This is a genomic window from Acinetobacter sp. 1124_18A (genome assembly GCF_052824995.1).
In genome coordinates, this window is record NZ_VTDF01000001.1 from 288358 (window position 1) to 403700 (window position 115343).

Annotated in this window: 127 protein-coding genes, 4 tRNA genes and 1 pseudogene (2 of these 132 only partly in view); 79 read left to right on the forward strand and 53 right to left on the reverse strand. The window is 38.3% G+C overall.

From position 1 onward, the window contains the following. A protein-coding gene (locus FY048_RS01340) for a Lon protease family protein (RefSeq protein ID WP_446089850.1) crosses the window boundary here: on the reverse strand, nt 1-1130 show its start. Its footprint begins 1489 nt before the window's first position; 1130 of the gene's 2619 nt are visible here — the first part of the coding sequence; the start codon lies at nt 1128-1130; its stop codon lies beyond the left edge, outside the window. A gap of 165 nt (nt 1131-1295) precedes the next feature. On the opposite strand from FY048_RS01340, the gene FY048_RS01345 reads away from it, so the two are divergent. The 4 genes from FY048_RS01345 (at nt 1296) to rpmE (ending at nt 5410) form a co-directional block, all read left to right on the forward strand. Then, entirely contained in the window at nt 1296-3482 is a 2187-nt protein-coding gene (locus FY048_RS01345; RefSeq protein WP_446089851.1) for an AmpG family muropeptide MFS transporter, read from the forward strand. Nucleotides 3483-3484: 2 nt separating this feature from the next. Beyond that, nucleotides 3485-3886, forward strand: coding sequence for a lactoylglutathione lyase (gene gloA / locus FY048_RS01350; RefSeq protein WP_017402777.1), 402 nt, complete (start codon nt 3485-3487; stop codon nt 3884-3886). A 133-nt stretch (nt 3887-4019) separates the two neighbouring features. Continuing rightward, on the forward strand, nt 4020-4991 hold the full coding sequence (locus FY048_RS01355) for a bile acid:sodium symporter family protein (RefSeq protein WP_446089852.1): 972 nt from the start codon (nt 4020-4022) through the stop codon (nt 4989-4991). Nucleotides 4992-5185: 194 nt separating this feature from the next. After that, on the forward strand, nt 5186-5410 hold the full coding sequence (gene rpmE, locus FY048_RS01360) for a 50S ribosomal protein L31 (RefSeq protein ID WP_016137464.1): 225 nt from the start codon (nt 5186-5188) through the stop codon (nt 5408-5410). A gap of 63 nt (nt 5411-5473) precedes the next feature. Here the strand turns inward: rpmE and FY048_RS01365 are convergent, their stop codons facing one another. Genes FY048_RS01365 through epmB form a run of 3 tightly spaced genes read right to left on the reverse strand, consistent with a single transcriptional unit; the run spans nt 5474 to nt 10359 of the window. Next, a complete protein-coding gene (locus FY048_RS01365; RefSeq protein WP_446089853.1) occupies nt 5474-7585 on the reverse strand; it encodes an EAL domain-containing protein in 2112 nt (703 codons plus the stop codon). After that, complete coding sequence (locus FY048_RS01370; RefSeq protein ID WP_446090276.1) at nt 7582-9327, reverse strand: GTPase; 1746 nt, start codon at nt 9325-9327, stop codon at nt 7582-7584. Before FY048_RS01370 ends, FY048_RS01365 begins: the two co-directional genes overlap by 4 nt. A 15-nt stretch (nt 9328-9342) precedes the next feature. Next, a complete protein-coding gene (gene epmB, locus FY048_RS01375; protein ID WP_446089854.1) occupies nt 9343-10359 on the reverse strand; it encodes an EF-P beta-lysylation protein EpmB in 1017 nt (338 codons plus the stop codon). Nucleotides 10360-10432: 73 nt separating this feature from the next. On the opposite strand from epmB, the gene efp reads away from it, so the two are divergent. From efp to FY048_RS01400, 5 genes are all read left to right on the forward strand, one after another. Continuing rightward, the gene (gene efp / locus FY048_RS01380) at nt 10433-11002 is read left to right on the forward strand and encodes an elongation factor P (protein WP_004643557.1); all 570 of its coding nucleotides are present in this window, start codon (nt 10433-10435) and stop codon (nt 11000-11002) included. Between the two features lie 164 nt (nt 11003-11166). Then, a complete protein-coding gene (locus tag FY048_RS01385; protein ID WP_446089855.1) occupies nt 11167-13263 on the forward strand; it encodes a carbon starvation CstA family protein in 2097 nt (698 codons plus the stop codon). Continuing rightward, a complete protein-coding gene (locus FY048_RS01390; protein ID WP_004643555.1) occupies nt 13263-13568 on the forward strand; it encodes a YbdD/YjiX family protein in 306 nt (101 codons plus the stop codon). Before FY048_RS01385 ends, FY048_RS01390 begins: the two co-directional genes overlap by 1 nt. A gap of 168 nt (nt 13569-13736) precedes the next feature. After that, nucleotides 13737-13813, forward strand: a tRNA-Val gene (locus FY048_RS01395). Between the two features lie 146 nt (nt 13814-13959). Next, nucleotides 13960-14979, forward strand: a complete 1020-nt coding sequence (locus FY048_RS01400) for a tyrosine-type recombinase/integrase (RefSeq protein WP_446089856.1) — start codon at nt 13960-13962, stop codon at nt 14977-14979. Here FY048_RS01400 and FY048_RS01405 read toward each other — a convergent pair. The 14 genes and pseudogenes from FY048_RS01405 to FY048_RS01470 all read right to left on the reverse strand — a co-directional run bounded on the left by FY048_RS01405 (nt 14976) and on the right by FY048_RS01470 (nt 20822). Then, nucleotides 14976-15263, reverse strand: a complete 288-nt coding sequence (locus FY048_RS01405; RefSeq protein ID WP_446089857.1) for a DNA-binding protein — start codon at nt 15261-15263, stop codon at nt 14976-14978. The two genes, FY048_RS01400 and FY048_RS01405, sit on opposite strands and share 4 nt — an antisense overlap. Before the next feature lie 3 nt (nt 15264-15266). Continuing rightward, on the reverse strand, nt 15267-15902 hold the full coding sequence (locus tag FY048_RS01410; protein WP_446089858.1) for a GIY-YIG nuclease family protein: 636 nt from the start codon (nt 15900-15902) through the stop codon (nt 15267-15269). A 1-nt stretch (nt 15903) separates the two neighbouring features. Further along, the gene (locus tag FY048_RS01415; RefSeq protein ID WP_446089859.1) at nt 15904-16215 is read right to left on the reverse strand and encodes a hypothetical protein; all 312 of its coding nucleotides are present in this window, start codon (nt 16213-16215) and stop codon (nt 15904-15906) included. Further along, the gene (locus tag FY048_RS01420; protein WP_033856045.1) at nt 16212-16421 is read right to left on the reverse strand and encodes a hypothetical protein; all 210 of its coding nucleotides are present in this window, start codon (nt 16419-16421) and stop codon (nt 16212-16214) included. The genes FY048_RS01415 and FY048_RS01420 overlap by 4 nt, the downstream gene beginning before the upstream one ends. Further along, nucleotides 16418-16831: a hypothetical protein gene (locus FY048_RS01425; protein ID WP_446089860.1), complete on the reverse strand. Its 414-nt coding sequence runs from the start codon at nt 16829-16831 to the stop codon at nt 16418-16420. Before FY048_RS01425 ends, FY048_RS01420 begins: the two co-directional genes overlap by 4 nt. Beyond that, entirely contained in the window at nt 16828-17037 is a 210-nt protein-coding gene (locus tag FY048_RS01430; RefSeq protein ID WP_446089861.1) for a hypothetical protein, read from the reverse strand. The genes FY048_RS01425 and FY048_RS01430 overlap by 4 nt, the downstream gene beginning before the upstream one ends. Then, nucleotides 17034-17645: a lambda exonuclease family protein gene (locus FY048_RS01435; protein WP_446089862.1), complete on the reverse strand. Its 612-nt coding sequence runs from the start codon at nt 17643-17645 to the stop codon at nt 17034-17036. Before FY048_RS01435 ends, FY048_RS01430 begins: the two co-directional genes overlap by 4 nt. Beyond that, the gene (locus FY048_RS01440) at nt 17632-18363 is read right to left on the reverse strand and encodes an ERF family protein (RefSeq protein WP_446089863.1); all 732 of its coding nucleotides are present in this window, start codon (nt 18361-18363) and stop codon (nt 17632-17634) included. The genes FY048_RS01435 and FY048_RS01440 overlap by 14 nt, the downstream gene beginning before the upstream one ends. A gap of 9 nt (nt 18364-18372) precedes the next feature. Further along, nucleotides 18373-18591, reverse strand: a complete 219-nt coding sequence (locus FY048_RS01445; protein ID WP_446089864.1) for a hypothetical protein — start codon at nt 18589-18591, stop codon at nt 18373-18375. Further along, nucleotides 18591-18977, reverse strand: coding sequence for a hypothetical protein (locus FY048_RS01450; protein ID WP_446089865.1), 387 nt, complete (start codon nt 18975-18977; stop codon nt 18591-18593). The genes FY048_RS01445 and FY048_RS01450 overlap by 1 nt, the downstream gene beginning before the upstream one ends. Continuing rightward, the gene (locus tag FY048_RS01455; protein WP_446089866.1) at nt 18974-19162 is read right to left on the reverse strand and encodes a hypothetical protein; all 189 of its coding nucleotides are present in this window, start codon (nt 19160-19162) and stop codon (nt 18974-18976) included. The genes FY048_RS01450 and FY048_RS01455 overlap by 4 nt, the downstream gene beginning before the upstream one ends. After that, a complete protein-coding gene (locus FY048_RS01460; protein ID WP_446090290.1) occupies nt 19155-19328 on the reverse strand; it encodes a hypothetical protein in 174 nt (57 codons plus the stop codon). Before FY048_RS01460 ends, FY048_RS01455 begins: the two co-directional genes overlap by 8 nt. 114 nt (nt 19329-19442) lie before the next feature. Further along, nucleotides 19443-19910: pseudogene (locus FY048_RS01465) on the reverse strand (pentapeptide repeat-containing protein); the annotation flags it as partial. Between the two features lie 219 nt (nt 19911-20129). After that, nucleotides 20130-20822 carry an XRE family transcriptional regulator gene (locus FY048_RS01470; RefSeq protein ID WP_446089867.1) on the reverse strand — a complete coding sequence of 231 codons (693 nt, stop codon included), beginning with the start codon at nt 20820-20822 and terminating at the stop codon, nt 20130-20132. Nucleotides 20823-20981: 159 nt separating this feature from the next. Here FY048_RS01470 and FY048_RS01475 point away from each other — a divergent pair, with 159 nt between their 5' ends. The 35 genes from FY048_RS01475 to FY048_RS01645 all read left to right on the forward strand — a co-directional run bounded on the left by FY048_RS01475 (nt 20982) and on the right by FY048_RS01645 (nt 42083). Next, a complete protein-coding gene (locus tag FY048_RS01475; RefSeq protein WP_446089868.1) occupies nt 20982-21206 on the forward strand; it encodes a Cro/CI family transcriptional regulator in 225 nt (74 codons plus the stop codon). Nucleotides 21207-21216: 10 nt separating this feature from the next. Further along, nucleotides 21217-21483, forward strand: coding sequence for a hypothetical protein (locus tag FY048_RS01480; RefSeq protein WP_016685971.1), 267 nt, complete (start codon nt 21217-21219; stop codon nt 21481-21483). Between the two features lie 54 nt (nt 21484-21537). Then, the gene (locus tag FY048_RS01485) at nt 21538-22419 is read left to right on the forward strand and encodes a replication protein (RefSeq protein WP_446089869.1); all 882 of its coding nucleotides are present in this window, start codon (nt 21538-21540) and stop codon (nt 22417-22419) included. Next, nucleotides 22416-23159, forward strand: coding sequence for an ATP-binding protein (locus FY048_RS01490; RefSeq protein WP_446089870.1), 744 nt, complete (start codon nt 22416-22418; stop codon nt 23157-23159). The genes FY048_RS01485 and FY048_RS01490 overlap by 4 nt, the downstream gene beginning before the upstream one ends. Next, the gene (locus FY048_RS01495; RefSeq protein ID WP_446089871.1) at nt 23156-23407 is read left to right on the forward strand and encodes a hypothetical protein; all 252 of its coding nucleotides are present in this window, start codon (nt 23156-23158) and stop codon (nt 23405-23407) included. Before FY048_RS01490 ends, FY048_RS01495 begins: the two co-directional genes overlap by 4 nt. After that, nucleotides 23404-23892 carry a hypothetical protein gene (locus tag FY048_RS01500; RefSeq protein WP_446089872.1) on the forward strand — a complete coding sequence of 163 codons (489 nt, stop codon included), beginning with the start codon at nt 23404-23406 and terminating at the stop codon, nt 23890-23892. Before FY048_RS01495 ends, FY048_RS01500 begins: the two co-directional genes overlap by 4 nt. Then, nucleotides 23889-24125 carry a DUF3310 domain-containing protein gene (locus FY048_RS01505; RefSeq protein ID WP_446089873.1) on the forward strand — a complete coding sequence of 79 codons (237 nt, stop codon included), beginning with the start codon at nt 23889-23891 and terminating at the stop codon, nt 24123-24125. The genes FY048_RS01500 and FY048_RS01505 overlap by 4 nt, the downstream gene beginning before the upstream one ends. Next, nucleotides 24122-24601, forward strand: coding sequence for a DUF1643 domain-containing protein (locus FY048_RS01510; RefSeq protein WP_446089874.1), 480 nt, complete (start codon nt 24122-24124; stop codon nt 24599-24601). Before FY048_RS01505 ends, FY048_RS01510 begins: the two co-directional genes overlap by 4 nt. After that, nucleotides 24598-25020 (forward strand): hypothetical protein, encoded by a 423-nt coding sequence (locus FY048_RS01515; protein ID WP_446089875.1) that lies wholly within the window; start codon nt 24598-24600, stop codon nt 25018-25020. The genes FY048_RS01510 and FY048_RS01515 overlap by 4 nt, the downstream gene beginning before the upstream one ends. Further along, nucleotides 25010-25192, forward strand: coding sequence for a DUF1653 domain-containing protein (locus tag FY048_RS01520; RefSeq protein ID WP_446089876.1), 183 nt, complete (start codon nt 25010-25012; stop codon nt 25190-25192). The genes FY048_RS01515 and FY048_RS01520 overlap by 11 nt, the downstream gene beginning before the upstream one ends. Beyond that, nucleotides 25185-25436, forward strand: a complete 252-nt coding sequence (locus FY048_RS01525) for a hypothetical protein (RefSeq protein ID WP_446089877.1) — start codon at nt 25185-25187, stop codon at nt 25434-25436. Before FY048_RS01520 ends, FY048_RS01525 begins: the two co-directional genes overlap by 8 nt. Before the next feature lies 1 nt (nt 25437). Next, nucleotides 25438-25839: a hypothetical protein gene (locus FY048_RS01530; protein ID WP_446089878.1), complete on the forward strand. Its 402-nt coding sequence runs from the start codon at nt 25438-25440 to the stop codon at nt 25837-25839. Further along, nucleotides 25832-26491 (forward strand): hypothetical protein, encoded by a 660-nt coding sequence (locus FY048_RS01535; protein ID WP_446089879.1) that lies wholly within the window; start codon nt 25832-25834, stop codon nt 26489-26491. Before FY048_RS01530 ends, FY048_RS01535 begins: the two co-directional genes overlap by 8 nt. Next, nucleotides 26488-26913, forward strand: a complete 426-nt coding sequence (locus FY048_RS01540; RefSeq protein ID WP_446089880.1) for a VRR-NUC domain-containing protein — start codon at nt 26488-26490, stop codon at nt 26911-26913. The genes FY048_RS01535 and FY048_RS01540 overlap by 4 nt, the downstream gene beginning before the upstream one ends. Nucleotides 26914-26922: 9 nt before the next feature. Next, nucleotides 26923-27474 (forward strand): hypothetical protein, encoded by a 552-nt coding sequence (locus FY048_RS01545; RefSeq protein ID WP_446089881.1) that lies wholly within the window; start codon nt 26923-26925, stop codon nt 27472-27474. A 127-nt stretch (nt 27475-27601) separates the two neighbouring features. Continuing rightward, nucleotides 27602-27835, forward strand: a complete 234-nt coding sequence (locus FY048_RS01550; protein WP_446089882.1) for a hypothetical protein — start codon at nt 27602-27604, stop codon at nt 27833-27835. A 165-nt stretch (nt 27836-28000) separates the two neighbouring features. Continuing rightward, on the forward strand, nt 28001-28330 hold the full coding sequence (locus tag FY048_RS01555; RefSeq protein WP_446089883.1) for a DUF3307 domain-containing protein: 330 nt from the start codon (nt 28001-28003) through the stop codon (nt 28328-28330). A 16-nt stretch (nt 28331-28346) separates the two neighbouring features. After that, complete coding sequence (locus tag FY048_RS01560; RefSeq protein WP_446089884.1) at nt 28347-28520, forward strand: hypothetical protein; 174 nt, start codon at nt 28347-28349, stop codon at nt 28518-28520. Next, nucleotides 28513-28788 carry a hypothetical protein gene (locus tag FY048_RS01565; RefSeq protein WP_446089885.1) on the forward strand — a complete coding sequence of 92 codons (276 nt, stop codon included), beginning with the start codon at nt 28513-28515 and terminating at the stop codon, nt 28786-28788. The genes FY048_RS01560 and FY048_RS01565 overlap by 8 nt, the downstream gene beginning before the upstream one ends. Before the next feature lies 1 nt (nt 28789). Beyond that, the gene (locus tag FY048_RS01570; protein ID WP_446089886.1) at nt 28790-29278 is read left to right on the forward strand and encodes a hypothetical protein; all 489 of its coding nucleotides are present in this window, start codon (nt 28790-28792) and stop codon (nt 29276-29278) included. After that, nucleotides 29275-29424 carry a hypothetical protein gene (locus FY048_RS01575; protein ID WP_446089887.1) on the forward strand — a complete coding sequence of 50 codons (150 nt, stop codon included), beginning with the start codon at nt 29275-29277 and terminating at the stop codon, nt 29422-29424. Before FY048_RS01570 ends, FY048_RS01575 begins: the two co-directional genes overlap by 4 nt. A gap of 8 nt (nt 29425-29432) precedes the next feature. Then, nucleotides 29433-29990, forward strand: a complete 558-nt coding sequence (locus FY048_RS01580) for a terminase small subunit (protein WP_446089888.1) — start codon at nt 29433-29435, stop codon at nt 29988-29990. A 4-nt stretch (nt 29991-29994) separates the two neighbouring features. Further along, nucleotides 29995-31536 carry a terminase gene (locus FY048_RS01585; RefSeq protein ID WP_446089889.1) on the forward strand — a complete coding sequence of 514 codons (1542 nt, stop codon included), beginning with the start codon at nt 29995-29997 and terminating at the stop codon, nt 31534-31536. 1 nt (nt 31537) lies between these two features. Continuing rightward, complete coding sequence (locus FY048_RS01590; protein WP_446089890.1) at nt 31538-33805, forward strand: portal protein; 2268 nt, start codon at nt 31538-31540, stop codon at nt 33803-33805. Next, nucleotides 33789-34619 (forward strand): hypothetical protein, encoded by an 831-nt coding sequence (locus tag FY048_RS01595; RefSeq protein ID WP_446089891.1) that lies wholly within the window; start codon nt 33789-33791, stop codon nt 34617-34619. Before FY048_RS01590 ends, FY048_RS01595 begins: the two co-directional genes overlap by 17 nt. A 3-nt stretch (nt 34620-34622) precedes the next feature. Beyond that, complete coding sequence (locus tag FY048_RS01600; RefSeq protein WP_446089892.1) at nt 34623-35819, forward strand: P22 phage major capsid protein family protein; 1197 nt, start codon at nt 34623-34625, stop codon at nt 35817-35819. A gap of 58 nt (nt 35820-35877) precedes the next feature. Further along, on the forward strand, nt 35878-36420 hold the full coding sequence (locus FY048_RS01605) for a hypothetical protein (RefSeq protein ID WP_446089893.1): 543 nt from the start codon (nt 35878-35880) through the stop codon (nt 36418-36420). A 19-nt stretch (nt 36421-36439) separates the two neighbouring features. Continuing rightward, on the forward strand, nt 36440-37195 hold the full coding sequence (locus FY048_RS01610) for a hypothetical protein (protein ID WP_446089894.1): 756 nt from the start codon (nt 36440-36442) through the stop codon (nt 37193-37195). Further along, nucleotides 37176-38582, forward strand: coding sequence for a packaged DNA stabilization protein (locus FY048_RS01615; RefSeq protein ID WP_446089895.1), 1407 nt, complete (start codon nt 37176-37178; stop codon nt 38580-38582). Before FY048_RS01610 ends, FY048_RS01615 begins: the two co-directional genes overlap by 20 nt. Beyond that, nucleotides 38579-38704 (forward strand): TetR family transcriptional regulator, encoded by a 126-nt coding sequence (locus FY048_RS01620; protein WP_446089896.1) that lies wholly within the window; start codon nt 38579-38581, stop codon nt 38702-38704. The genes FY048_RS01615 and FY048_RS01620 overlap by 4 nt, the downstream gene beginning before the upstream one ends. Further along, nucleotides 38701-39285, forward strand: coding sequence for an aspartyl/asparaginyl beta-hydroxylase domain-containing protein (locus FY048_RS01625; protein ID WP_446089897.1), 585 nt, complete (start codon nt 38701-38703; stop codon nt 39283-39285). Before FY048_RS01620 ends, FY048_RS01625 begins: the two co-directional genes overlap by 4 nt. Then, complete coding sequence (locus FY048_RS01630) at nt 39282-39668, forward strand: hypothetical protein (protein WP_446089898.1); 387 nt, start codon at nt 39282-39284, stop codon at nt 39666-39668. Before FY048_RS01625 ends, FY048_RS01630 begins: the two co-directional genes overlap by 4 nt. A gap of 2 nt (nt 39669-39670) precedes the next feature. Beyond that, a complete protein-coding gene (locus tag FY048_RS01635; protein ID WP_446089899.1) occupies nt 39671-40324 on the forward strand; it encodes a DNA transfer protein p32 in 654 nt (217 codons plus the stop codon). Continuing rightward, complete coding sequence (locus FY048_RS01640) at nt 40324-41673, forward strand: hypothetical protein (RefSeq protein ID WP_446089900.1); 1350 nt, start codon at nt 40324-40326, stop codon at nt 41671-41673. The genes FY048_RS01635 and FY048_RS01640 overlap by 1 nt, the downstream gene beginning before the upstream one ends. Nucleotides 41674-41711: 38 nt before the next feature. Beyond that, nucleotides 41712-42083, forward strand: coding sequence for a hypothetical protein (locus tag FY048_RS01645; RefSeq protein WP_446089901.1), 372 nt, complete (start codon nt 41712-41714; stop codon nt 42081-42083). A gap of 15 nt (nt 42084-42098) precedes the next feature. On the opposite strand, the gene FY048_RS01650 is transcribed toward FY048_RS01645, so the two are convergent. Further along, nucleotides 42099-42428 (reverse strand): Arc family DNA-binding protein, encoded by a 330-nt coding sequence (locus tag FY048_RS01650; RefSeq protein WP_446089902.1) that lies wholly within the window; start codon nt 42426-42428, stop codon nt 42099-42101. Between the two features lie 119 nt (nt 42429-42547). On the opposite strand from FY048_RS01650, the gene FY048_RS01655 reads away from it, so the two are divergent. The 10 genes from FY048_RS01655 (at nt 42548) to FY048_RS01700 (ending at nt 52772) form a co-directional block, all read left to right on the forward strand. After that, nucleotides 42548-42712 carry a hypothetical protein gene (locus FY048_RS01655; protein WP_446089903.1) on the forward strand — a complete coding sequence of 55 codons (165 nt, stop codon included), beginning with the start codon at nt 42548-42550 and terminating at the stop codon, nt 42710-42712. A gap of 73 nt (nt 42713-42785) precedes the next feature. After that, entirely contained in the window at nt 42786-43676 is an 891-nt protein-coding gene (locus FY048_RS01660) for an antA/AntB antirepressor family protein (RefSeq protein ID WP_446089904.1), read from the forward strand. Between the two features lie 49 nt (nt 43677-43725). Continuing rightward, nucleotides 43726-44367, forward strand: a complete 642-nt coding sequence (locus FY048_RS01665; protein ID WP_446089905.1) for a glycoside hydrolase family 24 protein — start codon at nt 43726-43728, stop codon at nt 44365-44367. Continuing rightward, on the forward strand, nt 44368-46620 hold the full coding sequence (locus FY048_RS01670; RefSeq protein ID WP_446089906.1) for a hypothetical protein: 2253 nt from the start codon (nt 44368-44370) through the stop codon (nt 46618-46620). 54 nt (nt 46621-46674) lie between these two features. Then, nucleotides 46675-47550: a hypothetical protein gene (locus tag FY048_RS01675; protein WP_446089907.1), complete on the forward strand. Its 876-nt coding sequence runs from the start codon at nt 46675-46677 to the stop codon at nt 47548-47550. A 37-nt stretch (nt 47551-47587) separates the two neighbouring features. Further along, nucleotides 47588-49675, forward strand: coding sequence for a hypothetical protein (locus tag FY048_RS01680; RefSeq protein ID WP_446089908.1), 2088 nt, complete (start codon nt 47588-47590; stop codon nt 49673-49675). Nucleotides 49676-49794: 119 nt separating this feature from the next. Next, complete coding sequence (locus FY048_RS01685) at nt 49795-50085, forward strand: holin (RefSeq protein WP_446089909.1); 291 nt, start codon at nt 49795-49797, stop codon at nt 50083-50085. Beyond that, on the forward strand, nt 50069-50572 hold the full coding sequence (locus FY048_RS01690; protein ID WP_446089910.1) for a lysozyme: 504 nt from the start codon (nt 50069-50071) through the stop codon (nt 50570-50572). Before FY048_RS01685 ends, FY048_RS01690 begins: the two co-directional genes overlap by 17 nt. An 88-nt stretch (nt 50573-50660) precedes the next feature. Further along, nucleotides 50661-50852 (forward strand): hypothetical protein, encoded by a 192-nt coding sequence (locus FY048_RS01695; RefSeq protein ID WP_446089911.1) that lies wholly within the window; start codon nt 50661-50663, stop codon nt 50850-50852. A 444-nt stretch (nt 50853-51296) separates the two neighbouring features. Further along, nucleotides 51297-52772: a toll/interleukin-1 receptor domain-containing protein gene (locus tag FY048_RS01700; RefSeq protein WP_446089912.1), complete on the forward strand. Its 1476-nt coding sequence runs from the start codon at nt 51297-51299 to the stop codon at nt 52770-52772. Between the two features lie 79 nt (nt 52773-52851). Here FY048_RS01700 and FY048_RS01705 read toward each other — a convergent pair whose 3' ends face one another. Continuing rightward, nucleotides 52852-53961, reverse strand: a complete 1110-nt coding sequence (locus FY048_RS01705; protein ID WP_446089913.1) for a PIN domain-containing protein — start codon at nt 53959-53961, stop codon at nt 52852-52854. 633 nt (nt 53962-54594) lie between these two features. Here FY048_RS01705 and FY048_RS01710 point away from each other — a divergent pair. From FY048_RS01710 to FY048_RS01730, 5 genes are all read left to right on the forward strand, one after another. Further along, nucleotides 54595-56103, forward strand: coding sequence for a hypothetical protein (locus FY048_RS01710; protein ID WP_446089914.1), 1509 nt, complete (start codon nt 54595-54597; stop codon nt 56101-56103). A 723-nt stretch (nt 56104-56826) separates the two neighbouring features. Beyond that, nucleotides 56827-57042 carry a cold-shock protein gene (locus FY048_RS01715; RefSeq protein ID WP_003650532.1) on the forward strand — a complete coding sequence of 72 codons (216 nt, stop codon included), beginning with the start codon at nt 56827-56829 and terminating at the stop codon, nt 57040-57042. A 107-nt stretch (nt 57043-57149) separates the two neighbouring features. Continuing rightward, entirely contained in the window at nt 57150-57377 is a 228-nt protein-coding gene (locus FY048_RS01720; RefSeq protein WP_003650533.1) for a hypothetical protein, read from the forward strand. Nucleotides 57378-57445: 68 nt separating this feature from the next. Continuing rightward, nucleotides 57446-57652, forward strand: coding sequence for a hypothetical protein (locus tag FY048_RS01725; protein ID WP_004643550.1), 207 nt, complete (start codon nt 57446-57448; stop codon nt 57650-57652). A gap of 806 nt (nt 57653-58458) precedes the next feature. Further along, a complete protein-coding gene (locus FY048_RS01730) occupies nt 58459-59013 on the forward strand; it encodes a TetR/AcrR family transcriptional regulator (RefSeq protein ID WP_446089915.1) in 555 nt (184 codons plus the stop codon). A gap of 68 nt (nt 59014-59081) precedes the next feature. Here FY048_RS01730 and FY048_RS01735 read toward each other — a convergent pair whose 3' ends face one another. Further along, nucleotides 59082-59993 carry an ornithine cyclodeaminase family protein gene (locus FY048_RS01735; RefSeq protein ID WP_446089916.1) on the reverse strand — a complete coding sequence of 304 codons (912 nt, stop codon included), beginning with the start codon at nt 59991-59993 and terminating at the stop codon, nt 59082-59084. A gap of 112 nt (nt 59994-60105) precedes the next feature. Then, nucleotides 60106-61074 (reverse strand): threo-3-hydroxy-L-aspartate ammonia-lyase, encoded by a 969-nt coding sequence (locus tag FY048_RS01740; protein WP_446089917.1) that lies wholly within the window; start codon nt 61072-61074, stop codon nt 60106-60108. 255 nt (nt 61075-61329) lie between these two features. Between FY048_RS01740 and FY048_RS01745 the strand changes: the two genes are divergently transcribed. Continuing rightward, a complete protein-coding gene (locus tag FY048_RS01745) occupies nt 61330-61953 on the forward strand; it encodes a helix-turn-helix transcriptional regulator (RefSeq protein WP_004643545.1) in 624 nt (207 codons plus the stop codon). A 47-nt stretch (nt 61954-62000) separates the two neighbouring features. Further along, entirely contained in the window at nt 62001-62237 is a 237-nt protein-coding gene (locus FY048_RS01750; protein ID WP_446089918.1) for a hypothetical protein, read from the forward strand. 34 nt (nt 62238-62271) lie between these two features. On the opposite strand, the gene FY048_RS01755 is transcribed toward FY048_RS01750, so the two are convergent. Continuing rightward, nucleotides 62272-62958 (reverse strand): pirin family protein, encoded by a 687-nt coding sequence (locus FY048_RS01755; protein WP_446089919.1) that lies wholly within the window; start codon nt 62956-62958, stop codon nt 62272-62274. A gap of 187 nt (nt 62959-63145) precedes the next feature. Beyond that, nucleotides 63146-64384 (reverse strand): L,D-transpeptidase family protein, encoded by a 1239-nt coding sequence (locus FY048_RS01760; protein WP_446089920.1) that lies wholly within the window; start codon nt 64382-64384, stop codon nt 63146-63148. A 303-nt stretch (nt 64385-64687) separates the two neighbouring features. Here FY048_RS01760 and hemE point away from each other — a divergent pair, with 303 nt between their 5' ends. From hemE to FY048_RS01780, 4 genes are all read left to right on the forward strand, one after another. Continuing rightward, nucleotides 64688-65761: a uroporphyrinogen decarboxylase gene (gene hemE, locus FY048_RS01765; RefSeq protein WP_446089921.1), complete on the forward strand. Its 1074-nt coding sequence runs from the start codon at nt 64688-64690 to the stop codon at nt 65759-65761. Between the two features lie 5 nt (nt 65762-65766). Continuing rightward, entirely contained in the window at nt 65767-66561 is a 795-nt protein-coding gene (locus tag FY048_RS01770) for a DUF817 family protein (protein WP_446089922.1), read from the forward strand. A gap of 149 nt (nt 66562-66710) precedes the next feature. Next, on the forward strand, nt 66711-67181 hold the full coding sequence (locus FY048_RS01775) for a DUF3015 family protein (RefSeq protein ID WP_005046013.1): 471 nt from the start codon (nt 66711-66713) through the stop codon (nt 67179-67181). Between the two features lie 70 nt (nt 67182-67251). After that, nucleotides 67252-69135 (forward strand): Lnb N-terminal periplasmic domain-containing protein, encoded by a 1884-nt coding sequence (locus FY048_RS01780; RefSeq protein ID WP_446089923.1) that lies wholly within the window; start codon nt 67252-67254, stop codon nt 69133-69135. A 67-nt stretch (nt 69136-69202) separates the two neighbouring features. Here the strand turns inward: FY048_RS01780 and blaADC are convergent, their stop codons facing one another. The 8 genes from blaADC to FY048_RS01820 form a co-directional block, all read right to left on the reverse strand. Beyond that, nucleotides 69203-70354: an ADC family extended-spectrum class C beta-lactamase gene (gene blaADC, locus FY048_RS01785; protein WP_446089924.1), complete on the reverse strand. Its 1152-nt coding sequence runs from the start codon at nt 70352-70354 to the stop codon at nt 69203-69205. A gap of 151 nt (nt 70355-70505) precedes the next feature. Beyond that, entirely contained in the window at nt 70506-71054 is a 549-nt protein-coding gene (folE, locus tag FY048_RS01790; RefSeq protein ID WP_446090277.1) for a GTP cyclohydrolase I FolE, read from the reverse strand. Between the two features lie 90 nt (nt 71055-71144). Further along, a complete protein-coding gene (locus FY048_RS01795) occupies nt 71145-71834 on the reverse strand; it encodes a Smr/MutS family protein (RefSeq protein WP_446089925.1) in 690 nt (229 codons plus the stop codon). Nucleotides 71835-71843: 9 nt separating this feature from the next. Beyond that, nucleotides 71844-72650, reverse strand: coding sequence for an indole-3-glycerol phosphate synthase TrpC (gene trpC, locus FY048_RS01800; protein WP_446089926.1), 807 nt, complete (start codon nt 72648-72650; stop codon nt 71844-71846). Between the two features lie 9 nt (nt 72651-72659). Next, nucleotides 72660-73709 (reverse strand): anthranilate phosphoribosyltransferase, encoded by a 1050-nt coding sequence (gene trpD / locus FY048_RS01805; protein ID WP_446089927.1) that lies wholly within the window; start codon nt 73707-73709, stop codon nt 72660-72662. A gap of 9 nt (nt 73710-73718) precedes the next feature. Beyond that, nucleotides 73719-74303: an anthranilate synthase component II gene (locus FY048_RS01810; protein WP_003650566.1), complete on the reverse strand. Its 585-nt coding sequence runs from the start codon at nt 74301-74303 to the stop codon at nt 73719-73721. A gap of 300 nt (nt 74304-74603) precedes the next feature. Continuing rightward, nucleotides 74604-76406 (reverse strand): aminopeptidase P family protein, encoded by a 1803-nt coding sequence (locus tag FY048_RS01815; protein ID WP_446089928.1) that lies wholly within the window; start codon nt 76404-76406, stop codon nt 74604-74606. Next, nucleotides 76403-77944: a peptide MFS transporter gene (locus FY048_RS01820; RefSeq protein WP_446089929.1), complete on the reverse strand. Its 1542-nt coding sequence runs from the start codon at nt 77942-77944 to the stop codon at nt 76403-76405. The genes FY048_RS01815 and FY048_RS01820 overlap by 4 nt, the downstream gene beginning before the upstream one ends. Before the next feature lie 794 nt (nt 77945-78738). Between FY048_RS01820 and glnA the strand changes: the two genes are divergently transcribed. The 5 genes from glnA (at nt 78739) to FY048_RS01845 (ending at nt 83537) form a co-directional block, all read left to right on the forward strand. Continuing rightward, nucleotides 78739-80154 (forward strand): type I glutamate--ammonia ligase, encoded by a 1416-nt coding sequence (gene glnA, locus FY048_RS01825; protein ID WP_003650573.1) that lies wholly within the window; start codon nt 78739-78741, stop codon nt 80152-80154. Between the two features lie 126 nt (nt 80155-80280). Beyond that, nucleotides 80281-80790: a chorismate--pyruvate lyase family protein gene (locus FY048_RS01830; RefSeq protein ID WP_446089930.1), complete on the forward strand. Its 510-nt coding sequence runs from the start codon at nt 80281-80283 to the stop codon at nt 80788-80790. Further along, nucleotides 80787-81665, forward strand: a complete 879-nt coding sequence (gene ubiA, locus FY048_RS01835; protein WP_446089931.1) for a 4-hydroxybenzoate octaprenyltransferase — start codon at nt 80787-80789, stop codon at nt 81663-81665. Before FY048_RS01830 ends, ubiA begins: the two co-directional genes overlap by 4 nt. A gap of 112 nt (nt 81666-81777) precedes the next feature. Continuing rightward, complete coding sequence (locus tag FY048_RS01840; RefSeq protein ID WP_446089932.1) at nt 81778-83223, forward strand: lipase family protein; 1446 nt, start codon at nt 81778-81780, stop codon at nt 83221-83223. Between the two features lie 113 nt (nt 83224-83336). Next, nucleotides 83337-83537: a hypothetical protein gene (locus tag FY048_RS01845; protein WP_446089933.1), complete on the forward strand. Its 201-nt coding sequence runs from the start codon at nt 83337-83339 to the stop codon at nt 83535-83537. 11 nt (nt 83538-83548) lie between these two features. Here the strand turns inward: FY048_RS01845 and FY048_RS01850 are convergent, their stop codons facing one another. The 6 genes from FY048_RS01850 to FY048_RS01875 all read right to left on the reverse strand — a co-directional run bounded on the left by FY048_RS01850 (nt 83549) and on the right by FY048_RS01875 (nt 86144). After that, on the reverse strand, nt 83549-83992 hold the full coding sequence (locus tag FY048_RS01850; protein WP_446089934.1) for a DUF2726 domain-containing protein: 444 nt from the start codon (nt 83990-83992) through the stop codon (nt 83549-83551). Nucleotides 83993-84048: 56 nt separating this feature from the next. Continuing rightward, a tRNA-Asn gene (locus tag FY048_RS01855) sits at nt 84049-84124 on the reverse strand. Between the two features lie 181 nt (nt 84125-84305). Next, nucleotides 84306-84381, reverse strand: a tRNA-Asn gene (locus tag FY048_RS01860). 8 nt (nt 84382-84389) lie between these two features. Continuing rightward, nucleotides 84390-84465 (reverse strand) — tRNA-Asn (locus FY048_RS01865). 146 nt (nt 84466-84611) lie between these two features. Then, nucleotides 84612-85238 (reverse strand): superoxide dismutase, encoded by a 627-nt coding sequence (locus FY048_RS01870; RefSeq protein ID WP_003650584.1) that lies wholly within the window; start codon nt 85236-85238, stop codon nt 84612-84614. A 147-nt stretch (nt 85239-85385) separates the two neighbouring features. Then, entirely contained in the window at nt 85386-86144 is a 759-nt protein-coding gene (locus tag FY048_RS01875; protein WP_446089935.1) for a Nif3-like dinuclear metal center hexameric protein, read from the reverse strand. A 194-nt stretch (nt 86145-86338) separates the two neighbouring features. On the opposite strand from FY048_RS01875, the gene FY048_RS01880 reads away from it, so the two are divergent. After that, the gene (locus FY048_RS01880; RefSeq protein WP_016137500.1) at nt 86339-87514 is read left to right on the forward strand and encodes a S1C family serine protease; all 1176 of its coding nucleotides are present in this window, start codon (nt 86339-86341) and stop codon (nt 87512-87514) included. A gap of 41 nt (nt 87515-87555) precedes the next feature. On the opposite strand, the gene FY048_RS01885 is transcribed toward FY048_RS01880, so the two are convergent. From FY048_RS01885 to ahcY, 6 genes are all read right to left on the reverse strand, one after another. Continuing rightward, nucleotides 87556-88794 carry a multifunctional CCA addition/repair protein gene (locus tag FY048_RS01885; protein WP_446089936.1) on the reverse strand — a complete coding sequence of 413 codons (1239 nt, stop codon included), beginning with the start codon at nt 88792-88794 and terminating at the stop codon, nt 87556-87558. Between the two features lie 91 nt (nt 88795-88885). Next, nucleotides 88886-91156, reverse strand: a complete 2271-nt coding sequence (locus tag FY048_RS01890; RefSeq protein ID WP_324654431.1) for an NADP-dependent malic enzyme — start codon at nt 91154-91156, stop codon at nt 88886-88888. Nucleotides 91157-91393: 237 nt separating this feature from the next. Then, the gene (locus FY048_RS01895) at nt 91394-94246 is read right to left on the reverse strand and encodes an EAL domain-containing protein (protein WP_446089937.1); all 2853 of its coding nucleotides are present in this window, start codon (nt 94244-94246) and stop codon (nt 91394-91396) included. 134 nt (nt 94247-94380) lie between these two features. Further along, a complete protein-coding gene (locus FY048_RS01900; protein ID WP_446089938.1) occupies nt 94381-95103 on the reverse strand; it encodes a 16S rRNA (uracil(1498)-N(3))-methyltransferase in 723 nt (240 codons plus the stop codon). A gap of 18 nt (nt 95104-95121) precedes the next feature. Continuing rightward, nucleotides 95122-95958, reverse strand: coding sequence for a methylenetetrahydrofolate reductase [NAD(P)H] (gene metF / locus FY048_RS01905; protein ID WP_045430027.1), 837 nt, complete (start codon nt 95956-95958; stop codon nt 95122-95124). A gap of 75 nt (nt 95959-96033) precedes the next feature. Continuing rightward, nucleotides 96034-97416, reverse strand: a complete 1383-nt coding sequence (gene ahcY / locus FY048_RS01910; protein ID WP_016137506.1) for an adenosylhomocysteinase — start codon at nt 97414-97416, stop codon at nt 96034-96036. Nucleotides 97417-97638: 222 nt separating this feature from the next. Between ahcY and FY048_RS01915 the strand changes: the two genes are divergently transcribed. Next, entirely contained in the window at nt 97639-98175 is a 537-nt protein-coding gene (locus FY048_RS01915) for a cysteine peptidase family C39 domain-containing protein (RefSeq protein ID WP_446089939.1), read from the forward strand. Nucleotides 98176-98212: 37 nt separating this feature from the next. Here FY048_RS01915 and FY048_RS01920 read toward each other — a convergent pair whose 3' ends face one another. The 3 genes from FY048_RS01920 to lipA form a co-directional block, all read right to left on the reverse strand. Continuing rightward, on the reverse strand, nt 98213-98596 hold the full coding sequence (locus tag FY048_RS01920) for a carboxymuconolactone decarboxylase family protein (RefSeq protein ID WP_032055395.1): 384 nt from the start codon (nt 98594-98596) through the stop codon (nt 98213-98215). Nucleotides 98597-98702: 106 nt separating this feature from the next. Beyond that, complete coding sequence (locus FY048_RS01925; RefSeq protein ID WP_446089940.1) at nt 98703-101165, reverse strand: acyl-CoA dehydrogenase; 2463 nt, start codon at nt 101163-101165, stop codon at nt 98703-98705. Nucleotides 101166-101446: 281 nt separating this feature from the next. Then, nucleotides 101447-102460, reverse strand: coding sequence for a lipoyl synthase (lipA, locus tag FY048_RS01930; protein WP_004790988.1), 1014 nt, complete (start codon nt 102458-102460; stop codon nt 101447-101449). A gap of 196 nt (nt 102461-102656) precedes the next feature. Here lipA and sthA point away from each other — a divergent pair, with 196 nt between their 5' ends. After that, nucleotides 102657-104069: a Si-specific NAD(P)(+) transhydrogenase gene (gene sthA / locus FY048_RS01935; RefSeq protein WP_004790990.1), complete on the forward strand. Its 1413-nt coding sequence runs from the start codon at nt 102657-102659 to the stop codon at nt 104067-104069. A gap of 243 nt (nt 104070-104312) precedes the next feature. Here the strand turns inward: sthA and FY048_RS01940 are convergent, their stop codons facing one another. The 4 genes from FY048_RS01940 to map form a co-directional block, all read right to left on the reverse strand. Continuing rightward, nucleotides 104313-105527, reverse strand: coding sequence for an MFS transporter (locus tag FY048_RS01940; protein ID WP_446089941.1), 1215 nt, complete (start codon nt 105525-105527; stop codon nt 104313-104315). 163 nt (nt 105528-105690) lie between these two features. Further along, nucleotides 105691-107037 (reverse strand): MFS transporter, encoded by a 1347-nt coding sequence (locus FY048_RS01945; RefSeq protein WP_446089942.1) that lies wholly within the window; start codon nt 107035-107037, stop codon nt 105691-105693. Nucleotides 107038-107451: 414 nt separating this feature from the next. Beyond that, nucleotides 107452-108546, reverse strand: a complete 1095-nt coding sequence (locus tag FY048_RS01950; protein WP_446089943.1) for an OmpW/AlkL family protein — start codon at nt 108544-108546, stop codon at nt 107452-107454. Nucleotides 108547-108752: 206 nt separating this feature from the next. Then, the gene (gene map / locus FY048_RS01955) at nt 108753-109577 is read right to left on the reverse strand and encodes a type I methionyl aminopeptidase (RefSeq protein ID WP_016137515.1); all 825 of its coding nucleotides are present in this window, start codon (nt 109575-109577) and stop codon (nt 108753-108755) included. 210 nt (nt 109578-109787) lie between these two features. Here map and rpsB point away from each other — a divergent pair, with 210 nt between their 5' ends. The 6 genes from rpsB to FY048_RS01985 all read left to right on the forward strand — a co-directional run bounded on the left by rpsB (nt 109788) and on the right by FY048_RS01985 (nt 114168). Then, nucleotides 109788-110540, forward strand: a complete 753-nt coding sequence (gene rpsB, locus FY048_RS01960; protein ID WP_016137516.1) for a 30S ribosomal protein S2 — start codon at nt 109788-109790, stop codon at nt 110538-110540. A gap of 140 nt (nt 110541-110680) precedes the next feature. Further along, nucleotides 110681-111556: a translation elongation factor Ts gene (gene tsf / locus FY048_RS01965; RefSeq protein ID WP_016137517.1), complete on the forward strand. Its 876-nt coding sequence runs from the start codon at nt 110681-110683 to the stop codon at nt 111554-111556. Between the two features lie 65 nt (nt 111557-111621). After that, the gene (locus tag FY048_RS01970) at nt 111622-112107 is read left to right on the forward strand and encodes a DUF3465 domain-containing protein (protein WP_446089944.1); all 486 of its coding nucleotides are present in this window, start codon (nt 111622-111624) and stop codon (nt 112105-112107) included. A gap of 104 nt (nt 112108-112211) precedes the next feature. Beyond that, nucleotides 112212-113036, forward strand: a complete 825-nt coding sequence (locus tag FY048_RS01975; protein WP_336169656.1) for an AraC family transcriptional regulator — start codon at nt 112212-112214, stop codon at nt 113034-113036. Nucleotides 113037-113132: 96 nt separating this feature from the next. Beyond that, a complete protein-coding gene (locus FY048_RS01980) occupies nt 113133-113849 on the forward strand; it encodes an AzlC family ABC transporter permease (RefSeq protein ID WP_446089945.1) in 717 nt (238 codons plus the stop codon). A 1-nt stretch (nt 113850) separates the two neighbouring features. After that, nucleotides 113851-114168 carry an AzlD domain-containing protein gene (locus FY048_RS01985; protein WP_005046064.1) on the forward strand — a complete coding sequence of 106 codons (318 nt, stop codon included), beginning with the start codon at nt 113851-113853 and terminating at the stop codon, nt 114166-114168. Between the two features lie 44 nt (nt 114169-114212). Here the strand turns inward: FY048_RS01985 and FY048_RS01990 are convergent, their stop codons facing one another. Together FY048_RS01990 and FY048_RS01995 are read right to left on the reverse strand one after the other, a co-directional pair. Beyond that, nucleotides 114213-114662, reverse strand: coding sequence for an Mpo1 family 2-hydroxy fatty acid dioxygenase (locus tag FY048_RS01990; protein ID WP_446089946.1), 450 nt, complete (start codon nt 114660-114662; stop codon nt 114213-114215). A 571-nt stretch (nt 114663-115233) separates the two neighbouring features. Continuing rightward, nucleotides 115234-115343, reverse strand: partial view of a septal ring lytic transglycosylase RlpA family protein gene (locus FY048_RS01995; protein ID WP_045430069.1) — the end only. It continues 502 nt past the right edge of the window; only the last 110 of its 612 coding nucleotides appear in the window; its start codon lies off the right edge, out of view; its stop codon occupies nt 115234-115236.

Sequence of the window (115343 nt, forward strand, 5' to 3'; positions counted from 1 at the left end):
AGCTGTTCAACGTGACCAAGTAAATTATAGTGCGTTGGAAAGTCTTCAAAAATAACAGGAGCGCCGCTATTTGGTTTGTTAGCCACAATTACATTGGCTTGATAACGTGCAGGAACACGGTTGAACATTGATGGAGCATAATCATCTTCATCTTGTTCTAAAATCAGTTCTACATTATCAATAATATCTTGGGCATATTGTTTTAAGTAATCTTCGAGACCTTTAACCTGACCATATTTATTTAAAATAAGATCCATTCTTGGCATAACGACTTGCGTTGCAATATCTCGATTTAACACAGACACTTTGTCACGTGCATCATCTTCTAAATCACCTAAATGTAAACCAAGGCGATCCAGCTTTTTATCCATATAGCGAATATTGGCAGCAATTTCCGCGCGTTGTTTACTATTTAATGCATCAATATCTGTTTGGGTAAGTTCTTGAACTTGATCGTCTTTGACTTGTACAGGCACAAAGCCGTGTTTCTCATTACGGGAAATGAGTTTTAAATCGAGTTCTTCACCTTCTTTGGTCAGTTCAACAAGCGCTTGTTGTTGTACATCACCTGTTTCCTGACGGATACGTTCAATACGGTTATGATAAGTCTCTGCACTAAAACGGCGTTCCAGTTGTTTTAAAATAATTTGCCAAGTTTGTTCATGTGCCTGTTGAAACTTAGTGCCTTGACCCGCAGGAAAGCGTAGGGCAATAGGTTGACGTGCTTGTTTGAAATTATAAACATACACCCAGTCATCAGGTGTTGGCATTGTTTTGGCATGCTGCTGTAACAAACGCTTAATCATCGTACGTTTGCCTAAACCAGCAGTTCCTACTGCAAAAATGTTATAGCCTGAGTAGGGCAAAGAAATTCCTGCCTCTACAGATGCTTTGGCACGATCTTGACCTAAAAAATTATTAAGAGGTTTGATGCGTTTTGTCGAAGCTGGAATTTTTTCAAAATCTGGGATATGTGTAAGTTGTTCAGGTTTTAAAACTGTCTTATCTAAGGTCATTTTTATATCAGGTTTCTCAAAAGCTGAAGGAAATGCATTTACTGTGACGTTTGTGGTGTTGGTTTTAGCGAGTGATAAAGTTGAAATAGTCACTTGATCAAGTTTTTGTGTCACTGTTGATATCCAGCAAAAGAAAACGAAGTTTGAAGCCTAAAGGTATACAGGTTTAGCATAAAATATCAAGCAAACTTGCGGTTTTTATCGCCAAACCCAAAATGTTTGCATAAAGAATCTTGAAAGCAATTGTAAGAAGAGTTTGAATAGGCACATTTATAATTTATGGAAAATAAAAAACGAATGACCACACAAGCTTCGGGTTGGGTCTCGGCTTTTAAAGCATTTTTAGATCGCCGTGCATTAATTATGCTATTTCTTGGTTTTTCTGCCGGAATTCCAATTTTATTAATTTTCTCTAGTCTCTCTTTATGGCTTGGAGAGGCGGGCATTGATAAAAGTGCAGTCACTTTTTTTAGCTGGGCGGCTCTAGGTTACTCTTTTAAGTTCGTTTGGGCTCCTCTCATTGATGAGTTACCTGTCCCTGTTTTAACTAAAATGTTAGGACGAAGACGTGCTTGGTTGTTGATTGCCCAATGTTTGATCATTTTGGCTATTTGTATTATGGCTTTCTCTGATCCGGCTTTAGGTCAGAGTTATCTTGTTCAAATGGCAGTAGGTGCGGTGTTGCTTGGTTTTTCAGCAGCAACACAAGATATTGTAATTGATGCCTACCGTATTGAATTAGCTGAAACGGAAATGCAAACCGTGTTGGCATCTACCTATAATGCTGGTTATCGAATCGGAATGATCGTGGCTGGAGCGGGGGCATTATTTCTGGCTGCACATTTGGGAACTGCTAAAGGTAATTACATTTACGAAGCTTGGAAAATGACTTATTTAACCATGGCAGCGGTTATGTTAGTCGGTATTGTAACGACGTTACTCGTTCGTGAACCTCAGGTAAATCGTGTCTATAAAAACTATGAAAGTAGTGATTATTACCGCTTGGTGTTCGTGTTTTTTGTTGCCGTTATTTCATTTGTAGTCACCTATATTTATTCTGGACAGATTACAGATGTAATCTCACAAGCTGGAAATATAAAAGATAACGCAGCATTATTTGGTTTAGAAGCTTTAAGATTTTTAACGGCCACAGCTTGTGCCATTTTTGTGGGTTATTTACTGGTTAAATTTGGTGTAGTTAATCAGCAAATGGCGAAAGAGACGTGGATTGCACCCATTTTAGATTTCTTTAAACGTTATGGTGTCAAACTTGCATTAGTCTTATTACTTCTCATTGGTTTCTTCCGTATTTCAGACATTATTGCTGGCGTCATTTCCAATGTGTTTTATCAAGATCTGAATTTTAGTAAAGAAGAAATTGCCGAAGCAGTCAAAATCTATGGTGTTTTATTTAGTCTAGTTGGTGGGTTCTTAGGCGGGCTTTTAGCACAGCGCATAAACATTATGAAGCTTATGTTTGTGGGTGCTGTTTTAGCAAGTTCTACAAATTTAATTTTCATTGGGCTGGTAAAATCTGGTCAGCCATTAGATATGGTTGATGTAAAAGTTGGCGGTCAAAGCTATCAAGTTAAACCAGATGAAGTAGGTTTATGGAAATTAGAAGTTCCAAGTTCTGCTTTTAGCGGAACAAAACAAATTGAAGTAAAGGCTGCTTATGCTACACAAAATGGTGTAGCACCTGTGACTCGTACTCAGCCATTACTTACTACTGAATTAGCCAAATCACCTCTACAAATTTTACCGATCATGGGTAATGATCAAATCTATTTGAAAGAGGGAGAAAGGAGTATTGTGATTCGAGGGCAATACTTCGGGCAAGCTTTAACCCCTACGCAAAAAATCATAATTAGTCTTGATGGACAAAATTTTGATGCAAAAATGTCAGATGAAAAAGGTATTTTTAGTGCAGCAATTGATGCGAAAAAATTAACTTCATCGGCCAGTAAAGAGCTTGATGTAGCTGTAGTAGATGGTGAACGGAAAATACTTTCTGCATCTCATCCATATGCTGTTAGCTCAAATATAAAAGCAACAAGTGAATTAGATGTAAATATTGAACCCTTAGCTTACGTTGACCCGCTTTCAGGTCAATCAGTTGAAATCAGCGGTAAGGTGATTAAACCATATAGTTCTTTATGGCTTTATTTTGCCATTATTGTCGACAACTTGGCTTCTGGCTTGGCGGGCGCTGCATTTATTGCATTCCTTTCAAGTTTAACGAGTGTCTCATTCACAGCTGTTCAATATGCGATCTTTAGTTCACTCATGACACTCACACCAAAACTTTTGGGTGGATATTCAGGTACCATTGTCAGTAATATTGGATATCCAAAATTCTTTTTGATGACCACTCTTATTGGTATTCCAATCTTGATTTTAGTGGTTTGGGTTGGAAAACTGCTAAAAGATCATCAAACACATGAATCAGAAAAGGCAGGTGAATAAACATGCGAATGCTTCATACAATGTTGCGAGTAGGCAATTTAGAACAATCTTTAAAGTTCTATACCGAAGTATTAGGAATGAAGTTACTTCGTAAGCGTGATTATGAAGAAGGGCGCTTTACACTGGCATTTGTTGGTTATGGTGATGAAGAAACCAATACTGTGCTTGAACTCACTCATAACTGGGATACTTCAAGTTATGATTTAGGCAATGCATACGGCCATATCGCTATTGGTGTCGATGATGCTTATAAAGCATGTGAAGAAATTAAAGCACGTGGTGGTAAAGTCGTGCGTGAAGCTGGCCCAATGAAAGGCGGTGTAACGGTTATTGCATTTGTTGAAGATCCAGACGGATATAAAGTCGAATTGATTCAACAAGATGCTAATGCCAAAAATAACTAAAAATTGACTAGGACGCTTTAAGATTTAGGTCTTAAAAGTCTAGCTTTATTTTTTTAGCCCAGTATGATGAACGCTTGACCAAATGGTCAATTTATCAGCTGGGTTTTTTATTTATCTAAAATAATCATAGGATGTGGCTATGTTGAAGTTATTGGCACTTGATCGATTTACAGTTTTGTTAGTTGGAATGGTATTACTAGCAACATTTTTTCCAGTCAGTGGTCAAGCAGCGCAATATTTCAATACACTGACCACAGTCGCGATTGCAATTTTATTCTTTTTGCATGGTGCAAAGCTGTCTCGTGAGGCTGTAATCGAAGGCGTTTTGCATTGGAAAATGCATTTACTTGTATTCGCATTTACTTTTTTTGTTTTCCCCGTGCTTGGTTTGTTAGCTAAACCGATTCTGTTACCTCTACTCGGTCAGCAGCTGTACTGGGGGTTTTTGTTTATGTGCTTTTTACCCTCTACGGTTCAATCTTCTATTGCATTCACATCAGTTGCAAAAGGGAATGTGGCTGGAGCGGTCTGTAGCGCATCTTTTTCAAATTTGATTGGTATGTTTATTACGCCAGTGTTGGTGAGCTTTTTTATTTTAGGCCAAAGCCAACATGGGTTCGATCCGACTGCTTCAATTATACAAATTACATTGCTATTGTTAGTGCCATTTATTTTAGGGCAAATATTACGTCCTTATATTTTCCCTTATATGGCAAAAGTTCCAAGTATTGTTAAAGCATTCGATCAAGGTTCAATTTTGATGGTGGTGTATGGCGCATTTAGTGGGGCAGTGGTCGCAGGGCTTTGGCATCAGGTGAACTGGAAAACCTTACTTATTTTAGTGGTGGCTTGTTCAGTTCTTTTAACCATCATTATGCTATTAGCACTTTATTTACCGCGTGCTTTTGGATTTAACCGAGCAGATCAAGTTACGGTTTTCTTTTGCAGCTCAAAAAAGACGCTGGCAAGTGGTGTGCCGATGGCACAAATCTTATTTATTGGCCAGCCTTTAGGCATGATCGTGTTACCTATTATGATCTTTCACCAAATCCAATTAATGGTTTGCGGGGTCATTGCAAATTACTGGGCTAAATCTAAAGATTAATTCGCAAATAAAAATTATTTGACGTATAATCTTGTCCACTTGTTGTGCTTAGCTCTAACCCTAGGGGTTTCGGTGAGCCAAAAGAATGGTCTGTTGTGGTGTTGATCTGCTCATTTTGAGCTTTCCTCGATTTATTTTGAGAGTGATCAATTGCGATAACAGCTTAAGCCTTTCTAAATTAGGAGTAATCGACGATGCGCGCCGATATTCACCCAAAATATGCAACATTAGTAGCAACTTGTTCTTGCGGTAACGTAATCGAAACTCGTTCTGCTTTAGGTAAAGACACTATATACCTTGACGTATGTTCAGCTTGCCACCCTTTCTACACTGGTAAGCAAAAGAATGTAGACACTGGTGGTCGTATCGACAAATTCAAACAACGTTTTTCTGGTATGTCTCGCACTATCAAGCGTTAATACTGAAAAACGAAACAAAAAACGGGCTTTATGCCCGTTTTTTGTTTATGAACGACAAGACCATTATTGGTCTTGTACATCTGTTAAGCGATCAAGTTTTTTCTGGAAATAGCGACCTTGTAAGAAACGTGCTTCCACATTCCAAGCGTTCGCAAATAAGTTCATATCATTAAGATCTGCAAGTAAAATCCCCACAGGTTTTACAGTCAAATAATTCAGAATCTTTTCCTGTAATTGCGATAAGCCAGCGTCTGAGTTTAATAGCTCTGTCTTCTTCGATTGCAATTTTAAATATTGAACATCAAGTTGTTGCAATATCGATTCACTATACATAGAAGATGTGAAATCTCGAATTGAAATTTCTGCGCCGTGTTGACGTAGGCGGGCTATGAGTTGCTGCGCAATTGCAAGGTGTGGCTGAATCGCGTGCTCTGAAAATTGTAAAATCAACGGACTTTCTTGCTTACTACCAATAATGGTGAGTAATTTCGAAATGAGTTCAGGGGCTGATTTATCTTTGAGTAAGATATCAATATTTAAGTTAATAATCAGCTTAGCTTTCGGGTACTGCGTAATGAAATTATGTAGCTGCTTGCAAGCTTCGACCAAAATCCAACGGTCTAATTGAATTGAAAGTTCGCTATCATCTCTTAATGCGACTAAATCATTTAAATCATGCCACTGTTCATCTGCAATAAAACCGCTAGTAACTTCGTAGTTATGGGTTTCTTGATCATGCTTATCATAGATCTGCTGATATTTTAAATGAATTTCACCCCGTGCTAGCTGTTGCTTTAATTGCTGCAATAGCGGTGACTGCACAGGAGCATCAACCTGTTGAAGGCTTAAATCAAGTGACAGAGACGAGCTGGTAGGTTCAGAAGAGATAATATCGATTGTTGGAGTTAACTCAATTTCTGACTTTGCCTTAGGTAGCTCTTGCTGATTTGTTTGATCAATAAGCTTTGCAAAGTTAGTTTCATTTAACTGTTCAGTAATTTCGGCATAACTCAGTTTGAATTGTACTGAGTAATTAAGTTCATCAACCGTTAATAAATGCTCTTTTTGCAAACTTTGCAGACTAGCCAATTGGGAGTTAAGGACTGTACTGTTTTCAGCTTGCAAGACCCCAAGATATGCGCCAAGTTCAAGATTGAAAATCGGCATTTGAGCCTGTTCTTTCAGAAAGTTTTGCAGCTGATTAAAATATTGTCCAGGCGTTTGCCAATCGAGTTGAAACACACGTTCTGGGCACTGATTTAATCTAAATAAAACCAATGCATTTGCTTGAGCTGGATGTGTCGATAGTTGTCGATTAATCTGTTGCCAAGGTGCAGTTGACCCGTAACTCTTTTCAGAAAAAACTGTATTTGCAGGTGTTTGTAAATCCAGTTGGTAGTCAATAGTTAACTGTACGGCATCTTCTTCCTGACTAGGAATAAATTCAAGTTTTAAAGCATTATTACCTGAAATTGCTGCATGCTGACTCTGAATTTCAAAACGTGCCTGATCAAATTGACCTAATGAAATTTTCTTAAATCTTTGTTTAAAAATATTTAAATCATTGGGTTGTAAAACATCTAAGATAGGCAGGCCAATAATCTCTTCTTCTTGCTTAAAGCCAAAAAGGTTGAGGTATTCAGTATTTGCTTTAACGTGCATGCCTTCTTGAAAGAGGGCAACAGCCTTATGGCTATTATTGACCAATGTTTGTGTATGAGAATGAATAGTCTCTAGTTCATTGGTCAGACGTTGCTCGGTTTGCAATAAATGGCTATACGACAAGGTTCGAATAAGCGTGATATAAAAATAATCTAATGGCTCTAATGGAGCTACATCATAAATACCTTTATGAATATACGCTTGATATTGCTGAGGTTGATAATCTTCAGGTTGCAATAATAAAACAGGTAAATGTGGTTGCTCAGATGCTTGAATAAGGGAGAGGGTTTGTTCAATTTTTAAGTCATAAGCACGACCAAAAATAATAGCATCCCAAGGCGTATTTAACTGTTTTTCGAAACTTTTTAGATCATCAAGTAATAAAGCATGAACTTGATAATTATTCCCCAATAATAAATTTAAAATCTGGTTATAACGTAGCTGGTTGTCATCAATAATGAGTAAACGTGTTTCAGTACGTTTTAACTTTTTAGATAATAAAGAGTTTCTCACTTTAGTGCTTCCCATAAATCTTGACTGCTAGAGTTACTATTCTTTTTCATCATGAACTGATCAAGCAGATTTTGTTGCTGCTCATTCAGAAGTTCGAACTGAAATTGAATAAAACTTTGAGTAATGAGTTGTGCTTTGAGTAGATACACTTTGATTTCTTCTGTCCCCAATCGTAAATGAATTGTTTGTTGCTCTCTAAAAATTTGTGACCCCGGTAAAATCAACGTATTTTGTATTTCTTCTAGATTTTGTGTTTGTAGTAATAGTGCAGGATGATAGTTGCGTGTATGACGCTCAGCTTGAATATGCACTGCGCAAGGGAACATAGCCTGTGACAAAATCTCTAGACCTAACTCTAGAGATTTTTCTGTCGATTGCTTAATCCAGCGGATTACTCCACCACGCCATTGTCCATGCAAGGTTTCTTTTACTAAAATATATTCACCGGTTCTTAGATTTTTCGGTGCTTCCCCAGACCATTTAATACGATATCCATTGACACTAATATCTAGAACCGTGGTTTGATAAATGGTTTTAGTTTCACGACTTAAGCGTTGGTAGGATGTGGTTTGTTGTTCTTTTTTCTCTAAATTTGATAAAACTTTAGACTCACTTTGTAAGTTGTAGTTATTGTTAAGTTGTAGCGTTTCTTCAAAGTTTTTTGCTTTGGCAAGATAGAAATGAGCCGTACTTAAACCGAAACAAATTTGTAGCTCTGCATTGTACTCATAACGTTCGTGACGACGTTGAGCCGTAGTACCCAAAATGGTTTGAACATGAAATTTTAAAGCTGGGCTTAAATAAAACTTTTCATTTTTTGAAATATATTGCGCATTTTTATGCATGGTTGCAGTGACATGCTCAAGTAAAGCTTGTGTGCCTATAAAAATGCTTGGGCTAAAGTTGGAGCTGCGTTTGGTGTTATAGACTGGCGGATGGTCTTTACTTGGGTCGACCACATATTTTGTTAAGGCTGTATCTTTCGGCAAAATATGAATCATTCTTGCCCAGTCAAAACTACATTGAAATAAGGCCTGAATTTCTGACTGGCGAATCTGATTTGTATTTAAAATATCGAGCAAAATTAGCTGAGCATAAGCTTGGGTAATATTTGCTAGAGGGTGGTGGATACCCTGAATATGATTAATATTAATGAGATGATATTTATGTTGAACAGCGGTTTCGTAAAGCTGATGTGCAACTAACCATTGTCCTTTAAGAGGCTCACTATAGAGCATATGCTGTTGATATAAGAGACTCGTTAACTGTTGTAGCGCATGAAAAGTCGATAATGTGCGTGCCGTTTGCAAATTCTTTTTTTGTTTATAGGCAAATAGAGAAAACTTTTGATGCTGTAATTGACCATGGCTATTTTGAGCAATATTTAAATAAATACTGGCGAAATAGCAACGCAGCAACATTGCTAACTCAATAATATGTTCGTTACGGTCTGTACTAATAACCCCTTGGTTAAAAAAGTTTTTTTCTAGACTTGCAAGAACGTTATTAATGGTGGGATGAAGCGTTTGTATAAGATCAAAACGCAAGGTTTCACTACATTTTAATTCATTGAGCTCTAAAATAGCGGTGAACAATGCTTTTGACGTATCGCCGAGTTGCATAATAGAAAGGGTAGTGACCCATTCATTAAGATCTTTAATATTGGCTTCACAAAAGCTTAACCGTTCACGAGTGAGCTCGGTTTGATTGTGAAAAATGTCTGATAGTGCATTATTCATCATCACTTATTATATAACTCAAAATGTTGTTGCCCCAAAAAGCGGTGTTTTATTCTTTTCGCCCGCAATTTCCCTGACGAGTTTAGGAACCAAATACCCCGGTAGGTTCGCTAACACATCACGATATATATCATCTATCTCAGATGGTATTAAATCAAAATGTTGTGCACCTTTTACTTTATCTAAAACATGTAAGTAATAAGGCATAACGCGAGCTTCAAATAAACGATAGCTTAAATCAATTAATGTCTGTGCAGAATCATTAACGCCTTTAAGCAACACTGCCTGATTAAGTACAGTAATGTGCTGGGCAGATAACTCTAACAATTTTGAACAGGTAAAGTCATCGAGTTCAGAAGCGTGGTTTGAGTGTACCACCAGAATAATACGCAGCCTACTGTTTTTTAATAAAGAAATCAGCTCTTCGTCGATCCGGTTTGGAATAACAATTGGAACTCGTGAATGAATTCTCAGAATCTTAATTTGTTTGAGAGATGATAAACGTTCTAGCCAAAGTGCTAATTTACGGTTAGAAAGCGTAAGGGGGTCTCCACCACTTAAAATGATTTCATTAATGTGCGGATTCGCTTCAATGTAATTTTTAATATTTAGCCAATCGTCATTTTTCGGTAAATTTTCTTGATAGGGAAAATGACGACGGAAACAATAACGGCAATGTACGGCACAAGCACCCGTCAAAGTCAGTAAAAAGCGTGATTTATATTTATGTAATACACCGGGTAATTGATTTGCGGCTTCTTCGCCCAAAGGGTCAGTTACAAATTCAGGATGTTCTTCGAGTTCTAAATGATGGGGTAAAACCTGTAGCAAAAGCGGGTCAAACGGGTCTTTAGCGTTCATTTTTCCGACGAACGCGCGAGGAACACGCAATTTAAACTGTTCAGAAGCCAGAATCGCACCTGATAATAGCTGATCGGTGGATAACTCGAGTAGGCTTAGCAACTCCGACGGATCAGTAATAAGGTCACTCAGTTGCGATTGCCAGTTTTGCTCTTGGTATAAATAGTTTATCATTTGACACGATTAAGATAATGCAAGAACGCATTATATCGCATAGTTGACTTGTTAAGTTTGGAGTGTGCCAGTCATGGCCAATTATTCTACAAATGATTTCAAGCCGGGCCTTAAGGTCATGCTTGACAGTAACCCATGTTCAATCATGGAAAATGAATACGTAAAGCCAGGTAAAGGTCAAGCGTTCAACCGCGTAAAATTACGTAACCTTAGAACTGGTAAAGTTTTAGAAAAAACTTTTAAGTCTGGCGATACTGTAGAAGCGGCTGACATCGTAGAAGTAGAAATGGACTACTTATACAATGATGGCGAACTTTGGAACTTCATGGATCCTGTAACTTTTGAGCAAATCGCTGCAGACAAAACTGCAATGGGCGATGCAGCTAAATGGTTAAAAGACGATTCAAATGAAAAATGTACTATTATGTTGTTCAACGGCGTGCCTTTAACTGTAAGCGCACCGAACTTCGTAGTATTAAAAATTGTTGAAACTGATCCAGGTGTACGCGGTGATACATCTGGCGGTGGCGGTAAACCAGCTAAGCTTGAAACAGGTGCGGTTGTTCGTGTTCCGTTATTTGTTCAGCAAGAAGATAGCGTTCGTGTAGATACTCGTACTGGCGATTATTTAGAGCGTGCATAATAGTTAAAAAATAAACTATTATCGAAGGGATGATGTAAATCATCCCTTTTTTTATGCGAAAGTATAAGAGGAAAAAAATTAAAGGAGGAGTACAGTCACAAGGATTTGATAGAACAGTACATAACAATATAAAAATGCTGTAGTTATTTATTGAGAGGTTAAGAATGGACACAATGCAAGCGAAATCTACGCTTCCCTCCAAGCTGGTCTGGAGCCTAGTGGCAATTATAGGTGCAATTTCTTTTGGGATGCTGGCACTCAGTCGTGGTGAACATGTTAATGCGGTTTGGCTTGTACTGGCTGCAGCATGTGTATATAGCATCGCATATCGATTTTATAGTCTATTTATTGCAACTAAAGTATTTGAATTAAACCCAAGACGTTTAACCCCAGCACATCGTTTAGCCGATGGTCTGGATTATGTTCCCACCAATAAATATGTACTTTTTGGTCACCACTTTGCGGCAATTGCAGGAGCGGGGCCATTAGTCGGGCCAATTTTGGCTGCACAAATGGGCTTTTTACCTGGAACGCTCTGGCTACTGGTCGGTGTGGTTGTCGCGGGTGCAGTACAAGATTTCTTAGTTTTATTTATTTCAACGCGTCGAGACGGTCGTTCGCTTGGTGAAATGGCAAAACAGGAACTGGGTTCTTTTGCTGGTATCGTTGTAATGCTTGGTGCGCTTGGGGTAATGATTATTATCCTTGCGGTATTGGCTTTAGTTGTGGTGAAAGCACTCGCTCATAGTCCATGGGGTGTGTTTACGATTGCAGCAACTATTCCAATTGCATTATTTATGGGCGTTTACATGCGATTTATTCGCCCGGGACGTATTGCTGAAGTTTCTATTATTGGCTTCGTTTTAATGATGCTTGCCATTGTTTACGGTGGACATGTTGCAGCAGATCCTTATTGGGGTGAATTTTTCACCTTAACTGGAACACAGCTTACATGGTGCTTAATCATTTATGGATTTATTGCATCAGTTTTACCTGTCTGGTTATTGTTAGCGCCACGTGATTATCTATCAACATTCCTTAAAATTGGTGTCATTCTCGGTTTAGCAGTCGGTATTATCATTGCATTACCTGAATTGAAAATGCCTGCAGTGACTCATTTTATTGACGGTACTGGCCCTGTTTTCTCGGGTAGCTTATTTCCATTCCTATTTATTACCATTGCCTGTGGTGCGATTTCTGGTTTCCATGCACTTGTATCAAGTGGTACAACACCAAAACTCATTGATAACGAAGCTGATATTCGTGTGATTGGTTATGGCGGCATGCTCATGGAATCTTTCGTCGGTATCATGGCGATGATCTGTGCAACTGTCTTAGACCCAGGCGTGTACTTTGCAATTAATGCTCCTGCGGCTGTACTGGGTACAACTGTAGAAACAGCGGCAGAAGCTGTACGTAATTTAGGGTTTGTGGTTACTCCTGAAATGTTAACGCTGTTGGCACAGGAAGTCGGAGAAACTTCGATTTTATCGCGTACAGGTGGAGCACCTACGTTTGCGATTGGTATGGCGCACATCATTTCGGAAATTTTCAATAGCCGTTCAATGATGGCCTTCTGGTATCACTTTGCCATTTTGTTTGAAGCGTTATTCATTTTAACTGCTGTAGATGCGGGTACACGTGCTTGTCGTTTCATGGTGCAAGATACGGTTGGTATTGTTATTCCTGCGGTTAAAGCATCAGGTTCATTCTTTGGTAACTTGGTCGGTACGGCTGTTGCGGTAGGTGGATGGGGTTTCTTCGTCTATCAAGGCGTGATTGATCCACTCGGCGGTGTTAACTCTTTATGGCCTTTATTTGGTGTTGGTAACCAGATGTTGGCTTCAATGGCCCTCATTTTGGGTACGGTCATTCTGTTTAAAATGAAAAAAGAAAAATATGTATGGGTGACAATCATCCCAACAATTTTCTTATTCGTGACCTGTATGACTGCGGGTTGGCAAAAGATTTTCCACGAAAATCCAAAGATTGGTTTCTTAGCGCAAGCAAATAGATTTTCAGATGCAATTGCTCGTGGTGAAATTCTTAAACCAGCCAAAACTATTGCTGAGATGCAAAACATTGTGATGTCGAATCAGATTAATGCTGCACTTTGTGGCTTCTTTATGATTGTTTCGATTGTCATGATTATTGCTTCAATTGGTATTGTACGCCGTGCTTTAGCAAGCCCAACACCGACTGTAAATGAATCCCCAGCTGTATATGCTGATCCTGAAGTGATCACCACGCGAGGAGAGTAATGATGAATTTTAAATTTGCAAAGAATGGAACTGTCATTATTGCGAAAATCATCAAAATGACGGTGCTCTCACAAAAAGAGCTATTGCTCTCTCCAAAGAACTGGTCACGTATTGCAACACTGTGGCAGCGTTTGCAGCAAAGCTTTCGACTCATGGTCGGTGTGCCAGATTATCAAACTTATCTGGAACATATGAAGCTTCATCATTCTGATTTAACACCAATGGATGCTAAAACTTTCTATCGCTATTGTGTAGATGCGCGTTATCCATCGGCTGGCGGTACTTTAAAGAAATGCCCTTGTTAAGTTGAGAGTTAAATTCAGCTAAACAAAACGGTATGTGGTTAAACCATGTACCGTTTTACTTTTTTGGGAAATGAAAAAGAGTTTGCTTAAAGTCTGCTCATTTGTATTTTTTTCAATTGAAAATCACTTGTTTTGCTTTTGAAAAATGAATATTATGCTTTCCATTCTAGGTGTATAGCTCAGTTGGTTAGAGCGCTACGTTGACATCGTAGAGGTCTCCAGTTCGAGTCTGGATATACCTACCAAGATTTATAAAGGGTTTACAAAGTTTTTCAACAACTTGTAAGCCCTTTTTTAACGCCTATTGTGCGGCACTTGCTTTTGATGCTGTAAAAAATAACGAAAATGCCGCATAATTTCCGCCAAGTTTACGCCAGATTTTACGCCACACATGAAAATACCCAAGCCAAGAAAAAGAGGTGATTCATATCGCATTGAAATTATGTTCGATGGGAAGCGCTACTCATGCACACGAGATACACCAAAAGAATGTGAGCACTGGGCAACAATTAAATTATTAGAATTAAAGACAGGTCGTACAGAAGATAATAAGCCAGTGAAGCCGACCATTACTTGGATGGATTTATTCAACCAATATTATGACAGTGTTGGAAAATATACAGACAGCAAAGCTTGGAACCTTACTCAATTAAAATCATTTGAAAAGAAAGTAGGTAATCTAGCCAATACTTTAATCTATGACATTACGCCAAAACAGCTTACTACTTGGCGTAACAAAAGGTTAAAGGAAGTTTCTGACAATACAGTCTTAAAAGAAATATCACTCTACTCGGCTATGTTTACATATGCCCAAAAAGAACTTTTCTTGATAACCGAAAACCCTTGGATGCAGATAAGTAAGCCAAGCAAGCCAGATTCAAGATATCGAAGAATATCACAACAAGAAATTGAAAAGATTTTGAAGATTCTAAATTACGAAGTGGGGCAAATCCCGACTCAGTCTGACCATTATGTTGCTTGGTCTTTCCTATTTGCAATAGAAACAGCAATGAGACGTGGTGAAATTCTAAATATGAGGAAATCTGATATTTATGATGGTTATGTTCATTTACCAAAAACCAAGAATGGTACTAAGCGGAATGTCCCTTTATCACTTTTTGCAAAAGAATTAGTTGATTTAATTAGTCGCGAGCAAGAAAAGATAATTCCCCAGTCAGAAAATGCATTTAGACAAATGTGGGAAAAGAAAAAAGCAAAGACTGATATTGTAGACTTGCATTTCCATGATACACGGCATGAAGCAATCTCAAGAATGGTAAGAGTGCGTAAATTGCCAGTAGAGGTGCTTGCTAAAATTACAGGGCATAAAAAAATTGAGGTCTTAGTGAATGTTTACTACAACCCAGATGCCCAAGAGCTCGTTGAAATGTTCAATGGCAGTGCGAGCTAATTTGCTCGCTTTCTGCCAACACGTTTGGTTCTGTCCTTTAAAAGGGCATCAGCTTGGATTGGGTTATATAGAGCTTTACCTTCCGTACCTTGGTTGATAGCAGACAATTTCCGTCTAATTGTATCCACAGATAAATTGTATTTAACTGCTAAATCTGCGGCACTTACAAGCTCTAGCTTTTCTTGTTCAAGCTTGGTGACGATTGCACCACCAAGATTTTGACCTAGTAGAATCTGAGGAGGAATATCAGATTCTACAGTAATAATATATTTATGTGCTCCCATTTATTAAACCTCCACAACATATCCAATCCGAGAAAAAACACTTTCTACAGATTCAGCAACTTGTAAAGTAATAGGTTTGTCAGTTCCTCTTATTTTGCCGTTGTATTTTGGGTTGAAAGTTTTTATAAATGCAGTCTCAACATTATTTAAGTCTTGCTCTGGAATGGGTAGCAAATATACTCGATCAAAGACTTTTTTCCCCTCCAATACATGATTGGCAATACGTGATGCTGGTGATGTACTTTGACCAACATAAACCACCTCATCTCCAAAGCATAAGAAGTAAATACCTGAGTTAAAGCCATACTTTGGGACTTGCTGAAGGTTAGGCAGGTTGCTTATGGACACAGGTGGATATGTGCTAATTTTCTCAGCAGGTACTGTAATTTTTAGCTCATAAGGTAAGTCGGCACCATTACAACGACCCATTAAGTTCTTTGCTATCCAGCTTTTTACTTCTCCCGATTTATAGAGGAATTCACCTCCATCAATTCTATAATGAGGAATATAACCAGCCTCGGTATAAGCAATAAGTTTTTCAAGCGGCAATGTGTCACTTCCAGCAATTTCTGAAGCAGTTTTAAGTGCGCTTGGATATTCACTAGTTTTGTGAATAACAACATGTTGTTGAATCTCCATTTCACCCCTCCTTACTTTCCGCTTTTCTAAAAAACAAATCGTTCAACACCAAATCATCATTAATTACAGTTCCGTCTTCGATATAGTCACAGCCATTATCTATAAAGTACTGCTTATCTTCAGGGTGGGGGCGAACAACCAAATCGATAGCTGGAAATACTGAAAGACCATCAAAAGTTGTTAAGATCGAATGAACTAGACCTTCACATTTCTCTAAATCAGAGCCTTCACTCTGTGCCCAGTATCTTGCTAGGTTTCTAAAGTTCTCAAGTAATTCTTCACGAATCACTTCTTTTGGAATTGGTTTACTCATCCCTCAGCTCCCGATTCAATATCCAACTTCATTGCACCTTCTTCAGGATATTCGGTCATCCAAAAGTAATAGCCTTTGCCGCTGTGCCCATCTTCAAAGAATTTAATAGTTAGTTCAGTTTCAAGTTGATCTAAATCATTTTCACCATCTGGATTTACGAATTCGAGAAGGCTTTTTAACTGGTATCCATTAAGAGTTATGCTCATTTTTCAGCTCCCGATTCGCTTGCTTCAAATACCGTTCCGTCTGGATCTACATTCATTTCTTTACATAAGAGAGTTGATGTTGTAGAGCCAATCCCGACCATCTTTGAAACATGTGACCAGTTTTCACGGGTCTTCAATACTTTTGAACTCTTTAACGATCTGCGTAGTAAATCCAACAAATCAAACTTAAAAACTTCGCCATTTCTTTGAAGGGTTACAATGTGTTCTAGCACCGCCTGAGCTTTGGCTTTTAATTCCCACGCAAACCAAGCTCCATTCATCCATTCGTTCATATGAGAAAAAGGGCTATCATATGATTCGTTTACAAAAGACATTCCATAACGAGTTATTCTGTCTTTAATTTCAGGAATAGCCTCAAACTCACTTCTTAACTTATTCAAATCTGTCATTTCAAAATCTCCATAATTTTTTTCTTAAAAATAATTAACTCGATGTTTTGCCCGCACTCATAACCATCAAAAAGTGCTACTACTTTTTGTATTTTTTCTTGTTGATAATCCCAAGCTTCTTCTGCAACTTCTTGTTGGTTCAGGCAACCACCATTAGAGTTTTCGAATAAATCGAAATACCAGTCATTAAAGTTGTTAATTGTCATGCTGCCACTCCCAAAATCACCTGTTTCCGCTTGTCCAGCTCTTCTAAGAATTGATCAACACGGTTATTAATTTCTGTTATTACTTTCTCGTCTCGGTATAGACGCTTTACAAACAAAGGCATTGAAGGGCAGTAGCTAATGAAGTCAATCCACTCACGTTCTGCTGCTGAAACACCCCCCATGCATTGGTAGTAATGCTCTGGCGGTAAAACACCTTCATAAAGAATCTGGGCTTGCAGCTTTGGCAACTTCGACTTAACTTCTGTCAAGCCATTTGCGCCTACTAAACCATCAGGACTATACCCGAACTTCTCACCAACAATGAAGCCGCATTTACTAACTTCATTACCTGTCAACATTGCATAGAGTTCAATTGCCATTGGCTCATGAACATGTCCGCGCTCTGTATGAAAACCAGAAAAACTCTCTTTAGGCTCACCTGTAATCTGCTCACCAATCAACTCATACATATAAGTGATGGCCTTTTGCCCAAATAGTCCTTTACCTTTACTCTTAGAGAAAACCGCCTCAAGCTCTGAGCAGGTGATTAAACCCGCTCTTGCTTGTAACCACTCGGGCGAACCTTGTTCACAATCAAGTATTAGCATTGCCATTTCCTTGTCTGATCAACTTATTCAATGCTGATTGAGCTTTGGTAAACAGAGACTTATTAATGTTCTCGATAGTTCCAAATTGTTCAAAGAATAGTTGTTGTTGGAAAGGCTCAAGACGACCATGTAAGCCTGTGAGCATCTGGATTTGCTCAGGTGTCATTGGGCAAAAAGGCTTAGCTGCAAAGCCGTTGTCGTCTTCTTTTGCAGTGGTGATATTTAACATTGCGCAAAGGGTGTAACGCTTGCCATAAGAGACACTTGAGCCTAAAGCCTGAACAGCATTCTTAGATCCAGAACTGTCAGCATTTAATTCCATGCTCGTATTTTCACGGTGTCCATCTCTATGCATCAAAACACATGTAACCTTTACCTTTGTTGGTTCTGGATGCTCAACACGGAAAGAAGTAGCAAAGCCATATTTAGAAAGGATGGGGCGCACTACTGCATCGATAGTTTCAAGAGCTGCATAAGTAATGTTATGACCAGTTGAAGTCTCAGCAATTACTGGGATCTCCGGAGCCATCATTGCAAAGTCACGGTTGAAAGCCATCTCAGCCTGTTTAGCCATCACGCGCTCTTGCATATCTAGCATTTTTTCAATGATAGCCATGTCAGGATTTGAGCTTGATAAAACCTTTTCAACCAGACTAAAAAGCTGTCCTTCTGGAGTATGAGCAACAATTTGGTTTCCTGTTTTCACTGGCGCATTCATAATCTTCTCCTAATTCTTTTTTACTGGGCGTTGTTCGAGTGAGTCTTCCCAATCGCCCTCATAAATGTTGTTGTAAGGAAGTACTACAACTCCATAAACAAGATCACCGCTAAATTCAGTTGCTAATCGTTCAGGCTCAGATTTATAACCAAATGCCCACCCATCAAAATCTGTTGCCATAAACTGAACATCTGGTGGAACTTCCGACCAATCGTATTTAGTTCCCATCACCCACCTCTCAACTCTTTCTTTTTGTCTTCTCTTGCCAGTTCTTCTAAATACTCATTCAACTTAAGTATCTGAATAGAAGTAAGGGCAAAGGGCATACCTTCGACTGCATCAACATAGTTGTATTCATCGACATGTGGTCGGCTACTTGAATCGACTGTCATCATGGTGTAATCCACATCTTTCCAGTCTTGATAATCCAAGCCTTCGCCATATTCAAAAGTGTCGTTTTTCTCAATTCCTTTGACACTTGCTACGATGTAGATGTGCTCAGCGTTATGAACTGATAAAGAGAACTGAACAACGCCATCCTCAACACCTACATTCATCACTTCAAGGCTTGTGAATACCGCAGCATCAAATACAAGTTTCGCTAACATATTCATGAGTTAGCTCCTTCCACTTGCACACGCACATACAAGCTTTCTTTTGCTTTGAGTTCGTTGACGTGTTGCTCGTCGGCACAGCCACGTAAAAGACCTACAGCTAAAAAAAACACTACCCAGAACAATAAGAATCCCGACGTACCATCAACAAACGCTTGCTTGATTGAATATTTATTCTCAGTCATTGCTAGATTCCTCCTGAGCTGGATGAACGTAGCTATCACACATATTCAAAAGCATTGATTTGTACTGATTCCAGAATTCAAGTGCTTCACTGTCCATGCGCGTAATGTGTGCATCATCAAATGATTTCCAATCTTCAACAGTGTGTTCTTGGCAGCCAATTCGCATTTTTCCTAAGCCACTAATAATCACATCCCAACGTAGCCCGGAGACAATGAGTGGGGCAGCTTTGGCACCGTAAAGGTTGGCACCGTAAAGGTCGGCACCGTAAAGGTTGGCACCGCGAAGGTTGGCACCGTAAAGGTTGGCACCGTAAAGGTTGGCACCGTAAAGGTCGGCACCGTAAAGGTTGGCACCGCGAAGGTTGGCACCGTAAAGGTTGGCACCGCGAAGGTTGGCACCGTAAAGGTTGGCACCGCGAAGGTTGGCACCGTAAAGGTCGGCACCGTAAAGGTTGGCACCGCGAAGGTCGGCACCGTAAAGGTTGGCACCGCGAAGGTTGGCACCGTAAAGGTTGGCACCGCGAAGGTTGGCACCGTAAAGGTCGGCACCGTAAAGGTTGGCACCGTAAAGGTTGGCACCGCGAAGGTTGGCATTGCGAAGGTTGGCACCGCCAGCAATCGCACTTTCCAACGCATGACGAGCAATCATTCCTGATTCCATTCCTTCAGGAACATCACAGGTAAAAAGGACTCCTTCTGTCCAACGATTTTTAATTTCGAATTTCTGTGTCATAATCTTCTCACTCATTGAGTAAAAGTCCCGTCGGTCGAATGTCTGGGACTTTTTTGTTTGTCGATGAGATAAATATAGAATATTCTATAAAAGTAATCAATAGAAATTTCTATATATTGTCTATAATTTCTATTTTTTATCTATTAAATTATTAAAAATATAGAGAAAATATTTGTAAATTTTTTATTTTAGGCATTAAAAAACCCGCTTTCGCGGGCTTGTTTCTATATCTTTCTATCCAGCTCGATAGAATTGTCGGCCAATCACTCTAAAACTAGCGCCATTATCAGCAGAAACGATCTTGTCTCTATATTTAGGATTGAGGCTGTGTAGGGTTAGTTTCCCACCTTCTTCCTTAAAGATTTGCTTCAACATCGCTTCACCTTCAAAGTAGACCGCATAGAACTCATTGTCTCGAATTTCGGTATCTGCCAAATCAATGGCGAACACGTCTCCCGTGCAAACATACGGTTCTTGTGAATCACCCGAAGCAAGCGCTAGCTTGACATTTTCAGGCTTAACACCATGTTTTTTAAAAAATTGCGGAGGGAAGTCACGTTTTTCAAGAACTTCATCAAAATGAAATTCAATCGATTCCCCATCCCCACAGGCAAACCGTATATTCACTAAATCAATCCAAATTCTTTCGTCTTTTTCTTCTTCTGAGCTTACCGTAATCTTTGGAGAGTTTTCAATAATTTGACTTAGACTTTTGTCGGTATCCTCAGTGGATTCCCCAGTTCTCAACCAATATGGATCTACATTCAATACTTTAGCTATCTCAGCCAAATGAGATGAGCCATGTTTTGCTGACTTTTCTAGATAAGCATAAGAAGGCTGTTTCATACCCACTGCTTCTGCAACTTGTTTTTGTGATAACCCAGCTTTTAAGCGTGATTCTTTCAATCTTTCCGATTGGGTGGACATGCTCTGAATCTCAAACATATAGATCGATCTTAATAATATATAAACATTTCTATCGCCTCAAATTTTAATAGAAACAATAAAATAGAAATTTCTATTAACTCTTGTTGACTAAATATAGAATATTCTATAAATTAGTCTATAAATATAGAGGAGATGGTTATGTCAACTAGCCAAATAGATAAGGTTGTTTCCTACTTCGGCAGTCAACGTAAAACAGCCACTGCCTTGGATATTACCCAACCAACTGTTAATCACATGGTCTCTACTGGTCAGGTATCTGTTAAGTCAGCACTGATCATCCAGAAGAGAACAAATGGGCAATTTAAAGCTTTGGACCTATGTCCAGAATTAAAAAACTACTTTTCAGAATTAACTGTTGTTTAAGGACAATTTTATGAGCCTTGAAAAAAAATCTACGCATGTGCGTTTATCTCCCGAAAACCATGAACGTGCAAAAGTCCTTGCTGAAATTAAAGGTAAAGACCTTGCTCAATACCTTGCTTACCTACTTGAGAAAGAAATAGCAGGTGAGTGGCATGTACTTAATTTACAAGCAAAATCATTTGAGCGCTTGGGATTAGGAGCTTTGATGCGGGATCTATCAACCGAAGTAATTTTTGGTGAGGGATCAGAAGGGATTAACGGGGATTTAGACAAATAAAAAAGCCTGATCTCGTAAATCAGGCTTAAGTATTCATCAATTAGGAACCAATGAATGAAAACAAATTTAGCACATAAGCATGAGCCACCTCAAGCAGAGGTGCTCAAGTTTCCTAAAAAAGAGCTCCAAGCTATGTCAAAGAAAGAAGAGGGCTATACCAGAATGCCTAACTCTTTAATTGACGACCAGATAATGGCGCAATTAAACGATAAGGCCTTCAAATGCCTAATGCTCATAGTGCGTCAAACATCTGGTTTTGATCGCACATTACATACGATAGCAATCACACAATTTCAAAAGTACTGTGGCATCAAAAAACGTGACACGGTTATGTCGTGCATCAAAGAACTTGAAGATAAAAAAATCATCTTTGTTAGCCGTAAAACAGGCTGCTTAAATGAGTACTCAATCAATACCAACCCGTCCCTTGAAACGGTACTACCGCCAAATGGGACTAGTACCATCAAAGGTGACGGGGCTAGTACCACTAAACGGGATGGGACCAGTCCCGTCAAACGGGGCACTAATAAAGAAACACTTAAAGAAACACTTAAAGAAAATATATATGTGATCTTTGAGTTCTGGAAAACCACTTTCAACAGCTCAAAAACAGTCCTCACTGAAAAACGAAAAAAGAAAATTGAAGCACGTCTTGAGCAAGGTTATTCAGTTGAAGATATCAAGAAAGCAATTGTGAATTGTTCTAAGTCTGATTACCACATGGGTAAAAACGAACGTGGAACTGTCTACAACGATATCGAATTGATTTGTCGTGAACCTGAAAAACTAGATCGCTTTATCAGTATGAGCACACCAGTTCAGCCAAAAGCAACACAACCTACACCAGACAACAAAAACGTAAATCAAGCTTGGGAACAAACTCAAACTCATTATGAGCCAGTTGAGGAAGTAGAGCTAGAGGAGTGGATGGTATGAATGCGATGTTCAACCCTGAAATGCTCCAAAGCAAGGCAATTTGCCATAAGCACAATACTCAATTGATCGTGATGTTCGGGCGTGAGACATGTCCAGCATGTGCTGTTGAACTTGTTGATCAATCAAACAAAGAGCATGCAAAGCAAGTAAACCAAGCAGTACGTGAAAAACACTTTGCAGGAGCAATGCTTCCAAAGCGCCATGAGAACTCAGGTTTTCGCAACTACACAACTGAGCTGGCAGGACAGAAGAATGCATTACTCCAAACAGCTAGTTATGCAAAGAAGATTGTAAACGGTGATGTAGTTAATCTTGTGATGGTTGGTAGTACCGGGACAGGAAAAACCCATTTGTCATGCGCTACAGCACGCACGTTGCTCGCAAAGGGTAAATATGCTCGATACATCACATCGGAAGACATGGCGCAGAAGATCATGAAGGCATGGGACAAAGATACCAAGGACCAATCAGAAGCCTCAGTGATTTATGAATTCACTCAATATGACTTACTAATCCTAGACGAGTATGGATTGCATGACCGTGAGAAGCGCTTAGAGCTTGTACATAAGGTTCTTTACTCACGTTATGACGATGCTAAAGCAACCATGCTTATTTCAAACATGACACTTGATCAGCTCAAAGCGGATCTAGGGGATCGTCTATGGTCTCGTTTCCAGCATGGCGGCTTAACTGTAGTTGAGTGCAATTGGAATGATGGTCGAGTAGGAGGTGCAGCGTGAAAGCAATAAAACGAGTTGTAGCATTCCAAAATATTTTTGACATTTTGTTGTTCGCTACTCATGCAACAGAACCTTTCACGATGAAAGACCTGCATGACTTTGTATTGGATGCACCTAACAACACCATCCAATGCTATGTGCAGGAATTAATTCAAAGCGGCTACTTAGAAAAAGATTCATATGCAACCTACAAAGCGACTCAGTACGCAAAGGACTTGCTAAACGTTAAAGGGGAGCTTGTAGCATGAAAAGTACCAAAAGAAATCTACATGCCGAATGGGAAGTTATCTCAAGTGCTGAGTGGTTAGAAGCCTTAGGCCGTGATCCTACAAATGACGAAATGCTTCAAATATTCGAAGGTAGCTTTTACCCATTGTTCAATGCAAAACGAGTAGAGCCTAAACAGGTCTGGACTTTGAAGATTACCACATACCTTGAGTGTGATGATGGCCGTACTTCTGAATGTGAAATGGAATGGAAGTTCGATAAGTCAATGTCTATGCATGAAGTGCTAAACGGTGCCAAGCACATCAAGATTAATGTAGGCGGTATTAAGACTCGTTGGATCGGGGTTACCAAGAATTGGATCAAAGAACTAGACGCAGACTATGACGATTCATGGAAGGCAGTCAAAGCAATTGCACGTGCTGAGTGTGTGGCAATGGTTAAACAGGTCAATGGTGCAGCTAAGTTGCTAGATAGCTTAATCGGGCATTTGGAGAAAGTGGCATGACTGACAACGTAAACCACCCTAAGCATTACACCAGTGATCCAAGCGGTATTGAGTGTATTCAGATCACGAGACATCGTAATTTTAATATTGGCAATGCAATCAAGTATTTATGGCGCAATGGATTAAAAGATTCAGATAGCCAAATCCAAGATTTACAAAAGGCTGTTTGGTACATCAATGATGAGATCAAGAGATTGGAAGCCATTACTAAACGTGACGGAGAAGGGCGATGAATAGAAATATTAAAACTGCTGTTCTTAGTGATTGTAAGCAGTACAGATACGTTTTGACGCGTGGTGAATGCTTAAACCCCCTAGTTTTTATTATGTTAAATCCAAGTACTGCGGACCATATGGATGATGATCCCACAATTCGTCGCTGTATGGGGTTTGCAGAGGATAATGGTTTTGATGGGATTGTAGTTTTAAATCTTTATGCATTTAGATCAACTGATCCAGAAAATCTATGGAATTGCCCTGATCCTGTTGGTGATTTAAATGACTCTCACATTGGGTCGATTAGATCAGATGTAGTTGTTTGCGCGTGGGGTAAGAATGCAAAAAAAAACAGGGTAAAAAAAGTTATAGAAGCATTAACAGCAATTGGGATTGAACCTAAGTGCCTAGGATTAAATAAAGATAATTCCCCAAAGCATCCGCTCTATCTTTCGAAAGACTCAAAAATTATTAAATGGGAGCGCAGCCAATGAAACCAGAACAGTTTATTCGTGAGCAAGGTTTGCCAGAAGTTAAACGACTTTTAGGAGAGGCTCCTAAGCACTCTCAATTCGTAATTCCTTGCTTAGATGGTGAGATGTACTTTTCACAACGTGAAGATGATGGCAAGTGGTTTAAATGGAGTAATGGCTATAGCAAATGGCTCGAATACTTTGGGAAATGTAATCCACTTGATTTGGCTTACAGCCTTTCCGACCTCAAACGTCTCGTGGAGTCTGTTGATTTGGTTAATGAGTTTGATGACTTAGAACAGGCTAAATCTTGGATTGATGATCTAGATAGTGACATGCCATATCAAGTCAAAGGCAGTGACAAGCGATTCTTTAAGTGGCAGTTGATTGAGGCAGTACGCGACCACGAATCAATATACGGAGGCGGTGATGCTCTATAAGCACAATAAAACAGGGAATCTATATTGCCTTATCGCTACTGCAAACAAGTGTGATAACGAGAAGTTCCCCAAGATGGTTGTCTATCAAAGTCTTAGTGATGGGAATATTTACGCAAGACCATACAAGGATTTCTATAACGCATTTTCGATTCAAGGAGCCAGCCATGAGTGAGTTTAAAGAGTTTGAAGTAGATGATTATGTAGTGAACACAAATGGTGCTTACGATCATATAGATGTGGTTGCGAATGTTGAGTCAGACGGTTATTTCACAACAAGATCAGGAATGTTTTGCAATCCTAAAGTCCATCGTTTAGCGGAACCAGAAGAAATAGCAGCAGGCCACCGCATTGACTGCGAAACCCTAGGCAAACCAGAAAACCACATCAGCCCAAACTGCAAATCAAAGGATGTTTGAGATGGATAACAAAGGCAGAAACCTAGAACTGGAAACATGGCTAATTGAAACCACTGGCGAAGAGATGATGGCTAATCATCTCGGGCCTAACTGGAACAGATTTAATGAAGAGTTTGGCTTCTATCCAAATATGAGCATGACCATTGCTGATCTAGTTTGGCAACACCAGCAATCAAAAGTGGATGAGCTGCAAGTCAAGTTTGATCAACACGATCAGTGGCTTGGTCAAAGAAACAGATATGTTCAAGAGCTAAATGACATCATTGCAAAACATGTGGCTGAAAAGGATGAGCTGCAAAAGCGGTTGGATGCTGTATTAGAGATATGCAACACGTGGAGGTCACAGTGTCCCAAAGCCGTAATTGAGATAGAGCGAGCGCTCAAGGGGGAAGGAAATGAGTAATATCCCAAGGTATTTTATCAATAAGATTAAAAATGAAAAACCACATAAATGGATGCAAGTAAATCAGACTCTGCTTATGTCTACTCATCCATATGTTCTGTATCAATTGCCAGACGGGACAGAGGTTTACGGTAATTCCGAGAAGCATCTTGTTATTGAGCCAAATGATAAGAGTTGGTCAGTTAATTTCTTCAATCCTCAGACTAAAGAATTTGAGTACTTAACATCGGAAGAGAAAGATTGGGTCTTTTGTAGTAGTGATCTTAAAAGAGACTGTCGTTATGAATTCACAGAGGTTGAATACACATCAACTAATGGATATATCAAGTTTGACATAGCTCAGTGGCTTCATAAATATGTATCGAAAACACTATCTCTAGATGAAGACTTTTACTTCTATGGCGTAGTTAAGCTCGGCAATAAAGAATTTGAACTACAACGCTATTTTGAGGATTACGCGAGTGTTGAGGGAAGAAAGCAGCTGTACCTAGTGTTTAAGCGAGAGAACGATGTTTATAACGTCACAGAAGAATTAAAGCGATATTTCGCTAAGAAGAAAATGCCAGATGACGTTGAAATAGTTTATTCAAAAATTCAAAAGAATGAGATGACCATTGAAGATTTTGAGCTTTGGGTGAGAGGTGACCAATGACCACATTCAAAGAGGCTCAAAAGATCCAGTCACAGAAGGCAGCTCGTTCTAAGCGATTTAATAGAGTGCCTACAGAAGATCAAGAACAGATGACGCTCATGAGCTGGGCGCATCGTGTGAAGTATGGTTCAGGTCGTTTGAGTGATTACCTGTTCCATATTCCTAATGGTGGATCTAGAAACATCATTGAGGCTGCAAAGTTTAAGAAGATGGGCGTGAAGGCTGGTGTTCCAGACCTTCAGCTTATCGTTCCAAATGGTCAGATTCATGGCTTATGGATTGAGTTAAAAGGCAAGAAAGGAAAGTTGCAACCGAGCCAAAGACTTATGATCCAACGCTTAGAAGAACAAGGTTACATGTGCAAAGTCTGCTTCGGTGCAGATGAAGCCATAGATGAAATTAAAAAGTATTTGATGATTTAGGGTGACGGTATGAATGCAGTAGCAGTTGAGAAGTTTGAACGTTTTGAATGGTTGACTCATGGTTTAACTGCGAGTTCGCCAAGTATTGAGCCAGTGGTCCGTGGAACAGGAGAAAAACCATTGAACTATCAAGATCGCTTGGGTGCTATTGCTTCAATGGATACTCAACTCGAAAAAGCAGTGACCTCAGTTATTATCTTTGGTCAGAAAAGCAAAGGTGACTTTGATTATATTCTGAATCATCTGGCAAGAATTATGATTGTAGGTGCACAAGAAGATAAGCGCTTAAAGCCAAAGAACATCAAGATTGAAGACCTTGCAAGGAAAGTTGCATGGATGGTTGCCATGTTTGCTCTGAAACCTGACATGGAAGAAAACTTCACTGCAAAGGGTAGATTGCAATTAGCAGCTGGCATCAAAGAATCTGAAATGTCATTGAAGGCTTATGATGGAACTTGGAAACAGTACGAAAAGTTAATGTGTCTTGCTATTGAGTCCGCAATTGATGCTGCATCGAAGGCGGTTGAAAAGTACAAAAGAAATACTTACAAAGATGCTTGAAAAAAGTCTAGGAATATTTCTCTGAGCGAGTTATAGTATTTCTATACTGGTCGTATTACGGATTTCCGAAGACCAACACATCAAAGCTCACTTAATAGTGGGCTTTTTGCTTTTTGGGAGTGCACAAATGCGCAATGAAATCACACAAGTTGGCGTTGTTGCATCACGCTCAGCAAATCGAATTTATGATGAAAAGGTAAATCTTTTCTTTAATGAAATTAAACAGAAAGAAGGTAAAGAGGTTTTTGCTTCAACAATTATTCTGCGTGCGGGTGCTGATTTATATAATTTGCTTGGCGAGGATTTTGAAAATCAACTTGATATGTTGGTTAAGATCATGAAGGACCAAGCTAAAGCCTAAGGCTTTTTGGATGTTCACATGCTCCGAATAATTAAGCAGGTCTTTTGCATACATGTTTGGGAATATGAATCCGACATGTTTAATCAGAAAGAATGCAGAAAGTGTGGAAAGATTAAGTGTTTGTAGCCCTGTCGTTTGACGGGGTTTCCTTTTTTGGAGATAACAATGGAAATTGCACAGCTTTTATTTGCTTTAGTAATGGCGCACTTCTTGTGTGATTTTGCACTTCAAAATGATTTTGTTGCTAATTTCAAAGTTAGATTCGTGGGTGAAAAAAAGAATGATATGTGGGTTTGGGTTTTAAGTGCCCATTGTGCAATTCATGCTTTGCCAGTTTTCCTATTAACTAAATCGCTGGGTCTTTCTGCTTTGATGTTTGTCACCCACTTTCTGATTGATTTGATGAAGTGCGAGAAAAAAATAAGTTTTAATATAGATCAATCACTTCATTTGGCTGTGGTTCTTCTCATTACTGGAATATATGCATTAAGTTAAATGGGTTGGGGTGAACATGGACACAATCGAAGCGAAGAAGAATTTAAATTTACTCTACAAAGATCGGTTTAATCTTGAGAATTTGAATCATCTCAATGCGAGAGATCAGTTCAAACAAGACTGCAAGCGTCGAATCAAAGACATTGACACTCAGATTGCTAACATCAAACAGAACCTTAAAAATGCGTGATGCAAAGCGACTTGCTGCAATAAGGAAATTACCTTGTGTTAGATGCGGTGGTGGTCCAAGTCAGGCAGCACACAGCAACTTCAGTGAACATGGTAAAGGCAAGGGAATTAAAGCAGATGATAAATACACAATTTCCTTATGCCATTCCTGTCACCAATGGTTCGATCAGTATCGAGGGATGGGACTTTTAGAATCAAAAGAATGGTTCGCAAACATGCTAGAAAAAACAGAGCGTATGCTTAATCTTAAAGATGGTGAGGTGTTTTGAAATGGAACCTAGATTCGTCATCAAAAACCATTCTGACATCAACTATGTGACAAATTATCTAAATAAGAACCATGCTGAAGCAGCAATTGAAGGTAAGCCTCTGGTTGTATTGATTGCACCTCAAGAGAAAGATAGATCTAAAGCTCAGAATCGTTTGTACTGGATGTGGCTTAATCAATGGTCCAAGAAGCAGGGAACGGATAAAGATTACGAACATCTGTTCTTTAAAAAGAACTTCTTAGCAAAGATTTATGACCGTGATGATGTTGGACAATACAAGAAAACATTTAAAGCCGTTAGAGAATTAAAGGATTCTAAGCATCCACTCTACCAAGATGTAGCAAACGGCCTGTGTGAACTAATGAGCACTACTGATGCAAGCACAGCCCAATTCACTGAATACCTAAACGACATACATGCATTTTGCTTGAAACAAGGGTGTTATTTAGAAACGCCTGATGATCTTAAATATGCGTTGGAGTATCGATGAATCAATATCATTGGGTTGAATTTGGAACAACGAAGCCGCTTTACACTGTATTTGCTAAGACCGAAAAGCAAGCAATGTCAAAGTTAAGAAAATATTTAGCCAAAGTAGGCAAAGAAAAAATCGAATTAGCAAGAGTTATTGAATAGAGGTACCAATGGAAGAACAAATCAAAGGCGCAGAACCCTTAAAGAATTTACGCCATGAAGAGTTCTGCCACGAATATTTAAAAACGTTAAGCGCTCAAGAGGCTGGCAAAGCAGTAGGGTTTAAAACCCGACAACATGCTTGGGATGTGCTGCAACGTGAGGAAGTTGAAGAGCGTATTGCTTACTTGAATGGCGAGCGCCTCAAACGTGTTGATGTGAATGCAGACTATGTGCTCAAACGTCTTGTAGAAATCGACAAGATGGATGTTTTAGACATCATGGGTGATAACTACGCATTTAAACCTATTGGAGAATGGCCTCCTATTTGGCGTCAATACGTGTCAAACATCGAGAATATTGAAGAGTTTGACGGTCGTGGTGACGATAAAGAACAAGTCGGCTGGCTTAAGAAAATTAAATGGCCTGACAAGGTTAAAAATCTTGAGCTTCTAGGCAAACATGTGAATGTTGGGGCATTTAAAGAGAAGATCGAACATGATGTTTCAGATCCTCTTAAAGAATTACTTCAACGAGCTAGTGGGAACACTTTGAAACCAAAAGGGTAAACATATGGAAGTAGACGAGCTAGAGAAAAACTTGTCTGATCCATGGTGGCGCCTGACAAGTGGTTTTTTATATCAAATCCTCATTAAAGGTGATGAAGAAACAGAAGGGCTTAAAGCTCCATTCATCCCAAATGAACACCAGCTAGATTTCATTAATAATCTTTGGTATCGCAATATTATTTTAAAAGCACGTCAGCTTGGCTTTACTACAATGGTAGCAATCTACTTTCTAGATTGTTGTTTGTTTGGCAAAGGCGATACTCGTGCAGGGATGATTGCACAAGATAAGTATGCAGCTGATAAGCTTTTCCGAGATAAGGTTAAGTTTGCATATGACAACCTGCCACCTGAAATTAAGGCTAGGTTTCCTTTAGCGCGTGATAGTGCAAGTGAACTATTGTTTGCTCATAACAACAGTTCAATCACTGTTGGTACGTCAATGCGATCAGGCACGTTGCAGTATTTGCACGTTTCTGAGTTCGGTAAGATTTGTGCAAAGTTTCCAGATAAAGCCAAAGAGGTTTTAACTGGCTCTATTCCAGCAGTTGCACCGAATGGAATACTTGTAATCGAATCTACTGCCGAAGGTGATGAAGGCCCTTTCTACAACATGTCAGAAACTGCCCGCAAGAAGAAAGAAGCAGGTACTGAGTTAACTAAGAAAGATTATAAATTTCACTTTTACCCTTGGCATGGTGCCGATGAATACAGTCTTGATGCTGATGTTCACATTACCTCAAAAGAGCATGAATATTTTGATCGAATAGAGCAAGAGTGTGGTATTCAGATTGGCTCATCTCAGCGTAGCTGGTACGCAGCAACTCGTGATAATGATTTCCAAGGCTCATCTGAATTGATGTGGCAAGAATACCCTTCAACACCAGAAGAGGCATTCAAGAAGTCTAAAGAGGGCTGTTGGTACACAGAGCAATTCATCAAAGTCCGCCGAGAGCAACGTATCTGCTCATTGCCAATCCGCACAGATGTACCGGTAAATACCTTTTGGGATATTGGTAACTCTGATGGTACTGCTATTTGGTTCCATCAACGTGTAGGCATGCAAGACCTTTTCATTGACTTTGAAGAAGGTTGGGGTGAGCCATATGAATACTTTGTGAAGATTATGCAAAGTAAAGGTTATTTGTGGGGTAAGCATTATTTGCCACATGACGGTGCTCATGCTCGACAAGGTGAAAGTAAGAACCTATCGCCACAAGAAATGCTTAAAAATCTTGGTTTAACGGGTGTTGAAATTGTGCCACGTGTATCGGAACTCTTACACGGTATCAACAAGACGCGCGAAGCGTTAATGAATGATGTTTGGTTTGATGTTGATAGATGCAAAGAAGGCTTAAAGCATGTAGAGAATTACACTCGCAAATTCAATGCACACGCCCAAACCTACACTAGTGAACCAGTTAAAACAGATGGTCATTCAGAAGCAGCTGATGCATTACGTCAATTCGCACAAATAAGAGACAAGATTGGACAAGTAGCCAGATCAGCTCCACCACCACCTAAAGCCGCTTCATCTTGGATGGGATAAAATGGATAAAGACGAAAAAGTCGATAAAGACAAAATTGATATTCTCGCTCAAGCAAAGAAGTTTCGTGACGATGCTCAAGACTATTGGAATGAAATTTATTGCCAAGGTCGAGAAGATAAAGAATTTGTGACAGTTAAAGGCGCTCAGTGGGAACATGGTGCAATTGAAAAGCGGAAGCAAGAAGGTAAGCCAACTTTAGAGTTTAACCTTGTTCATACCTATTGCCGCCAACAGGTCAACACTCACAAGCAAAACAGACCACAGATTCAAGTTGTGCCGGTTGATGATGGCGCTGATGAAGATATGGCTAAGGTTCTTGGTGGGCTGATCAAAGACACTGAAGAATCAAGCAACTTTGAAGATGTAAACGACATTGCGGTTGAAAATGCTGTTTATAGTGCAGTTGGTTTTATTCGCATCACTGCCGATTACATCCATGAAAAGAGCTTTAATCAGGAACCAAAGTTCAAAGCAGTACATAACCCCGAAGCAGTCCTAATTGATCCGCTATCACGCGAAATGGACGGCTCAGACATGAGCAAAGCGCTTGTGTGTGAGTGGGTGTGTAAAGATGCTATAGAAAAGCAGTATGGCAAAGATGCTGTATCTGATTTTGAAATGGATGGTATCGAAAACTGGTTCAATGAAACTGAAAATACTGTTCTTATCGCTGAGTATTTCTATAAAGATGAAGTTAAAGATAATCTCATCCTACTTGAAGATGGCACAACAGAATTTGAATCTGTACTCATGAAGCAATTTGATAAGGAAGAGTTGGAAGCATTCATTATTAATGAGCGCGATACAACTCGAACTGAAATCAAATGGGCTAAATTATCAGGCTGCAAAGTTCTTGAAACTGGCGTGTTCCCCGGCAAGTACATTCCAATTGTGCCCGTATATGGCGAAGTAATTTGGATTGGTGATAAGCGACATATCTTCTCACTTGTACATTTCGCCAAAGATCCACAACGTCTGTTCAACTACTGGAAATCAACTGAAGCAAATATTCTTCAGAAGAACCAAGATCAATTGACTGTGGTGGATGCCAAAGCGACTCAGGGCTATCCAGAGTGGGATAACCCGTCAGCATATAAACACCTCCGCTATGATTACTTGGATGAAAACGGTAAACCTCGTCCAGCACCTGCAAAAATTGGCTCAGCTCAAGTGCCTGTAGGTATTTTAAATGCCTCTGAGTCTGCAAAGGCTTTGATTGCTGATACGTTGAATATGCATGCTCCACAAATGGGGCAAGATGTTAATCAACAATCAGGTCGTGCAATTGGCTTATTACAGCGTCAGGGTGAAACTTCTCAGTTCCACTTCCAAGACAATGACAATAAGTCTATTCGACAGTGTGGGCGCATTTTGTTGGGTTTATATCCAGTCTACTACGATACACCTATGGTGCGTCGCATTATTGGGTCAGATGGTGAGTCTGAGATGGCTAAGCTAAATGCACAGCCACAAAATGAAGACGAGCAGGCTAAAGCGATCAATGGCGTATTAAATGATATGTCAATCGGGCGCTATGATGTCCGCATGGATACAGGCCCATCATTCAATACTCAGCGTGAACAGTCATTCCAGTTAATGATGCAACTAGCTCAGTTTGCACCGAATATCATGCAAGCCGCTGGTGACTTGGTAATTAAAGATTCACCGCTCTTGAATGCTAAGCAAATTGCGGAGCGTGTGAAGAAATTAATGCCACCTCAAGTGCTGGAAGAAGGTCAAATCAATCCTGAGCAAGCTAAAGCACAGATCACACAGCTTGATCAACTTGTACAGAAGCTTACTGGTGAGCTTGCAGTTCTACAGAAACAAGTACAAGACAAAGTAGAAGACCGCAATCTTGATTTACTAAAAGCACAAATCAATGCTGAGAAGGATTTGCAAGTAGCACAAATCAATGCTGCTAGCCGTGCAGATGTTGAAGAATTGAAGGGCACTGTTGCTTTACTTAAAGAGCAAATTGGACTTACTCAAGTTCCTCAGCAATGGCTAACACAAGGTGAATCAATTCCTAATTATGCAGTTGATCCACCACAACAAAATTATCCGCAGCAAGGTGTGTATGAACCACCACCTCAGCAAGCGCCAAGCATTCAGAACCCTGCCGATCAGCAGGGTTTTTTAATGCCTGAAGAAACGGTTCAACAAGAAGACTTCGCTCCTAGTCCTGATCAGACTGGGGAAGGCGCACAACTGATCGAAGGTAATTTATTGCCTAATTTGGAGCAACAAGATGAACCAGAATTCTGATACTCAAGACGTCGTTGAAACCACCGCAACGGAAAATACTGGTGTTGAAAGTCAAGAGCCAAATTCTCCAGAAACAGGAAATCAGGAACCTGATACAGGTGAGCTAGATGAAAATGGCGAGCCTAAAACAGAACCTGAGAAACCGAAGCGTAACCGCGCTCAGGAACGTGTAGAGCAAGCAGTTAAGCGCGCCTTAGAGGCTGAGCGAAAACTCAAAGAGTATGAGGCTCAGAAAGAGGCGCCTAAAGCTGAGGCTAAGCCATCTAAACCACAAATCGAAGACTTTGAATCATATGAGCAGTGGACTAAAGCCCATGATGAATATGAAGAGAAGTTAGATGAATGGCGTATTAGTGAAGCTGAGCGTCGCATCCTTGAAAAGCAAGGTAAATCCAAAGAGGAAGAGTCTAAAACCCAACGTCAAGTTGAGTTTGAGTCTGCAATGACCGAGTTAGAAGATGAAGGTTACGATGCTGATGCATTAAACCAGAAGCTTGAAACTCTACCGCCACTGCCATTAGATCTAAATGAATTTGGTTTGAGTGCAAAAGAAACATTAATTGTTGCAGCCAAACTGATTGAAGACACAGATCTTTGGATGGACCTCTCACAAATGAGTGCTGTTCAAGCTGCTCGAAAAATTGGTCAAGAGATCGATAAGCATATCTCTAAGCCAACTCCACCTCCTGTTTCAAAAGCTCCAAAGCCAATAAAACCTGTCCAAGCTAATGCGCCTGCTGTTCGTGACGCCTCAAAAATGAGTGATGACGAGTGGTATAGGGCTGAAACACAGAACCGAAATAAAGGAAAATAATTTATGGCTAATACCATTCTTACGCACCAAATGATCGCTCGTGAAGCAGCTAAAATGCTGGAAGAAGAAGCGCCATTTATTGCGAACATTAACAAAGGTCGCCAAGACGAATTTGGTAAAGATGTACAAGGTTATCAAAAAGGCGACACTGTAAAAATCAAAATCCCAACGTCTGGTCGAGTATATAACGGCTCTCAATTTGCGGAAGGGAATGGCGCTACAGATGTAGTTGAAGAATCTGTAGATCTAAAACTTGATACTCAGAAACACGTTGCATTGCAATTTGGTGCAAAAGAGAAAATTCTTAATATTACAGATTTTAAGGATCGTATCTTACGCCCACAGATGCAGACACTTTCATCTGTAGTTGAGGCAGATCTTATTGCCCGTGGTGTTTTAGGTACTCCAAACCAAGTTGCAATGTCATTATCCGGGGCAAACCCATCTAATGCTTTGGCACTAGGTCGTGCGAAGCTGAATCAGTATCTTGCTCCAGCTGGTGATCGTTCTGTGGTGCTTTCTAGTGCTGCAAACGTTGCTTTAAGTGGTGAAGTGTCGCGTATGTATAACCCGACACAAACATCAAGCAAGGCCTACTTACAAGGTTATGTAGCTACTGCATTTGGTGCCGATCTATATGAGCATCAATCTGTTGCTGTATTCAATAATGGTACCGCTGCTGGTATTACTGTTAGCGGTGCTAACCAAACTGGTAAAACAGTAGTTCTATCCGCCTCAACTGCTGGAACATTAACTCAAGGTACAGTCTTTACAATTGCTGGTGTAAATGCAGTTCATCCTTTAACTGGTCAGGATCTTGGCGTTCTTCAGCAGTTTGTTGTTAATGCTGCAGCTACAGTTGGAACCAATACTGCTGTTTCGATCTATCCAGGGCTTAACGCTACTGCGCCAAACAAAACTACAAGTGCATTGCCAGCTAATGGTGCAGTAGTAACTATTGTATCTACTAACGGCTTCCAAAACTTGGAATTCCATAAAGATGCATTTACAACTGCATTCGCACCACTGCCAGTCTTGGCTTCTTGTGAAGGTTATACAGCTCGTTTGCCTAGTGGTATCTCAGTGCGTGTTATGACATTTGGTGATGGTAACAACGACTTTGAGCGCACACGTATTGACGTGCTATACGGTTTCCAAGTTGTTCGCCCATTACATGCTTGTCGTATTACACAAGCCTAAACTTTCTTGACGACAAATGCCCGCATCTTGCGGGCGTCGTCATTTTTGGAGGACTGAAATGTCAAATGAATATCCAAAGATGCTCTATAAGGGTGACTTAGTTAATTTTGAATACACCACTGCCGACTCAGAAGAGCATGAAGAAGAGTTAATGGAAGATGGCTGGGTTGAACATCGTGAATTAGGTGAACCACAAGGCATTGGCGAGCCTGATGATTCGATAGACGACATCAAAGAAATTGACTTGGATGCTTTTGTTCCGGTTGAGCAATTTGATGAAGTTGCTGGAAAGCTAGCCGAGTCTGAAGAACAACTTGCTACAGCAAAAGGTGAATTCCATTTCCGAATTAATGATCTTCAGCTAGAAAAGCAAAAGCTTGAAGAAGAATTAAAGGCATTGCCTGCATCAACAGGCGTCCCTCAAGAAGTTTATGACGCTGTTTATCAAGAGCGCGAACAACTTCTTAAAGAAAATGCACAGTATAAATACTCAGCTATGAGTGCAGCAGAATTAAGAACTGTACTTGATGGCAAAGGCATTAAATACGGTTCGCGTGATGAGAAGCCTGCACTGGTAAAGCTTGTTCTTGATAATCAATAAACGACCTTAAGGAGCAGTCATGATCGTCAGTAAGATTGTAGAGTCTGCCATGAAGAAATTGGGCATCTTAGCTTCTGGTGAACGTGCTAGTGGTGATGATATTGCTGATGGCACTGAATGCTTGCAAGACCTCTTGGACCAATGGGCTTTAGATAAGATTTATGTTTACAAGGCTATTACTTTAATCATCCCTCTTACTGGTGCAGGTGAGTACCGCATAGGCAATAAGGCAAATATCCAAGACTGTTGTGAGTACGAGATTTCAAACTGTCCAGTATGCACACCTGATGAGCCTGCTGAAGAGCCTTGTGAATGTACTTGCGGCTGTACTGCTGAAACACCAAAACCAACCATGATTGCTGATATTTCTATGATATCTGATGATGCTTGGCTTGATGGCTGCAAGATTAAGCTTGTACGCAATACAAACCGAACACCACCAGTATATGCGCCGGTTGAGTATTGGCAAGAGCCTGATGCTTGGGTATTTAAAGTTGAAGAAGGTAACTTTAAGCAACTTAAAATTAAGGTCTATACGCTTCCTAAGAACCTTAAACCCAAAGATGAAATCCCTCTACCTCCGCAATATAAGCGCCCATTAAAACTGACTTTAGCAATTGAAATCGCTTCAATGTTTGGCACAGAGCCGCCATTAAGCGTGGTTCAAAATCAAAGTAATGCAATTGAGATGCTTAAAAACAGTAACTCAGTTCCAGCTTATGCAACCAACGATCTACCAGTAGGAGTTAGATGTTATGGCGAGTACCATCATTGAAATTCCTATTGTTGGGCAGTCCTATCATTTAAAAGACTGGTCTGTTGATTGTCAACGCACACTAAACCTTTTTCCTCAAGTGGTTGAAAGCGGTAATGCGCCACAAGTTGCCGCATTACTTCCCACATCTGGCTTGATCAAGAAGTTTGAATTTGATAGCTATATTCGTGGCATGTATGCCATGAGTGACCAATTCTTGGTTGTTGCAGGCCAAAAGCTTTTATCAGTTCGACCTGACAACACTGTTAAAGAGTTGGGTGAAGTGACTGGCATTGGTCGAGTTTACTTTGCTGATAATGAGGTTCAAGCAATGATTGTAAGTAATAACACTTACAGTCTGGACCTAAAGAGCAATGTCTTAACCAAACTTGATCTTGGTGATTTTTTTGGCGCCTCAGATGTTACCTTCCTTGATTCACGTTTTATCTGGACTGTCCCACAATCTGGTCGTATCCAATGGTCAGATCTTCTATCAACCAAAACAACAGCTCTTAGCTATGCCACTGCTGAGGCTAAGTCAGATAACCTTGTAAGAACCATTGAAAACAACGGACTGCTTTGGTTAATTGGTGAAAGAACAACTGAGATTTGGGGCTCAACTAATAATAAAGATCTGCCATTTCAGCGAATGGGTGGAGCAGTTATTCCAACAGGATGCATTGCACCTGCCTCTGTTTGTCGATTTGGTGGAAGTCTCGCTTGGGTAACTAGAACTGAGCACGGGCAGGGCCAAATTGTAATGACTGAAGGATATTCGACACTACGAATATCAAACCATGCAATTGAAAGTGACATCTCAACTTATCAGAGCATTCAAGATGCGTATGGGTTCGCTTATCAAGAGAACGGTCATGCCTTCCTTGTCATGACGTTTCCTAGCGCTAAAAAGACATGGTGTTATGACTCCACAACGCAAATGTGGCATGAGCGCAGCTACTACAATCCCAAAACTTATTTACATGAGCATCATCGGGCATTTGTACATTGCTTCTTTAATGGAATGCAGCTAGTTGGTGATCGTCAAAATGGCAAGATCTATCAACTCACTCAAAACAGCAATACAGATGACGGTGAATCAATTGTTCGTGAGCGTATTACTCCAGTAGTTAATCCAACTACAGACCGCTGGATCTTTCATCATTTGGAAGTCTCAGCGCAAGTTGGCCAAGAAACAAATACTGAGCCTCAAGTCATTTTAGATTGGTCAGATAACCGAGGTCGAACTTGGTCTTATTCACGACAAATGGACTTAGGTGGTATTGGTGAATATGACAAGCGGTTGATCTTTAAGCGTCTTGGGCAGTCATTTAACCGTGTTTTTCGTTTGAGGTTTACAGATGCATCAAGGCTTGTATTGCTTGGTGCGAAGGTGAAGGTGAGTGAATGAACTTAGAACCTCCTTATCAACATCCAATGTATGAAAACGGGCAAATGACAGTACCTTGGCGAGCCTACTTTGATCAGGTGACGAAACTACTAGTCAAATTAAGTGAGGCAAGTAATCCATGATGCATTTTCAGAAGATTGATGAAGGGATTGATGTCTCATCTTTAATGAAAGAGTTGAAAGCCAATTCCGAATTATGGGATGCGAACAGTCTTCGAAGAACCGCAAAAAATACACCTCATTCGCAAATGTCAGATATCTGGGTTCGCTACAACGATGTGAAGCCATATTTGGATGCAGGCGATTTAACAGGGTTCAATGATCCTCATTTGCCAGTCTGGTATTCGGCTTTTGAAGCACTCCCATCATTAAAACCAATCATTTTTAAGCTAATGGCAATGGTTGAGGGCGAAATGCTTGGAGGGATTTTAATTACGCGTATTCCTCCAAATCACGGAATTGCTCCACATACCGATTCAAGTTGGCATGTTGATTACTTTGATAAGTATTACATCAGTCTGCAAAGCGAAGAAGGTGCAAACTTTTGTTGTGAACATGATGGAATTACAGAGTGCTTGAATCCAAAAGTTGGTGATTGCTGGCTCTTTGATAACCATAAAAAACATTGGGTAGAAAACAACAGCACCCAAGATCGCATAACACTCATTGTTTGCATCCGGACACAGAGAGAGAAAGCAAGATGATTAATTTAAAAGAGATTTACGATTTAGATCAAATTGAATTTATGCCGGTTGCTGAAGGTGATGCCCCTGAAGAAAATTCAGAAATTTACATAGCTGATGACATCTTTACCAAACAAATGCATATCAAACATGAAGGTATGTTCATTCCTCAGCATTCACATACCTATGAACACATGTCCATGCTCGCACATGGCTCTGTACGTGTTTGGCAGGATGGTGTCTTTACAGGTGACTATGTAGCGCCTGTGGGAATTAAGATTCCTGCAAATGTAAAGCATACGTTCATGAGTTTAGAGCCAAACACAATTATTTACTGCATCCACAATATTTCACATTCAGGTGAGATTGATGTGAATGAAGAGCACCACTTGTTGGAGGTTTAATTATGCCATGGGCCGCAGCGGCTGCAATTGGTGGGGCAGCATTATCATCTGCCACATCAGGTAGTGCAGCAAGGAAACAAGCAAAAAGTGCAGATGCAGCAACACAAGTTCAAAAGGACATGTATGACCAGACTCGTAAGGACTTAGATCCATATCGTGATGCTGGTAGTACTGCACTAGGTCAATTAATGGGCCAGATGGGTGAGAATGGATATTTCAACCAGACATTCAATGGTCAGGATATTTATGATGATCCATCTTACAAATTTAGACTTAATGAAGGTTTAAATTCCGTCCAATCAGGTGCCGCATCTCAGGGCGGTTTATTGAGCGGTGCAACCTTAAAGGCCTTAAATAATTATGGATCAGACTTTGCAAGTCAAGAGTACTCCAACGCTTACAATCGCTTTAATGCTGATCAGACCAATAGATACAACCGTCTAGCTAATTTGGTGGGTGTGGGGCAGAACGCAGCAGCTCAGACTGGTAATGCTGGTTTACAAACAGGTCAAGCAATTGCCAATAACACCATGGCGGGGGCAAATGCTTCAGCAGCAGGAACAGTTGCAAGTGGTAATGCATGGGCTAATGCAGCTCAACAGCTTGGAACACTGGGCTCGGCATACATGAATAATAGGAAGGCAGGAGTAACCTAATGGCTATCGATCCGTCTATTCCATTGCAAGCTCGCGGAGTTGATGCAATCCAGATGCTTGCCGATGGAGATAAATTATCTCAGTTATGGCGTCAGCAAAAGTCAGATCAAGAACTAAACCGCATTTACAATGAGTCACAAGGTGATGTTAATAAAATGCTGAATCTTGGCCAGCAATCTCAAATGGCTCGTTACATAGTCCCTCAATTACAAGCCCAACAAACTGCTAGTCAAAAAAACCTTCTGGATCAGCAGAAGACACTAGCAGAGATTGGGAAAACAACTAGTGAAGCCACAAAAAACAATGCGCAAGCAGGTGGTTATACGTTAGATAACTCTCAGAAAAAGTTTGGAGCTATTCAGGGTGCTTTCCAGCAAGCAGCACTAACTGGAGATAAAGGGCAAGTATTATTAGCGCTAGACGCAATGAAGAGAACAGGGATAATTTCGCCTGAAGATTATGATCACAATGTTAAAATTGTTAGCATAATGAAACCCGAAGAAGTTAAGCAATATGGAATGAATAGTGGTTTATTAAATAAAGAACTTGCTCCATACCTTTATCAGACCAAGAATAATGAAGCAGACAATGCCACTTTGACCGAGAATAGTATTCGAACAGCCAAAACAGTAGAAAAATCCCTTGAACAGCAAGATAAGCAATTTCAGAAAAATTTTGATTTTAAAGCTCAACAGGATTATTTTGAGAGAAACAAGCCTGTTAGCTTTGGAGTTGATGTTAATGGAAGAAAATATGCAATATTGCCAGATGGAAAGTCCAAATATATTAAGGATGATCAAGGGAACTACATCGTAGAAAAACAAAGTGGCAATGGGCAGCCAAAACTGAGTGATAAAGCACTTCAACTTGTCAACGATCTGAATGTACAACTATCTACCGCTAGTCAAAACTCTGGCAAGATTAATGGTCTTATTAGTGATGTACAAAGCGGCCGTTTAAATCTTAGTGCAGCTAATCAGTTGGGTGCGAAAGCTAAAAATATGATTGGCTTATCAGATGAAAATAGCCGTGGTGTTGAGAACTTCCAAACAGCTTTAAACCAAGCAGTTAATGATGTTCTTATGATGGCTAAAGGTACGCAAACTGAAGGCGATGCTCAGCGTGCAGCACAAGTTATTGCAGCAAACCCACCACGCGATAATGCAGCAGCATTACAAGCATTGCAACGACTAGCCGCAGTTCAAAATAATACTATTGCAGTTCTAAATCAGAATATTAATGGTATCTATGACAACTACGGATTATCTCGTTCTCAAGGTGCTCCAAAGCAGACAGCTCAAGCAGGAGCCAACCAAGCAAAATTGAACAATATTCTGTTTGGCAAATAATTGTGCTATAAATTCCCTCATCACGGTGGGGGATTGAAATGAGAAAAATTATATTTTTGTTTGGCATATTTTTGCCTATTTTTGGTTTTTGTGGAGGTATAGATCCCTATATCCCATTACAGACAAGACAAATTGACGCAAATAAGATGATGCAAGACAGTGAAAGAATGTCTCAAATAATGCAAAGCAATAATATTGAAAGAGAAAAATCCAGAATTTATAAAGAGGGAGATGGAGATCCAGAGGTTATGTTGGAATTAGCAAAAAAATCCAAGATGGCTCGATTAATAGTTCCGTACTTTCAAGAACAAGCCTATCAGCAGCAAGTTTATGAATTGAATATGTTGAAACTTAAGCAAGAAATGGAAAAAGCGAAAGAAAAAGACGCCCAGAAACAAAACAATGAATGATTTAAAAAAAGCACCCTAGGGTGCTTTTTTATCATCTACTAACAACTCTTTGCGTTTCATCTCTTCGATTTCTTTTTGGCGCTGAATATATTCATCCTCAGTGCTTGAGACAGTAATCTTAAAAACACCCATTCTTAAGGCTAGTTCCTTTAGTAGAAATTCAAGCTTTGCATTCTTTAAAGCATCTTCATACTTTTCAATATCTTCTTGAAAGCTTTCTTCTAGTCGAACGATAATTTCTTGATTTATTGATCTGTTATTTGCTTTTGCTGAGTTCATAACCTTGTTACGCAGATCTTCATTCCAACGCAACTTATATTGAGGTTCTTTTTGATTCTCACTCATAGAAATAAACCATATACCGCAAAAATAACATACTCATCATAAAGTACCTCTTTGATGTTGACAATGACATAAAAGAGGTACATTATATAAACGTACCTAAATGATGTTATGGAGTAAATATGAGTATTAATCAGAGAGGTCAGCAATATAAATTAAGATTCTTAGATGATAAGGATCATGAAGCTTTAAAACAAAGAGGTAGGGAGGAAGATAGATCGCTTAATTACTTGATTAACCAAGCTATTAAGCAATTTTTACAAAGTAAAGAGAGTGCGAAAGCATGAAATCAACAGACAACAAAAAAGCCCGTGATCTTGGCGGACAGGGCTTAATTGATGTCAATATAGGATATTAACTATGAATATAGTAGCAGAAAAAATTGATTTACAACATACCTTAACTGGCGATCAGGTACTTGATCTAGTTGAGGTGGATATTAGTGGTGACAAGCAGTTTGCCGTAGATGCCAGATCTTTACACTCCTTTTTAGAAGTTGGTCGTGATTTCGCTAATTGGATAAAACAACGTATATCCAAGTACAAATTCCAAGAGAATGTAGACTTTGTTTTAACGCTCGCCAAAACGGGCGTCCGTTCAAATGTTGTTCAAAAAGACTATTCATTAAGTTTAGATATGGCAAAAGAACTTTGCATGGTTGAGAACAATGATAAGGGTCGCGAAGCTAGACGCTACTTCATTCGTTGTGAAAAATTAGCTTTTGAGTCCATGAAAGAAAAGTTCATGGGTGGTGCAATTGAAACACGAAAAGTAATTTCTCCAGAACAGAAAGATTCATTGCAGAAAATTGTCGACGCTAAGGTGAGTGGAAACAATGGATTAAGAGCACAAATTTGGACACGACATAATCGTCATTTCAAAATTAACTCTTACCATGAACTATTGGCTATCCACTTCGAAGATTCTGTACAATATCTGCTCAGCATGGAATTAAAAGGAAAGGTAGAAAACACATTAGTAGCAATGCAATTGAATAATGAACCTTGGAATGATGCTGATGTTCAATTCTTAATGTGGTTTGTTCCCAAGATTTCTAAAATCATTAAGAATGATATCTTCCCAGCATTAAGCATCCTACGTAGCGAGTATGCTGCACAGGTTATAGGGATAACTCAGGAAATGGTTACACATGCTAATGCTCTAAACCGAAGGGCATTAAAACACGGGATGACACACTACTCGCAACTAGGTGGGCAGCCTATCCATACAATTGAATGGTATTTATCATAGTTAAACAAGAACCGCCAGAAGGCGGTTTTTTATTGCCCGAGGAAAAGTTATGGCATCAGTTCAAAATTACATGCAGCTACTTAACAATCCTAATGCTAGGCGTATGCTTGATTTGATTGCTAGTGCTGAGGGTGTTAGTCATGGGTACAACACATTATTCGGGAATCAACGTTTTGATGATCTTTCAGGGCATCCAAACATTCGCAAGGCATTCACTCAAACGGATGGTAAGAAGAATTACACCACAGCGGCAGGTCGTTATCAGTTTCTGAATGATACATGGAATGGGTTATCTAGACAGTATGGCTTAAGAGACTTTTCGCCACAGTCGCAAGATATAGGTGCAATAGCACTGCTTGATCAGATCGGGGCGTTGCCATATGTGCTAAAGGGCGACTTTGGTACTGCAATTAAAAAGTCGGGTGGAACTTGGGCTTCATTACCATCTTCAAACTATGCGCAGAACAAGCGGTCTTGGGGGTTCATTAATACTCAACTAGGTAATAAAGCTACATCTATTCCATATGAACCAGAAGATGTTCCAGTTACTGCAATTGTTCAAAAATCTAAAGTATATGAGCCTGAAGATGTTCCATTAGATTTATTGCGAAATGGAAGGTCATCCTTGCCAGCTTATGAACCAGAGGATGTTCCAATGAACATGATCAGTCATACAATTCAGGGTGGATAAATGGCTAGTCAAAAAGATATCTCAACTCGAATTGCAGACGCAAAGAAAGAAGGCTACACAGACGAGCAGATCTACTCAAGCCTAGCGTCCAATGCTGGGTTTGGTAAACGCATCACAATGGCTAAAAAAGAAGGCTTTTCTGATGCTCAAATTGCACAAAACCTTGGCTTAAATTTGCAAAAGAATTTAGGTCAACAGCAACCTATTCAAGTCTCAGCAACTCGTCAGCCATTTGACTGGCAGGCAGCTCAAAAACAAGCTATGCAAAAACAAGCCAAGGATGCAGGACCTACGAGAATGTGGGAATCAGCTTTGCTTGGGGCTTCTGATTTGGGAGCTGGTGTTGTGCAAGGCTTTGCTTATGCTGGTGATAAACTAGGCCAAGGATTGAATGGGGCACTTGGAACTAACTTTGACACAGGATCATATGATCGCTTCACTAACCAACGGAAAGATATTCAAGACTATCATCAAGCTCGTCGCCAACAAGCAGGGCAAGGTTATGATTGGAGCCGATTAGGTGGGCAGGTGGCAGCAACTGCGCCATTAGGCGCATTGGCTCGCGGCTACCAAGGTGCAAACGTACTATCAAAAGCAGGTGCAGGAGTTGCAGCACAGAATGCGGCCGTGGGTGCGGCAATTGGCGGAGCTGGATTTGCTGAGGATTCAAAGCAGCGTTTGGAGAATACAGCATTTGGGGCGGTTGGCGGTGCGGCAGGTGGTGCCATTGGAGAAAAGATCGGTCAAGGTGTTTCTAAAGCTGTTAATGCAGTAAAAAACTCAGGTACTAAAGCGGCCCAAGCTACAGCACAAGCAATTGATAAAAACCTTGATGATGCCTTGCGCCAACAAGGCATGTCACTCAGTGATTTATCTGATGATGTTGTAAGAGGGTTGCGCAAAGAAGCTACAGACGCCTTGAAGGCTGGCAAAAACCTCAACCCTCAAGCAGTAGCTCGAAAGGCTGTACTTGATCAAGTTGGCATTAAAGGCACAAAAGCACAGGTGAGTGGGAATGCGCAGCAATGGCAAAAGGAGGCTGAATTAGCAAAGATCCAGAATGTTGGTGCGCCACTGCGAGAAAAGTTCATAGACGATAATAAGCAATTGGCAAATTTGCTTAATGTCGCCACTTCTAGAACTGGTGGTAAAGCATCTGATCAGTTTGGAACAATGCAAGGTGTCGTAAGCTCACTTAATTCACAGCTTGATCAAAATAAGCAATTCATTGGTGCTGCTTATGATTCTGCAAAGAAGGCATCTGGCAATGATGTAGTAATTGATGGGCGCGGTTTTGCAAATGACGCCTTCACCGCACTTGAGCAGAATTATGCAGCTTCAAGTCTACCTTCAAGTGTTCAAAAGATCATGCGAGATGTTGCGGAAAATCCTGATAAATTCACCTTGGGCAAATCAGAGGAATTAATTAAGATCCTCAACCGTGAATACAAATCTTCATTACAAATGGGGCAGCCAACTAGCTCTACCTATTCAATTGGTTTGGTGCGTGATGCGTTAAATGGACGACAGGCTGAAGCTATGCAGAGCTTATTGTCTTCAGGTGGTAATGATGCTGCGAAGGCATACCAATTCGCAAGGCAAGCAAACCAATTTAACATGAATCAGATTGAAGGCATACCACTACTACAAGACATTAGAAAGGGTGTTGAGCCTGACAAACTCTTTAGTAAGCATATTCTTAATGGGAATGTTAATGAGCTAGAAAAAACGGTTGATCTTCTTAATAACGTAAATCCACAATCAGTAGCAGATATTAAGCAACAGGCTCTAGAGTTTATTGCTGGTAAGGCTGTCAATCAAAATGGGCAATTTAGCCCTGCGGGTATGAAGCGTGCACTAGATGGGATTGGAGACCGAAGACTATCGGTATTGTTTGAGCCATCGGAACTCAAGAACATTAAGAACATTAGTAAAGCTGGCGAATATTTAGTTACTCAGCCAGCCCACTCTTATGTAAACAATTCAAATACTGCTTCAGCAACAATGAATCGGTTAATGGACTTTTTCGGAAATTCTAAAGTTAAAGCAGTTCTCAATCTTCCATATCTTAAAGACTATGTAGTCGATCCAATAGCTAACTATGGAAATGGACGAGCTGTTAACAAATCTCTCCGTCCAGATTTATCTGGTGCAACAGTAACACCGCCACCTCCAACGCAACAAGAGCAAACCCTAATTGACCGGTTGGTCCAAGCGGGTTTACTTGGTGGTGCAGGCTCAACAAGACAGTAAAACTTAATCAATCTCATAACCTCCTTCGGGAGGTTTTTTTATTTGAGGTCCTTTATGTACCCATTAATGACCAATGTCACAGCACAATTTGTTGATGACATAGGGCGGCCTTTGGCTGGTGGAAAGGTCTGGACTTATGAGTCTGGTACCACAACACCAAAACCCACATTTAGTGATGCAAGTGGAAGTGCAGTTAATACAAACCCAATCATTTTGGATGAAGCTGGAAGAGCAAATATTTATCTAGATGGTGGAGCTTACCGGGTAAGAGTCCTTTCAATTGATGATGTACTTATTGCTGACACTGACAAGTTATCGCGCTATGTGACAAGTACTGAATTGGATGAATTTAAGCAAGAAGTTCAAGACGGGTTAGATAAATTAGATCAAGTCGAGGAGTCTCTTGGAACAATTGTTAGGCAAGAGATTCAAACGCAAAAAGGTGTGGCTGATGGGATTGTTCCATTGGACGATAAGAACAAGATTGATTCAATTTATATAAATAAAAGTGATGCTATTGATCTTGATGACACCGATACCTTTGCTACTTCAAAAGCTGTAAAAATCCTTAATGACAAGAAAATTGAAAAGAAAGACTTAGCACCTGGCGATACCCCAATTTTTGCTGCACGAGCTAGAGGAACATTTAAGGGGGCTGATGGCATCAAAGTTGGTGATGGCGGGAATTTTAAAACCATTACTAGGTTGGGCGTTGGTTCTTATGAAATTGAGCTTAAAACCGCATTGGCAGATGTAAATTATCAGGTTCTACCAGCAGCCTCAAATAATGGGGGGTCGTCTGCACAATCTGTGAGCTTGGATTACTCCTTCACAAAGACTACTACTAAATTCCGTCTTGTATGCACATATGGGGGTGATAACACCCAAGGGCGTTTTGATCCAGATTTAGTCGATTTCGTAATTTTTTAATAACCACCGGAAGGTGGTTTTTTTATGGATGCATAAAATGGCAAGACTCACACCAATGATGCAACTGAAAGCACATTTTGAAGATAAGTGTGGACACCCATTGGCGGGTGGAAATGTGTTTGCATATGAATCAGGAACTACCACACCAAAAGATACTTTTGCAGATGCAGAGGGAACAACATTAAATACACATCCAATTATTCTTGATGAACGCGGTGATGCCCCAATCTATCTTTTGTCTGGCCGCTATAGATTTATTGTTAAATCAAAATATGGGGTCAAGATCTATGATGTAAACGATATTGGGGATTGGTTTAGCACACTGTCTACAGATAATGTTATTGATGGCACTCAAACTCAAAGTGAAGTAAATGATAGTACACTGCGTTATGTAGCTAGTGTAGATGATTTAAGAAAAGTTAAAGGGCGAAAAAACAAACAGAGACTAGCAACACTTGCCTACTATGCAGAATCAAAATTTGGTGGCTCTGTATACCAATGGGATAATACATCGACGCAAGACGATGATGGATTTAGCTGCATTGCTGTTGCAGGAATACCTACAGGGCGATGGAAGCTTGTTATATTTGATAGAACGATGGATATTACTCAAGCTGGTGCTTATGCTGAACTGTCTGTTACAGACAAAATAAATCAAGAGGCTTACTTCCAAAAGGCTATTGATTATGTGTCAAAAATAGGCGGTGGTACAGTTACAATTCCACAAGGTGCGTACTACTCAAAAGTAAATATGAAAGCCAATGTCCATTTAAAAGGAACATTAGCTAGTTATGTCACCACTGCTACCATGGAAGATATGGCTGCCAATTGGCAAACTATTATCAACACTGTTAAGGTTGCTCATGGTACTTTCCTCTACTCTACAAATTCAACAGATTTAATTTATGTTGGTGAAAATGTAGATAATGTTACGATATCAGACCTTGAAGTCAAGCCACTTCGATTCGACCAATCAGCTTCAATGTGTGGCTATGGAATTCGAGTTGCTGGTAAAAATTTCAAAGCTTACCGTGTAAAAGGTGAGGGGTTTCGTTTTGACCCACTGTATTTCCGTGGGAAGTTGGGTGCGGAGAGTTGTTACAATCATTGGGTTGAATCATGCGAATTTGGCAATTCATTACGCAATGCTACTTCATTAGTATCGTGCCATGATATTACCTTTAAATCATGTTATTTTTATCAGAATAATGCAACAAAGGGATGGGAATATCTTTTTGATATTGAACCAAATGATGGGACATTAGACACTGTTTACAATGTGACAGTTGATGGTTGTCATTTTGATGCTGTTACTTCCCAAATTACAGGTGAGCCCACACTAATTGCTGAATCTCAAAATACACCATCTGGTCGATTGAATTTAAAAATTATTAATTCTGCTTTTACAGGAACTGCTGGCATTCGTAATAACTGTGCTACTGGCTGGTCAGATGCATTTGTTCAAAATTGTTATTTCGAAAGCAGACCATTCACGGGGCCAAACAATAACTATGTTATTTCAGGCGGCACATTCTCTTATAACACTGTTAAGAGCACAGTAGCATTTGAGTATGGAACAGACTTTGGTCCAGATTTTGTTATTGAGAACAATATATTTGATGGTGTTACTGGTTTTGCACCGGCGGATACTAAAGCTACATGGGGTCTAAATACATTTACTGGTGGATCCACAGCAATTGCACCAATTGATCGCAGAGCAATTACAAGGCAATATCGAGAAGTATTAGATATTAGTTCTCCAGCCAGTGCATCATTAACTGCTTATAGTAAAACTGAAGTTAGACAAGTAAATCTCACAACTACCTCAGTACAAGTGTTAACTGTACCTATACGTGCGGGTGTTGAAATTACTATTTGTGGAGCTGATGCCACAGATACTACGGGTAGTAAGGCATTTATTAAGTTATATATTGACACTGATAACTTGGTTAGTGTAACTGCTGCACAGGAGATCATAAATGATGCCACTTATGGTTTAACCCTCTCGTGGAGTGGACGAACATTATCTCTTGCAGCCAAAACAGCATCAGCAAATCAATTCATTGTTCGAACTCAAACGATGGCAGCTCTTAGTCAATATAGATCTATCACATGGTTAGTCTGATAAGTAAACAAGTACTCCAGTGTGCTTTTTACTTGGTTAGATACATCTATTGCCCAAAAAACCACCACAAGCCCTAGCACTCGCTAGGGTTTTTATTTGCCTGAATTTAGGGGGAAGGCATGTCTGAGAATACTTCACAAGCTGTTGAGGTTGTAGCAACAACAGTTGGATCTAAAGCCACTTATGCAGGAGGAACTGCTACGGTAGTTGGGTGGGTTGCTTCTGTTGATTGGCTGGCAGTCACAGGTGTCTTAATTGCTTTGGCTGGTTTTGCACTTAATGTATATTTCCAGATTAAAAAGAATAAGCGAGAAGAGCTTGAATCACTTTTGCGAACCAAACGAGAGCAGGAGATTCATGAGTATAAGCTGAAACAAATGGAGGCAGGACTCAATGTCAAACAAAACTAAATTTGCAGTAGGCATGGCAGCATCGGCTGCTTTTTTTGTATCTTTAATTGGGTATGAGGGTTACAGCTCAAAGCCTTATTTAGATAGCGGGAAAGTAGCAACAATTGGTATTGGTTCCACAAAATATGAAAATGGCACTACAGTCAAAATGACTGATAAGTCAATCACAAAAGACCATGCTATTGAGATTTCAAAAGCTCATATTTCAAAAGATGAGGTAGCTTTTCGTAAATCTCTACCAGGTGTGAAATTAACCCAGACTGAATACGATGTTTATCTGGACTTTGTTTACAACTTTGGACAAAGCAACTGGAATCAATCATCTATGAGGCGACTTTTACTGCAAAACAAACCAAGACAAGCATGTGATGCTCTACTTAAATGGAAGTATGTTGCAAAGCGTGATTGTAGTATTCGTAAAAATGGCTGCTATGGGGTTTGGGTAAGACAACAAGACAGGCACCAAAAATGCTTAAGTGCAAATTAGCTTTAATGCTGTGCTTAATCTTCTCGGGTTGCACAGCTCACACAATTAATAGTAATGTGAATGTCTCTATTTGTGTAAGAGCGCTCTAATGTCAAGTCAGCTAATTAAGATTCATGATTTCGCTAATACTCGAATACAGGACCTATTAGCCGACATTGACAAGAATGGCGAAATCACAAAAATTTATGACTATGATGGCAATGAACTAAAAATTAATTTCTTGCGTGACGAAGTTTATTATAAAAAGACTTGGTGGCATTTTAATAAGAAGAAAAATTAGTTTCAGAGCCTGTGGATAAATAGTGAATTACGCCAAAGTTTCGCCAAACCAATTTAAGTTATTGTATTTTAAATATAATGTAGTGCGTTGACATCGTAGAGGTCTCCAGTTCGAGTCTGGATATACCTACCAAGACATTAAAGTCATATAAGCTCGAATAGCTATACATGACTTAAAAAGCCCTAAACTATAATGGTTTAGGGCTTTTTTATTGGTTTTATAATTTATGGATAGTCTTAAAGATTTCATGCAAAGAATAGTATAAGTATTTAATTGAAAGTTTGTCTTTTCATAGTAGATACTCTAAATTTTAGAAAGCAATAGAAGCTAGTTTTAAAGAGCAATATTACTTAGGTATTAAATAGAAAATAAATTTAATAAATTATTTTATATTATAATAAATCAGCTTTAATTATTAATAAGTTACAGATTAGAGAAAATAAAATGCAGCCAATTCAAATTCCTAAAATATTTATATCTTATAGTTGGTCAAGTCCTGAACATGAACAATGGGTATTGGATCTTGCTGAAAATTTAATGCAGGATGGTATTGATATCGCATTAGATAAATGGGAACTGCGAGAAGGGGATGATCCTATTGCTTTCATGGAAAGTATGGTTAACGATTCATCTATAACAAAAATTATTATGATCATTGATAGTAAATATACAGATCGTGCAAATGGTCGACATGGCGGGGTGGGCACAGAATCCACAATTTTATCTCATGAGCTTTATAGTAAACGGGATAAAAATAAAATAGTTGCTGTAATTGCAGAACCTGATACATCTAAGCCCACTTTTTATGCGGGAAGATTACATGTCGATTTGTCGAATTCTGATAAATATGCAGAAGAATATGAAAAGTTAGTACGATGGGCATTTGATAAATATAAATATGAAAAGCCAAAAAATCTTGGAGCTGCACCAAGTTTTATTGTGGCAGAGGATGATGAGGTTGTCTTATTTACAAATACTCAATTTAAAATGGCATTAGATGCTGTTGAGAAGGGGAAAAGTAATGCTAGTAGTCTGGTAAAGCAATATTTAGATAAGCTTTATTCTGAATTACCTAAATTTGCTCTTTCTAAAAATGATAGTGTAATTGAGGATGTCTTTAAGCAAAAATTAGAACATTTCCAACCTCATTTATATGAGTTTAAAAAAATTGTTGAAGTCGTTTGTATCCATTCTAATGATCCGAAAATTTTTAAGCATTTCCGTGGTTTTCTTGAAAATCTTCTAAATTTATTAATAGTAGTTCCAAACCAAACTGGGCGTTTACTCGCAGATATAGAGTTATTTGGTTTTATTAATTATCAAATTTTTCTCTCACTTATAACAATTTTAATTAAAAATGAGCAATTTAATGAGCTTAAAGAGATTCTTGATGAACTATATATGTTGCCGGAAAACTTTCATGATCGCTATCAAATAGAAAAAAAATATGTAAGTTTTAAAATTTTTAATCTCGAAGAATATGATTTTATTGCAAAGCACTTAAAGCAAAGATGTTATTCTCCTGTGGGTGACCTTCTAAAAGACTATACAGATGATAACGTTATTAGTTTTGAAGAGATTTGTGAGGCTGATACATTTCTGTATATTAAATCGTTAGCACAATTTTCGCAGAGTGGTGATTTTTATAAACAAGTATGGTGGTCCCATGCATCTTTCTATATTTCAAGAAATAGGCGACATGCTTTAAGAGTTTTTGTTAAATCAGAAAGAGCATCTTATTTTGAAGAAGTCAAGAATGTATTAAATGTTAAAGATTTACAATTCATAGTAGACATACTGAATGTTGCTCAGAAAGCAGAGTATGGTTATTCTAATCCATATATTCCGAAATGGAATGGAGCATTTGCTACATTTGACCTTAAAACTCTGTCAAATTTAGAAAAGTTACAATCACTATAAGAAAAATTAAAAGAAGATTCAGGGCTATTAGATATAGCCCTATTTTTTAGTTTAAAAACTTATAAATAATCTTTTTGATTTAATCATACATATTATATGCTGGATTCGTTATAATAATTTCTGAATTCTTTTCAGTTAAGATAAACACTGAGTCCTGAAATTGAAAATTAGATATTTCAGCATGTGCTTTTATCCCTTCTGAATAACTAATCTCTATATTTGCAGAATATTTTTGCTTATGGGTTTTAGTAATTTTATTCTTTCTAAGAAATACATAAACCTTATCTTCTGGGTCCCATGGTGAGCTATCGTAATCGGGTAGCATATATGTTGCAGTCAACTCGACTTTAAATTCGACTTCATATTCAGCTGACTCATCGGTAACTTCAATCAAAGTTTTATTGGCGAGAACAATTTTATCAATTTCTAAATCGTAGACTTCTTCATCAAGATATTCATAACCTTCAAATTCTGCTTCGAATTGAGATTCTTCTAAAGTATCCTTCGCTCTTTGTATTATTTTGTCTTCTAAACTTAAGAATACACCATCTGCAAAGGTGATTGGTTCTAAAAGCTCTTGGTCATTTCGTAACACTAAATCGACTAATTCATCAATAGAGCTGAGATGAATGCAATTTTTATCTTTTTCAGCATATGCCTTCATATCATCATCGGTACTTATGATATAGATCTTTAGATGTCTTGATTTCGCTACGTCTTTTACAGCTTCAAGAACAAATGCATCTGGAAATTCATGTTTTTTGGCTTCACTTATAAATGGTGGTTCATTCGCGAAATATTTATTAAAAATTACTTCAGGATTCACATCTTTTATCGAAATATTTTCTACATGTGGAGACTCAAGAAATTCATTAAATTTTGAGTTGATGTTGTTAAATACCTCATATTTAGTAATTTTATCAAAAATAGAATGGATAGATAGCTCTGGAGTTGCTCGTAATATCTTTCCATCAGCATGGATATAGTCATTTAATTTTTTAATTGCTAAAGTTGACTTTTTTAGAAGATGTTCCTCAATTTCCTTCTTTGTGATATCAGTAATTAGAAGTTGAATTTTGTCTTCTTCCAATAAATTTTGAAGCTTTTGAAGTATATGATCACCAAATTGAAAGTTTTTGTTTTGATAAGCACATGTATCAATAAATACTAATCTTGTTTCTAATTCCATAAGTTTACTCATTAGTTTTGATTTCTTAAGCTATACCAATGCTATTTAAAAAAATTGTCCAAGCTATTCTTTACTTTCTTGCATCCTTTTTCAATTTATGTTTAATCAAAGTAGGTTAGATATAAGATCATAAAAGTAAAAATGATCAATTTATATCTATTTAAAGGAATTTCTTATATATCGAATATGGATATAAAATATCAATTAACTCATTAGTGCATCTGTCTAATCGTAATGTATTTTGCTTTGTAGCTTCTAATTACAAAAATTGTACTATTTGCATTTCATCTGAATTTCTGACTACATCATTAATAGAATGGTATACATTTTCTTTGTATATAAATTAGTTTTTTTAAGAAAAACACTAATTTTTTATCTTTTTTTTTGTTTACAAATAGCACAGCTCTATGAGCTCTTTCAGATGTCTCTATAAATTTTATTAGTTTTTGTTTCTAGTTCAGTTTTGCTCATGAACCTTGAAATACAATACTAGAGTTTATTGCAGATAATTCTAATAAATTTTATTCACATAGTACATAGAAAAATCACTAATTTTTGATACAATAAAATATGGACATAAATTTGTACGTGATTAACACATACAAATTCGATAATAATTGAAGTGAAAGTACTATGCGTAATTTAGAAGCCGAAAGTGAAATTTTAGAGTCTAAAGAAATAATAAAAAGGATTAGACAGGATTTAGCATTTTTTTTAAGTCAAAAAGATGATAGTAGTGATTATACAAACTTATTAATTGATGATATTAAAAAGATAATAGATAAAATTAATTCTAATTTAAATGTATTAAAAAGAAATTGGTCAACCATAGAAAGTTATATCGTTGATTTTATTGACATGGATAATAATGAAGATTATTTAAGGGTTTATAATTTAAATAAGAGTAAACTTGATGGAAATACTGTTAGAGAAATTGACTCTTTCGTAAAACATAGTTATAGTGATTTTAATGAATTAAATGTTTCTATGGTTTTGGATAATTTTAATATAAGTAAAATAAATAATGAAAGTTTGAATGTACTTTTAAAAATTCAATTTGAATTAGAATATATCGTAGAAAAAACAAAAGATATTATAACTCAGTTTAAGCCACTAGTTGATGGTTATAGAAATAATATTAAAATGATCCCTGTTTTTGAGGCTTCAAGAAAAACTATTGAGTCAAATTTAAATGAATATATTGACTTGAAGAAGTCTGAGATGGATAGATACTTAAAATCTTTGAAAAATGAGTTTGATAGTGTGAATAACAAACTTAAAAGTTTTGACTCAGATTTTGATCGTCTTAAGGATTCTAATATAGTTTTAACTTCTGACCAAAGCACATTGCAAAATAAAATTGCTATTTTAAAAAATGATTTATTGAATTTTGATCAATTATATAATGAAAATCAGCAAAAATTAGAAGTAAAAATGGGTGAAAGTGTTGATATTATTAAAAAAGAAATTTATAAGTCCTTTCGTGTAAGATTGGATGCACTTATAAGTGAGTTAGATCAGGTTTATATTTTAATTGATGCAGAAGTTGAGTCTATAAAAGATACTTCACGAAGTTTTAAGGATTTCATTAGCGATGAGACGTCAATAAAATTAACAGATGATTATAAGAGTAAAGCTAAGTGGGAAATGGTTGCTTATTATGTTTTTAATATCTTAAGTCTTGGAATCATAAGCTTTGCGATATATTTTTCTTATTCAAGTTTAAGCGAATTTGCTACAAAACATACTGGTAACTATACTTCACTAGACTTAGTCTATCTTGGAATTAGACTTATTTTCTCAATTCTAATTTTTTCTACTATTACATTTACTTCACGGTTAGCATCAAAAAGCTATGTATATTGGAAAAAAAATGAAGGAATTTTCTTGCGTTTAACTGCTCTTAAGTCATTTATTGCTGATATGTCAGAAACGAAAAAAGAAGAAATACATGAAAAGCTAGTAGATGTTTATTTTGGAAAAGACGAACAAGAGCAAAACTTAAATCAAAAGTTAAATGATTTACCAAATAATATAACCCAACTATTAGGTAAAGTTGTAGAACAAACGTCAGTTGTTCTAGATGCTTCTAAACCAAAGAAGGACGTCGAAGCCTCAGCAGAAAAATCGAATGGGGGATGAAAATACTTATATAATTGATGGCTGGAAGAACTTAGGTATTAGTTAGTTTTATTAAGAATATACAGAATCTAATATCTGTGATGGGGGAGATATATCTTAAAAATCATAAATGATTATTAATTTATACTAACCCTCAAAGTAGGATTAAGCTTGATAAATTTTAACTTTTATAATTTTCTATATTATAAAAACAATTTTAAAATAAATGGTTGTATTTAATTTGATATTAAATATAACTAATCAGAAATATAAACTGAAATAGCTTTACACGTATAATAATAAAATTCTGGGGACTGAAAGCCACACCAATATATTCCTTTCTTCAATCGGCCACCCTTATAAACCAATATTAAACAAAAACTTACTCATTATTTATCCCTATTTTTAATGATCTAATTTAAAGCAAATGTCATTTGCTTGAGTGCAAAAGGGTAGAGCACTGTCCTTTGCCTGCCTACATTGAGTACAACTCGTCTATAAAGCAGAACACCACCTTATTTTATAAATAAAATAAATATATATATTAGAAAACTTGATTAATTTTATTTTTCGTATACAATGAACGTAACTAGAAAAAGTCATGTTTGGTAAATCTTCTCTAAGTACCGCAGTATTAGTCATAATCCTTCGTTTTTTTCAGATTTTCAGCTCCATTCTTTATTATTTCGATGTTACTCATAACCAATAAAATGGTTTAAATTTTTAAAAAAACTAGGATGTATTATGTCTAATTCAAATATCATGAAAGGTACTGTTAAGTGGTTTAACGAAGCTAAAGGTTTCGGTTTTATCCAACCAGAATCAGGACCAGACGTTTTTGCTCATTTTAGCGAAATCGCTAACTCAGGTTTCAGAACTCTTGCTGAAGGTCAACGTGTTGAATTCAGTGTTGCACAAGGCCAAAAAGGCCCAAATGCTGTAAATATTGTTGCTCTATAAATAATTATAAGCAGTCATAAATGAAAAGCACTAATGAGTGCTTTTCACTTTAAATTAATTTTAAAATTATTTTAAGATTATAAGTAAATTTTAATTTAGGATATAAATTGTTAAAAATAAATGATTTAATTGCAAAATCTAAAAATGGTACAGAAATTTTAGTGTCTTTAATTCCTCTAAATAGAATACAAAATACACGTGAAGGTTTTAAAACTGTTGAAGTTGGTAAAAGAGTTCTTCTTTCCTCTGGAATTGAAGTTGATTTAAATTTAGATGGGCGTACCTTTTATGCGTCTATAAATCAACTATTTAAATTAGATTATAGAGTTAGTTAAAACTCAGTTTGCTATTGGATATTTAGGCGGGTCCATTATTTCTGCCATAATTTTATTAGGATATCGTCATGCTTAAACAAAATATCAGTGTCAAAGACCAGTTTGGAATTAAATACGTCATTCAGGCAACAGTAGATAATTATTTCGCTAATACTCAATGTTTTTCTAATTTAAAATACATTACAGTTGAAGGTGAAGATATACGACCGGGTTTTGAAATGTTTTTTCAAAGTACTCTAAGTGGTAAAATTTTTAAAATTGATAAAATAAATTAATCTATCAACGTAGTACATTTTACGTTGCAGGATAGCGTTCTTTTAAAAATAGAAAACCCTCATAGCTTTAGGGCACATTGCAAATACTCAATTACACAATAACTTTGATAATAAAGCGCAGGTGGCGGAAGCCGCACTAGCGCATTTCTAGTTTCCTAAACTCCTATATCTCAAAATTCCGCAACTTTATAAACCCCAATTTAACAATAACTTATTCATTATTTAACCTTACTTTTTAATGATCTAATTTAAAGCAAATGTCATTTTGTGTGCTTGACTGCAACAAATGTGAAGCTTATCCTTTGCCTGCTGGCCACATTGCCAGTCGGCTTTGACAGGCTGAATATTATCTCCCGCATCAGAGTTATTTCTTCTGAGGAATAGCCTTGTGTGGTGTACCACTCGTTCCCTCCCGTAGCGGTAGGACGGGAGAGGGACACTTTCGGGTGTGCTAGTTTGAGATAATACTAGTCTGTCAACCTTCTTCCGTTCTGCCACCATAATTCTATAAATGTCTGGCAGGACTCCCAATAAAAAGGAGTTGGCTTTGCACATTCTTAATTTCTTGGCAGCCTTTGCCAAAAGCTATAATGACACTACTTAATTCATCTTTAAACAGTTTGAAGGCTCATTGGCTTTTCAGACTTTAAGTTATTACGGCTAAAAACTTATTTCAACAATAAAACTTGAGATGTGCCAAGCACAGTCTTTATGGCTTTGCTATGCCTTTTTTTCTCTCAAAAAAGGGTGGCGGATTTTGTATCTCATTTATATACAACAAAAATTTAATTTATAACGGTAAAAATATGCCACATTCAGATCTCCCATTTCGTGCTTTAAGCGTACTTCATACCTCTCGATATCTTTTTAATAAATATGGTTTTCATAAAGTCGGGGTGGACCGAATTATTGAATCTTCAAAAACGCCTAAAGCAACTTTTTATAATTATTTTCACTCAAAAGAACGCCTCATTGAAATGAGTCTAACTTTTCAAAAAGATGGTTTAAAAGAAGAAGTGCTTTCCATCATTTATGTTCAAAAAGACTTAACTCTGCTTGAAAAGCTTCGCAAAATTTATTTTTTACATGCGAACTTAGATGGCCTTTATCATTTGCCGTTTAAAGCCATTTTTGAAATTGCGAAAACACATCCCAAGGCATATCAGGTGGTGATTGACTATCGAAACTGGCTTATTAATGAAATCTATAATTTGCTTTTAACAACCAATGCAAATGCTTCAAAGCAAGATGCACACATGTTCTTGTTTGTGATTGATGGGGCAATGGTTCAGCTTTTAGACCCAAATAAGGCAGGGGAAAGGGAACGGTTGTTGGATTATTTTTTAATGCAGTTTATTTAATGCAAATAAAAAGAAATACCTTATCACTTAACTGCATCAGCTTGAATGATGCAGTTAAGTGATAAATATTAAGAAATTTCTAAAATTTTTTGGGCGATATATAAATCTTGTATAGATAGTCCCGAACTATCATAAATTGTGATTTGTTCCTGAGATTGCCTTCCTTGAGCGTTTGCTAAAAGCACATCGCCTATATTGATTAAAGTTGTGAACTCGGGCGCATGTTGGAATTCACCAATGACTTTAGACTGCGTATTAAGATCACAAAATAAACCACTCTGTGAAAATAATTCTGGAGGAAGTTCTTGTTTACCTTGCTTATCAGAACCCATAGATGAAATATGAGTACCAGCTTTGACCCATTCTGCTTTAAAAAGAGGAGTCTTTGAAGAAGTCGCTGTCACAATAATATCCGCTTGTTCACAGGCTTCTTTTGCACCAGCAATTTTAAGCTTAATCCCTAATGGTTTTAATTCTTCTGCCATTTTTTCGGCTTTACTTTGGCCGCGTCCTACAATCAAAATCTGATCGAAATTTCTAATTCTCGCTAATGCCTCACATTCATATTTGGCCTGATTTCCCGTGCCAAATATGGCTAATACTTTTGAATCTTTTCTTGCCAATGTATTGGTCGCCACTGCATTAGAAGCTGCTGTACGGAAGGCATTTACTTTGCCTGCTTCGATGGCTGCCGCCATTTTTCCATTCGCTTGATTAAATAATAAAATGAGCGTGTTATGGCGTGGTAAACCATTTTTAGGATTATCTTCCCAAAACGAACCGACTTTAAGACCAGCTAAGTGCTGATTAGCAGATGATTTAATACTAAACGTATTTTTTGTATTAGACGCTTGACCATGAACCACAGGAAAACTTTTAGTGTCGGGTTGAGTTGCAGCAATTAAAGCTTGATAAATGGCATCGTAAGCGAGTTCATGATTGATGAGAGCAGAAGATTCAGACTCAGAAATAAATCTCATAGCCATTTCCAAAAGTGAATATTTAAATTAAGACGTGAACGGTTCGAGAGACTAGTAGCATGTATTGTCTATCCATGACGCTTTAGAAATCATAGATAGACATCAACTTTTATTAAGCTGATAAAAACTCTACATATTTAGAAATATCGACATTCCCGCCACTAATAATGATGCCTATACGTTTGCCTTTTAACTCATGTTTCAAATTGCGTGCAGCCGCAAATCCAAGGCATCCTGTCGGTTCAACCACCATCTTCATTCTTTCAGCAAAAAACTTCATAACGGTAACGAGTTCTTCGTCTGTTACAGTCAAAATGTCATCTACATTCTTTTGAATAATAGGAAATGTTAATTTGCCTAAACTTTGAATTTGAGCACCATCGGCAATTGTTTTAGGTATATCAATATGAACAATTTCTCCTTTTCTAAAGGACATTTGCCCATCATTTCCTAGGGCAGGTTCAACACCATATATTTTACAGTTGGGAGAGAGTTGACGGGCAGATAAGGAAGACCCCGCCAATAAACCACCGCCACCTAAACCTACAAAGAGGTAATCCAACTCACCAACCTCTTCAAATAGCTCTTTTGCAGCGGTTCCTTGACCTGCAATAACATGCGGATGATCATAGGATGGAATTAATGTTAGACCATTTTTTTCGGCGATCTCTTTTCCAATTTGTTCCCGATTTTCTGTATAGCGGTCATATTCAACAATATTGCCTCCGTATTCTCGCGTCGCTGCCATTTTTGCAGCAGGAGCATCTTTGGGCATAATGATTGTTGCAGGAATACCAAGGATTTTTGCTGACAGCGCAATAGATTGAGCATGATTTCCCGAAGAGAAAGCAACCACACCAGCTTTTTTTTGAGCCTCATCGAACTGTGAAAGCGCATTCATTGCACCACGAAATTTGAAAGCGCCAACACGCTGAAAATTCTCACATTTAAAGAATACTTCTGCTTCAAATTCATTGTTAACAGTACGTGAAGTTAAAACAGGGGTTTTATTTGCAAAACCTTTAATACGTTCAGCAGCGGCTGCGACATCTTCATAAGTTGGAAGGGTTAAATTTTTCATAATTAAACCTAATTCTATTCAATGTTTTCGGATGCAAGATTTCGTATTGCTCAAGCAACGCACAATATATTGACCTTGTTTAGATAAAATATATATATTTAGATAAAATGTCTAATTTTATTTTCTGATGTGATAACAATGAGATATAAGATTTTGATTTACATTAAGTTTAAAATTAGATAAAAAGTCTAAATTACTATTACATACTTCACGCTAGGGTTTGAAATAGTAAGCAAGTCATTTGGAGGAAATACATTGGGAAATCGTGATAAACATTTACTCACTCAACTAGATACAATCGCGAAGGGGTTAAGTGAAACTCTATTTCCATTTTGCGAAGTTGTTGTCCATGACTTAACAAATCCTGAACATGCCATACTCTCAATACACAATAATTTATCTGGTCGAAAAATTGGAGATCCAGCAACAGAGTTAGGGCTGGCAAGAATTATGTCTCCAGAATTTCCAAATCTTATTTCAAACTATGCAAACCAATTTGCAGATGGTCGCCCCGCAAAAAGTACTTCTATTGGTATTAAAGATGAAGAGGGCGAATATGTGGCCGCTTTATGTATGAATATTGATTTAACCCTATTTAGGGGCATGCAAAGCGCTTTAGATCAGTTTACTAAAATTGAAACTGACAACATTATTGAAAATTTGGAACCGAATGGGTCTGAAGCAATTCGAAGATATATCGATCAATTTGCCTCAAAACATGCGACTACGCCGCGTATGTTAAAACTCAATGAGAGAAAACAATTAATACACGAGTTAAAGAATAATGGTTTATTAGACATTAAAAAGGCTGTAGAGACTGTTGCACAACATTTAGGTATATCAAGAGCGAGTGCCTATTTATATGTGAAGGAAACTTAAAATAGTTTATTTTAATGTGTGTTTAGCTTGATCAAGGAGGTCGTTATTTGAAGTTATTTATTATTGTGTTTATAACAATTTTTTCCAGTATTGGTCTGATCTGTTTAATTGCACTGCTTAGAAATTTAAAAAATTCTTCGTCATCTGGCGAGCATGATCATTCATCTTCTTCAACCCATCATTACTCTGATTCCCATTATCATAGTTCTAGTTATTCAAATGACTGTTCATCATCATCTTCAGATTCGGGAGGATGTGATGGGGGCGGTGGTGGTGGAGATTAAAAAAGCCCTTTTGTTCAAAGGGCTTTTGATTAATTTAAGGTAAATCGAACCAAATAAATTGACTATCTTCGTTTGCCTGAATCGTCGCTTTATCCTCAAATACGAAAGCATCGCCTGCTTTAACTTCTTGATCGCCAATGCGGATTACACCTGAAATAACGTGGATATAATTCACTTTTTTAACCGGATCAACACTTAACTCATGTCCTTTTTCCAATACAGCTGACTTTATCTCTGCATTTTGGCGAATATGCATCGGTGCATTTGCATCAGGACCTGCAATTAAATGCCATTTGTTTGGATCATTACGTGGGTCAAGATTAATTTGCTGGTAATTTGGCTCTGCATCTCTTACGTTTGGAATAATCCAGATTTGTAATAAATGTACAGGTGTATCAGTGTTGTTGATTTCACTGTGGGCAACACCTGTGCCAGCGCTCATTAACTGCCATTCACCTGCTTTAATCTGGCCTTCATTTCCCATCGTGTCGCGGTGTGAAATTGCACCATCGAGCACACAGGTTAAGATTTCCATATTGTCATGCGAGTGCGTACCGAAACCATTATGCGCATCAATTCTGTCGTCATTAATGACTCGTAAAGCACTGACACCCATATATTTAGGGTTGTACCAGCTACCAAATGAAAAGCTATGATAAGACTCTAACCAACCCGCTTTTACATGTCCTCGATCTTCACCACGATGTAGATAAGCATTCATGATCTAATCTCCCAAATTTTTTATTTATCTCTTGAGAAATATATTAACGTTCTATAGAAGCCAGAAAAATAGGCTAACTGCAACATGTCGTTGCATAATTGATATGGTTGTAAAGTTTTTTATTGATCAATAGTTTTAGGAATAAAAAAACCTGCCATGAAGGCAGGTCTTTTAAAGAATATATTGATTACTCAAGGAATTTAACAGTTACGCCAGAACGTACTTTATTTCCTAAATCATTGGCATCCCAGTTTGTTAAACGGATACAACCGTGTGATGCAGTTTTAGAAATTAAAGATGGATTTGGAGTTCCATGAATACCAAAAGATTTTTTACTTAAACCAATCCAGATATTACCTACTGGAGCATTCGGGCCAGGTGGCAAAGAAAGAGGTTTTAAGTTTTTACCTTGTACGAAGTTCGAAGGTGAATAGCTGTACCAAGGGTTACGTGCCACACCAACTACCTTGTAAGTACCGGCCGGAGAAGGCGTATCAGTACTGCCAATTGTTGCAGGAAATGAGGCAATCATTTGGTTCCGGCTATTGAAGAGATACAATTGTTTTGCACCTTTATGGGCAATAATCAAATGAATATCTTCTGGTAAATCATTGCGCACGTTAGGAACAATGATTTTTTCACCCACTTTTTTGAATGTCGCAGTTGGGTTTAATTTCTTTAAGAAACCTTCATCAATATGAAATTTCTCACCCAACATTTCAGTCACACGCGTGTAGTACAAACCTTTCATTTTAGCTTGTAATGCGTAGTCAGAAGGAATCGACTCAGCATATGGACCTTTTAAGTCAGCATCAGAAATCGTGTATTCAATAAATGCTGGCTTGTTTTGTTTCGCAACCAACGCATCCCAAGTCTCTTTGGTCAGATCACCAGTAGGTGATAAACCATTCATTTGTTGGAATGAAGAAATTGCTTTTAATGTATTTTTACCGCTCATGCCGTCAATTGCACCTGGCGATGCATGTGCATTATTGAGCATTACATGGGCACGCGCATAAACTGGAAGTTGGCCTTTACCAATATTTTCAGACCATTCTGCCGAGTTTAAGCTATCTAAAGTCCATGATGCAGCAGTTGTCGCAGGAGCCGTAGACGCAGCAGTGCTTTTAGCAACAGCTGGCGTAGACGCCGCGATGCCTGATTCAGCATTTGGGTCTTCAGTTTTTTGCAAATTTTGTAATGTTGTTGACGCTCGATTTAAGTCATTTTGTTCTTGAGCGGTAATTTGTGTCGAAGCTTGAGCTTTTACAGTTGAAGCTGCATCTACTGCTAAAGGATCAATCGGATCTTCCACAGGAGCTGATACCTTTTTAGGGTTCAGGGGTTGCTCAGTTGTTGAAGCAGCAAAAGCAACATTAGCAATAATACAACTTAAACTCATAGCGAGTAATGAGCGAACAAACATGTAATTCAACCTTAAGAATTTTCATATAAGCAATAGGGGAATTGATCTAATCTCAAAGTGCATAAAACTACCAATAACTCATTTCTATGAGCCCAAGATTGGCAATTTAGTGATTAAAAGAATATCCAATGACCCCAATGTAACATGTTGCAAGTATTGCAGAAAACCCCACGGCTTGCAGTAGACTTTTGTGTAAATATGCATTTTTTAGTAGATTGACGAGTTTTTTGTGTGAAATTGAAATTATAAAAATGTCTCTGTTTTTGATATGATGCTGCCACATAAAGAAGATAGAGATTGGTAATGACGACTTTGAAAAATGATCGTTTCCTCCGTGCTTTGTTACGCGAACCTGTAGATACCACGCCAGTGTGGATGATGCGTCAAGCAGGGCGTTATTTGCCTGAATATCGTGAAACACGTTCACAAGCAGGTGATTTCCTATCTTTATGTAAAAATACAGATTTTGCCTGTGAAGTGACTTTACAACCTTTGCGTCGCTACGACTTAGATGCAGCAATTTTATTTTCAGATATTTTAACCATTCCAGATGCACTCGGTTTAGGACTTTATTTTGAAACTGGCGAAGGCCCTAAGTTTCAAAAGACCGTACGTACTGAACAAGATGTCGCAAATTTACCAAAGTTAAATGCAAAATCAGATCTTGATTATGTGATGAATGCGGTAAGCACGATTCGCGCTGCTTTAGGTGGTCAAGTTCCACTGATTGGTTTCTCTGGTAGCCCTTGGACGCTTGCAACTTATATGGTTGAAGGTGGTTCAAGTAAAGAATTCCGTTTTACCAAGCAGATGATGTACGCTCAACCAGAAGTTTTGCATGCTTTGCTTGATCATTTAGCAGACTCAGTCATTGACTATTTAAATGCTCAAATTGATGCAGGTGCTCAGGCAATCCAGATTTTTGATAGCTGGGGCGGGGCATTAGCACATCGTGAATATCTCGAATTCTCTTTAAACTACATGAATAAAATCATTGCGGGTTTACAACGTGAGAAAGATGGCCGACGTATTCCTATCATTGTATTCACTAAAGGTGGTGGACAATGGTTAGAGCCAATGATGACTACAGGTGCAGATGCTTTAGGTTTAGATTGGACGACACCATTAAATACGGCTCGAACTACAGTAGCTGGACGTGTCGCTTTACAAGGCAATCTTGATCCGGCTGTTTTATACGGTTCGGCTGCTTCAATTGAAAAAGCAGTGAAAGCAATGTTGGACGATGCCTACGCAAATGGTGAAAAGACGGGTTACATTGCTAACTTGGGCCATGGGATTACTCAATGGGTAGACCCTGCGCAACCAAAAATCTTTGTAGATACAGTGCATGAGTATAGTGCTAAATATCTAGGATAGTTTTTGTGCAATATCTAATTTTACCGTTTCAATTTATCGGCAAGGCTGTCTCGGCAGCCTTGTTTGGTATTTTGCTTTTAATTGCTTTTGCTTTAACAGCACCGATGGGAAGCCATGAATATATGGGTTTCTATCGTTATGATTACTTACTGACTTATGCAGTGTTAATCCAGATCTGCTTACTCTATTTAAAACTGGAGTCATGGGCAGAAGCCAAGGTCATTGCTTTATTTCACGTCATGGCAATGTTCATGGAAATATTCCTAACGCATCCTGCGATTGCATCGTGGCAATATCCACAGCCCGCCGTATTTAAAATTTTAACTGTGCCTCTATTTGCAGGTTTTATGTATTCGGCTGTAGGTAGTTTTTTTGCACGTTCAATACGACTGTTTCAAGTGTCTTTTGAAAAACTTCCAAGTTTTGCAACTATGCTATTACTGGCATTTTTCTCATATATAAATTTTATGAGTAAATTTTTTGTTCCCGATATTCGTTATATTTTATTCGCGATTAGTATTTTTATTTTTTGGAAAACAAAACTTTATTTCCAGTTAAATGAACATAAATTCAAAATCCCGATGTTACCTGTGCTGTTTACACTCGCATTTTTGATTTGGATTGCTGAAAATATAAGTACATTTTATAAAATCTGGCTTTATCCAAGTCAGGTCGATGCTTGGCATATGGTCGGTTGGGGCAAGCTAGGGTCGTGGTATTTATTATTAATTTTAAGTCTAGTACTTGTGCTTAAAATATTAGGCAACAGAGATGATCAAGGTAACTGGAATTTAAGATAATTTTTCTTTTGCACTTTTTATCATATTGTTTATTTTTTAATTGCTAAATCACAACCTTCTCGTTATCTTTAATATCGTGTAATAAGAATTACACATAACAATACAACACATAAGAAACAATCAATAATGATTTTTGGAGATTTACATCTATGTTAAAAAAAATAGCTTTAGCTGCTTTATTAGCAGCTGGTTCAAGTGTTGCAATGGCTGACAACGATGTGGGCTGTGGTGCAGGTACACAAATATGGGCTGGTAAAAAAGGAGTAGCGCCTAAAATTCTTGCTGCAACAACAAACGGTATTTTTACTAACCAATTATTAGGGATTACTTTCGGTACTTTAGGATGCCGTCAAGGCGGGACAGTAACAGCGCAAGTTGTAACATTCACAAATGAAAATGCAGAAGCTTTAGCACGTGATATGGCAGTAGGCCAAGGTGAAAGCCTGAATGTACTTGCTGAGTTAATGCAAATTAAACCTCAAGATAAAGACCGTTTCTTTAAAGTTTCAAAAGCAAACTTTGGTGAAATCTATTCAGCAAATAATCAAAATACCCTTCAAGTTTTAGCATCATTACAAACTGTAATGGCTAAAGACGACGTTTTAAAAGCTTACGTATAAGTTTGAAATTGAAAACCCTGTCGTATGGCAGGGTTTTTCTTATATTTAATGATAAAAATTGATGATTTTAATGAAGTCAGTTGTTTTGGTTTTTGCCTCTTTGGCAGTTAATATTGCGTATTCAGCAGATATAAATCCATCTATTCAAAAATATTGGTCGATTGCAGAACAACAAAATCTAGATCAAGACATTACATGGCAACGGCTCATGTATGCTAATAAAAACCATAAAAGTGACGTCACTTATTCTGGTTATTTCATGTCAGAAAATGGGAAAAATAATTTAAAAGAAGAACTGAAAGCTGACATCTCGGCATTATTTATACCTGCTCAAGATAATCAGTCTATTCGTTGTAAGTTTCCGGCTCGAAGCCAATGGCTCATGCAAAAAATAGGCATTCAAGAAAATGAATTGCCTCAAATAAAATGTTCAGAATTTGAAAACTGGATTGGACAGATTAAGCCTTATAAAGCCACATTAATTTATGCGACAGATTTTATGGGCAACCCTAGCTCGATGTTTGGTCATACTTTATTGCGTTTAGACCCCAAAGATCAGCAGCAGTTAAATTTAGTTTCTTATGCTGTAAATTATGCAGCAACTGTGGCGGGGAACGACAACTGGTCGTACGCATGGAAAGGTTTAACAGGGCAATATCCGGGTGAATATTCACTTATGCCTTATTATCGTAAGGTAAAAGAGTACGGTGATTTCGAAAGCCGTGATTTATGGGAATATGAGCTGAAACTTTCTCCTGAAGAAACGCGGTTTTTAGTAAGCCATATTTGGGAAATGCAGCATGTAAGTTTCCCTTATTATTTCGTGAGTGATAACTGTGCCTATAGATTATTGGGCTTGGTCGATTTAGTAAAACCTGAGTCTAACTTACAAGAAAAGTTTACTTATGCATCTATTCCGATGGAAACCATTAAATCGATGCAACAGCAAGGGCTCACCAAAGCTCCTGTATATCGGCCTGCTTTAGAAACTCAGCTACTGGCCCAAGCTCATCAGCATGGTGCCTCACTAGCGAAGGTTGCACATCAAATTACGATGATGCCAATTAAGCAGTCTTCTGAGCTTTTAAAATCCTTTAGTGAGCAAGATCAGGCCAAAATTCTAGAGATGGCTTACGATGATTTATATCTTCAATTTACGAGCCGTCAAATAGAAGAAAGCGTTGCTCAGCCACAGTTACGTCAGCTTTTGGCTTTAAGAAGCCAGATTGATTTGGACAAACAGCGTCAAGAACCTAAACGACCAGAAAAAGAGCCAACTCAAGGTCATAATGCACGTAATCTTTCATTGAAAGCTGGTGAAGTCCAAGGTGATAAGTTTATCGAAATTGGTCATCGACAAGCCTATCACGACTTAATAGATCCTCAAGGGGGATACCGTGCTGGGACTCAATTACTATTTTTAAATGGTAATGCACAGTGGCGAGACGATCATTTAAAACTTGAACATCTTGATCTGTTAGAAGTAAATTCCTATAACCCGATTCAACCTTTTAAAACACCGCTGAGTTGGGGATTTAACTTAGGCTGGCGTCAAGAAGCAATTCATGATGGAAACTTTAGTGAAGAAAAACAGCATGGCGTAGCGAATTTTAATGCTCAGTTTGGTTACAGTCTTGCAGACTATGAGCGCAAACATATTTGCTATGGGCAACTACAAACCTATGTTCAAACAGGCTCAAATCTGGATAAAGGGTGGCGTGTGGGAATGGGCCCGACTTTAGGTTGTATGAACCAATGGTTTGACCGTTTTAACTCTGTGGTACAAATTGAATTGCCATATTGGGAAGACCAAAATCAATGGAATTTGAGAGTAAATACTCAATGGCAATATGTGATTAATCGCAATAATGCCGTTCGATTAAACTGGGATTATGAACAACAAAATCATCAAGACTGGATGAAATCTAGTTTAGGCTACGTTTGGTTCTTTTAAAGAATAAATGCATAAAAAAAGAGAAATGAGATTATTCATTTCTCTTTTTTATTTTTAGACAAGACGATTATTTCTTTATTGCATTTAACACAGCATAAGCTGCCTTAATGCGTTCTTCATTTGGAATACGTTTATTGGTTAACATGACTAAACCAATATTTTCTTTTGGAATAAACACGACATAGGTTCCAAAACCGTTGGTCGAACCAGTTTTGTGGAATATCTTAACTGAAGGTTCTTTTGAAATAGCAGTCACTTTATTAGGCTTCATCACGATTTGCTCTGAATTACTGTCTAATAAAGTCTGTAAAGGTGCTGGATAAGAGAACTCTTCCCAACCTAATGCTTGATACATCGTGCCTACTTGGTAGAAGCCTTTATGTGTTTCATTAATCGCGTGTTGAATATCTGCCGGATATTTTTGTGGATTTAGATTGGCATCAATAAAGCTAAGCATATCTGGTAATGTAGATTTAACCCCATAGGCAGGCGCATCTAGTGGGCCTGGGGTCACACGAATCGGTTGATTTTCTTGGTTATAGCCAAATGCATAGTTTTGCATTTGAGTTTTAGGTACATTTACATAGCTATGTTTTAAGTGAAGAGATGGAAAAATTGTCTTTTCTAAAACCTGACTAAAAGGTTGGTTCATCGATAGGCCTACAACTTTTCCAAATAGACCAATACTTGGGTTTGAATATTGTCTATATTCACCAATTTGGTTTTTAGGTTTCCAGTCTTTGAAAAAAGTTAAAACTTGTTGGTCTGTTTGTACTTCATCTGGAAATTGTAAGCCAAGATTGCCACTCGTATAGGTCGCAAGTTGAAGTAGGTTCACTCGGTCAATCGGTGTATTTTTTAGCTCTTTCCAGTATTTTCCTGGGGTGTCGTCAAAAGAGATTTTTCCTTTAGTTTTGGCATATCCACCTGCTGTCGCAGTAAATAATTTACTGACTGAGCCTAGCTCAAAAATGGTATTGCTATTTACGGATTTTTTATCTTGAACCGATTGTAGTCCATAATACATTTCGTACTTTTTATTGTTTTGGATGACACCAACCGCCATACCGGGAACGGCATATTTTTCTAATAATGGTTTAAAGTTCTGATCAACAACCTTCTTGATATCTTGTTCTTTTGATGTGTTACCTGCATAAATTGAGGTATTAAAAATAAAAAGAGAAGGTAGAATTAAGTAAGAAACTTTTTTGAATCGCATTATCAACTCATCAAACATTTTAAAGTGAAGGGACGTACTTTTATAACAAAAATCACATAATTTAATTGTTATGTTTTATAGAATAAACGCTGTATTTAGATATAAAAAAACCCAACTAAGTTGGGCTTTAAAATTTATCACTAAAAAGAATTTAGTAACTTTCTGGTACTGCACTCAAGAACTCACGTCGTGATTCTTTATCGGTTTTAAAGTCTCCGATAAATGAAACTGTACGAGTGGTTGACTCTTGTTTGCCTACACCACGCATCATCATACACATATGTGCTGAATCGATAACGACAGCGACACCACGTGCGCCAGTGACTTCAGCTACAGCTTCTGCGATTTGCTGAGTCAGGTTTTCCTGAATTTGCAAACGACGAGCAAACATTTCGGTAATACGCGCAAATTTAGATAAGCCAAGAACTTTGCCTTCTGGTAAATAGGCAACATGAACACGGCCGTAGAATGGGAGCAGATGATGTTCGCAAAGCGAATAAAATTCAATATTCTTCACCAATACCATTTCATGGTTATCTGATGGGAAAACCGCATTATTGGTGACTTCTTCTAAAGTTTTACTATAGCCAGAAGTTAAATATGAAAAAGCTTTAGCCGCACGCACAGGCGTATCTTTAAGGCCGGGACGATCAAGATCTTCACCGACGGCAGTCAGAATATTTGCGTACGATTGCTGCATAGACATAAGAATGTTCACTTACACTGGTTGAACAAAACGGCATTCTATCAGAAAACTATAAAAAGTCTGAATTCTGTAGAAAATGCCGCTTTATTGTTGGTACTTGGGATTTTTTTCTGCGCGTTTAAGCAGTACGAGAACGGCGCCTGTGCCACCTTGGTTTTCTGGTGCACTTACAAAAGCTAAAACATCGCGGTGCTGACGTAACCATCCATTGACATAGGTTTTTAAGACCGCTTCAGGGCCTTTACCATGTACAATTTTGATCACATTTTGATTTTCATCTTTTGCCATCTGGATAATGTGTAAAACTGCGTCACGTGCTTGCTCAATCGTACAACCGTGTAAATCTACAGCTTCAAACCAACGCATCTTGCCTGCTTTTAAATCTTCAAAAACCTTATGTTGAAGAGTCGCAATGCGATAGCTTAACGTTGCTTGACTTGCGACAGGATTTAAAGCAGCTTGTGTATCAGATAGTTCGGCATGTTCAGTTTCACGACCACCTTCTGCAGCTGCACGTTTAGCGAGTGTTTGAGCATCAATTTTTTTTGTGCGAGGCGTTCTTACATCAGCAATATTACTATTGTTGATGGGCTTAACACCTGCTAGAGCACTTTGAAACAGGTTTGCATCTTCCAATTCTTCAGACTCAGCCTGAGGTTTTGGGGCCTCAGACTGACTTGCGATTTTGCTTGAATGAGGATTGGAGATTTGCTTTTTAAATTGCTTCAGTAACTTTTGTTGCTCTTTAGAAAGCGATGAATCTTTATTACTCATATATCTTCATTAAACCGTTTGAGGTTGTCCAAAAAGGGCAGTAAAAGCTTGATCTGGACGTGGTTGTTTCATAAAACTTTCGCCGACCAAGAAGCTGTGAATATCATGCTCTTGCATCATGCGCACATCATCTGGAGTCGCAATACCGCTTTCAGTGATTAATAAACGTGAGGCCGGAAGTAATTTTTTCAATCGAATGGATGTATTTAAATCTACATCAAATGTTTTTAAATTACGGTTATTCACGCCTAATAAACATTGCTCAGAAAGCTTTAAAGCGCGTTCCATTTCTTCTTCGTCATGAACTTCAACTAATACATCGAGTTGATGTTCAAACGCAGTTTTAGACATTTCTTCGAGTTGCTGGTCAGATAAACAAGCAACAATTAATAAAATACAGTCAGCATGCAAAGCACGTGCTTCAACTACATTATATGGGTCAATCAGAAAGTCTTTACGTAAAGCAGGCAGGGCACAATGACTGCGGGCAATCGCAATATTTTCATCTGCACCTTGAAAGAAATCAACATCAGTTAAAACAGATAAACATGCTGCTCCAGCTTGTTCGTACTGCTCGGCAATTTCAGCAGGATTAAAATCTGCACGAATAATGCCTTTTGACGGAGATGCTTTTTTAATTTCAGCAATCACGGCAGGGCATTTGTGCTGTAACGCTTTTGCAAATCCTCGTACAGGAGTCGCAGCTTTAGCAAGTTCTTCAATATCTTGCAAATTACGTTGTTTTAAACGCGCAGCAAGTTCCTCATGTTTACGGTCAACAATTTTACCTAAAATGGTATTTTGAATATTAATCATGAGAAGTCCTTAATCTGCCTGACATTGTTTTAATGTTTTGGTAAATTCAGCCAAAACACTCATTTTCTCTAAAGCTTGTCCGCCATAGATAATATCTTGGGCGAAGGTAACAGCTTGAGCATAGGTTTTGGTAATGCCTGAGACATAAATACCTGCACCTGCATTAAGCGCAATCATATTTGCTGCTTTTTCACCAATGTCAGATTTATTTTTACCTAATGCATCTTTAATCAGCTTTAAGCTTGCTGCGGCATCTGCTACCACTAAACCATTTAAGGTTTGTGATTCAATCCCGACATCTTCTGGATTAAGCGTCCATTCGGTAATTTCGCCGTCTTTAAGTTCAGCAATAGCAGTAGGAGCAGCAAGGCTAATTTCATCAAGTCCATCTCTTGAATGAACCACCATGACATGCTCAGCACCAAGTTGCTTCATTACCTCTGCGATAGGACCACAAAGCTCATCTGAAAAGACACCAATGACAAAGCGTTTTACACCAGCCGGATTCGTAAGCGGGCCGAGTAAATTGAAAATGCTGCGAACACCAAGCTCACGACGTGGGCCTACAGCATATTTCATTGCTTTGTGGTGGTTTGGAGCAAATAAAAAACCTACACCCATCTCACGAATGCAGCGCTCAGTTTGTTGCATGTCTAAATCAAGGTTAATACCGGCTTGTTCAAGTAGGTCAGATGAACCCGATTTACTTGAAACACCTCGGTTACCATGCTTTGCAATGGTCGCACCAGCTGCTGCAATCACAAAGCTTGAAGCAGTAGAGACATTAAATAGGTTCTGTCCATCACCACCAGTACCAACAATATCAACTAAATAATTGATATCGCTGACATCAATTTTAATCGCGAATTCACGCATGACACGTGCGGCAGCAGTAATTTCATCAATACTTTCACCTTTCATGCGAAGGCCCATCATTAAAGCACCAATTTGTGCTTCGGTTGCCTCACCTTGCATGATGCTACGCATAATGTCTTCCATTTGCGGCTGAGTCAGGTGAATATTTTTTGTAATATGGTTAAGTGCTTGTTGAATGTTCATAAATATCACTTATGCATAAATATCTAAAAAGTTTTTAAAGATTTGGTGGCCATGTTGACTCAAGATTGATTCTGGATGGAACTGCACACCTTCAACAGGCAATGTCTTATGTTTAACACCCATGATTTCTTCCATTGAGCCATCTGCTTCATTGGTCCAGCACGTTACTTCAAGGCAATCAGGCAGTGTTTGCTGATCAATCACCAAAGAGTGATAACGAGTTGCCGAGAATGGGCTAGGAAGATTACTGAAAATACCTTTATTGCTATGGTACATATCAGATAAACGTCCGTGCATCACTGTTTTGGCTCTTACAATATTTCCGCCAAAAGCTTGCCCAATACTTTGATGCCCTAAACACACGCCAAGCAAAGGAATTTTTCCGGCAAAGTGGTTAATTGCAGGAATTGAAATACCCGCTTCGCTCGGAGAGCAAGGGCCAGGACCAATAACTAGATATTTAGGTTGCCATCGTTCAATATCCTCTAATGTGACTTGATCATTGCGAACAACTTTTACTTCCTGATCCAACTCGCCAAAATACTGGACGATGTTGTAGGTAAAAGAGTCGTAATTGTCGATCATTAGAAGCATGATGAACTTAACCTCATAATAATTAATATATATTTAATAAGTGACTAGAATAGTTACTCACATTAATACTCACTTTTTAGAAAGAACTTCTTGATTAAAAAATAAAAAGCCACTTTCTAAGCGGCTAATATAACAAAAAATGAAGTGACCAGTTTAACTATTTCATTCGTTAGAAGTTTGCTGAAAAATAATCAGCTTTGATACATCTTAGTCTGTTTGAAAGAGAGATAATTATAATTCAGGCAAAATAAGCTTTTCATTGCAAATAGAAAATCATTCTGCCTGAATTAAAAAAGAAGATTAAATCGCACGAGTGTTGTAAATCAGCCAGTCTAGAACCTCTCCAGACAAATGTTCAGCGAGTCTTTCCTGAACAGTTTGATGGTAACGATTTAACCAATCTTTCTCTTCATTAGTTAGCATATCAACAACGATACAATCTAAATGAATTGGGCAAAGCGTAAGTGTTTCAAACTCCAAAAATTCCCCATAAGTTTTGTCAAACCCAGAGTGAAGACGGTTTGCAACCAAATTTTCAATGCGAATACCGTATTGTCCCTCATGGTATAAGCCCGGTTCATTGGAAAGGATCATTCCCGCGCGTAGTTTGCTGTAAGCATGAACAGGAGCATAATAAGAAAGCACTTGCGGTCCTTCATGAACGTTAAGGGCAAAGCCTACACCGTGACCTGTTCCGTGGCGATAATCTAAACCATGTTGCCATAAGGTATGGCGGCAAATTGAATCGAGTAGCGGTGCAGCTAAACCTTCTGGATAAATCGTTTTTGCCAAAGCAATATGACACTTTAAAACCAAGGTATAGTCACGTTTTTGTGGTTGCGTTGGCGTGCCCACAGGAACTACACGAGTAATATCTGTTGTTCCATTTACATATTGCCCACCTGAGTCAATCAGCAACAACCCATCACCTTCAATAAATGAATAGTGCTCCTCAGTTGCACGGTAGTGAGGTAGAGCGCCATTGGCATTAAAGCCAGCAATCGTTGAAAAACTTGGCCCTATAAACCCATCTTGCTGAGCACGGAAAGCTGTAATTTTTTCATCAATCGTTAGTTCTGAAATGCTTTCACCCTGATGAAGTGCTTTTTCTAGCCAGTGGAAAAAGTGGCAAAGGGCGACTCCATCTTTAACCATTGCATGACGGATATGAGCTATTTCACTTTCATGCTTACGTGATTTAAATAGCGTACTCGGGTTGATGTCGTATACAACCTGAATATCTTTTGCGATGGCTTGTTCATGAAAAATCGAGACTTTGGCTGGATCTAAAAGTACTGAGGCATCAGAAATATTCGCTAAAAAATTAGCTGTATCTTCATAGTTACGAAGTTCAATACCATCGGCTTTAAAAGCTTGTTGAATGGTTACATCAACTTTGTCCGCATCAATGAAAAGAACAGCTTGTTTTTCACTAATATATAAATGTGAAAGGAACACGGGGTTATATTCTACATCTTGCCCACGTGCATTTAGGACCCATGCAATATCATCTAAAGATGAAATGAAGTGACCCTTAATATTCTTGCTATGTAAAGTTTCACGAATAGCCTGAATTTTTTCTTTACGAGAGAGAGCGTTTAAACCTTCAGGCATTAAATGAATTTTATTTGATGGAAGCTCAGGGCGATCAGACCAGATGGCTCCAATTAAATCTTGTTGAGTTTCGAGTTTATAGTTGTTAAGTCTTGCAGTATGTTCGAGTGCCTTAAATTGTTGAATCGAAAGTGTTTGGCCGTTTACTGTAATTACTGAGGCTTTATTTAGATTTTTTTCAATCCAAGCTAGATGTGTTGATGATTCATCACTGGTCAGTTTTTGAAGTTCAAATCCCGTTCCGACAAGCTGTTGCTCGGCTTGTACCCAATAACGACCATCCGCCCATAGTCCTGCAAAGTTTTGAGTGACTACAAGTGTTCCAACAGAACCGCTAAAGCCACTAAGCCATTGTCTTGCTTTCCAGTAATCTGGTAAATATTCTGACATATGCGGATCGGCACTCATGACGGCTAACGCATCAACATGCTGGTTAAGCATGAGTTCACGAAGTTTCTCTAGCTTTTCTTGAACAGTTAAATTGGTCATATGGTTTCCAAGTCAGGTTGAACTTTACTAGTACTTTTGTTCATTAATCTATAAATAGGTTTCTTTAATAAAAATAACACGATTGCGCCAATCACTAACGCCAAAACACATCTCATAAAGAGGGTAGGTAAGTGATTAATGCCATCTGCCGATACATGTCCTCCAATCAACCCTGCTATCAGATTACCTAAAGCTGAACCAGTAAACCACAGACCCATAATTTGACTGCGGATGACATCAGGTGCAAGTTTAGTCATGGTTGATAAGCCAATCGGGCTTAGGCAAAGTTCACCTATGGTAAGAAAAAATAAAGTACCGACTAACCAAAATGGTGAAACTGCCCCGCCATTAATAGCAAAATGACTGGCAAGAGACATGAGCAAAAAGCCACCTGCTGCGAATAACAATGCAATAATAAATTTGCTGATATAGCTTGGGTCTTTATTTGCCTTACCTAGCTTCGCCCATAGCCAAGCTGCAACTGGAGCAAAAACAATAATAAATAGGGCATTGATTGATTCAAACCATACAGTTGGGATCTCAAATCCGAAAACAATACGGTCCGTATAATCTTGTGCAAATAAAGTAAAAGTTGTGGGCTTTTGCTCAAAGGCAGACCAAAATAGCGCAGATGCTGCTAATAAAACAAAGCAAATAATAATTTTAAATTTGTCATGCTGCTCTAAATTCAGGAAAAGTAGTAAATATGCAAAATAAGCAATAATACCAATACCAATTCCAACTGTTAAATAAGTTGCTACCGCGACCGGATTGATATGAATGACACCAAAGAAGGTCAGGGCAATAACGACTGCGACAGATAGTAAAAAAGAGAAAGCAATTTTTGGCGCATTTTTATTTTCAACAATTGGTTTATTCCAATTGTCATTTTCTTGACGCAACTGATTAAAAGCTTGTAGCTGTGGAATAGCGAATACACGAAAAATGAGTAATGCAACTAACATCCCAAGGCCACCTATACCAAAACCTAAGTGCCAGTTATGATCACGTGCTAATAAGCCTGTAAGAAGAGGAGCAATAAAAGAACCTATATTAATTCCCATATAAAAAATGGAGAAGCCAGCATCACGTCTATTATCTTGGGCTTTATATAATGTTCCGACAATCACTGAAATACAGGTTTTAAACAACCCCGAACCAATAACAATAAGAACTAAACCGAAATAAAAAAAGAATTGATCAAAGATAGGAGTAAGCGCAATAGATAAATGACCTAATGCAATAATGATGGAGCCATACCAGACAGATCTTGCTTGGCCTAACCAGTTATCGGCAATCCAACCGCCTAAAACGGTCATTAAATACATAGAGCCGGCAAATAACCCTACAATTGCAGCTGCGGTAGGACGATCAAGCCCTAAACCACCGTCATTGACCATCGCAACCATGTAAAGAATCAATAAGGGACGAATTCCATAGTAAGAAAACCGTTCCCACAGTTCTGTAAAAAATAAAGTTTTTAAGGGTTTTGGATGGCCGAAAAAAGCTGTGTCACATTGTTCGAGTTCATGCTTCATTTCAAATCCTTTGAACGTATTTGTAGTTTAATAAGCCAAACTTTTAGTTTGTTTAGTTATAAAAAAAAGTTATGTTTTATTTTTTAGATTTTTTTAAATCGAAAAGCAAGTTGGTCATGTATAAAAAAGGTATATAACAAATGGTAAAAACTTCTCTTTAGTTTCTTAACCCGCTACCGCACCAAAGCTGATCAAAAACTTGATTCAAGGTAGGGGGAAATAAGTTGTTTTTAATTGGTGTAAAAATAGAAGGCGTTGTAAAAAGAAAAATAATTTCATCAATCTTCTGCATTTTAATAAGTGAAAGAGATGACCCCATAGCTAATTTTTTAATTTTTTAGAGGACTATTCTTCAAGGCAATATTTACATGAGAACCTTTTTGGCAAAGGCATGAGTAGATATAGCAGGCTCAGCTAAAAGTTGTATTTTATAAGTCATCTTTTATTATTTTCATTTATTGCAATAAGAATGTCAGCTTTCTATATGAGAAAGTATTATGATCATGAATTACTGTTAGATATTGATGCGATGATTCATATTAGCGCAACAATATTGCACTAAATTAGGGCGATTGCGAGCTATTCTTGTATGCCATAATTTGAAAATGTCTGAATATGGTGCATTTAACGATGCAAACAGTATAATGGGTTCAAGACAAGGGACCTAAATCATAGATAGTTATAAGCAATTCAATGCTTTAGGTAAGTCTTATAAAGTTGGTATGAGAATTGCTATATACATACCAGCAATTAACACGCACTTAACAAGTGCAACAAAATTTCATTGGAGCAAAATGAGCATGGCGAACAAGGTCCTTCAACTCATACAAGAAAGTGGCGCAAAATGGGTCGATTTTCGCTTTACTGATACTAAGGGTAAAGAACAGCACGTAACTTACCCAGCTGATTCTATTGATGAAGATACTTTTGAAGACGGTAAAATGTTTGATGGTTCTTCAATCGCTGGTTGGAAAGGCATTGAAGCATCTGACATGATTTTACGTCCAGATGCAGAAACTGGTTTTGTTGACCCGTTCTTTGCTGAACCAACTGTAGTTGTGACTTGTGACGTTATTGAACCTTCAACTGGTCAAGGTTATGAGCGTGACCCACGTTCGATTGCTCGCCGTGCAGAAGAATACTTAAAATCTACAGGTATCGGTGATACTGCATTCTTTGGTCCAGAACCAGAATTCTTTGTATTTGACGAAGTGAAGTGGGACATCGATATGTCTGGCGCTCGTCATACATTGATCGCTGAAGAAGCTGCTTGGTCTACTGGTAAAGATTACGAGTCTGGTAACTCTGGTCACCGTCCACGTGTTAAAGGTGGTTACTTCCCAGTTCCTCCAGTTGATTCTTCACAAGATATGCGTGCAGAAATGTGTGCGAAAATCGAAGACATCATGGGCCCAGGTCGTGTAGAAGTACATCACCACGAAGTTGCTTCTTGCCAGTTAGAAATTGGTGTGAGCTTCAATACACTTGTACGTAAAGCTGACGAAGTTCAACAGTTCAAATATGCTGTTTGGAACGTTGCTCACCAATATGCAAAAACTGCAACCTTTATGCCTAAACCAATGGTAGGTGATAACGGTTCTGGTATGCACGTTCACATGTCTATCTCTAAAGATGGCAAGAACTTGTTTGCTGGTGATGAATATGCAGGCCTTTCAGAAATGGCATTGTACTTCATTGGTGGTGTTATCAAGCACGCTCGTGCATTGAATGCAATCACAAACCCATCTACAAACTCATACAAGCGTTTGGTTCCTCACTTCGAAGCACCAATCATGCTTGCTTACTCAGCACGTAACCGTTCTGCGTCTATCCGTATTCCATACGTTTCTAGCCCTAAAGGTAAACGTATCGAAGCTCGTTTCCCAGACCCAATGATGAACCCGTACTTAGGTTTCGCTGCATTGTTAATGGCTGGTATCGACGGTATCCAAAACAAGATCCATCCGGGCGAAGCTGCTGATAAGAACTTGTATGATCTTCCTCCAGAAGAAGAAGCAAAAATCCCAACAGTTGCTCATAGCTTAGATATGGCTCTTGAAGCACTTCAAGCAGATCACGAATTCTTGTTAAAAGGCGGCGTGTTCACTAAAGAAATGCTTGATGCATACATCGAACTTAAAACTGAAGATGTACGTCGTCTTAACACGACTACTCACCCAGTTGAATTCGATATGTACTACAGCTTGTAATACATATTTTCGTAAAAAAGCCTGCTTATGCAGGCTTTTTTATTGCTTGGAGTGTTGATTGAATTCTCTACGTTTTTTATCAAAAAATTGGGGTAAACTAGGTGCGAGTTTTCATGTGAGCAGATTATGCGTAAACGACAACCAGTACTTAAACAGGAAAAGACTTTAAATCCTGAGTTGAAAACATGGTTGTATGCGTCCGGTTCTCTGACTCAACAATTGACTGAACTTGGTGGTGGCCAGTTTAGTGTAAAGCCTTTTCAAGAGCATTTTCAGCGTTTAACTTTTGCAGATAGTCAGTGGATGAAGATGTCTCATGCTCACACTTCGTGGGTAAGGGAAACTTATTTATATGGCTGTGAAGCAGAGCCATGGGTGAAAGCAAAAAGTATTTTTCCAATTCAAAGTTTACAAAAAAAAGCCCGTATATTTCAGCACATTGGTTCTAAGCCAATTGGCTTTTTTCTATTTCAAAGAACAACTCCGCTTTGTGACCGCCGTGTCATTCGTTTGCCGGAAGGCTGGACAAGACAAAGTTGCTATACTTGGCATGGGTGTAAATTTATTGTTCAAGAAACATTCTTACCGGCTTTTGAAGCTTTTTTAAATCAGCAGCACGACAAGGAATCACTATGACGACTGCAACAAGCACAACATGGCGTCAGCGCTTAGAAGCTTATTATTATCTATGTCGATTTGATAAGCCAATTGGTACTGAACTGGTTTTTTGGCCAACCATGTGGGCGCTTTGGGTTGCATCAAAAGGCATACCTGATTTAGGTATTCTATTTGTCATGATTTTAGGCGTCATTTTTATGCGTGCTGCTGGTTGCGCTATTAATGATTTTGCAGACCGTAAAGTTGATGCACATGTTGAGCGTACTAAAACGCGTCCTCTGGCAACTGGTGTTATTCGTGCAAGAGAAGCAGTATATGTGTTCTTGGTACTCGTTTTAGCAAGTGCATGTCTATTGTTCTTTTTACCTATTGAAACCTTTTACTGGTCATTTGGGGCATTATTTTTAGCGTTCATTTATCCATTTATGAAGCGCTATACCAACTTACCGCAAGTGTTTTTAGGCGCGGCATTTTCATGGTCGATTCCAATGGCCTTTACTGCTGTAGGTAAAACCCCAGATTTGATCTGCTGGCTACTTTATTTTGGTAATCTGGCTTGGACAGTGGCTTATGATACTCAATATGCAATTACAGACCGTGAGTATGATTTAAAGATTGGTGTTAAATCTACAGCTATTCTTTTTGGTCGATATGACATCCAGATTATTGCGCTTTTACAGGCAACCAGCCTTGTTTTGATTGGTGCCGCACTATATTTAGAAAATATCTTATTTCCATGGGCGATCATTGCTTTAATTATTGTTGCATTCGATTTTATATATCAAACAATTAAAACCAAAGACCGCAACCCTCAAGTATGTTTTTGGGCATTCCGTCACAATCGCTGGGTTGGATTAATTATTTTTCTAGGAATATTTTTAAATTTCATATAGTAAAAGTGACCGTAAGGTTGAAAAGTGTTCTATGCAGAGCACTTTTTTTATGTCTTAATATTCGTGCATAAAAAAATATGCGGAATAAATAATACATAAAAAAGGATATTCTATGAAACGGTCAAAAATTGCTTTAGCTATAACATTATCGGTTTCAACATTATTTCTTGCAGCATGTAATGACAATGATGATGACTATGTTGGCGTAAACCCTGATAAAACCTATCTGTCTGAAAGTAATTACGCTATAGATCAAGTTGATAATGCTTCAACGATTAAAGTAATGACTTATAACATGGCAAATGTTCAAGGAAAAACAGCAACTGCCACAGCAATGGTATTGTTCCCCAAAGCAATACAACCGAAAGATGGTTATCGTGTGGTTGTATGGGAGCACGGCACTGTTGGGGTGGGTGATGGTTGTGCGCCAAGTAAGAATACAATTAATCCACGATTTAAAATCCTAGCTGAGACTTTATTGGCGGCTGGTTATGTGATTGTGGCACCAGATTATGAGGGTTTAGGTACACCAGGAGTGCATCCGTACTTAAACTTATCTAGCGAAGCAAAATCAGCGCTTGCTGCAGTAAAAGCAGTAAAAGAGCATTATGGTACCCAGTTAAAAGGTGATTGGATGTCGATTGGTCAGTCACAAGGTGGACATGCATCTTTAGGTACTGCCGAATTTGCCAATGCGGATACAAGTTATAAGGGGGCTGTAGCAGGAGCACCTGCTTCAAGCTTGGGAACAATTATTCAAATTTATATTGACCCACAATTTAATCTTGACGCAAATGGAAAACCTAAAGCAGTAAATAAATTGGATGAAAACTTGCTGCAAGTTCGTTATGCAGTGGCTAATAAATTGATTACAGAAGCTGAAGGTCAGGCGATGATTGACCAAATTGCTGATGGTTACGCTGAATTATTAGCATATGCAGCATTTGCAAGTGCAGGGATTAAAGCACAGCAACCAAACTATGACTTTAAGACAATTTTTACATCAGGAGCGGCTGACATTGCAGAATTGGCTTATGGACGTACAGGTGATGATGGGGCTTGTTTAAGTTATCCTACGCCTGATAGTGCAAATGGTTTACAAGCGAAGTTTAAGGCGGGTATTTTAGCTTACTTATCAGACCCTACGCATCAAATTGCACAGTACGGTATTGATCTGAATAAATTCAAGATAGATCAAGTTGTTCAAAACTTTTTGACAGCAACCCAACCTGCGACGAATGCTACAGTTGAGAAAGTCATTAAAACGCCTGTATTTATTATTCAAGGTGAAAAAGATCAAGCTGTATTGCCTGTAGTCACACAAGGCTTATTCGCGAATATGAAAGCGAATGCTTTGAAATTTTTCCCACAAGCAGCCTACGATAAAGGCTATAAGCTAACTATTGTACCGAATGCAACCCATACACAAGCAATCATATGTCAAAATGCGAATGCTGTAGATTTCATTCAAGCCAATATGTCAGCTGGTACGAGTATTGTACTAACAGATGCTCAGAAGGATGCTAGCCAAAGTCCTCACTGTACCGGTAAATTCTAAGATTTAATTATCTAATTAAAAATTAGCTTTAAAAAAAGAGCCACTTTATAGCGGCTCTTTTTGTTATATTATTACGTATGTTAAAATTGATACCGTTTGAGTTTGAAGTAGTCATGAACCAGCAACCTGTTGAAAAAAAATCTGTTCCTTGGTTATTAATGGGATTAGGTTTACTTATTCCTTTTTTAATTATTGGAATACTTTTCTTGGCTGCAAAAAGTGATGCTAAGACTAAAAAGCAATATGAACAGCAACGTTTAGAGATGGAAAAAAGAATAGCTGAAAAAGAAGCAGCAACTTCTGAAGTGAAATAACAGCAGTTCTTTTAATGAATATCCTTTTGTAGCTGCCGTACACTTGGGATGTTTGTATAACGTCTTACTATATAACCTGCTTCGGTGAGCATTTGATCACGAACACGATCTTCTTCCGCTTTTTCAAGATGGGATGGGTCATCTAGCTCAATAATGGCAATTACTTCCATCTTGTCGTTAAGCACAACAAAGTCAGTAACTTTTCGGTTGAACTGACTACGAATTTTATAGTCCTTACTTGTAATTAAAGCGCTAAAAGCCACTTGTGCTAAAACATGATAACTTGGAAAACTTTGTTTTAAGCGGATAAACATTTGAGTTTCAAAGTTAGTAATAACAGGGCGAGCAAAGAATTTTTGTTTTGGAAATAAATAAGGGCGTAAACAAACAGCAAGAAAAATGCAGGTGCTTAAACAACCTAAAACAATAAAAAATAAGTGACTCGATTCGAACATGTGAAGGCATCATACAAATAAAAACCCACTCATGATGAGTGGGTTTTTAAGAATCTTGGCTCTCCAACCTGGGCTCGAACCAGGGACCTGCGGATTAACAGTCCGTCGCTCTACCGACTGAGCTATTGGAGAATCTGGAAAAGGATTTTAGGGAGGAAAGGGGGCTGGGTCAAGTCTTAATAACGGAATTAGTGAGAATATCTAATCGTTTGGTTTAAAAATATTCGAAACATTGATTTTATTAAAAATAATAGAAAATTATTAAATGATTGAATAAGAAAAAGCCCACAATAGATGCGGGCTTTTAGAATCTTGGCTCTCCCACCTGGGCTCGAACCAGGGACCTGCGGATTAACAGTCCGTCGCTCTACCGACTGAGCTATGGGAGATTAGTAGATGGCTCTCCAACCTGGGCTCGAACCAGGGACCTGCGGATTAACAGTCCGTCGCTCTACCGACTGAGCTATTGGAGAATCTGATGCGCATTTTATGGATGAAATCTAAAAGCGTCAATAAGAATATTAAAGAAAATGAATCGTTTGCTTGATTAATATGCTTTTGCGGTACTAAAAATAAAAAAACCACCCAAAAAAGGGTGGTTTTTTAGAAAGAAATAAAATTATTTCTCTACACCAGCTGGTTGACCTGCAAGTTTTGCATTTGCATAGTCCCAGTTCACTAGGCTTTCTAAGAAAGTTGCGATGTATTTAGGACGTAAGTTACGGAAATCGATGTAGTAAGCATGTTCCCATACGTCAATTGTTAATACAGCAATTTGACCATGTGCAAGTGGAGTGTCTGCATTAGAAGTTTTAGTAATAGATAATTTACCGTTTACTTCATCAGCAACTAACCAAGCCCAGCCTGAACCGAATTGAGTTGTTGCAGCAGCAGCAAATTCTTCTGCAAATTTTTCGTAGCTACCGAAAGCTTCTTCAATTTTAGCAGCGATTGCGCCAGTAGGCTTACCACCACCATTTGGCTTCATAGAATTCCAGTAGAATGTATGGTTCCAAACTTGAGCAGCGTTGTTGAAAATACCAGCTTTAGATGCATCACCAGCAGTTGCTTTGATGATTTCTTCTAAAGTTTTACCTTCAAGGTCAGTCCCTTTGATTAAGTTGTTTAAGTTAACAACATAGGTATTGTGGTGTTTATCGTGATGGTATTCTAAAGTTTCTTTACTAATATGTGGCGCTAAATCATCATAGCCATATGGAAGTGCAGGTAAAGTAATGGTTGTCATGTTCCTATTCCTTGCATTTGCTGGGTTATACAATATTAAGTGGCTCTATTGTAAATGATTCTGTTCACAATAGTGCATCGTTTTAAAGAACTATACACAATAAAGATCTAATTAATACGCATAACACAGATTGAAAAAAAGACTTAATTAAATCGGATTATTCAATTCAAAATATTGGGTTTCAATAGCGAATTGCTGTGAAATTGCTTGTGCTAAACGTTGAACTCCATAACGTTCAGTTGCATGATGACCACATGCAAAATAGTGAACGCCTAATTCTTTTGCTTCATAGAAAGTTCGTTCACTGACTTCGCCTGAAATATATGCATCACAATTTTGCAGAGCCGCTTTAGCAATAAAATCTTGAGCACCACCTGTACAAAAGCCTACTTTTTGAATGCTTTGTTTTCCTGCAGGTAAATGAATTACCTTAAAATCAAAACTGTTTTGTAGTTTTGCTTTAAATTCGTCCACAGAAAGTGCTTGCTCTAAATAACCAATATTTCCAATTGGATGTTTCTCGGTTAAATCAAGTGGTTCTAAATTCTGTAAATTTAATTTTTCTGCAATGGCTACATTGTTGCCCAAAGTTGGGTGGGCATCTAAAGGCAGATGGTAAGCGACTAATGAAATATTATTTTGAATGAGTTTTTTAATGCGGTTGCCGCGCATTCCTGTAATTGGGTAGGGTTCGCCTTTCCAAAAATAACCATGATGTACAAGTAATAGATCCGCATTTTGAGCAATGGCTGCATCAATCGCATCTTCGGAAGCTGTAACCGCACAAACGATACGTTTTACTTCAGTTGAACCTTCAATTTGCAGGCCATTGGGTGCGTAATCTTTAAATTCTGCTGCTTTTAAGGTTTGGTCGCACCACTGAATAATTTCATGCAAATTCGCCATGATATTTCCTGAATTGAGTAGTAAATAATTGCTAAAGCTATAGAAACATATTTTGTTGTGTAACTAAAGCTAGACAAATCTTTTTTGAGTTTTTTGTGTATATCGACATATTTAATTTAAAATGCTTAACTGAAAACTCTTTTTGTTCAATATATTAATTTAATTAAAAACTTTTTTGCGTAGAGGATATGAACGTGCGCCGCACCTTTACATGGTTACCTTGGGTGTTACTTATTATTGTAATTGCCAGTTTTATTGCATGGCAAAAATACCATCAGCCGAAACCAACTGTTGCAGTTGATGGGGTACAAATGCCTGCCGAGAAAGTTGAGCCACTGGTTGATACTTCACGAGCGGGCGGGGTGGTGTCTTATAGTGCTGCGGTAAAAGTTGCAGCGCCGGCAGTTGTTAATATTTTTACGACCCAGAAAGTTAAACAAAATCATCCATTGTTAAGTGATCCAGTATTCCGCGAATTTTTTGGAAATCAGGTTCCTGAACAACAACAGCAAAATGAAAATAGTCTAGGCTCTGGGGTTATTGTACGTGCTGACGGCTATATTCTTACCAATAATCATGTGATTGCTCAGGCTGACCAAATTGTAGTGGCATTGCGTGACGGACGTCGTGCAGAAGCAACGATTGTTGGAACAGACCCTGACACAGATTTAGCAGTCATTAAAATCGATTTAGATAAATTACCTGTATTGCCATTTAAGTTAAGTGGTAATGAAGTAGGTGATGTTGTCTTGGCGATTGGTAACCCATTTGGTGTAGGACAAACGGTTACTCAAGGTATTATTTCTGCCACTGAGCGCTCTGATTTAGGCATCAATACCTATGAAGACTTTATTCAAACAGATGCTGCAATTAATCCAGGTAACTCAGGTGGTGCATTAATTGATGTTGCTGGTAACTTAATTGGGGTGAACACTGCTATTTTCTCTCAGTCGGGTGGTTCTTTAGGTATTGGCTTCGCAATTCCAGCTAAAATTTGCCAACAAGTATTAAACTCGATTTTGAAAGATGGCCGCGTTGTACGTGGATGGTTAGGCATTAGTTTAGTACCGCCTACACAAGACGATGTATTGGCACCAAAACAACAAATTGGTGTCGTTGTTGCTGATGTTTTGAAAAGCGGGCCTGCGGCTTCAGCAGGTATAAAAGTTGGCGATAAGATTGTTCAAGTAAATAATGAACCAATCACTTCGGCATCTCATTTGATTAATTACGTTGCATTGCAAGCACCTAATAGCGAAATTAATGTAGTGGTTGAGCGAGCTGGAAAGCAAGAAAACTTTGTGGTAACAGTTGGCGAAAGAAAAAACCAAAATAGTCAATCTCAATATATACCTTTACCTAAACAGTAAAATAAAAAAGCCTCGTAATGAGGCTTTTTTATTGGCTTAAATTAAGAATGTGTAGGTGTCTGATGTTGATGTTTGAACTCAGTTAAAGCATCAATACGATATTGAATTAACATTTCGCCAATTTCAGCACCTTTAATGTTGTCTGGTAAATCCTGAACTTTAACAGAGCGAACCACTTGCATTGCATCTAACATGTACTGAGCTTGAGGATAGGGGCGATCTTCTAAACCTAATCTTCCTCTAGCATCACACTCACATGCCTGTACAAAAGCTTCTACTCTCTCAGGACGGCGTAAAACATCAAGACGTTGTAATAAACGCCATACAGTGCCGGGTTTTAACGACATGATCTGATGACATTTTAGATGTTCTTTACACACCGATAATGCCAACTGCCGAGTTTGAGTCGGAACTTTTAAACGTTCACATAATTCGGTAACGGGTTTCACGCCACGCTCTTCATGCATGATATGGCGAGGAAGTTCGTTAACTGGAGTTAATGCTTTACCCAAATCATGTACTAAAACAGCAAACCGAACATCAAGCGAGTAGTTTGACTTACACGCTTGTTGTAAAGACATTAGGGTATGTATGCCACAGTCTACTTCAGGATGATATTCAGGGCGTTGTGGTACACCAAACAATGCGTCAATTTCAGGGAAAAGATGTTTTAACGCACCGCAATCGCGTAATGTCTGAAAATAGATATCTGCATGATCTTCTAAAAGCGCACGCGAAGTTTCTTTCCATACACGTTCTGGCGTTAATGCATCAAGTTCACCTGATTCAGCCATCGTTTGCATGAGTTGTAAGGTTTCAGGTGCAATATGAAAACCATATGCAGAATATCGAGCTGCAAAGCGTGCGACACGTAAAACTCGTAAAGGATCTTCTGCAAAAGCTTCTGAAACATGACGTAAGGTTTTATTTTCTAAATCAGTCTGACCACCATAGGGGTCATATAATTTGCCATCTTGATCCATAGCTATGGCATTGATGGTTAAATCACGGCGAATTAAATCTTCTTCTAAACTTACTGTGGTATCAGTAAAAAACTGAAAACCGTGATAGCCCTTACCGGACTTTCGCTCAGTACGTGCAAGTGCATATTCTTCTTTCGTTTCAGGATGAAGAAACACAGGAAAATCTTTGCCTACAGGTTGAAAACCTTGGGCGAGCATATGTTCAGGTGTTGCTCCGACCACAACATAGTCTTTTTCTTGATAGGGATGCCCAAGTAGAGAATCTCGGACGGCACCGCCTACTAAATACACTTGCATGAAAAAACCTCTATTCTTCAAGCAATCATGCTACAGAATAGAGGTTTTCTCAAGTCATTAGACAGGCTTTTCGTAAAAAGCTCTTTCTAAATTATTTTTCTAATTGCTGGATTTCAGCAACAGTTAAAGCAGTCATATTGATAAGACGACGAGTGGTTGCTGTCGGTGTCAAAATATGAACAGGTTTTGCTGCGCCAAGCAAAATTGGACCAATGGTAACGTTGTTACCAGAAGTTGCTTTTAACAAGTTAAATGAAATATTTGCTGCATCAAGGTTTGGCATAATGAGCAAGTTTGCAGAACCTTTAAAACGTGAACCTGGGAATGCAAATTGACGAATATTTTCGTCTAATGCTGCATCACCATGCATTTCACCTTCAACTTCAAGCTCAGGAGCTTGCTCAGATAAAATACGATAAACTTCACGCATTTTTTGAGCACTTGAATCAGTTTGGTCGCTACCAAAACTTGAATGAGAAAGCAGAGCTACACGTGGAGTAATACCAAAGCGACGTACTTCTTCAGCTGCTAAAATAGTCATTTCAGCAAGTTGTTCAGCAGTCGGGTTAGTGTTTACGTAGGTATCTGCGATAAACAAGTTGCGATCTTCAAGCATTAATGCATTTAATGTGAAGAAGTTGTTCATGCCTTCTTTAAGGCCGATAACATTGCGTACAAAGTCAAGGTGAATGTTATAGCTACTATACGTACCACATAACATACCGTCTGCTTTACCGAATTTAACCAGTAGAGATGCAATTAACGTTGAACGACGGCGAGCTTCACGTTGAGCATATTCAACAGTGATGCCTTTGCGTTGCATTGTTTGATAGTAGTCTTTCCAAAACTCTTCATACATCGGGTTTTGTTCTTGATCTACAATCTCAATATTTACGCCATGTTGTAAACGTAGGCCTAATTTTTTGATATTTGCTTCAATTACAGCAGTACGACCTACTAAAATTGGTTTAGCTAAATCTTCATCAACAGCAATTTGTACTGCACGTAATACGCGTTCGTCTTCACCTTCAGCATATGCAATGCGTTTTGGATCAGCTTTTGCTTGAGCAAAAATTGGTTTCATCAAGAATGCAGAGTTATATACAAACTCAGACAATTTTTGACGATACACAGCGAAATCTTCGATAGGACGAGTTGCTACACCTGAGTCCATTGCAGCTTTAGCAACCGCTGGTGCAATTTCTAAAATTAAACGTTGATCAAGTGGGCGTGGAATTAAATAGTCACGACCAAATGAAGCAGATTTTTCACCATATGTTGCTGCATCAGCTTCAATATGAGCCATACGCGCAATTGCATGTACACATGCAATTTTCATATCTTCATTAATGGTAGTTGCACCAACGTCAAGTGCACCACGGAAAATGTATGGGAAACATAATGCGTTGTTTACTTGGTTTGGATAGTCAGAACGACCAGTTGCCATAATGACGTCAGAGCGTACTTCATGTGCATGTTCAGGTAAAATTTCTGGATCTGGGTTTGCCAAAGCAAAAATAATAGGGTTTTCAGCCATCTGTTTCACCATTTCTTTGGTGAGAATACCAGCAGCAGAAAGACCCAAGAACATATCAGCGCCAGTCATTACTTCATGAAGCTGAGATGCTGTAATATCTTGAACGTAACGTTTTTTAGATTCATCAAGCCCTTCGCGAGAAGTCGTTAATAGACCACGAGAATCGGCAACAATAATATTTTCTTTTTTAGCACCAAGCGCACAAAGCAAGTCTAAACATGAAAGTGCTGCTGCGCCTGCACCTGAAGCTACGATTTTGATTTCATCAATTTTCTTATTTACAAGTTGCAATGCATTAAGCAGAGCTGAACCTACAATAATACTTGTACCATGTTGATCGTCATGGAATACAGGAATTTTCATGCGTTCACGAAGTTTCTTTTCAATATAGAAACATTCTGGCGCTTTAATGTCTTCGAGGTTGATACCACCGAAAGTTGGCTCAAGAGAGGCAACAATATCCACGATTTTATCTGGATCGTTTTCTGCAATTTCGATGTCAAATACGTCAACACCAGCGAACTTTTTGAAGAGAACGCCTTTACCTTCCATTACAGGTTTAGAAGCCAATGGGCCAATATTACCTAAACCAAGAACAGCAGTACCGTTAGTTACTACAGCAACCAAGTTTCCGCGTGCTGTATATTTAGCAGCAGTTGATGGATCACGTTCAATCTCTAAACATGGCGCAGCAACTCCTGGTGAGTAGGCTAAAGCCAAATCTCGTTGGTTGACAAGTTGCTTACTTGGGGTGACGCTGATTTTCCCTGGGTTTGGATATTCATGGTAATTTAAAGCGGCCTGTTTTAAAGATTGATCGTCCATCTGAGTCTCTATTTGATACAAAAAAGCAAACTAGTCAAATCACTCATTCAGGGGAAGGCAACTCGGTTCTTTTACTATGCTTTAATTTTTATCAATTAAGAGAATAGTAGACGAATTGCCAATAGCCCTGTAGTGAGCTAAATGCTAAAGAATATAACACTACTTCTTTATTTCTCACAGTCAAAAACGCTCATTTTTGGAAAAAGCAGCATATGTAAAAATCGACCGTTTGAACAACTAAGAAATATGCGAATTTGTTTGTAGATAAGGAATAATCTGCTCAGCAGGGATAGGGCGACTAAAGAAATAGCCTTGTAAAAAATCACATTGCTGTTTTTGTAGATAGGCAACTTGTTCCTCTGTTTCTACGCCTTCGGCAACCAGTTTAAGCCCCATACTTTTACCCATTGCAATCATGGCATTTACAATCGCTTCTTGTTTGTGATCACCGATTTTAGAAATGAAAGCCCGGTCAATTTTTAATACATCAATTGGATATTCTGTCAGATACGCCAAAGAGGAATAACCGGTACCAAAGTCATCTAGAGCAATTGAAATATCTCGTTGTTTTATCGCATGTAATAGCGTTTTGACATTATCAGTATTATCTAATAGAGCTGACTCGGTAATTTCAAGTTCAAGATCTGCACCTTGTATATTATATTTTTGCAAAACCTCATCTAGATCATTAAGTAATAAGCCACGATGTATTTGTTGGGCAACAATATTTACAGAGACTTGAATGTTTGCATAGCCTGCATTTTTCCATTCTTGTAATTGTTTTCCAACTTTATCTAAAACAACTTTTCCAATATCTGAAATTAGGCTACTACGCTCAGCAAAAGGTATAAACATATTTGGCATGACTAAACCTTTTTCAGGATGTTGCCAACGAATTAATGCTTCAAAACCTATAATAGATTGATCTTGTAGATTAATTTTGGGCTGGTAATAAATGACAAATTCATTATTTTGAATGGCTTTACGTAACTCTTGTTCTAAATCAGCAGTTTTATATGGATGCTCTGCTTTATTGCAATAGTAAGAAATGGTATTGCCTCCTAAGCGTTTTGCTTCTGAAAGTGCTTGTTCTGCATGGTTGTTAAGATGATCAATTTGTCGGCCATGCTCAGGAAAGCATGCAACACCGATAGATGCTGTAATAAAATATTCGTGATTATCAATATAAAAGGGTGCGTTGAGCGCTTGCAAGATGTTTTGGCAATATTGCTCAATATTTGGATGAATTGGAGAAATTTCATAAATAATTGCAAAATCGTCACTATTTAAATAGGCGACCAAAATTGCATTAATATTAATTAGGCGTAATCGTTGTGCGAATTGTTTAAGAAGTTCATCACCACTATCATTATTTAAAAACTCATTAAAAGCGCGGAAACGGTCAATGTTTACTCGTATCAGTGCTAAATTTTTAATGTTATATGAAGGGTTTACCAGATATTGATGTAATTGATTGTAATAGTAAAGACGGTTCGGTAGGTGGGTGAGACTATCGTAATTTTTTAAATAAGATAGATGTTGTTCCTGACGTTTTTGCTCAGAGAGGTCACGTGCAAATCCAATATAATTTGTAATTTGATTGAACTCATCTTTGACTACATTGATGTGTAACCACAAATAGACACTTTTGCCAGAACTAAACTTTTCATCAAATTGGCCCATGTATTCTCCGGTTTCGAGGAGCTGTTGGGTAATTGAGGTGTGAAATTGTTGTTGTAGTTCTTTTTGATTAATTGCAATGCTAAATAATTCTTTATTGATAAGTTCTGATTTAGAAAATCCAGTTAATTTTTCGTAGTAAGGGTTAATATCAATATAGTTCAGATGTTCATCTAAAATGAATATGCCTTCGGCTGCTTGTTCAAGCACAATTGCCGATAGTCTTAAGTGTTCTTGATCTTTTTTCTCTTGATGTATATCTCGGGTCATTCCTACCATACGAAGCGCTTTTTGTGTTTTTGGATCTCTGGTAATGACACGACCTACATCATGAATCCATCGCCATGAACCATCTCGACGTAAAATCCTAAAATTGATATTAAAATGATCTGTAGTTCCTTCCAGATGTTGCTTTAAGCGCTCGTTAAACAGTTTTTTATCACTGGGATGTAAACGATCTAAAATAGTATTGAGATGAATAACGGTCGTTTGTGTCTGCTTTTGTTGATCGAAAAACGTAATTTCTAATTTTTGATTTTCAATATCCCAATCCCAAGGTCGGATGCCTGCCGTTTCATGTGCAAAAGCTAAATTGTAGTGATGACTTTCGAGTTGCTCATTCATTTTTGTGAGATCGTAAGTGCGCTCTCGTACTTTTTGTTCAAGTAAATGATTATTAAATTGGAGCTGGGCTTCAATATCTTTCGATTTATTCACTTCCTGTTGAAGTTGTACGCATAACTCTTCAGCCCACTGAGTATGTTGTTCTGAAATTTGAATGAGCTGTTTATTTCTGAATAATAGTTGAGAAATCTTCTTATAGTTACGTTGAGTTGCGTATGCGCAGAGTATGGTAGCTACGAACGCGATGTTATAGGCGAAATAAAAAGGCAGCTGAGTAATGGGTGTATGTGTAAATTGAGCGATTAATAGGGGGAGTGTGCTGGGAATAAATAAGAGATAAAAGTATCGAGGTTGTTGGGTTAAAAAAGTCAGCCCAATGATATGGGCAGAGGTGATAAATAAAGCAATTAAAATATGAGCATCTGGTAGTGCAACTAACTCTTGAGGAAGATAAAAATGAATAACCGTAACGGTTGCCCCTAATAAAACTCCTGAAATAAAACAAATGCTTTGTAAGATAAGATCAGCTTTTTTAATAAAATTAATAGTACGGTAGTGCGTTAAAATATTCGGAACAAATAATAGACAGGTAAGGGATGCAATGGTAAGGCCCATAGACCAGTTAAATATTGTTATTGAAGATGAAAAATAATAAGAAAATATAGCGTATGAGATCAGACATAGCAGTATTAAGCTAACCAAATACCAGCGTATATATTGAATTGAAAGTTTTAGCTGCTCAATTTTTGTTTGATGCTGTAAATATTCTTCCTGAAGCCCAGACATAAGATTTTTCTATCCTATTTTTTTACATATATACAGAAAGAATCTGATTTATCAGTGATAAAGAATTTGAAATTTTATTCATACAATAAAAGTAAATTAACTTTAAATAACGATTTAATCAATGTTCAATGAACTTAGGTTGATAAAAACTGATAATTTAAAATAGATAAGGCAACGACAGGTGCAGTTTCTGTACGTAAGACACGGTCACCAATACACCAATTCATAAAACCAGCTTGATTGGCTTGAGTAATTTCATTTTCACTTAAACCACCTTCTGGGCCAATCAATAAGGCAAGTTCAGGTTGGATGCCAGCTAATACATCTTTTTGTTCTTTTTCGGGGGCTAAAACAAATTTTGAAGCGGGAAGCTGAGTAGAGCTTAACCATTCATTAAGAGAAATGGGCGCTAACACTTCTGGAACGATGTTAAGACCACATTGTTCACAAGCAGCAATTGCAACAGCTTGCCAGTGATCTAATTTTTTTTGATCTCGATCGTATTTTAAGCGCATTTCGCAGCGCTCACTTGTTAGCAACTGAATTTGACTTACTCCAAGTTCAGTTGCTTTCTGAATGGCATAGTCCATTCGGTCACCTTTACTCATGACCTGACCCAGAACAGCTTTAAATGGGGCGCTACGGTTATTAGGGTTAAAACTCTCAAGCGTGACAAATGCATTTTTTTTATTAATTTCGGTCAGTGTCGCGAGATATTCGCCACCTTGACCATTAAAGAGAGTGGCTTGTTCTTGTAATTGTGCACGTAAAACACGCACCCAATGATGAAATACTGTTTCTGTCAGTTGAATTGTTGAGCCAACTGTAAGTTCAGTTTCGATAAAAAAACGATTCATTGGGTACGCCTTACAAAATTAATTTAAACCAAGATCAACGACGAGTTGACGAGTTGGTTCGACTTGATTCATTGAATAAAAATGTAAGCTTGGTGCACCACCTGCGATCAAGCGTTCACATAGCTTAACAACAACTTCATGACCAAAAGCTTTAATACTCTCGCTGTCATCGCCATAGGCTTGTAATTGCTTACGGATCCAGCGAGGAATTTCTGCACCAGTACCATCAGCAAAGCGAATTAAGTTGCTGGCATTGGTAATAGGCATGATGCCAGGAGCTACCGGAATATTAACTCCAGCTTTTTCTAAGCGCTCAATAAAATAAAAGTATGAGTCTGGATTAAAGAAGAATTGAGTAATTCCTGCATTAGCACCAGCTTGTACTTTTTCGATAAAACGTTGGATATCTGAATCAAGGTTCTCAGCTTGAGGGTGCATTTCTGGATAAGCTGCAACTTCAATATGAAAATGATCACCTGAATGCTGACGAATGAAACGTACTAAATCTTGAGCATAAGGAAGTTCGCCAAGTCCGACTTGACCAGACGGCAAATCACCCCGTAAAGCGACAATACGGTTAATTCCTTGCGCTTTATAGAGGTCGAGTAACTCAGCAATACGCGCTTTATCATCACCAATGCACGAAAGGTGAGGTGCAACTGGCGTACCTTTGCCATTGAAATCGTCAATTGCAGCAAGAGTACGTTCGCGAGTAGAACCACCAGCACCATAAGTAATCGAGAAGAAATCTGGATTTAATAGTTGTAATTCTTGATGAACAATACGAAGTTTTTCAGCACCGGCATCAGTTTTTGGTGGGAAAAACTCAAAAGAGATGGGTATACGTTTAGTCATGTCAAATCCTTGTAAACAGCGAAACAATATTTTTTAGAAAAAAGGGCAGTCGGTTCACCGTCTGCCCTTAAGTTCTTAGTATTTGTAAGCGTCAGACTTGAATGGTCCCTCAACAGCAACACCTAAATAGCCAGCTTGCTCTTGAGTTAATTGAGTAAGTACACCACCAAAACCTGCAACCATTGCCGCAGCAACTTCTTCATCAAGTTTCTTAGGAAGAACTTCTACACGAATTTGTGCAGCTTTTTCGTTTGCAGGAAGGTCAGCAAATTTCTCTTGGAATAAGTGAATTTGACCTAACACTTGGTTAGCAAAAGAACCGTCCATCACGCGTGATGGGTGACCAGTTGCATTACCTAGGTTTACAAGGCGACCTTCAGAAAGAAGAATGAGGTAGTTGTTTTCGTCTTCTGAACGATAAACTTGGTGAACTTGTGGCTTAACTTCAACCCACTTGTAACCACGTAAATAAGCTGTGTCGATTTCTGTATCGAAGTGACCGATGTTACATACAACTGCACCAGCTTTTAAGCTATCTAACATTGCAGCATCACATACGTGGTAGTTACCAGTAGTGGTTACAACAAGGTCAGTGTTGCCAAGTAAGTCTTGGTTAATATCTTCTTTTTTGCCTGTTTGTACGCCGTTTTTGTATGGAGATACAACTTCATAGCCGTCCATACATGCTTGCATTGCACAAATAGGGTCAACTTCAGTTACACGAACGATCATGCCTTCTTGACGTAAAGATTGAGCAGAACCTTTACCAACGTCACCATAACCGATCACAAGCGCACGACGGCCAGACAAAAGCATGTCAGTTGCGCGTTTGATTGCATCATTTAGTGAGTGACGGCAACCATATTTGTTGTCGTTTTTAGATTTAGTAACCGAGTCATTTACGTTAATTGCAGGTACTTTCAAAGAACCGTCTTTCCACATTTCGATAAGACGTTGAACACCTGTAGTCGTTTCTTCAGTAATACCGTGAATGCGTTCTAAAAGAGCAGGGTATTTGTCATGAACAAGAGCAGTTAAGTCACCGCCATCATCCAAGATCATGTTGGCATCCCAAGGCTGACCATTAACATTAACTTGTTGTTCAAGGCACCATACATATTCTTCTTCAGTTTCGCCTTTCCAAGCAAAAACAGGAATACCGCGAGCAGCAATTGCAGCAGCAGCATGGTCTTGAGTCGAGAAAATGTTACATGAAGTCCAACGAACTTCAGCACCTAATTCAATAAGCGTTTCAATAAGAACCGCTGTTTGAATGGTCATATGAATACAACCAAGGATTTTTGCACCAGCAAGTGGTTTAGACGCTGCATAACGTTTACGTAAACCAATTAAAGCTGGCATTTCTGCTTCAGCAAGTTTGATTTCTTTACGACCGTAGTCAGCAAGTGAGATGTCAGCAACTTTATAATCTGTAAATGAAGCATTAACCGCGTTCATCAGGATCTCCTAGGGAAAAAATAGTATGGATCGTTCTGTTCGCGGATGCCGTTGTTGGCTAAAACGAGTGTTTAACCGATTGTCGAGCCTGGCAAATTGATCTTTAGTGCCGATCATTTGTCGCAGCATCCCTCGACTAGCGCAACATTGTACTTCGAAAAGCTTTTAGTGCCAATCCAGTTTTGTTTATTATCTGCCTAATTATCTTTATAGATTCAAATTATGGCAGTCAATATTCCCCAAGCTCTAGCAAACCTCGAAGCAAACTGTGGTGTTTTTGCGGTTTGGATGGTGCTTCAACATCATGGAGTACAAATTAATATTAACGAGCTAATTCAAGTTTGCCGACACGATGAAGGGGGCACCTATACTATTGCCTTAGCGGTTGCTTTAAAGAAACTAGGATTTGAAGTGTCATTTTATTCAGATGAAGATCCTAATATTAGCCCAAGTGAACGAATGAGCTATAAAGAAGCAAAGGTATTAAAAATACCGACAGGACCTGCGTTGAGCTATCAAGATATTCAAGCTGAAATTCAAAACGGGAAAATGGTCATCGTCTATTACGATACTTTAGCTGGAGTGGGGAACCAGTCATTGGTGTATTCAATAGATGAAAAGAATATCTGTTTCTTTGATAGCTTTGAACCGATGTTAGCAGCAGTTTTTGAAAGGCAACGTCAAGTAGAAGGGATTTGTCGTCAGGCTATTGTGATTGACGACCGTAATTTTCAGATTCATTCGACTAAATTGAATTAGATTAAAATGAGCCAGCAGCCTGCTGGCTCATTTGAAATTATTTTTGTTGATATTCTTGAATCACTTCTAAAGCAGCGCGAAAAGCTTCTTGTGTAGCAGGCGCGCCGCAATATGGCAGACTGTGCAATAAAGTTTCTTGAATTTCTTCAACTGTACAGCCATTGTTGAGCGCACCACGAACATGGCCTTTGAGTTCGGTCGGTGATTTGAGCGCAGTTAACATTGCCAAAGTAATTAATGAACGATATTTACGTGGTAGCACGCCTTCACGCTGCCAAGTCGATCCCCATGCATGTTCATTAATCCAGTCTTGCACAGGCTGGGTAAAGGGTACGGTATTTTCTTGGGCACGTTTTACAAAAGCTTCCCCCATCACTTCTGTGCGAACTTTTAATCCATTTTCGTAATCTTGCTTAGACATTAATTTCTCCTAAAAATAAAAGCGTCGATTGACGCTTTTATGGCTGTTTATTAATTAATGCGAATCAAGTGTGATTGTAATAGTGAATTAGTGGAGGCATCAGTCACTAAATTTGATGAGGGTTAGACAAAGGAAGATCTTTATTTAAATGTTCATCAAATACATCTGTGAGCATGCTATCGAATCGAATTGCGTTGTATTGCAATAATTGTTGAGCTTCATTTTCAGTAATAAAACCTTCTTTTATCGCTTGTGCGATATTCTCTTCGAAAGTCAGTCCTGTAAATTTACCTTTAGATTCAGCTTTTTTAAATTTATCCCAAAGCGGTTCAAGGGTTCGTAGAATTTGGAATGTATGTTCTAAACGTCCAGTCACATCATCGGCTTTGGTTGAATAAAATACGTGATGTTTAAGCTGCTCTCTGAAAGGATGCTCTTGCATCATAAGTTCAGCGACTTGTTGTTTTAACTCATCGTCTGGTTTTGAAATGACACGACCAAAAGGGAAACAGATCCATTTTACAAATGCTGCGGGAAGTTTGGCTGGGAAGTTATCAAATAGACCCCAAAATGCTTCCTGAATATTTAAGAAAGCTTTTTGTAGAGCTAATTTGGCGTGAAGTTGTTCAGCTTCAGTTTTTTGTCCAGCTTCATAAAATTTTAAAATCGCAGTAGAAATAAAGAGGTGCGCGTGAATATCTGCCAAGCGTCCTGATAACATTTCTTTGCGTTTTAAGTCTCCTGCAAGTAAACCAAGCGCCATATCCGAAACAAGTGCGAAGTTGGCACTAAAACGGTTAATCGTCTTATAGTAACTGGCAGTAAATTGATCTACTGATTGAGGGGCATCGTTTGAGCCGCCTGTCCAACCATAAGCAAATGATTTTGCCCCACGGTTAAAGGTATAGGCTAAATGTTTAAATAACAAATCATCGAATTTTTTGACTGAAGTGTTCTTATCCTCAGATTGAAGAAGTTGTAATTCTTCAAAAAGATAAGGATGACAACGCATTGAACCTTGACCAAAAATCATCAGTGAACGGGTCAAAATATTTGCGCCTTCTACCGTAATAGCAATTGGAATCGCTTGATAGGTAAGGGCAAGGAAGTTACGTGGTCCAAGTTGAATTGCACGTCCTCCAGCAATATCCATTCCGTGATTGACGACTTTACGCATCGTTTCAGTGGCATAATATTTTGCCATGGCAGTCATTACCGCAGGTGTTCCACCTTGGTTTAGGCCACATGTTACTAAATAACGGAATGCTTCAAGCATGTAGGCATCGCTGGCAATTTCACTGGTCGCCTCTTGTACGCCTTCAAATTTACCTACTGAAATATTGAACTGTTGGCGAATTTTCGCAAAAGCACCGACGGTTAAATAGCTCATTTCACCTGCGGCTGTTGCTAAAGCTGGAAGGGAAATACCACGGCCAACACCTAAGCACTCCATTAGCATTCGCCAGCCTTTACCGGCATTTTCTTGCCCACCAATAATCCAGTCAATAGGAATGAAAACATCTTCTCCTTCAACGGTTCCATTCATAAATGGAGAACCTGGAAAATGACGTGCTCCTATTTTTACGCCTGCATGACTGGCAGGAATGAGTGCACAGGTAATACCGTACTCTATTTTATTTTTATCACCGAGTAACCCTTCAGGGTCATATAGTTTAAAAGCAAGACCTACGACTGTGGCAATTGGCGCAAGGGTAATCCAGCGTTTAGAGAAATTCATGAGAAGTCCAAGAACTTGAGCACCTTCATGTTCGCCGTAACAAACAACGCCTGAATCTGGAATGGCACCAGCATCTGAACCTGCTTCTGGACTGGTTAAACCAAAGCATGGGATTTCTTCACCTTTAGCAAGGCCCGGTAAATATTGTTGCTTTTGAGCATCAGTACCGTAGTGCATGAGTAGCTCACCGGGTCCTAACGAGTTTGGAACCATACAACTCACCGCAGTGGTAAGTGAGCGTGAAGCAATTTTGCTCATAATTCGGCTTTGAGCAAATGAGCTAAACTCTTTGCCGCCAAAAGATTTTGGAATAATAAGGCCTAAAAAACCTTTATCTTTAATAAATTGCCAAACCTCTGGTGGAAGATCTTTTAAATGATGATGAATTTCCCACTCATTGAGCATGCTACAAAGTAGCTCAACTTCATTATCAATGAAACTTTGTTCTTCTTCTGTCAACGTTGGATAGGGATATTTCTCAAATTGAGACCAATCAGGTGATCCCATAAACAATTCTTTTTCCCACCAACTGGTACCTGCCTCTAAGGCCTCTTGTTCAGTTGTACTGATGCTCGGCATTGAGTTTGCTAATGTTTTATATGCAGGTTTAGTAATCAGATTAAAGCGTAATGGTGCAAATAAAATAATGATACTAAGGGCAATGAGGGGAATACCTAAAAGCAGTGACCATGGTGTTAGCAAGAATGCCGAAAGTAGGGCAACAATAATCGCAACACTGCTACCAAGAACTTTATTTAAGTTAAAATAGAAAATTGCCCATACTGCAATAAGCTGAATAATAATACTTAATATAAAGAGTAGGAAAATCATACTTGCTCCTTACTAGATAAGCCCTCAGGTGGATGACGTTACAAAAGAGAGGAGAGATTTAAGGCTTAACTAGCTAATTTTTAATGCTGTTTAAATTTAATTTTTTATATCGCAATTGATGTATATGCTAGAGCAGGGATATATCGTACTTTTAGGTATAAGATATTTTTGAGTGAAAGTGTAATGGCTTGTTTTATCGATTTGTCAAGAAATGTTATTGATTTTCTTATACAAATAAAAAGCCCTCTGTGTTAGAGGGCTTTTTATAGATATTTAATTTATTAAGCTTCGACGGTTTGAACAGCGATTTTTTTTGCTGGATCTACTTTACGACGAACTTCTGGTACTGGTTCACCATGGTATTGACGATCAGCGAAGTAACTTGAACGAACCATTGGTGCAGACCAAATATTTCTAAAGCCAAGTTTACGGCCATGCTCTGCATAACGTTCAAACTCTTCTGGCGTTACAAAGCGGTCAATTGGCGCGTGTTGTTTAGAAGGCTGTAAATATTGACCAATAGTCACGTAGTCAACATCGTGAGCACGTAAGTCATCAAGCAATGCAATAACTTCTTCTTCAGTTTCACCAATACCGACCATCAAACCACATTTTGTTGGGATATCTGGGCAGTATTCTTTAAACATTTTTAATAAGGTTAAAGAATGTTGATAGTCTGAACCTGGACGCATTGCTTTATATAGGCGAGGCACAGTCTCAATGTTGTGGTTAAATACGTCTGGCGGACATTCAGTCATAATGCGTAAAGCAATATCCATACGTCCACGGAAGTCTGGTACTAAAATCTCAAGCAATGTCGTTGGGCTAAGCGCGCGAGCTTCTTTAATACAGTCCACAAAGTGTTGTGCACCGCCGTCAAGCAAGTCATCACGGTCAACAGAAGTAATTACTGCGTACTTGAGTTTCAGATTAGAAATGGTTTCTGCCATGTGACGAGGTTCGTCAGCATCGAGTGCATTTGGACGACCATGTGCTACATCACAAAAAGGACAACGGCGTGTACAAATATCGCCCATAATCATGAAAGTTGCCGTACCGCCACCAAAGCATTCTGGTAGGTTAGGACAAGCAGCTTCTTCACAAACGGTATGGAGTTTTTGAGCACGTAAAGTCGTTTTAATACGCTGAACTTCTTCTGGTGCCGTCATCTTGACACGAATCCAGTCAGGTTTACGCGGCACTTCAACCGTAGGTACAACTTTTACAGGAATTCTTGCGACTTTTTCTGCGCCACGAAGTTTTACACCCTGTTCAGGTTTACGGTGTTCTGACATATCTAACTTTTCCACTCGTTTATAGAGACATTGACATTGTATTATAGCGAAGTTCTTCAGTTAATAGCGGAAAATAACTATTCATATAATAAATGTGGCTATTCAGAAATATAGGGTTGAGAAATACATAAATTCACCGCATATTAGTCATAATCTATTATAAAATATGGTCATTCAAGTGAGGAAGGAGCTTTCAATGCCACGTAAAAAAGAGGTCGTTAGTGGGAATTTCGTTAAATACGATGCGGTAGTTCTCGGTTCTGGACCTGCGGGTGAAGGCGCGGCAATGAAGCTTTCAAAAGCTGGTAAGCGTGTTGCAATTGTAGATGTGCGTGATCAACTTGGTGGTAACTGTGCACACGTAGGAACGATTCCAAGTAAAGCATTGCGTCAAACAGTTTCTAGTATTATTCGTTATCAGCGTGATCCAATGTTTCAAAAAGTAGGTGAGTGGAAACAGTTCACCATGAAACAAGTTTTGCGTAATGCACACAAAGTGATTCAACAACAGGTTGATACACATACACGTTTTTATGACCGTAACAAGATTGGTGTCTTCCATGGTCGTGCATATATTCAAGATAAAAATACAGTCTTAGTTTTTAGCCATGAAGGCATTAAAGAAACAATTATCTGTAAGCAAATCGTGATTGCGACAGGTAGTCGTCCTTATCATCCGCAAGGTCTCGACTTTGATCATCCTCGCGTATTCGATTCAGATAAGATTCTTGATCTTGATTATTCAATTCAAAAAATCATTATTTACGGCGCGGGCGTTATTGGCTGTGAATATGCTTCAATCTTCATTGGTTTAGACCATAAAGTTGACTTGATTAATACTCAGCAAAAACTTTTAAGTTATTTAGATGATGAAATTGCTGATGCTTTGTCTTATCACTTACGTGAACAAGGTGTGTTAATTCGTCACAATGAACAAATGGATCATCTTGAAACGTTTGATGACCATGTTGTTTTACACTTACAAAGTGGTAAAAAGATTAAAGCTGATGCCATTCTTTGGTGTAACGGCCGTTCAGGTAACACAGAAGGCTTAGGTCTTGAGAACGTTGGATTAGTTCCAAACAACCGCGGTCAGCTTTCAGTAAATGATCAATATCAAACTGAAGTTGAAAACATCTATGCTGCTGGTGATGTAATTGGTTGGCCATCACTTGCTTCCGCTGCTTATGACCAAGGGCGCTGTGCTGGCGCAAACATGAGTGGTGAAGATGCGAAGCCAGTACGTGATATTCCAACTGGTATTTACACCATTCCGGAAATCTCATCAATTGGTAAAAATGAACAGGAATTAACGGAAGAAAAAATTCCGTATGAAGTAGGTCAAGCTTCTTTCCGTCATTTAGCTCGTGCACAAATTACTGGTGATACAGTGGGTGAGTTAAAAATTCTTTTCCACCGTGACACTATGGAAATTTTAGGTATTCACTGTTTTGGTAATAACGCTGCCGAAATTATCCACATTGGGCAAGCAGTTATGCACAGCCCAAATAATACCTTGAAATATTTCGTTGAAACGACATTTAATTATCCAACAATGGCTGAAGCATATCGTGTAGCTGCACTTAACGGTATGAATCGCTTGTTTTGATTTTGAATAAGTTTTCAATAAAAAAGCCTGCAAATTTGCGGGCTTTTTTATTTTCATTAGATCATAGGTTTTTTATATTTTTATGACAATCCAAAGGATGATTTTAGCTTTTCATCATACTAATGTGCACAAAACGCTTGGTTGAAATATTCAAATAAATCTGGTGTTTGTTTCCATAAAATTATAGAAAGTACCAAAAGCGTGACTATGATAAAAGTCATAATTGTTTTCAAAAGTAAGGCATTATGCGTCATGAATAACAGCCTCCTCATTCACAAAGAAGTGTACGATCACACCTAATATACTCAATGCTATAGAACATAGCCAAATTGCATTGTAATTACCTGTTAAGTCATGGTTAACACCGCCAAGCCAACCGCCAAAGAAAGAACCGACTTGATGGGTGAAAAACACAATGCCGCTCAGCATTGAAAGGTATTTAACACCAAACATATTTGCCACAATACCGTTGGTGAGCGGAACAGTAGAGAGCCATAAAAGGCCCATAATGACTCCAAAAGCATATACCGTATAAATGCTTAAAGGTAATAACAAAAAGGCAATGATCGCGATGCCACGGCTGCCGTAAAGCGCCATTAATAATTTAGGTTTTGAGAAGCGATCTCCTAACCAACCAGCACCATAAGTCCCCACAATATTAAATAGTCCAACTAGTGCCAGAAACACAGTTCCTGTAGCTGCATCAAAGCCGTGGTCGATTAAATAGCCGGGTAAATGTACACCTAAGAAAACAACTTGGAATCCACATACTAAGAAACCTAAAGCTAACCACCAAAAGGGTTTATGTTTTCTGGCAATATTCAGCACTTGTTTAAATGTGAGCTGAGGTTTTGCAATTGCTTTTGGTGTTTGATTGCTTGGTCCTTTTAACATCCACGCTAGCGGAATAATAAGAGCAATTAACAGTGCACTGACCATTAGGGCTGCCGACCATCCAACATTTTTAAGTAAGAGAAGGGTAGAGGGCAACATAATAAACTGACCAAAAGAGCCTGCTGCACTTGCAATTCCCATTGCCATACTTCTTTTTTCAGGAGGTGCTGCCCGTCCTACTGCACTAAGTAAGACTGTAAAAGAAGTAGCTGATAAAGCTAAGCCAATAATCAATCCTAGGCTTAAATTTAAGATTAAGATGCTTGAGCTAAAGGCCATTAAGAGTAAGCCAAGAGCGTAAAGTAATCCGCCAACTGCAACCACAATTTTACTGCCATATTTATCTGCAACTGCACCAGTAAAAGGTTGAACTATTCCCCAGATCAGGTTTTGCATGGCGATTGCAAGACTAAAAACATGTTGGCCCCAGCCAAATTCATGGCTCATAGGTACGAGATAAAGTCCAAAACCATGCCTAACACCTAAAGAAAGTGCCAAAATAAGGGCACTACCAATCAACATGTATATGAGGGGCTGGGAAAAGTGATTGCCAGTTTTAGTCATGATTAATGGAAAATTATAATAATGTGATCATTTATTGTAGAGGATATATCGAGTAATGACGATATACTTGCAGAGAATATTTAAGAAGAATTGAAAAGTTCGTATTTTATGATAAGAAAAGTGAAGAAGCAGAAATCATTTTGATCTCTGCTTCTTATAAAAATTAAGCTGCGGAATTGCGTTCAAGCAATGCTTGTTCAAACAGAACTTGTTCTTTTTCTTTATGTTCAGTTGTGAAACGAATCAAAATTACACTACAGCCTGCGACCATAACCAACCCCCCTAAAATAAACAGGCAAGTTTGAACATCAAGTAAACCTTTAAGTAAGAAACCTGCCGCAACAGCACCAACATTACCGCCTGCACCAATAATTCCTGCAACACCACCTAATGCATTACGATCGATAAATGGTACGAGTGCGTAAGTTGCTCCACATGCCATATGTGTAAATAGTGCAAAAATAGTCATTGAAATAATTGCGAGCGCAACAGCATTCATTTGTGAGAAGACTATTAAGAATAAACCTTCACCCAAAATCATCAGTACAAGTACTTTCGTGCGACCATCTAATCCTTTCTTGAGTGCGACCTTATCGGAAATGATACCGCCCAGCGCACGAGCAAATAATGCCAGCAGACCAAAGATTCCGGCAGTTAGTCCAGCGGTTTTTAAATCCATTTTGAACTGATCAACATAGTACATTGCTGCAACGTTATGGATAAAAATCTCAATACCAAAACTTGCGCCATACGCTAAAAATAAAATCCAGACACGATAGTTGCGAGCGGCTTGCATTAAAATGGCAGTACCACCTTTTTTACCACTGCCGACCTCAATACCTTGTGCGCGAACGTCTTTAAAGTTCCCTTGAGGGCAATCTTGAGTTAATTTCCAGTAAAGAATACCTACAATAACCATCATGATGCCAGGTACGATTAATGCGACGCGCCATCCCATGGTTTGTTCAACACCAAACATTACAATTGCACCGAGCAATAAAGGCATTAAAGCTTGTGTTGCACCACCGCCAGCATTTCCCCAGCCAGCCGTTGCCGCATTTGCTGTTCCTACAACGTTAGGTGCAAACATGACACTTGTATGGTATTGAGTAATGACGAAGCTTGCGCCAATCGCACCAATAAGTAAGCGAAAGAATAGAAAAGATTCATAACTATTGGCAGCAGCTACACCAAATACTGGAATACTGCCAACTAATAGGAGTGTGGTGTACGTAATACGTGGGCCATATTTGTCGCAGAGTGGACCGACAATAAGTCGAACTAAAATAGTAATGGCGACAGCAGCAATATTAATATTAGCGATTTGATCTTTTGTTAAGCCAAACTCACCTTTAATCACGGGCATTAATGGTGCACATGCAAACCATGCAAAGAAGCAAACAAAGAAAGCGAGCCATGTCATGTGAAAGGCACGCATTGCTGGAGTTGAAAAACTGAATAATTTAATTTCAGTTGCTTTTTTTGCATCTAACTGGATATTTGAAGACATACGCCGTCCCCCTGAACTGAACGAAATTTAATTTGCATGGCAATTTATTGCCTATATGCAGACCGATCAGAGCGGACATCGTTGGCCGTCTTTGTATATTCCTTGAATCATCATTGACTCATCATGCAATGAATAAAGCAAAGGGCGTGCCAAAAAAAGAATTTTACTAAAAAGGAAAAATTACTTTCTAATTTTATTAAGTTAGTTTGTGAATATAAAAATAATAAAAAATTGGAAAAAATAAGAGGGTAGTAATAAAAGTTTGAGAAGTTTTTTTATATCTGTATTTTTTATAAAAAATGCTCATTTTTTTAGCATTTTGATTTAAAAAGAAGCAATTTCTAGGCGAACGAAATGGATTGAAAGAAAGCTATAAAACTTATCCAAGTCTTTATAGCTTTCATGGTGCAGAAGTTAGAAGCGGTAACCAATACCGGCATAACCTAAAATAGGGTTAATTTCGATATCCGCTTTTGCATTGATTAATTCACCATACTTGGCGTCGCTCACTGTAATGGTCGTATCTGTTTTTAAGTGGGCATAGGAAACAGAGCCAACGGCATACCACTTGTCATTAAAGTCGTAAGTAAAGCCTGCGGTCGCAACAGGGGCAATTGCATCAGATGCCTCAAGCTTTACTTCAGGGTTACCAGAACTTTTTAAATGATCAAGAGCTGCACCTGCTTTACCATCTTTAATATTTACAATCATATGACCAGCATTGACTAAATCTTTCTCAATTTCTGGGTTCATTTCTAATTCGCTAAAATAGGCATACATCACACCAAGACCAACATAAGGTCTAAATTTATTTACACCAGTTTTGCCGAAATGGTATTGAAATTCAAATGCAGGTGTCCAAGCACGTGCTGAAGCGGCACTACCATGTCCTTCAAGATCCGTAATGAAAATTTGTTTTTCTAAATCAATCGAGGGTAAGCCAATTCCACCAATAATGGGAAGCTCAATTGATGGGTGAGCTTGAGCTTTTAGTGGGGCATAAATTTTACCTTTACCCTGTAAGTCTACTTTTGGAGGTACGCCTGCCTTTATTTCCAATGAGACATTATCTGTAAAGAAGTAATTTGTCATAATGCCTAATGTTGTAACATCATCTGCTTCTAAACCTGTACCTGGGTTATCCCATTGGTCTAAACCATAAATATTTGCATTACCACTTAATTCTGCAGGTAATTTTTTTTGCCCTAGTTTATCCAAAAAATCTATAAAGAATGTAGATAGATTCGGATCCATATCTTTAGACATGCTATCTTTAACGGTTTTAATAGAAACATCGCCAACCTTTGCTTGTTCACCTTTTTTGACTGACGTATTAACAAAGAAAGGTTGGGCTTTACCTGTCGGTTTGACATACAAAGGACCAGCAGAGACTGAAAAACGTTTGAAGCCATCACCATCCTTTAAACTAAAATATGGCGAAGCGGCGCTAGTGATTGTTGGCAGGGCAAAAAAGGCAGCTGTCATACAAAATAATGACTTTTTCATCATAAAAGGACTCCATGTCCGACATTTGTTTACTGATTTTTATTGAGCCAACCATACCGCGTTTTATTAAAATGATTGTTTATTAAAAATTAATAATTGTAATTTTTTTGAAATAATTGTTTATATTTGGCAATATTTGTTAAATAAAAATACATAATAAATAATAAAAGGCTACATAAGGTAGCCTTTTATTAAATGTAGTTAAATTATTAGTTGAAGCGAGATAAGTCTTCTTCAGGGCGTGCAGTTAAAACTTCAATGCCCGTTTGAGTCACTAAAATAGTATGTTCATATTGAGCTGAAAGTTTATGGTCTTTCGTTACAACCGTCCATTTGTCGCCCAGCAATTTAGTTTGCCATACGCCTGCATTTACCATAGGTTCAATGGTAAAAGTCATACCAGCTTCCAGACGCATACCTGTTCCAGCTTGACCATAATGTAATACTTGAGGTTCATCATGGAAAACGGTTCCAATACCGTGGCCACAATATTCACGTACTACACTAAAACGTTCTGATTCAACATATTTTTGGATTGCATGGCCAATATCACCTAAATATGAACCATCTCTCACAGTTGCCATGCCTCGATACATTGCTTCTTGAGCAACCTTGCATAGACGATTAGCTAAAATAGAAGTCTCACCGCCAACGACATACATCATATTTGTATCGCCGTGATAACCGTCTTTAATCACAGTTACATCAATATTAAGAATATCGCCGTTTTTTAATGTTTTATTTTCAGAAGGAATGCCATGGCAAACAACATGGTTAACCGAAGTACAAATAGAGTGCTGAAAAGCAGGGCGTCCAGGAGCGCCACCATAGCCGACACAGGCAGGAATAGCATGCTGTACATTTTCAATGTGATTACGGCAAATGGTATCAAGTTCAAGTGTACTTACACCTGCCTTAATATAAGGCTTGATCATCTCTAGAACTTCAGCCGCCAGTCGTCCTGCAATGCGCATTTTTTCAATTTCATCTGGAGTTTTGATTAATCGACGTGGAGCTGTATAAGTACTGTTCATGATCTCTAAAAACTTTTGGTAATTTACAAGTGTCTATGGTATAAATAGCCGCCCATTTTATCAAATGCTTTTCGTGAATATCTTTTACGAACAATTTTGATAAATGGAGTAAAAAATCCGCACATATATCGTCACATTACTCTGGGTGCCTGTAAAAGGGTGGAGAATGCGGATATATGGAGGCCTAACCCAAAATTTAAGGTAAAGAAAATGGCAGATTACAACGTAAGCATGCGCGACCTTCTTCAAGCAGGCGCACACTTTGGTCACCAAACTCGTTTCTGGAACCCAAAAATGCGTCAATACATTTTTGGCGCGCGCAACAAAATTCACATCATCAACCTTGAGCACACTGTTCCTGCGTTAAATGATGCTTTGAACTTCGCTAACCAATTAGCAAGCAAAAAGAACAAGGTTTTGTTCGTTGGTACAAAACGTGCTGCTTCTAACATCATCCGTGAACAAGCGCAACGTGCGGGTCAACCATATGTTGATCACCGTTGGTTAGGTGGTATGTTGACGAACTGGAAAACTCTTCGTCAATCGATTAACCGTTTAAAAGACCTTCAAACTCAAGCTCAAGATGGTACTTTTGCTAAGCTTACTAAACGTGAAGCTTTAGAGCGTACTCGTGAGATGGAAAAACTTGAACGTGCTTTAGGCGGCGTTAAAAACATGGGTGGTTTACCTGACGCATTATTTGTAATTGACGTGGATCACGAATCAATTGCGATTAAAGAAGCTAAAAACCTTGGTATTCCAGTAATCGGTATCGTTGATACAAACTCTAACCCAGACAACGTAGACTACGTTATTCCTGGTAATGACGATGCAATCCGTGCGGTTACACTTTATGCTTCTGCTATGGCTGATGCGATTCTTGCTGGTAAAGAATACGCTCAAACTCAAGCAAATGCACAAGCTAAAGGCGAAGAAGCTGCTAAAGAAGCTCCAGAGGCTTAATGCGTTTTGATGCAAAATTGTCATTTTTGCGACATGTAATGGTGGCAAATTAAGCGTCAATAAAGCGGAACGGTCCAGAGAACACTTTGGGCCGTTTTTGTTGAACAGATTCATTTTTCTACCGTATTTAGGAGAACAACATGACTGCAGTTACTGCGAGCATGGTAAAAGAATTACGTGACCGTACTGGTCTTGCAATGATGGAATGCAAAAAAGCATTAACAGAATCTAATGGTGATGTTGAATTAGCGATTGATAACCTTCGTAAATCAGGTCAAGCAAAAGCTGCTAAAAAAGCAGGCAACATTGCTGCTGATGGTGCGATCACTATCGTTCAAGAAGGCAACAAAGCGATTCTTTTAGAAGTAAACTGTCAAACTGACTTCGTTGCTAAAGACGAAAACTTTGCTGGTTTCTCTGCTAAAGTTGCTGCTGCTGCACTTGCTGCAAATGAAACTGATGCGACTAAAATTGCTGAATTGAAACTTGAAGATGGTGCTACTGTTGAAGAAGCACGTATTGCTCTTGTTCAAAAAATCGGTGAAAACATCCAAGTTCGTCGCGCGAAAATCGTTGAAGGCGAAAACTTGGCTATCTACAAACACGGTTTAAAAATTGGTGTTGTAGTTTCTTATACAGGTGATGCTGATACAGGTAAAGGTATTGCAATGCACGTTGCTGCGTTCAATCCAGTTGCTGTAAATGCTGAAGCTGTTCCTGCTGACCTTATCGCTAAAGAAAAAGAAATTGCTGAAGCGAAAGCGTTAGAATCTGGCAAACCAGCTAATATCGTTGAAAAAATGGTAACTGGTTCTGTTGATAAATATTTGAACGAAGTTGCTCTTGATCGTCAAATGTACGTAATCGACAACGACAAAAAAGTTGCTGATGTATTAAAAGCAACTGGTACTACAGTTGTTAGCTTCGTACGTTTCGAAGTTGGTGAAGGTATTGAGAAGAAAGTAGAACTTAGCTTCGCTGAAGAAGTTGCTGCTGCTCAAGCTGCTGCGAAGTAATTCGTATCACGATAAAAAAAGCCCCTTTGGGGCTTTTTTTATCTCAACTAAAATGAGTGTATAAGATGATAAATAAAAAAAATCTTAGTGTTGGTAGTGTCATTGTTTTATTGATTGCTGCATATTTTGGTCTAGATTTATCTGGGCATAAGCAGAATCAATCGCCATCATCAGCAATACCTGAAGCTAAGCATACTGAAACTACACTTTCAAATAATGGGGTGGATACTATAAAAGCTGCTTACGAGCAGAGACAAAGTAATGTTCAAGTGCAGGGAAGTGGTCGAGTAAAAGCAATTTTAAGAGATGATAATGATGGATCGAGACACCAGAAATTTATCCTTGTATTAAAAAATGGCCTTTCAATTTTAGTCGCACATAATATTGATTTAGCACCTAAAATTTCTAATTTGAAAAAAGGTGACGTGGTAGATTTTTATGGTGAATATGAATATAACCCCAAAGGTGGTGTATTGCACTGGACTCATCGTGATCCACAAAGTCGTCATGAAAGCGGTTGGCTTAAACATGATGGGCAAATCTATCAATAAAGCCAAATAGACAATTAAAGAGATTGTTTTTATAGAGCAATTTTATTCTATTCAGTTTCTTAAAACATGCTATGGTTTTTTCATTGAATAGATGAGACGTATTTATGCAGCGGGAGCAAGCCGATTATCTGCATGTGCGAGAGCTGGGCGGTTTAGAGTTACTAAAAGCACATTATCACCAAACACAATTTTCGAAGCATACCCATGAAGGTTATTGTATCGGTGTAATTGAAGAGGGAGCGCAGTCTTTTTTTAGGACGGGCCAGCTACATGTAGCTCCCAAAGGCGATATTATTTTAGTAAACGCTGATGAAATTCATACGGGTTCATCTGCTGTTGAGTCAGGTTGGCGATATCGGGCAATTTATCCTACACCTGAAATGTTGGCAGAAGTCAGTCAAGATTTTTTTGAAAATTCACGTGGGGCACCGTGGTTTCCTCAGGCTGTCATTAGTGACTTGGGTTTGGCTCAACAACTTTGTTTACTCTTTGATTTATTAGAACAAAAAGATAATTTTCTACTTAAAGAAACAATGTATTTATCGACTTTAGCCTGTTTAATGAAGCGACATAGTAAATCAAATCATACTTTTTGTGAGTTACCAGAAGCATATTCAAAAATATTAAGAGTTAAAGAATTATTAATAGAAATGCCTGAAACGAATTTTTCTTTGCAAGATCTGGCTGATATGGTGGGTCTAAGCGCATGGCATTTCTTAAGACAATTTAAAAAATATGTGGGTTTGCCACCACATGCTTGGCTTGTTCAAGCACGCCTACAGAAAGCAAGACAATTATTAAAACAGGGTGACCAAATTGCGATGGTTGCACAGCAATGTGGCTTTTCTGATCAAAGCCATTTCAATCGTCACTTTAAAAAAGCCATGGGAGTGACGCCCACTCAATATGTAGCTAGTCTAAATAACTAAATTATTAAAAATTTATTTACAGCAATTTTATTCAATATAAATCATCTCTCATTGAGCATTTTATAAAGAGGTCTCTTATATTGGGTTTGTATATATATGAATATTCAGCTTCATCAATTGGTGGGGTTTTCAAAAAATAAACCATCCTATCTTTTTTTACGCGGTGCAATGGATATTTTGCCTTTGTCAATTTCTGTGATTCCATGGGCAATTTTGGCAGGCTCTATGGCAATTCATGCAGGTTTATCTTTTTATAAAGCCCTTGCGATGTCGGGAATTGTTTTTGCTGGAGCAGCTCAATTAGTTAGTTTAAGCATGGTAATAGAAGGGGCATCTACTTTTACAATTTATGTGACGATTTTCTTTTTAACGGCTCAGCATTTTATTTATGCATTAACTTTAAGAAATGACATTTCTATTTTGCCTCTTTCGAAACGATTAAGTTTGGGTTTTTTATTAACAGATGAATTATTTGCGGTGTGTGCATCTGGTGAAAAAAGGCAGCCAGAATATCTGTTGGGTGCAGGTCTATCTTTTTATTTATTCTGGGTAGTGTTTAGCCTGGTAGGAATACTTTTAGCAACAGTGATTCCTGATTTATTAAATTATCATTTAGATTTTTCAATTGTAGCTATTTTCGTTGCCATGATCGTACCGTTATGTAAGGGGTTGCCTGTATTTGCTGGTGTGCTAATGACCTGTTTTAGCGGATTTTTCTTTAAATTTTATCAAGTTGAAGGGGCGATTTTACTTTCAGGATTACTAGGGATGTTGGTTGCTGTGTTAACTGAAAAAATAGAGAAGGAGCGATAATATGTCTTGGTTCATGATTTTAGGCTTGGCAGCAATCGTCTTTTTTAATCGTTATTATTTTTTAGAGCCTAACGTTAAAATTAAACTGCCTCTTATTATGAATAAGATGCTTAATTATTCTGCTCCCTGTTTATTAACAGCAATTTGTATTCCGGTTGTTTTTTTTGATGGCGATAATTTAAAAGGAGTTTTAGATAATTCTTATATTTATGCAGCAATCTTTTGTATTGTGATTTCCATTTATCTAAAAAGAGTACTTTTAAGTGTTATCGCTAGTTTAGTTTTTTTCTATTTTATAAATTTTCTAATAAATCAGTAAAATGTAAAAAGCTGAATCGAGATGATCCAGCTTTAATGTAATCATTAGGAAAGAGCGTGTTTTTGTCTGCTTTTCCATTTAGGTAAGATTTTTCCTAGATAGGCACCCATGCACCAAACTGGTCCAATCAGTAGAAATTGTAAATCTTTAAAGAAAGATGGCTTTTTGCCCTCGATTTTATGGCCATAAAACTGTCCAACCCAAGCAACTACAAAAATAGCGATATAAAATCCTACTCCTACAGGTAGGGTGTAAATAAGCCACGCCATAACCACCAGTAAAGCAGCCATTGCAACAGCAAGTACAAGATCTAAACGTGCATAAAATACGAGAGTCAGTACAAGTAATAGAGCTGTGAGTAAAGCGCTGAAATGGGCAATGATTCCAATAATAGAAAATAAAATGGCAGGAACGCAGAGCCAGTGAATTTGTTTGTTGGTTGGGTTTTGATGGCTTTCGCTATATTCATCAAACCATTCTGTAATGGATTTCATTAATGGCACACTCCTTGTTTTAGCTTTGATTTATTTTTTCTGAGTATATTTTATCCTGTTCTTAAGGTGGGCGACAAGAAACCGGTATTATTCAACTATAGGAACTTGGCAATAAAGATTTAAAAAAGAACATGAGAAAAACGTAATGTCTGGGTGATAGAAAAAGTACTCAATGTAACCTTGAGAATGATGCAATATTTCAGAATATTTTTTATAGGTTGCTAGATGATGAAATCATCAAAAAAAGTGTGATTTTGAGATAGATGGGAAAATTGCATGAAAAAGCTCTACTTATCTACTCTAAAAACGTCATAATTAGCCTTAATTTTATAAAAATGGTACTAGGGTAGCGGAAATTTAATAAAGTCGCTCTAAACGCAATTTAGAAGCAAAATAAGCTTGGATAAGATAAACGTACTTTTTTGTGTAAAAAATATTCAAATTTAAGGATGGAGAAGGGCTAAAAAAGATAATTTTTTAAACCTAAGTTAGAAATTATTTTTATAGTTTAAAACATAAAAAAGCCGCAGAAAAAATTGCGGCTTTTTACATGAACTCTAGAGGCTATAACTTATGAAGTTGGACCATCAACACGTTCAATATTTACTTTTGCAGTTCCAGCATTGGTAATGCCAAGACGTTTAGCTGCACCGTATGATAGGTCAAGTACACGATTGCCAT

Coding starts and splice junctions, on each gene's coding strand:
- FY048_RS01875 (WP_446089935.1), bottom strand. CDS start 86,144: ATGGCGAATTTGCATGAAATTATTCAGTGGTGCGACCAAACCTTAAAA.
- FY048_RS01515 (WP_446089875.1), top strand. CDS start 24,598: ATGAAACCAGAACAGTTTATTCGTGAGCAAGGTTTGCCAGAAGTTAAA.
- FY048_RS01645 (WP_446089901.1), top strand. CDS start 41,712: ATGAGAAAAATTATATTTTTGTTTGGCATATTTTTGCCTATTTTTGGT.
- trpD (WP_446089927.1), bottom strand. CDS start 73,709: ATGAACATTCAACAAGCACTTAACCATATTACAAAAAATATTCACCTG.
- hemE (WP_446089921.1), top strand. CDS start 64,688: ATGACGACTTTGAAAAATGATCGTTTCCTCCGTGCTTTGTTACGCGAA.
- FY048_RS01670 (WP_446089906.1), top strand. CDS start 44,368: ATGGCTAGTCAAAAAGATATCTCAACTCGAATTGCAGACGCAAAGAAA.
- FY048_RS01390 (WP_004643555.1), top strand. CDS start 13,263: ATGATGAATTTTAAATTTGCAAAGAATGGAACTGTCATTATTGCGAAA.
- FY048_RS01830 (WP_446089930.1), top strand. CDS start 80,281: ATGCGTAAACGACAACCAGTACTTAAACAGGAAAAGACTTTAAATCCT.
- FY048_RS01885 (WP_446089936.1), bottom strand. CDS start 88,794: ATGCAAGTGTATTTAGTAGGCGGTGCCGTCCGAGATTCTCTACTTGGG.
- FY048_RS01675 (WP_446089907.1), top strand. CDS start 46,675: ATGTACCCATTAATGACCAATGTCACAGCACAATTTGTTGATGACATA.
- FY048_RS01540 (WP_446089880.1), top strand. CDS start 26,488: ATGACCACATTCAAAGAGGCTCAAAAGATCCAGTCACAGAAGGCAGCT.
- FY048_RS01735 (WP_446089916.1), bottom strand. CDS start 59,993: ATGAGATTTATTTCTGAGTCTGAATCTTCTGCTCTCATCAATCATGAA.
- FY048_RS01600 (WP_446089892.1), top strand. CDS start 34,623: ATGGCTAATACCATTCTTACGCACCAAATGATCGCTCGTGAAGCAGCT.
- ahcY (WP_016137506.1), bottom strand. CDS start 97,416: ATGAACGCGGTTAATGCTTCATTTACAGATTATAAAGTTGCTGACATC.
- FY048_RS01580 (WP_446089888.1), top strand. CDS start 29,433: ATGGAAGAACAAATCAAAGGCGCAGAACCCTTAAAGAATTTACGCCAT.
- FY048_RS01615 (WP_446089895.1), top strand. CDS start 37,176: ATGGCGAGTACCATCATTGAAATTCCTATTGTTGGGCAGTCCTATCAT.
- FY048_RS01605 (WP_446089893.1), top strand. CDS start 35,878: ATGTCAAATGAATATCCAAAGATGCTCTATAAGGGTGACTTAGTTAAT.
- FY048_RS01535 (WP_446089879.1), top strand. CDS start 25,832: ATGAGTAATATCCCAAGGTATTTTATCAATAAGATTAAAAATGAAAAA.
- ubiA (WP_446089931.1), top strand. CDS start 80,787: ATGACGACTGCAACAAGCACAACATGGCGTCAGCGCTTAGAAGCTTAT.
- FY048_RS01895 (WP_446089937.1), bottom strand. CDS start 94,246: ATGTCTGGGCTTCAGGAAGAATATTTACAGCATCAAACAAAAATTGAG.
- trpC (WP_446089926.1), bottom strand. CDS start 72,650: ATGATTAATATTCAAAATACCATTTTAGGTAAAATTGTTGACCGTAAA.
- FY048_RS01660 (WP_446089904.1), top strand. CDS start 42,786: ATGAATATAGTAGCAGAAAAAATTGATTTACAACATACCTTAACTGGC.
- FY048_RS01435 (WP_446089862.1), bottom strand. CDS start 17,645: ATGCTAATACTTGATTGTGAACAAGGTTCGCCCGAGTGGTTACAAGCA.
- FY048_RS01780 (WP_446089923.1), top strand. CDS start 67,252: ATGAAGTCAGTTGTTTTGGTTTTTGCCTCTTTGGCAGTTAATATTGCG.
- FY048_RS01500 (WP_446089872.1), top strand. CDS start 23,404: ATGAAAAGTACCAAAAGAAATCTACATGCCGAATGGGAAGTTATCTCA.
- FY048_RS01715 (WP_003650532.1), top strand. CDS start 56,827: ATGTCTAATTCAAATATCATGAAAGGTACTGTTAAGTGGTTTAACGAA.
- FY048_RS01575 (WP_446089887.1), top strand. CDS start 29,275: ATGAATCAATATCATTGGGTTGAATTTGGAACAACGAAGCCGCTTTAC.
- FY048_RS01430 (WP_446089861.1), bottom strand. CDS start 17,037: ATGACAATTAACAACTTTAATGACTGGTATTTCGATTTATTCGAAAAC.
- FY048_RS01810 (WP_003650566.1), bottom strand. CDS start 74,303: ATGCTTCTAATGATCGACAATTACGACTCTTTTACCTACAACATCGTC.
- FY048_RS01900 (WP_446089938.1), bottom strand. CDS start 95,103: ATGAATCGTTTTTTTATCGAAACTGAACTTACAGTTGGCTCAACAATT.
- FY048_RS01820 (WP_446089929.1), bottom strand. CDS start 77,944: ATGAAGCATGAACTCGAACAATGTGACACAGCTTTTTTCGGCCATCCA.
- FY048_RS01585 (WP_446089889.1), top strand. CDS start 29,995: ATGGAAGTAGACGAGCTAGAGAAAAACTTGTCTGATCCATGGTGGCGC.
- FY048_RS01445 (WP_446089864.1), bottom strand. CDS start 18,591: ATGGGAACTAAATACGATTGGTCGGAAGTTCCACCAGATGTTCAGTTT.
- FY048_RS01795 (WP_446089925.1), bottom strand. CDS start 71,834: ATGAGTAATAAAGATTCATCGCTTTCTAAAGAGCAACAAAAGTTACTG.
- FY048_RS01460 (WP_446090290.1), bottom strand. CDS start 19,328: ATGCGAATTGGCTGCCAAGAACACACTGTTGAAGATTGGAAATCATTT.
- FY048_RS01725 (WP_004643550.1), top strand. CDS start 57,446: ATGCTTAAACAAAATATCAGTGTCAAAGACCAGTTTGGAATTAAATAC.
- FY048_RS01565 (WP_446089885.1), top strand. CDS start 28,513: ATGCGTGATGCAAAGCGACTTGCTGCAATAAGGAAATTACCTTGTGTT.
- FY048_RS01410 (WP_446089858.1), bottom strand. CDS start 15,902: ATGGAGATTCAACAACATGTTGTTATTCACAAAACTAGTGAATATCCA.
- FY048_RS01415 (WP_446089859.1), bottom strand. CDS start 16,215: ATGAGTAAACCAATTCCAAAAGAAGTGATTCGTGAAGAATTACTTGAG.
- FY048_RS01950 (WP_446089943.1), bottom strand. CDS start 108,546: ATGATGAAAAAGTCATTATTTTGTATGACAGCTGCCTTTTTTGCCCTG.
- FY048_RS01485 (WP_446089869.1), top strand. CDS start 21,538: ATGAAAACAAATTTAGCACATAAGCATGAGCCACCTCAAGCAGAGGTG.
- FY048_RS01755 (WP_446089919.1), bottom strand. CDS start 62,958: ATGAATGCTTATCTACATCGTGGTGAAGATCGAGGACATGTAAAAGCG.
- FY048_RS01840 (WP_446089932.1), top strand. CDS start 81,778: ATGAAACGGTCAAAAATTGCTTTAGCTATAACATTATCGGTTTCAACA.
- FY048_RS01370 (WP_446090276.1), bottom strand. CDS start 9,327: ATGATGAATAATGCACTATCAGACATTTTTCACAATCAAACCGAGCTC.
- FY048_RS01985 (WP_005046064.1), top strand. CDS start 113,851: ATGTCTTGGTTCATGATTTTAGGCTTGGCAGCAATCGTCTTTTTTAAT.
- FY048_RS01405 (WP_446089857.1), bottom strand. CDS start 15,263: ATGGGAGCACATAAATATATTATTACTGTAGAATCTGATATTCCTCCT.
- FY048_RS01490 (WP_446089870.1), top strand. CDS start 22,416: ATGAATGCGATGTTCAACCCTGAAATGCTCCAAAGCAAGGCAATTTGC.
- FY048_RS01620 (WP_446089896.1), top strand. CDS start 38,579: ATGAACTTAGAACCTCCTTATCAACATCCAATGTATGAAAACGGGCAA.
- FY048_RS01665 (WP_446089905.1), top strand. CDS start 43,726: ATGGCATCAGTTCAAAATTACATGCAGCTACTTAACAATCCTAATGCT.
- FY048_RS01890 (WP_324654431.1), bottom strand. CDS start 91,156: ATGGACGATCAATCTTTAAAACAGGCCGCTTTAAATTACCATGAATAT.
- FY048_RS01625 (WP_446089897.1), top strand. CDS start 38,701: ATGATGCATTTTCAGAAGATTGATGAAGGGATTGATGTCTCATCTTTA.
- FY048_RS01545 (WP_446089881.1), top strand. CDS start 26,923: ATGAATGCAGTAGCAGTTGAGAAGTTTGAACGTTTTGAATGGTTGACT.
- FY048_RS01970 (WP_446089944.1), top strand. CDS start 111,622: ATGATAAATAAAAAAAATCTTAGTGTTGGTAGTGTCATTGTTTTATTG.
- FY048_RS01705 (WP_446089913.1), bottom strand. CDS start 53,961: ATGGAATTAGAAACAAGATTAGTATTTATTGATACATGTGCTTATCAA.
- FY048_RS01990 (WP_446089946.1), bottom strand. CDS start 114,662: ATGAAATCCATTACAGAATGGTTTGATGAATATAGCGAAAGCCATCAA.
- FY048_RS01635 (WP_446089899.1), top strand. CDS start 39,671: ATGCCATGGGCCGCAGCGGCTGCAATTGGTGGGGCAGCATTATCATCT.
- FY048_RS01940 (WP_446089941.1), bottom strand. CDS start 105,527: ATGACTAAAACTGGCAATCACTTTTCCCAGCCCCTCATATACATGTTG.
- FY048_RS01550 (WP_446089882.1), top strand. CDS start 27,602: ATGCGCAATGAAATCACACAAGTTGGCGTTGTTGCATCACGCTCAGCA.
- map (WP_016137515.1), bottom strand. CDS start 109,577: ATGAACAGTACTTATACAGCTCCACGTCGATTAATCAAAACTCCAGAT.
- FY048_RS01440 (WP_446089863.1), bottom strand. CDS start 18,363: ATGAATGCGCCAGTGAAAACAGGAAACCAAATTGTTGCTCATACTCCA.
- FY048_RS01915 (WP_446089939.1), top strand. CDS start 97,639: ATGGCAGTCAATATTCCCCAAGCTCTAGCAAACCTCGAAGCAAACTGT.
- FY048_RS01700 (WP_446089912.1), top strand. CDS start 51,297: ATGCAGCCAATTCAAATTCCTAAAATATTTATATCTTATAGTTGGTCA.
- FY048_RS01870 (WP_003650584.1), bottom strand. CDS start 85,238: ATGACAACCATTACTTTACCTGCACTTCCATATGGCTATGATGATTTA.
- FY048_RS01740 (WP_446089917.1), bottom strand. CDS start 61,074: ATGAAAAATTTAACCCTTCCAACTTATGAAGATGTCGCAGCCGCTGCT.
- FY048_RS01655 (WP_446089903.1), top strand. CDS start 42,548: ATGAGTATTAATCAGAGAGGTCAGCAATATAAATTAAGATTCTTAGAT.
- FY048_RS01815 (WP_446089928.1), bottom strand. CDS start 76,406: ATGACCAATTTAACTGTTCAAGAAAAGCTAGAGAAACTTCGTGAACTC.
- FY048_RS01420 (WP_033856045.1), bottom strand. CDS start 16,421: ATGAGCATAACTCTTAATGGATACCAGTTAAAAAGCCTTCTCGAATTC.
- FY048_RS01385 (WP_446089855.1), top strand. CDS start 11,167: ATGGACACAATGCAAGCGAAATCTACGCTTCCCTCCAAGCTGGTCTGG.
- blaADC (WP_446089924.1), bottom strand. CDS start 70,354: ATGCGATTCAAAAAAGTTTCTTACTTAATTCTACCTTCTCTTTTTATT.
- metF (WP_045430027.1), bottom strand. CDS start 95,958: ATGACTAAACGTATACCCATCTCTTTTGAGTTTTTCCCACCAAAAACT.
- lipA (WP_004790988.1), bottom strand. CDS start 102,460: ATGTCAGAACACCGTAAACCTGAACAGGGTGTAAAACTTCGTGGCGCA.
- gloA (WP_017402777.1), top strand. CDS start 3,485: ATGCGAATGCTTCATACAATGTTGCGAGTAGGCAATTTAGAACAATCT.
- FY048_RS01520 (WP_446089876.1), top strand. CDS start 25,010: ATGCTCTATAAGCACAATAAAACAGGGAATCTATATTGCCTTATCGCT.
- folE (WP_446090277.1), bottom strand. CDS start 71,054: ATGCAGCAATCGTACGCAAATATTCTGACTGCCGTCGGTGAAGATCTT.
- FY048_RS01590 (WP_446089890.1), top strand. CDS start 31,538: ATGGATAAAGACGAAAAAGTCGATAAAGACAAAATTGATATTCTCGCT.
- FY048_RS01480 (WP_016685971.1), top strand. CDS start 21,217: ATGAGCCTTGAAAAAAAATCTACGCATGTGCGTTTATCTCCCGAAAAC.
- FY048_RS01450 (WP_446089865.1), bottom strand. CDS start 18,977: ATGAATATGTTAGCGAAACTTGTATTTGATGCTGCGGTATTCACAAGC.
- FY048_RS01760 (WP_446089920.1), bottom strand. CDS start 64,384: ATGTTTGTTCGCTCATTACTCGCTATGAGTTTAAGTTGTATTATTGCT.
- FY048_RS01975 (WP_336169656.1), top strand. CDS start 112,212: ATGCAGCGGGAGCAAGCCGATTATCTGCATGTGCGAGAGCTGGGCGGT.
- sthA (WP_004790990.1), top strand. CDS start 102,657: ATGCCACGTAAAAAAGAGGTCGTTAGTGGGAATTTCGTTAAATACGAT.
- efp (WP_004643557.1), top strand. CDS start 10,433: ATGGCCAATTATTCTACAAATGATTTCAAGCCGGGCCTTAAGGTCATG.
- FY048_RS01530 (WP_446089878.1), top strand. CDS start 25,438: ATGGATAACAAAGGCAGAAACCTAGAACTGGAAACATGGCTAATTGAA.
- FY048_RS01470 (WP_446089867.1), bottom strand. CDS start 20,822: ATGTCCACCCAATCGGAAAGATTGAAAGAATCACGCTTAAAAGCTGGG.
- FY048_RS01525 (WP_446089877.1), top strand. CDS start 25,185: ATGAGTGAGTTTAAAGAGTTTGAAGTAGATGATTATGTAGTGAACACA.
- FY048_RS01425 (WP_446089860.1), bottom strand. CDS start 16,831: ATGACAGATTTGAATAAGTTAAGAAGTGAGTTTGAGGCTATTCCTGAA.
- FY048_RS01630 (WP_446089898.1), top strand. CDS start 39,282: ATGATTAATTTAAAAGAGATTTACGATTTAGATCAAATTGAATTTATG.
- FY048_RS01730 (WP_446089915.1), top strand. CDS start 58,459: ATGCCACATTCAGATCTCCCATTTCGTGCTTTAAGCGTACTTCATACC.
- FY048_RS01345 (WP_446089851.1), top strand. CDS start 1,296: ATGGAAAATAAAAAACGAATGACCACACAAGCTTCGGGTTGGGTCTCG.
- FY048_RS01560 (WP_446089884.1), top strand. CDS start 28,347: ATGGACACAATCGAAGCGAAGAAGAATTTAAATTTACTCTACAAAGAT.
- epmB (WP_446089854.1), bottom strand. CDS start 10,359: ATGATAAACTATTTATACCAAGAGCAAAACTGGCAATCGCAACTGAGT.
- FY048_RS01695 (WP_446089911.1), top strand. CDS start 50,661: ATGTCAAGTCAGCTAATTAAGATTCATGATTTCGCTAATACTCGAATA.
- FY048_RS01510 (WP_446089874.1), top strand. CDS start 24,122: ATGAATAGAAATATTAAAACTGCTGTTCTTAGTGATTGTAAGCAGTAC.
- rpsB (WP_016137516.1), top strand. CDS start 109,788: ATGGCAGATTACAACGTAAGCATGCGCGACCTTCTTCAAGCAGGCGCA.
- FY048_RS01680 (WP_446089908.1), top strand. CDS start 47,588: ATGGCAAGACTCACACCAATGATGCAACTGAAAGCACATTTTGAAGAT.
- FY048_RS01475 (WP_446089868.1), top strand. CDS start 20,982: ATGTCAACTAGCCAAATAGATAAGGTTGTTTCCTACTTCGGCAGTCAA.
- FY048_RS01505 (WP_446089873.1), top strand. CDS start 23,889: ATGACTGACAACGTAAACCACCCTAAGCATTACACCAGTGATCCAAGC.
- FY048_RS01400 (WP_446089856.1), top strand. CDS start 13,960: ATGAAAATACCCAAGCCAAGAAAAAGAGGTGATTCATATCGCATTGAA.
- rpmE (WP_016137464.1), top strand. CDS start 5,186: ATGCGCGCCGATATTCACCCAAAATATGCAACATTAGTAGCAACTTGT.
- FY048_RS01690 (WP_446089910.1), top strand. CDS start 50,069: ATGTCAAACAAAACTAAATTTGCAGTAGGCATGGCAGCATCGGCTGCT.
- glnA (WP_003650573.1), top strand. CDS start 78,739: ATGAGCATGGCGAACAAGGTCCTTCAACTCATACAAGAAAGTGGCGCA.
- FY048_RS01595 (WP_446089891.1), top strand. CDS start 33,789: ATGAACCAGAATTCTGATACTCAAGACGTCGTTGAAACCACCGCAACG.
- FY048_RS01570 (WP_446089886.1), top strand. CDS start 28,790: ATGGAACCTAGATTCGTCATCAAAAACCATTCTGACATCAACTATGTG.
- FY048_RS01650 (WP_446089902.1), bottom strand. CDS start 42,428: ATGAGTGAGAATCAAAAAGAACCTCAATATAAGTTGCGTTGGAATGAA.
- FY048_RS01945 (WP_446089942.1), bottom strand. CDS start 107,037: ATGTCTTCAAATATCCAGTTAGATGCAAAAAAAGCAACTGAAATTAAA.
- FY048_RS01775 (WP_005046013.1), top strand. CDS start 66,711: ATGTTAAAAAAAATAGCTTTAGCTGCTTTATTAGCAGCTGGTTCAAGT.
- FY048_RS01455 (WP_446089866.1), bottom strand. CDS start 19,162: ATGACTGAGAATAAATATTCAATCAAGCAAGCGTTTGTTGATGGTACG.
- FY048_RS01685 (WP_446089909.1), top strand. CDS start 49,795: ATGTCTGAGAATACTTCACAAGCTGTTGAGGTTGTAGCAACAACAGTT.
- tsf (WP_016137517.1), top strand. CDS start 110,681: ATGACTGCAGTTACTGCGAGCATGGTAAAAGAATTACGTGACCGTACT.
- FY048_RS01925 (WP_446089940.1), bottom strand. CDS start 101,165: ATGATTTTCCTACTCTTTATATTAAGTATTATTATTCAGCTTATTGCA.
- FY048_RS01920 (WP_032055395.1), bottom strand. CDS start 98,596: ATGTCTAAGCAAGATTACGAAAATGGATTAAAAGTTCGCACAGAAGTG.
- FY048_RS01845 (WP_446089933.1), top strand. CDS start 83,337: ATGAACCAGCAACCTGTTGAAAAAAAATCTGTTCCTTGGTTATTAATG.
- FY048_RS01640 (WP_446089900.1), top strand. CDS start 40,324: ATGGCTATCGATCCGTCTATTCCATTGCAAGCTCGCGGAGTTGATGCA.
- FY048_RS01850 (WP_446089934.1), bottom strand. CDS start 83,992: ATGTTCGAATCGAGTCACTTATTTTTTATTGTTTTAGGTTGTTTAAGC.
- FY048_RS01980 (WP_446089945.1), top strand. CDS start 113,133: ATGAATATTCAGCTTCATCAATTGGTGGGGTTTTCAAAAAATAAACCA.
- FY048_RS01555 (WP_446089883.1), top strand. CDS start 28,001: ATGGAAATTGCACAGCTTTTATTTGCTTTAGTAATGGCGCACTTCTTG.
- FY048_RS01710 (WP_446089914.1), top strand. CDS start 54,595: ATGCGTAATTTAGAAGCCGAAAGTGAAATTTTAGAGTCTAAAGAAATA.
- FY048_RS01610 (WP_446089894.1), top strand. CDS start 36,440: ATGATCGTCAGTAAGATTGTAGAGTCTGCCATGAAGAAATTGGGCATC.